The organism is Actinoplanes sp. NPDC049681, assembly GCF_044465265.1.
Taxonomy (GTDB): Bacteria; Actinomycetota; Actinomycetes; order Mycobacteriales; family Micromonosporaceae; genus Actinoplanes.
The window spans coordinates 396,856-503,570 of record NZ_JBITLP010000009.1 but is presented as its reverse complement, the minus strand read 5'-3'; the positions used below and the strand labels follow the sequence as shown (position 1 = coordinate 503,570).

92 protein-coding genes and 3 pseudogenes (1 of these 95 running past the window's edge) are annotated in these 106,715 nt (G+C 70.2%); 50 read left to right on the top strand and 45 right to left on the bottom strand.

Features of this window, described 5'->3' with window-relative positions:
• Positions 1–193 precede the first annotated feature (193 nt).
• From ACIBO8_RS32240 to ACIBO8_RS32210, 7 genes are all read left to right on the top strand, one after another.
• Complete coding sequence (locus ACIBO8_RS32240) at positions 194–565, top strand: hypothetical protein (protein WP_396119176.1); 372 nt, start codon at positions 194–196, stop codon at positions 563–565.
• 129 nt (positions 566–694) lie between these two features.
• Entirely contained in the window at positions 695–1,006 is a 312-nt protein-coding gene (locus ACIBO8_RS32235) for an EthD family reductase (RefSeq protein ID WP_396119175.1), read from the top strand.
• A 424-nt stretch (positions 1,007–1,430) separates the two neighbouring features.
• Positions 1,431–2,045, top strand: coding sequence for a hypothetical protein (locus ACIBO8_RS32230; RefSeq protein WP_396119174.1), 615 nt, complete (start codon positions 1,431–1,433; stop codon positions 2,043–2,045).
• 756 nt (positions 2,046–2,801) lie between these two features.
• A complete protein-coding gene (locus ACIBO8_RS32225; RefSeq protein ID WP_396119173.1) occupies positions 2,802–3,158 on the top strand; it encodes a hypothetical protein in 357 nt (118 codons plus the stop codon).
• 246 nt (positions 3,159–3,404) lie between these two features.
• The gene (locus tag ACIBO8_RS32220; protein ID WP_396119172.1) at positions 3,405–4,412 is read left to right on the top strand and encodes a hypothetical protein; all 1,008 of its coding nucleotides are present in this window, start codon (positions 3,405–3,407) and stop codon (positions 4,410–4,412) included.
• Between the two features lie 283 nt (positions 4,413–4,695).
• Entirely contained in the window at positions 4,696–5,151 is a 456-nt protein-coding gene (locus ACIBO8_RS32215) for a GNAT family N-acetyltransferase (protein ID WP_396119171.1), read from the top strand.
• 239 nt (positions 5,152–5,390) lie between these two features.
• Positions 5,391–5,903: an SMI1/KNR4 family protein gene (locus ACIBO8_RS32210; protein WP_396119170.1), complete on the top strand. Its 513-nt coding sequence runs from the start codon at positions 5,391–5,393 to the stop codon at positions 5,901–5,903.
• A gap of 71 nt (positions 5,904–5,974) precedes the next feature.
• Here the strand turns inward: ACIBO8_RS32210 and ACIBO8_RS32205 are convergent, their stop codons facing one another.
• Positions 5,975–6,265, bottom strand: a complete 291-nt coding sequence (locus tag ACIBO8_RS32205; protein WP_396119169.1) for a hypothetical protein — start codon at positions 6,263–6,265, stop codon at positions 5,975–5,977.
• A 314-nt stretch (positions 6,266–6,579) separates the two neighbouring features.
• On the opposite strand from ACIBO8_RS32205, the gene ACIBO8_RS32200 reads away from it, so the two are divergent.
• From ACIBO8_RS32200 to ACIBO8_RS32190, 3 genes are all read left to right on the top strand, one after another.
• A complete protein-coding gene (locus ACIBO8_RS32200; RefSeq protein ID WP_396119168.1) occupies positions 6,580–6,816 on the top strand; it encodes a hypothetical protein in 237 nt (78 codons plus the stop codon).
• An 87-nt stretch (positions 6,817–6,903) separates the two neighbouring features.
• Positions 6,904–7,602 carry a hypothetical protein gene (locus tag ACIBO8_RS32195; protein WP_396119167.1) on the top strand — a complete coding sequence of 233 codons (699 nt, stop codon included), beginning with the start codon at positions 6,904–6,906 and terminating at the stop codon, positions 7,600–7,602.
• Between the two features lie 81 nt (positions 7,603–7,683).
• Positions 7,684–8,454: a hypothetical protein gene (locus tag ACIBO8_RS32190; protein ID WP_396119166.1), complete on the top strand. Its 771-nt coding sequence runs from the start codon at positions 7,684–7,686 to the stop codon at positions 8,452–8,454.
• A 541-nt stretch (positions 8,455–8,995) separates the two neighbouring features.
• Here the strand turns inward: ACIBO8_RS32190 and ACIBO8_RS32185 are convergent.
• On the bottom strand, positions 8,996–9,295 hold the full coding sequence (locus tag ACIBO8_RS32185) for a hypothetical protein (RefSeq protein WP_396119165.1): 300 nt from the start codon (positions 9,293–9,295) through the stop codon (positions 8,996–8,998).
• Between the two features lie 618 nt (positions 9,296–9,913).
• Here ACIBO8_RS32185 and ACIBO8_RS32180 point away from each other — a divergent pair.
• The 5 genes from ACIBO8_RS32180 to ACIBO8_RS32160 all read left to right on the top strand — a co-directional run bounded on the left by ACIBO8_RS32180 (position 9,914) and on the right by ACIBO8_RS32160 (position 16,222).
• On the top strand, positions 9,914–10,579 hold the full coding sequence (locus ACIBO8_RS32180) for a DUF4360 domain-containing protein (RefSeq protein WP_396119164.1): 666 nt from the start codon (positions 9,914–9,916) through the stop codon (positions 10,577–10,579).
• A 143-nt stretch (positions 10,580–10,722) separates the two neighbouring features.
• Entirely contained in the window at positions 10,723–11,736 is a 1,014-nt protein-coding gene (locus tag ACIBO8_RS32175) for a YncE family protein (RefSeq protein WP_396119163.1), read from the top strand.
• Positions 11,737–12,448: 712 nt separating this feature from the next.
• Positions 12,449–12,829, top strand: a complete 381-nt coding sequence (locus ACIBO8_RS32170) for a hypothetical protein (protein WP_396119162.1) — start codon at positions 12,449–12,451, stop codon at positions 12,827–12,829.
• 754 nt (positions 12,830–13,583) lie between these two features.
• Positions 13,584–14,942 carry an L-fucose:H+ symporter permease gene (fucP, locus tag ACIBO8_RS32165; protein ID WP_396119161.1) on the top strand — a complete coding sequence of 453 codons (1,359 nt, stop codon included), beginning with the start codon at positions 13,584–13,586 and terminating at the stop codon, positions 14,940–14,942.
• Positions 14,939–16,222: an ABC transporter substrate-binding protein gene (locus tag ACIBO8_RS32160; protein WP_396119160.1), complete on the top strand. Its 1,284-nt coding sequence runs from the start codon at positions 14,939–14,941 to the stop codon at positions 16,220–16,222. Before fucP ends, ACIBO8_RS32160 begins: the two co-directional genes overlap by 4 nt.
• A gap of 396 nt (positions 16,223–16,618) precedes the next feature.
• Here ACIBO8_RS32160 and ACIBO8_RS32155 read toward each other — a convergent pair whose 3' ends face one another.
• On the bottom strand, positions 16,619–16,921 hold the full coding sequence (locus tag ACIBO8_RS32155; protein WP_396119159.1) for a putative quinol monooxygenase: 303 nt from the start codon (positions 16,919–16,921) through the stop codon (positions 16,619–16,621).
• Positions 16,922–17,032: 111 nt separating this feature from the next.
• Complete coding sequence (locus ACIBO8_RS32150) at positions 17,033–17,539, bottom strand: hypothetical protein (protein WP_396119158.1); 507 nt, start codon at positions 17,537–17,539, stop codon at positions 17,033–17,035.
• Positions 17,540–17,937: 398 nt separating this feature from the next.
• Here ACIBO8_RS32150 and ACIBO8_RS32145 point away from each other — a divergent pair, with 398 nt between their 5' ends.
• Entirely contained in the window at positions 17,938–18,378 is a 441-nt protein-coding gene (locus tag ACIBO8_RS32145) for a hypothetical protein (RefSeq protein ID WP_396119157.1), read from the top strand.
• 151 nt (positions 18,379–18,529) lie between these two features.
• Entirely contained in the window at positions 18,530–19,096 is a 567-nt protein-coding gene (locus tag ACIBO8_RS32140; protein ID WP_396119156.1) for a hypothetical protein, read from the top strand.
• Between the two features lie 252 nt (positions 19,097–19,348).
• On the opposite strand, the gene ACIBO8_RS32135 is transcribed toward ACIBO8_RS32140, so the two are convergent.
• Positions 19,349–19,771, bottom strand: a complete 423-nt coding sequence (locus ACIBO8_RS32135; RefSeq protein ID WP_396119192.1) for a hypothetical protein — start codon at positions 19,769–19,771, stop codon at positions 19,349–19,351.
• 78 nt (positions 19,772–19,849) lie between these two features.
• A pseudogene (locus ACIBO8_RS32130) lies at positions 19,850–20,266 on the bottom strand (hypothetical protein); the annotation flags it as partial.
• A gap of 24 nt (positions 20,267–20,290) precedes the next feature.
• Here ACIBO8_RS32130 and ACIBO8_RS32125 point away from each other — a divergent pair.
• The 3 genes from ACIBO8_RS32125 (at position 20,291) to ACIBO8_RS32115 (ending at position 24,394) form a co-directional block, all read left to right on the top strand.
• Positions 20,291–22,690, top strand: a complete 2,400-nt coding sequence (locus tag ACIBO8_RS32125) for a hypothetical protein (protein ID WP_396119155.1) — start codon at positions 20,291–20,293, stop codon at positions 22,688–22,690.
• A gap of 517 nt (positions 22,691–23,207) precedes the next feature.
• On the top strand, positions 23,208–24,044 hold the full coding sequence (locus ACIBO8_RS32120; protein WP_396119154.1) for an AraC family transcriptional regulator: 837 nt from the start codon (positions 23,208–23,210) through the stop codon (positions 24,042–24,044).
• Complete coding sequence (locus ACIBO8_RS32115; RefSeq protein WP_396119153.1) at positions 24,041–24,394, top strand: hypothetical protein; 354 nt, start codon at positions 24,041–24,043, stop codon at positions 24,392–24,394. Before ACIBO8_RS32120 ends, ACIBO8_RS32115 begins: the two co-directional genes overlap by 4 nt.
• Positions 24,395–24,499: 105 nt before the next feature.
• On the opposite strand, the gene ACIBO8_RS32110 is transcribed toward ACIBO8_RS32115, so the two are convergent.
• Complete coding sequence (locus ACIBO8_RS32110) at positions 24,500–24,718, bottom strand: hypothetical protein (protein WP_396119152.1); 219 nt, start codon at positions 24,716–24,718, stop codon at positions 24,500–24,502.
• A gap of 17 nt (positions 24,719–24,735) precedes the next feature.
• Between ACIBO8_RS32110 and ACIBO8_RS32105 the strand changes: the two are divergent.
• Positions 24,736–24,831, top strand: a pseudogene (locus ACIBO8_RS32105) (peptide deformylase); the annotation flags it as partial.
• A gap of 85 nt (positions 24,832–24,916) precedes the next feature.
• Here the strand turns inward: ACIBO8_RS32105 and ACIBO8_RS32100 are convergent.
• From ACIBO8_RS32100 to ACIBO8_RS32055, 10 genes are all read right to left on the bottom strand, one after another.
• Positions 24,917–26,446, bottom strand: coding sequence for a hypothetical protein (locus ACIBO8_RS32100; protein ID WP_396119151.1), 1,530 nt, complete (start codon positions 26,444–26,446; stop codon positions 24,917–24,919).
• A gap of 10 nt (positions 26,447–26,456) precedes the next feature.
• A complete protein-coding gene (locus ACIBO8_RS32095; protein ID WP_396119149.1) occupies positions 26,457–28,463 on the bottom strand; it encodes a hypothetical protein in 2,007 nt (668 codons plus the stop codon).
• Positions 28,464–28,474: 11 nt separating this feature from the next.
• Positions 28,475–30,874, bottom strand: a complete 2,400-nt coding sequence (locus ACIBO8_RS32090; protein WP_396119147.1) for a hypothetical protein — start codon at positions 30,872–30,874, stop codon at positions 28,475–28,477.
• 1 nt (position 30,875) lies between these two features.
• Positions 30,876–31,967 (bottom strand): hypothetical protein, encoded by a 1,092-nt coding sequence (locus ACIBO8_RS32085; RefSeq protein ID WP_396119146.1) that lies wholly within the window; start codon positions 31,965–31,967, stop codon positions 30,876–30,878.
• 9 nt (positions 31,968–31,976) lie between these two features.
• Positions 31,977–34,016: a hypothetical protein gene (locus ACIBO8_RS32080; RefSeq protein ID WP_396119145.1), complete on the bottom strand. Its 2,040-nt coding sequence runs from the start codon at positions 34,014–34,016 to the stop codon at positions 31,977–31,979.
• Entirely contained in the window at positions 34,013–37,003 is a 2,991-nt protein-coding gene (locus tag ACIBO8_RS32075) for a DUF6603 domain-containing protein (protein ID WP_396119144.1), read from the bottom strand. Before ACIBO8_RS32075 ends, ACIBO8_RS32080 begins: the two co-directional genes overlap by 4 nt.
• On the bottom strand, positions 37,000–38,469 hold the full coding sequence (locus ACIBO8_RS32070; RefSeq protein ID WP_396119143.1) for a hypothetical protein: 1,470 nt from the start codon (positions 38,467–38,469) through the stop codon (positions 37,000–37,002). The genes ACIBO8_RS32075 and ACIBO8_RS32070 overlap by 4 nt, the downstream gene beginning before the upstream one ends.
• A gap of 235 nt (positions 38,470–38,704) precedes the next feature.
• Entirely contained in the window at positions 38,705–41,098 is a 2,394-nt protein-coding gene (locus ACIBO8_RS32065) for a M48 family metalloprotease (protein ID WP_396119142.1), read from the bottom strand.
• Positions 41,095–41,580, bottom strand: coding sequence for a hypothetical protein (locus ACIBO8_RS32060; RefSeq protein WP_396119141.1), 486 nt, complete (start codon positions 41,578–41,580; stop codon positions 41,095–41,097). Before ACIBO8_RS32060 ends, ACIBO8_RS32065 begins: the two co-directional genes overlap by 4 nt.
• Positions 41,581–41,668: 88 nt before the next feature.
• Positions 41,669–42,436, bottom strand: coding sequence for a peptidoglycan-binding protein (locus ACIBO8_RS32055; RefSeq protein WP_396119139.1), 768 nt, complete (start codon positions 42,434–42,436; stop codon positions 41,669–41,671).
• 646 nt (positions 42,437–43,082) lie between these two features.
• Between ACIBO8_RS32055 and ACIBO8_RS32050 the strand changes: the two genes are divergently transcribed.
• Positions 43,083–43,856, top strand: coding sequence for a phosphotransferase (locus ACIBO8_RS32050; protein WP_396119138.1), 774 nt, complete (start codon positions 43,083–43,085; stop codon positions 43,854–43,856).
• A 278-nt stretch (positions 43,857–44,134) separates the two neighbouring features.
• On the opposite strand, the gene ACIBO8_RS32045 is transcribed toward ACIBO8_RS32050, so the two are convergent.
• Complete coding sequence (locus tag ACIBO8_RS32045) at positions 44,135–46,453, bottom strand: ATP-binding protein (RefSeq protein WP_396119137.1); 2,319 nt, start codon at positions 46,451–46,453, stop codon at positions 44,135–44,137.
• 129 nt (positions 46,454–46,582) lie between these two features.
• Here ACIBO8_RS32045 and ACIBO8_RS32040 point away from each other — a divergent pair, with 129 nt between their 5' ends.
• On the top strand, positions 46,583–48,472 hold the full coding sequence (locus ACIBO8_RS32040; RefSeq protein WP_396119136.1) for a hypothetical protein: 1,890 nt from the start codon (positions 46,583–46,585) through the stop codon (positions 48,470–48,472).
• A 9-nt stretch (positions 48,473–48,481) separates the two neighbouring features.
• Positions 48,482–49,132, top strand: coding sequence for a zinc ribbon domain-containing protein (locus ACIBO8_RS32035; RefSeq protein ID WP_396119135.1), 651 nt, complete (start codon positions 48,482–48,484; stop codon positions 49,130–49,132).
• A 256-nt stretch (positions 49,133–49,388) separates the two neighbouring features.
• On the opposite strand, the gene ACIBO8_RS32030 is transcribed toward ACIBO8_RS32035, so the two are convergent.
• Complete coding sequence (locus tag ACIBO8_RS32030; RefSeq protein WP_396119190.1) at positions 49,389–50,906, bottom strand: alpha-L-arabinofuranosidase B; 1,518 nt, start codon at positions 50,904–50,906, stop codon at positions 49,389–49,391.
• A 46-nt stretch (positions 50,907–50,952) separates the two neighbouring features.
• On the opposite strand from ACIBO8_RS32030, the gene ACIBO8_RS32025 reads away from it, so the two are divergent.
• Positions 50,953–52,125: an aldose epimerase family protein gene (locus ACIBO8_RS32025; protein WP_396119134.1), complete on the top strand. Its 1,173-nt coding sequence runs from the start codon at positions 50,953–50,955 to the stop codon at positions 52,123–52,125.
• Positions 52,126–52,640: 515 nt separating this feature from the next.
• Here the strand turns inward: ACIBO8_RS32025 and ACIBO8_RS32020 are convergent.
• Positions 52,641–53,300: a winged helix-turn-helix transcriptional regulator gene (locus tag ACIBO8_RS32020; protein ID WP_396119132.1), complete on the bottom strand. Its 660-nt coding sequence runs from the start codon at positions 53,298–53,300 to the stop codon at positions 52,641–52,643.
• Between the two features lie 64 nt (positions 53,301–53,364).
• On the opposite strand from ACIBO8_RS32020, the gene ACIBO8_RS32015 reads away from it, so the two are divergent.
• The gene (locus tag ACIBO8_RS32015) at positions 53,365–53,805 is read left to right on the top strand and encodes a PaaI family thioesterase (RefSeq protein WP_396119131.1); all 441 of its coding nucleotides are present in this window, start codon (positions 53,365–53,367) and stop codon (positions 53,803–53,805) included.
• A gap of 332 nt (positions 53,806–54,137) precedes the next feature.
• Positions 54,138–54,689, top strand: coding sequence for an RICIN domain-containing protein (locus ACIBO8_RS32010; protein ID WP_396119129.1), 552 nt, complete (start codon positions 54,138–54,140; stop codon positions 54,687–54,689).
• Between the two features lie 682 nt (positions 54,690–55,371).
• On the opposite strand, the gene ACIBO8_RS32005 is transcribed toward ACIBO8_RS32010, so the two are convergent.
• A complete protein-coding gene (locus ACIBO8_RS32005) occupies positions 55,372–55,839 on the bottom strand; it encodes a hypothetical protein (protein WP_396119128.1) in 468 nt (155 codons plus the stop codon).
• On the opposite strand from ACIBO8_RS32005, the gene ACIBO8_RS32000 reads away from it, so the two are divergent.
• The 3 genes from ACIBO8_RS32000 (at position 55,826) to ACIBO8_RS31990 (ending at position 58,306) form a co-directional block, all read left to right on the top strand.
• Positions 55,826–56,539 carry a hypothetical protein gene (locus tag ACIBO8_RS32000; protein WP_396119127.1) on the top strand — a complete coding sequence of 238 codons (714 nt, stop codon included), beginning with the start codon at positions 55,826–55,828 and terminating at the stop codon, positions 56,537–56,539. The genes ACIBO8_RS32005 and ACIBO8_RS32000 overlap by 14 nt on opposite strands.
• Positions 56,540–57,012: 473 nt before the next feature.
• Positions 57,013–57,321: a hypothetical protein gene (locus ACIBO8_RS31995; protein WP_396119126.1), complete on the top strand. Its 309-nt coding sequence runs from the start codon at positions 57,013–57,015 to the stop codon at positions 57,319–57,321.
• Between the two features lie 412 nt (positions 57,322–57,733).
• Positions 57,734–58,306, top strand: coding sequence for a hypothetical protein (locus tag ACIBO8_RS31990; RefSeq protein WP_396119125.1), 573 nt, complete (start codon positions 57,734–57,736; stop codon positions 58,304–58,306).
• 746 nt (positions 58,307–59,052) lie between these two features.
• On the opposite strand, the gene ACIBO8_RS31985 is transcribed toward ACIBO8_RS31990, so the two are convergent.
• Positions 59,053–59,892 carry an ATP-binding protein gene (locus ACIBO8_RS31985; protein WP_396119124.1) on the bottom strand — a complete coding sequence of 280 codons (840 nt, stop codon included), beginning with the start codon at positions 59,890–59,892 and terminating at the stop codon, positions 59,053–59,055.
• A 477-nt stretch (positions 59,893–60,369) separates the two neighbouring features.
• Here ACIBO8_RS31985 and ACIBO8_RS31980 point away from each other — a divergent pair, with 477 nt between their 5' ends.
• From ACIBO8_RS31980 to ACIBO8_RS31965, 4 genes are all read left to right on the top strand, one after another.
• On the top strand, positions 60,370–60,723 hold the full coding sequence (locus ACIBO8_RS31980; RefSeq protein WP_396119123.1) for an STAS domain-containing protein: 354 nt from the start codon (positions 60,370–60,372) through the stop codon (positions 60,721–60,723).
• 278 nt (positions 60,724–61,001) lie between these two features.
• Positions 61,002–61,916, top strand: coding sequence for an ATP-binding protein (locus tag ACIBO8_RS31975; RefSeq protein WP_396119122.1), 915 nt, complete (start codon positions 61,002–61,004; stop codon positions 61,914–61,916).
• 1,269 nt (positions 61,917–63,185) lie between these two features.
• Positions 63,186–64,088, top strand: coding sequence for an SRPBCC family protein (locus tag ACIBO8_RS31970; RefSeq protein ID WP_396119121.1), 903 nt, complete (start codon positions 63,186–63,188; stop codon positions 64,086–64,088).
• The gene (locus ACIBO8_RS31965) at positions 64,085–65,260 is read left to right on the top strand and encodes a zinc-dependent alcohol dehydrogenase (protein WP_396119120.1); all 1,176 of its coding nucleotides are present in this window, start codon (positions 64,085–64,087) and stop codon (positions 65,258–65,260) included. Before ACIBO8_RS31970 ends, ACIBO8_RS31965 begins: the two co-directional genes overlap by 4 nt.
• Positions 65,261–65,438: 178 nt before the next feature.
• Here ACIBO8_RS31965 and ACIBO8_RS31960 read toward each other — a convergent pair whose 3' ends face one another.
• From ACIBO8_RS31960 to ACIBO8_RS31910, 11 genes and pseudogenes are all read right to left on the bottom strand, one after another.
• Positions 65,439–66,596, bottom strand: a complete 1,158-nt coding sequence (locus tag ACIBO8_RS31960) for a hypothetical protein (RefSeq protein WP_396119119.1) — start codon at positions 66,594–66,596, stop codon at positions 65,439–65,441.
• A gap of 99 nt (positions 66,597–66,695) precedes the next feature.
• Positions 66,696–67,649, bottom strand: coding sequence for an AraC family transcriptional regulator (locus ACIBO8_RS31955; protein ID WP_396119118.1), 954 nt, complete (start codon positions 67,647–67,649; stop codon positions 66,696–66,698).
• A gap of 204 nt (positions 67,650–67,853) precedes the next feature.
• A complete protein-coding gene (locus tag ACIBO8_RS31950; RefSeq protein ID WP_396119117.1) occupies positions 67,854–69,548 on the bottom strand; it encodes a class I adenylate-forming enzyme family protein in 1,695 nt (564 codons plus the stop codon).
• Positions 69,545–70,888, bottom strand: coding sequence for a flavin monoamine oxidase family protein (locus ACIBO8_RS31945; protein ID WP_396119116.1), 1,344 nt, complete (start codon positions 70,886–70,888; stop codon positions 69,545–69,547). Before ACIBO8_RS31945 ends, ACIBO8_RS31950 begins: the two co-directional genes overlap by 4 nt.
• Positions 70,885–71,106, bottom strand: a complete 222-nt coding sequence (locus tag ACIBO8_RS31940; protein WP_396119115.1) for an acyl carrier protein — start codon at positions 71,104–71,106, stop codon at positions 70,885–70,887. The genes ACIBO8_RS31945 and ACIBO8_RS31940 overlap by 4 nt, the downstream gene beginning before the upstream one ends.
• The gene (locus tag ACIBO8_RS31935) at positions 71,103–72,449 is read right to left on the bottom strand and encodes an amino acid adenylation domain-containing protein (protein ID WP_396119114.1); all 1,347 of its coding nucleotides are present in this window, start codon (positions 72,447–72,449) and stop codon (positions 71,103–71,105) included. Before ACIBO8_RS31935 ends, ACIBO8_RS31940 begins: the two co-directional genes overlap by 4 nt.
• Positions 72,446–73,009, bottom strand: a complete 564-nt coding sequence (locus ACIBO8_RS31930; protein ID WP_396119189.1) for a TIGR03086 family metal-binding protein — start codon at positions 73,007–73,009, stop codon at positions 72,446–72,448. Before ACIBO8_RS31930 ends, ACIBO8_RS31935 begins: the two co-directional genes overlap by 4 nt.
• Before the next feature lie 30 nt (positions 73,010–73,039).
• Positions 73,040–73,879 (bottom strand): annotated as a pseudogene (locus ACIBO8_RS31925) (SDR family NAD(P)-dependent oxidoreductase); the annotation flags it as partial.
• The gene (locus ACIBO8_RS31920; RefSeq protein WP_396119113.1) at positions 73,876–75,156 is read right to left on the bottom strand and encodes an MFS transporter; all 1,281 of its coding nucleotides are present in this window, start codon (positions 75,154–75,156) and stop codon (positions 73,876–73,878) included. The pseudogene ACIBO8_RS31925 and the gene ACIBO8_RS31920, both read right to left, overlap by 4 nt.
• Positions 75,153–76,376: an AMP-binding protein gene (locus tag ACIBO8_RS31915; RefSeq protein ID WP_396119112.1), complete on the bottom strand. Its 1,224-nt coding sequence runs from the start codon at positions 76,374–76,376 to the stop codon at positions 75,153–75,155. Before ACIBO8_RS31915 ends, ACIBO8_RS31920 begins: the two co-directional genes overlap by 4 nt.
• On the bottom strand, positions 76,373–77,350 hold the full coding sequence (locus ACIBO8_RS31910) for a RimK family alpha-L-glutamate ligase (RefSeq protein WP_396119111.1): 978 nt from the start codon (positions 77,348–77,350) through the stop codon (positions 76,373–76,375). The genes ACIBO8_RS31915 and ACIBO8_RS31910 overlap by 4 nt, the downstream gene beginning before the upstream one ends.
• A 118-nt stretch (positions 77,351–77,468) precedes the next feature.
• On the opposite strand from ACIBO8_RS31910, the gene ACIBO8_RS31905 reads away from it, so the two are divergent.
• Both ACIBO8_RS31905 and ACIBO8_RS31900 read left to right on the top strand, forming a co-directional pair.
• A complete protein-coding gene (locus ACIBO8_RS31905) occupies positions 77,469–78,725 on the top strand; it encodes an ATP-grasp domain-containing protein (RefSeq protein ID WP_396119110.1) in 1,257 nt (418 codons plus the stop codon).
• Entirely contained in the window at positions 78,725–79,948 is a 1,224-nt protein-coding gene (locus ACIBO8_RS31900; RefSeq protein ID WP_396119109.1) for an acetyl-CoA carboxylase biotin carboxylase subunit family protein, read from the top strand. The genes ACIBO8_RS31905 and ACIBO8_RS31900 overlap by 1 nt, the downstream gene beginning before the upstream one ends.
• Here ACIBO8_RS31900 and ACIBO8_RS31895 read toward each other — a convergent pair.
• The 4 genes from ACIBO8_RS31895 to ACIBO8_RS31880 form a co-directional block, all read right to left on the bottom strand.
• Positions 79,929–82,457, bottom strand: a complete 2,529-nt coding sequence (locus ACIBO8_RS31895) for a BTAD domain-containing putative transcriptional regulator (protein WP_396119108.1) — start codon at positions 82,455–82,457, stop codon at positions 79,929–79,931. The two genes, ACIBO8_RS31900 and ACIBO8_RS31895, sit on opposite strands and share 20 nt — an antisense overlap.
• Positions 82,454–82,876 carry a hydroxyphenylacetyl-CoA thioesterase PaaI gene (gene paaI, locus ACIBO8_RS31890; protein WP_396119107.1) on the bottom strand — a complete coding sequence of 141 codons (423 nt, stop codon included), beginning with the start codon at positions 82,874–82,876 and terminating at the stop codon, positions 82,454–82,456. Before paaI ends, ACIBO8_RS31895 begins: the two co-directional genes overlap by 4 nt.
• A gap of 836 nt (positions 82,877–83,712) precedes the next feature.
• Complete coding sequence (locus ACIBO8_RS31885) at positions 83,713–84,849, bottom strand: hypothetical protein (protein WP_396119188.1); 1,137 nt, start codon at positions 84,847–84,849, stop codon at positions 83,713–83,715.
• An 843-nt stretch (positions 84,850–85,692) separates the two neighbouring features.
• Positions 85,693–86,139 carry a hypothetical protein gene (locus ACIBO8_RS31880; protein ID WP_396119105.1) on the bottom strand — a complete coding sequence of 149 codons (447 nt, stop codon included), beginning with the start codon at positions 86,137–86,139 and terminating at the stop codon, positions 85,693–85,695.
• Positions 86,140–86,384: 245 nt separating this feature from the next.
• Here ACIBO8_RS31880 and ACIBO8_RS31875 point away from each other — a divergent pair, with 245 nt between their 5' ends.
• Positions 86,385–86,657 carry a hypothetical protein gene (locus ACIBO8_RS31875; protein ID WP_396119104.1) on the top strand — a complete coding sequence of 91 codons (273 nt, stop codon included), beginning with the start codon at positions 86,385–86,387 and terminating at the stop codon, positions 86,655–86,657.
• 75 nt (positions 86,658–86,732) lie between these two features.
• Here the strand turns inward: ACIBO8_RS31875 and ACIBO8_RS31870 are convergent, their stop codons facing one another.
• Positions 86,733–88,139, bottom strand: a complete 1,407-nt coding sequence (locus tag ACIBO8_RS31870; protein WP_396119103.1) for a sialidase family protein — start codon at positions 88,137–88,139, stop codon at positions 86,733–86,735.
• Positions 88,140–88,860: 721 nt separating this feature from the next.
• Between ACIBO8_RS31870 and ACIBO8_RS31865 the strand changes: the two genes are divergently transcribed.
• Both ACIBO8_RS31865 and ACIBO8_RS31860 read left to right on the top strand, forming a co-directional pair.
• The gene (locus ACIBO8_RS31865) at positions 88,861–89,298 is read left to right on the top strand and encodes a hypothetical protein (protein WP_396119102.1); all 438 of its coding nucleotides are present in this window, start codon (positions 88,861–88,863) and stop codon (positions 89,296–89,298) included.
• A gap of 5 nt (positions 89,299–89,303) precedes the next feature.
• The gene (locus ACIBO8_RS31860; protein WP_396119101.1) at positions 89,304–89,744 is read left to right on the top strand and encodes a hypothetical protein; all 441 of its coding nucleotides are present in this window, start codon (positions 89,304–89,306) and stop codon (positions 89,742–89,744) included.
• A 98-nt stretch (positions 89,745–89,842) separates the two neighbouring features.
• Here the strand turns inward: ACIBO8_RS31860 and ACIBO8_RS31855 are convergent, their stop codons facing one another.
• The 3 genes from ACIBO8_RS31855 to ACIBO8_RS31845 all read right to left on the bottom strand — a co-directional run bounded on the left by ACIBO8_RS31855 (position 89,843) and on the right by ACIBO8_RS31845 (position 94,881).
• Positions 89,843–91,102, bottom strand: coding sequence for an MFS transporter (locus tag ACIBO8_RS31855; RefSeq protein ID WP_396119100.1), 1,260 nt, complete (start codon positions 91,100–91,102; stop codon positions 89,843–89,845).
• A gap of 1,611 nt (positions 91,103–92,713) precedes the next feature.
• Positions 92,714–92,998, bottom strand: coding sequence for a hypothetical protein (locus ACIBO8_RS31850; protein ID WP_396119099.1), 285 nt, complete (start codon positions 92,996–92,998; stop codon positions 92,714–92,716).
• 14 nt (positions 92,999–93,012) lie between these two features.
• Positions 93,013–94,881 carry a WD40 repeat domain-containing protein gene (locus ACIBO8_RS31845; protein WP_396119098.1) on the bottom strand — a complete coding sequence of 623 codons (1,869 nt, stop codon included), beginning with the start codon at positions 94,879–94,881 and terminating at the stop codon, positions 93,013–93,015.
• 251 nt (positions 94,882–95,132) lie between these two features.
• Here ACIBO8_RS31845 and ACIBO8_RS31840 point away from each other — a divergent pair, with 251 nt between their 5' ends.
• The gene (locus ACIBO8_RS31840) at positions 95,133–95,486 is read left to right on the top strand and encodes a DUF4247 domain-containing protein (RefSeq protein WP_396119097.1); all 354 of its coding nucleotides are present in this window, start codon (positions 95,133–95,135) and stop codon (positions 95,484–95,486) included.
• Positions 95,461–96,195, top strand: coding sequence for a hypothetical protein (locus ACIBO8_RS31835; protein ID WP_396119096.1), 735 nt, complete (start codon positions 95,461–95,463; stop codon positions 96,193–96,195). The genes ACIBO8_RS31840 and ACIBO8_RS31835 overlap by 26 nt, the downstream gene beginning before the upstream one ends.
• Before the next feature lie 39 nt (positions 96,196–96,234).
• Here the strand turns inward: ACIBO8_RS31835 and ACIBO8_RS31830 are convergent, their stop codons facing one another.
• Together ACIBO8_RS31830 and ACIBO8_RS31825 are read right to left on the bottom strand one after the other, a co-directional pair.
• A complete protein-coding gene (locus ACIBO8_RS31830; protein ID WP_396119095.1) occupies positions 96,235–97,092 on the bottom strand; it encodes a methyltransferase domain-containing protein in 858 nt (285 codons plus the stop codon).
• 60 nt (positions 97,093–97,152) lie between these two features.
• Positions 97,153–97,284 (bottom strand): hypothetical protein, encoded by a 132-nt coding sequence (locus ACIBO8_RS31825; RefSeq protein WP_396119094.1) that lies wholly within the window; start codon positions 97,282–97,284, stop codon positions 97,153–97,155.
• Positions 97,285–97,498: 214 nt separating this feature from the next.
• Here ACIBO8_RS31825 and ACIBO8_RS31820 point away from each other — a divergent pair, with 214 nt between their 5' ends.
• The 6 genes from ACIBO8_RS31820 (at position 97,499) to ACIBO8_RS31795 (ending at position 102,717) form a co-directional block, all read left to right on the top strand.
• Positions 97,499–98,347 carry an alkaline phosphatase family protein gene (locus tag ACIBO8_RS31820; protein WP_396119093.1) on the top strand — a complete coding sequence of 283 codons (849 nt, stop codon included), beginning with the start codon at positions 97,499–97,501 and terminating at the stop codon, positions 98,345–98,347.
• Between the two features lie 7 nt (positions 98,348–98,354).
• Positions 98,355–99,587 carry an MFS transporter gene (locus ACIBO8_RS31815; RefSeq protein ID WP_396119092.1) on the top strand — a complete coding sequence of 411 codons (1,233 nt, stop codon included), beginning with the start codon at positions 98,355–98,357 and terminating at the stop codon, positions 99,585–99,587.
• Positions 99,584–100,570, top strand: coding sequence for a hypothetical protein (locus tag ACIBO8_RS31810; RefSeq protein WP_396119091.1), 987 nt, complete (start codon positions 99,584–99,586; stop codon positions 100,568–100,570). Before ACIBO8_RS31815 ends, ACIBO8_RS31810 begins: the two co-directional genes overlap by 4 nt.
• A 472-nt stretch (positions 100,571–101,042) precedes the next feature.
• On the top strand, positions 101,043–101,369 hold the full coding sequence (locus ACIBO8_RS31805; protein ID WP_396119090.1) for a hypothetical protein: 327 nt from the start codon (positions 101,043–101,045) through the stop codon (positions 101,367–101,369).
• Positions 101,369–102,511 carry a putative T7SS-secreted protein gene (locus tag ACIBO8_RS31800; RefSeq protein WP_396119089.1) on the top strand — a complete coding sequence of 381 codons (1,143 nt, stop codon included), beginning with the start codon at positions 101,369–101,371 and terminating at the stop codon, positions 102,509–102,511. The genes ACIBO8_RS31805 and ACIBO8_RS31800 overlap by 1 nt, the downstream gene beginning before the upstream one ends.
• A 2-nt stretch (positions 102,512–102,513) precedes the next feature.
• Positions 102,514–102,717 (top strand): hypothetical protein, encoded by a 204-nt coding sequence (locus tag ACIBO8_RS31795; RefSeq protein ID WP_396119088.1) that lies wholly within the window; start codon positions 102,514–102,516, stop codon positions 102,715–102,717.
• A gap of 150 nt (positions 102,718–102,867) precedes the next feature.
• Here ACIBO8_RS31795 and ACIBO8_RS31790 read toward each other — a convergent pair whose 3' ends face one another.
• A complete protein-coding gene (locus ACIBO8_RS31790) occupies positions 102,868–103,347 on the bottom strand; it encodes a hypothetical protein (RefSeq protein WP_396119087.1) in 480 nt (159 codons plus the stop codon).
• Between the two features lie 134 nt (positions 103,348–103,481).
• Entirely contained in the window at positions 103,482–103,673 is a 192-nt protein-coding gene (locus tag ACIBO8_RS31785) for a hypothetical protein (RefSeq protein WP_396119191.1), read from the bottom strand.
• A 627-nt stretch (positions 103,674–104,300) separates the two neighbouring features.
• Here ACIBO8_RS31785 and ACIBO8_RS31780 point away from each other — a divergent pair.
• The 3 genes in view from ACIBO8_RS31780 to ACIBO8_RS31770 are tightly spaced (each overlapping or abutting the next) and all read left to right on the top strand, a layout consistent with a single transcriptional unit that may run on beyond the window.
• Positions 104,301–105,512, top strand: a complete 1,212-nt coding sequence (locus tag ACIBO8_RS31780; RefSeq protein WP_396119086.1) for a hypothetical protein — start codon at positions 104,301–104,303, stop codon at positions 105,510–105,512.
• A complete protein-coding gene (locus ACIBO8_RS31775; protein WP_396119085.1) occupies positions 105,496–106,320 on the top strand; it encodes a hypothetical protein in 825 nt (274 codons plus the stop codon). Before ACIBO8_RS31780 ends, ACIBO8_RS31775 begins: the two co-directional genes overlap by 17 nt.
• Positions 106,317–106,715, top strand: partial view of a GNAT family N-acetyltransferase gene (locus ACIBO8_RS31770; protein ID WP_396119084.1) — the 5' portion only. Its footprint extends 123 nt past the window's final position; 399 of the gene's 522 nt are visible here — the first part of the coding sequence; its start codon is at positions 106,317–106,319; its stop codon lies beyond the right edge, outside the window. Before ACIBO8_RS31775 ends, ACIBO8_RS31770 begins: the two co-directional genes overlap by 4 nt.

Here is a 106,715-nt window from a genome sequence, read left to right as displayed (position 1 = left end):
TTTTCTGCGAGGCCGGGCGGCACGGCGGTGGTCGTCCGGTCGGCCCGGCGTCACGACATAGCCGGCGCCTCGCCGCGCCTCCGACGGCCGGGTGCAGGGGACCGTATGCCGAGCCGCTGCTCGGCGTCCCAGGCGTGGAACCGTTCCGGGAGGAGCCGGGAGCGACCAGCCCGGCTTGTAGTAGGCGCCCGTAGTGCTGGCAGGGATCATGGCGGGAGCCGCCGCCTATCACAAGGGAGGGCTGCGCGAGCCGGCGTCGGTGTCCTCCGCGACAGCGGCCTACGCGCGGGACCAGGACACGGTAGGTCGCTTCGTCGACGAGCAGTGCCGGGTTCAGGCCGGGGCAGCGCACATCCGCACCGCGGTGAGTGTGCTACGGGAGTCCTACGAGCAGTGGTGCGAGCAGCTGGGGGAGCGGCCGGTGTCGGCCAAGCGGCTGACGCAGGAGCTGCAGGGCCGCTTCGCGGTAGCGGACGCACGGGGCAGCAAGGGACGGCGCTTCTACACCGGCATTGCGCTTCTGAACAGCGAGGACGCTCAGGCTGCCCTGCCGGTGGAGTCGTGATTGCTCACGTTCGGCCGCCGGGTCGGGGTGTCTCGTCCAACTCAACGTTGCGGATGGTCAATGGTGCCCTACGGCGAAGGCCCGAGATCTCCGGGTATTGTGGTCGCTCGCCGCTGGACGGAGGTTGTCATGCACAAGCTGGTGGTCCTGTATCCCAAGCCCGCCGACCCCGACCACTTCCGCGACTACTACGTAGCCAACCACCTCCCGCTGGTCACGCGCATGCCCGGCCTGCTCGCGTGGCGCTACAGCTTCGACGTGGCAGCGACGCAGGGACAGACACCGTACTTCGCGGTCTTCGAAGCAGAGTTCGCTGATGCCGCTGCGATGACCGCGGCGAGGGCGTCGCCGCAGGGCCAGCAGGTGGCCGCCGATGTTGCCAACTACGCCACCGGTGGTGCGGTCGTCATCCACTATCCGGTGCAGGACGGCACCGGCTGAGCCTGGACCCCGGACGTAGCGTCCCGTATCCATAGAGCACTACGTTCGCCACGCTATCGCGGGATCGGCGACACTATCTCGCGGCATTCCGGTGACGACTACCTCTGCTTCCATAGGTTCGGTACAGATGGCTGCCACCGCGCCGATCAGCATTGGCCGCGTTACCATCGACATTTCCTGCCCGTACCGGAAGACGCCCTGCGCAAGTCGACGTCCGGAGCGCTCTCGTCGGTAGTCAAGGCCGTCGGCAAAACAGCACGCGGTTCACTGGCTGTGACGACGCGCGGTCGGCCGGCGCGCATGGACGGCGGCGGATGTGTGCGCGCTTGAGTCGCGCAGACCGGGTGGTCGTACTTCCCAGTAGTACGGCCGGGCACTGCAAAATGGCGTGCCTGAAAGCGGCCGGCCGGACAGGATGAGCGACGTGAGTTCAGGGAGCAGCCTGGTTGACGATCGTGCCGACTTCGAGGCGAAGTTGACGGACCTTCGCGGACGCTGCCTCACGGCGGTCGACTACTGGGACGTCCACAATTTCGGCCCGGAATCGGCGGACTGGGATTACGGCGACTGGCACCACGCAGTCATGGGTGTTCAACTCAGTACCGACCAGGGACCCGTCACGCTGACCTGGACAGCCGCCTTTTATCCGTACGGCGTTGAGGTTTTCCACGACCCGATCACGGATCACTTGGTTCTGGGTGAGGACGGCCCGCAGCGCGTCGGCCCGAACGACGATCATCTGGGCGTGTGGACACCCTACCTTGGATCACCGATTCGCGGCGGCGCCTTCCATTGGGAGAGGCTGGAAATCGGGCCGAGCCGGCGAGCCGACGGCACTATCGTCGGGGCCGCGTACGCGGTCGACGTGCCGACCGCGCTGCGGGTGGACTTCCAGGCCGGTGCGGTGTGGTTCGTCGCCGCCATTCCGCAGTTCCCGCAGATACAGCGTGTCTTCATACCGGGCGACGAGATTATGGTTGTCTTCGCCGCGGACAAGATGCGGGACATCGGATTCAACGATCCAACATTCCTCCACTGACCGGAAGCCCACGGCCTCGCGACAGTGCAGGTACACGCTTCTCGGCACGAGCATGCGCCCGGGTTCCGAACTGGCCGTACGAAGTGGGACGGTCGTCCCCGCCGCCGCGGACGACCGGCGGCATGAGAGTGCTGGGTTCTCTGCACGCCGGTGCCGGTGGCTGTCCTTGCCGTCACGTTGTTCGGGCCACGAGAGGCCCCGGATCTGCACAGGCGGTAAATGGGCGCCGTCCCCGTGGCCGGCGGAGCCAGGATCTCTGGCGTCGTCGAAGAACGGGACTCCGCGGCTAGCAGCGCCACCGCGCGTTCACGCTTCTGGGTGAGTGCTGGAAGGCGCCACGCACTCATCCCGGCAGTTCAGGATGCCAGGCGGCGTCGGGACCAATCACCGAGCGTGACAGAGCATGAGGTCACGGCAAGGGCAACGATGAGCAGCTTACCGGCGAGTCCCTGCCCCGAACGCCACAGAGCACCGGCGAAGCGAGCTCCAGATGTCGTCTGCATCGTCCCTCACTGTGCGATCTGCTTCGCCCGGCACACAGCGGGCGCGGTCTTCATCGGCGCGTACGACCGGCGACGTGAGCGTTCAGCGGATGTCATGACCCGCTACTGAGACCCAATTGAGGACCGCTTGAGCTACCGTGCCGCGGATCGGGTCTGCCACGCGGTCAGCGGCAGATCCGGACGCCTGGAACGTTGAGTGTCTGCTCCATGTGGTCCGAGCCATTTTCGAAAGGCCGCCGGTACTCTTGATCTTGTGGACCCTCTTGTGAAGAACATTTTGTGGGATGGCGTCGAGGACTTCACAGGCCTCTGGGATGTCGTATTCGAGGTGCAACGGACCGAGGGATTCACCCAGTCCTCGCCAGAGGAATGTCGGGAGAAGGCTCGGGAAGTTCTGGAGCTTTTGCTGGCTGACGGCCTGATCGACCTGTACACGTGTGGGTGGCCGCTGGACAACGAGGCAGCCGAAGTCGTGCTTCCGGAAGATCGATCCGCAATCCTCCGAACCGACCTGTCCTGGACGGTAGAGGCGGAGACCTTGGTTTGGTTCGCGACCACAGATAAGGGTCTTGATTTCTACGGCGAGGAAACGCTCCCTGGTGGGGAATAGCAGACGAGCTGGGTTTGTAGACGCACTGTTCTCGGGACGAGCGTACGTCGGGCCGCCCCTGATCTGTCACCCTGGGGTGACGGCTAAGCGTCGACTCCGCCCGCGGTCGGCGGAGTAGCATTCGTGCAGCGCGCTGCTGTCGAACGGCCCGATCGCTTCGTTGTTTCAGGATGGAACCGGCGGCGGGCCGTCTACGTCTCATCACCTGAATCGTCAAGTCGGACTCGGGGAGCGACGATGCCTGGTGTGGCCAAACCGGTCGCCATCGTGATGGCAATGGCCTTGGTGGCGGCGTGTGCACCCCCCGCGGGATCGTCTCCGACGGCGTCACCGTCAGTGCGTCCTGCGTCGCTGACAGAACCGGTCGGCAACCAGCCGGCGCTGCCGGCCGGTTGGCGTTGGGAGTCGTTCGGCGGCGTCCAGGTCGGCGTCCCCGGCGACTGGGGGTGGGACAACCAGGCGCTGCGGTTGGACGCCTGGTGCATAAAGGCTGGGAACCATGTACCCGCGGTCACCCGGCCCGGCGCTCCGGTCCCGGCCATCAGTTGCGGCGCCGACGTGAAAGGGCCGCAGCCCGGGTTCCTCATCGCGAACACCGGTTGGACGGTCGGATTCGACCGCACGGACAAAGGCGACGGCACAACCCAGGAGGGTGACCGTACGACGGTGCGTCGCGACAGCGTCGAGGTGGTCATCCAGGCGCCGAAGCAGTTGCGAGACCGGATCGCCGCCACCATTCATCGGGTAAGAGTCGACGACGCCGGCTGTCCGACCAGCCATCGGATCAGTACCGGACCGGACTTGCGTCCCACCCCGCCGACAGACATCACGACGCTGCATGACGTGACCTCAGTTTCGGTCTGCAAGTACCCGCTGCCGGAGAGCAGCTCCGTCCATCCGTCCTGGCCGCGCCTGCTGTCCAGCCTCTACCTGGACGGCGCGGCGGCTGCGGACGAGATTCGGCGAATCGCCGCCGCGCCGGCCGGAGCCGGCGGCCTGGATACGCCGGCGGACTGCGCGCCGGAGGTGGCGCATGGCGACCAAATCATCGTGCTTCTCGTACGATCCGCCACTGGCACCGCAGAAATCACGATGCGTTACGCCGGCTGCGTCCAAAACGGCTTCGACGACGGTACGACCGTCCGGAGGTTGACCAAGGCCAGCGTCGGGGCGCTCGTCACCGGCCCCAACAGCGTGTATGGCGGCTTCTCCGGCCAGCCCGAGAAGGACGACATGCTGATGCCCCACGATTGAGGCAGACCCGAAGTCCGAGCCCTGCACACCGTCAGCGCAACCCGACCTCGCCAGCGCCTTCGCCGAACCCACTGTCACCGGCAAGCCCGACGATCCTCGGCGCGCCGGGAAAATTACCACCGGTAATGACGACTCAACACGCGGCCGCGCACCCCTCGCGGCAGAAGAGCGCGCCGACCGTGTTGGCTCCGAAATCGGTCGATAGGGGGTATGGCCCTGTCCTGCGCCGTTGTGGACGAGTCGTCGCTCGGGCAGTGGAGTGTGCTGTCTTTACGCTGAGCGCATGAAGATCGTCGTAGATGACCTGTCCGGACCTGAGATCAGCGCCTTCCTGCAGGAACATGTAAAGGAGATGCAAGCGATCACCCCGCCGGAGAGCAAGCATGCGCTCGACCTTGACGGCCTACGCAAACCGGAAATCACGTTCTGGTCGGTCTACGACAGCGGCCGGCTGGTCGGATGCGGCGCCCTGAAAGAGCTGGACACCTCGAGCGCCGAGCTCAAGTCCATGCGGACAGCTCAACACGCCAAGCGGCGCGGGGTGGCCTCGGCGCTTGTCGACCATATCCTTGCGGAGGCGCGGCGGCGTCGCTATGCCCGGCTCTATCTGGAGACCGGAGCGGCAGAATTCTTCGCCCCAGCCCGCGCTCTCTACGCGAAATTCGGATTCATGCCGTGCCAGCCGTTCGCCGGATACAGGGAGGATCCCAACAATGTGTATATGGCCAAGGTGCTGTGAGTCCCCACTTCCACGTGCCAATCCAGAAAGGCTCGCGGCAGCCCCTGCCCACATGCCCCGAGCCATGCACAACCCTCATCGGCATGAGTGCACCCGGGCCCGCCGAACAACGCTGACGAGATTTGACGGTCACCCACCCGTGCCAGCCTCGGTGCGCAGGCTCTGCGCTATCCGATCGGCTACCGACCGGCTGGATTCTGGTTCGTTGATGACTACATCGCCGAATTTCGGCAACTTCCATGATTAATGACTGGCGTACGGAAATCGTCAAAGCCGTTGTCGTAAGGCGGCATCTGGAAAGTCGGGACGAAATCTACTCCTACCCGCTTCCCGAGGTTGCTGCGAGCGAAGGAGACATCCAAGCCGCCGAAGCGGTCGTCGGGCCATTGGATGCGCGGCACCGCACCTTCCTCAAGCATGCGGATGGTTGGAAGGGCTTCCTGCAGAAAATCGATCTGTTCGGTACCGCCCAACTCATGGGTGCTCCGCCGATGCGCCAGGTGCGAGAGGCGATAGCCGCCGTGGGCGAGGAGGCATTCTCTGCATTCGCTGGATTCGATATCAGAGACGTCGTTCCGATTGGCGGGAGTGACTCGCAGACCGACCTGTGGCTGCTTGCGAAACCCGATGCCGCGAACGCCGGTCAAGTCCTTTGGTTCTGGGGAAGCGACTACGAGTTGTACTCAAATTTCGACGAGTTCTACCTTGCTATGGTCGATTACAACCGTCTGGCGCTACAGGAGCTGCAGTAGAACGGCTGAAGTTGGCGGTCGGGGCATCGAGCGAAGGAGTGGTTACCTGATCGCGTCGAATCTTTTTCGATCTAACCGGGAGCGGGGCGCATCGTGGAGGAGCCCTCCATGATGGCCATGGACGCACAGGCGGTGCTGTGCACGTAGTTGAGGCCCAGCGCATGCCCGAGCTCGTGCACCATCACCTCCTTCTTGTAGCCGGCCGGCTGCCCGTTCATGTAGTACTGGTTGAACTGGGTGGTCGAGGGCGGCGTGTAGACGCCGTAACTGCACGGCCGGTTGGTGTGGCCCACCCAGCCCGTGCTGCCGTAGTTGCCCTCGTTCATGACGACCTTGGGCGAGCTGCCCGTCTCGAACCACACCTTCGCCGCGGAGTAGTTCCAGCCGGAGAACCTGCTGACTGCCGTTCTGCGTCGGGTTCCCCAAGAGCACTGGGCCGCGCACCCGGACGAACTGGCCCGGCTGCGGGCCCTGGTCGCCGGCATCGACCTTGACGAGGTCGATGACGACGAGCTCCGCGCCGACATCACCGCTTTTCGCTAGAACCTTCCCTCAATTGCTGTGACTCCGCAGCTCAGCCAGGTCGGCCAGATCTCAGATCGCCAGTGCCCTGGCCGTGATGACCGTGTGCGGATCCGTTGTGTTGAGCCTCGGACACCACCTACCTCCACGATCGATGCTGTTCGATCGAATCTCCGCGAGCACCGTGCTGGTGCCCGGACGGTATGTCATCTCCAAGCCAAGCCGAACGGTCATCGCCCCGGTTCCGGCGGGCCGCGCCCGGGCGCTGACCATGCCAGGGGTACGCCTACGCCGGTTCGCCGCCCCGACACCCACCGTGGAAACCGCCCTCGCCAACCGGACCGACTCCACCAACCCCGCGGTGCACCGCCTTGCCGCCCTGTTGCCGTAGGACAGGACCGCAGCGATAAGCGGCCCTTATGGCCGGATGGGCAACCGTACTTGGACGCCGTCCACCGCCATCGTCTTCGCTGAGACCATGGACGATGAAGCAGGCGCTCCCGCTCCCGTGGTCGGGTGGTACCTGATCGGCATGCTGGTGGTTCTCACCCTTTGCGCGGGCTTCGGCATGAAGTCCTGCGACGACCGTGACCTACCCGACCGGCACCGCGCCGACCGCGAACGCGTGGCCTCAGCCCTGATCCGAGGATGCACAGTGAGCGGTTCGCGGCCGGTGCCGGCCATCGCGTCTGCCGAGCCGGTCACGCCGCCGACCGGCGCGGCCGGCGTGCCTCCCGCCGAGTCGCGCTCCGGCCTCGTGACCGTAGCCGTCGTGGTCGATCTCGCCGCCGCTCCGACGCCCGTCCCTCACATCGACGCGACCCGGCACATCGTGGCCGCCAACTCGGCGTACCTGCTCGGTCGGGACCGCGTCAACCGGTCGAAGCCGATCGGCGTGCCTGACGCCGGCGGCCGGGTGGAGCCGGTCGTCGCCCTGCAGGTACGGGGCGGCCTCGAGGAGAGTGTCAACGTCGAGGTCACTGCGACGGCGGTGGTCCGCTCTCCCGGGACCTCGTCGGACACGGTGGTGACAACCACCGCCCGGGCGTCCTGCGGCACCGTGACTCTGCACATGCGCGACGGGCAGATCATCGCGGCATCGGCGACGCAACCGCCGACCGGCCGGCCCTGGAGCGTCACCATCGTCTCGCGACCCCCTCGGCCGGCCTTCGGATGACCGGCCGGATCGTCCGGCGTCGCCTGCTCCGGCTCGACGACGCGCTCGGCACCTGGAGATGGCCCTGGAACGGAGGCGCTGATGTGGATCTATGCGGAGACCGTAACGTCCAGCTTCGACGAGCACCTGCAAGACTTGCTGGAGGAGCTACGCTCCCGCGGCGTACGCAGGCATCCGCTGACGTTGCGGCGCAGCGAGCGCTGGGGGGACGTCGACTACACCTTCGGTGGCACGATCAGCGTCAAGGCGGCCGGGGCCTCAGCCGACGGTTACCGGCCGGTGGTTGTCCGTCCGCAGGTGTGGTTCGAGGTGCACCAGCTCGTCATCGGGCGGCCCGCTGAACCGGTGCGGATCGAGGACTTCCACGGAACGGACATCGTCACGTGGCTGCTGTGTCACCAGGTCGGCGGTCGCGACCTCGACGTGGACGGGGACGGCCCTCGGTTCGTCGTGGATCTCGCCTCCAGCAGGGAAGCCCAGTGGGCGGCGCGGCCAAGCGCCGCGGACCTGAGCCGATGCCGACAAGAGCGCTGCGAGTGCGCCCAGCGCGCGGACGACGGACCGTGCGAAGGGCCGCGTGACCTGCTCCGGGTGATCGACGGCGACAAGACAATGTACGGCTGCTACCGCCATGCGAGCGCGGTAGTCGGGCACAGCCAAGTTGCCAGAGCTGAACCCGGATCGACGCGGGGATATACCGAAGCGGCATTGGCGGCGGCCGCGAGGGACATCTCCAGCAAAGTGCCGCCGCCGCCCGTAGCACCGCAAGCTTCTCCAGGCACCGGAGCGCCACCACCGCACCCAGCCGCCCGCCCGCCATGGTGGCGGCAGCTCCTGATGCCGCGACGTTGACGCTGACCTGATGCCCAACGCCGCCCCGCGCGTACCTTTCCGGCACAGCCGAAGGCAAATTCGCTAGAGCGGAACGACGACAATCACAGGCCCGTGACCAGGCAAAAACGTGGTATCGCGAGGAGACGCGAAAGAACGCGACCGGAAGCTTCCGCCGCCGGCCGGTTGCCGGCCGCGACGATCGTCACCAGGCGTTCTCGTGCCACACCGACTCGACGGGCTCGCGGCTAGCCGGCCGGAACGTGCTGCCCGTGTAGTACGCGGTCGGCGAGAAGGCCGACTACGGCGCAGGGTGGTACCGCTCCGTACGCCTCGAACAGCAAATCCTGCGTGCGCCGCCAACGGTCCCGGTGGTCGTAGCCTCAAACCTTCGATCAGCAACCGCTGGTCATCGAGCAACCGCCAGGTTCCCGGTCCGCGGGAGTAGAGCGGGCCAGCCGTCATGCGCGTCAGCTCGGTGGTGCGCAGGTCAATTTTCTTGATGCGATCACTGTGTGGCTGTCCCTCGCGTCGGGCTCGGACACGTTAACCCCCACCACAGTCATTCACGTTTGGGATGGCTCCGGTGGGGGTTTCTCATTGGTCCGCGCGGTAGCGGGATGGTCAGCTGGATGGTGCCCTGGGACAAGGGCTCAACCGGGGCTGGCTCTTTGAGCTCGGGCGTGACGTCCGCGGAGACGGTACCAATGTCGAGGGTGATGCTGACGGCGGTGCAGACGATGGTGATTCCACGCTGACGGAGCTGCTCGGCGATGGTTTCCGATCTCATCGTGGTGATGTCGCAGCCGAGAACATGTACGTACTGGCTCTTGGCTTGCTCGAGGGCGAGATCTTCACCCACGTAGAGGACCTTGGTCCGGTCCGGGTCAGCGGCACTGGTGCTGGTGCGGCCGTGCCGGCAGCGGTAGCGGGCCCGGCTGTGCGCCCAGTGCCCTTCCATGCGCCGGCTGCAGAGCCCGCAGATCACCAACTCGGGGAGCTGGTAGCGGCCGGTGTTGCGATCATCGGGCTGCGCGAGCGCGCTGACTCGTTGGGCGGCTAGGAAAGTAGGCCTCGCTGACCAGCGGCGGATGTGCGAGGTGGCGGGAGAGCTCCCACAACTCTCGCGGGTTCCGATGTGTGGGCTTGCGACCGTCGGTCCGGCTTGCCTTGTTGCGACGCCGTGACGGTTCCCAACCTGCCGGCCGGTGTAACGGGGGTGGCCAGGATCTCCGTGACGGTGCGCAGGCACCAGGCTTTGCCCGCGGTGGGGGTTGCGGGCCCGGTCGTGTGCGGAGGGCGAGCCGACGCCCATTGCGTTCGATCGAGGCCCCCGCACTTCGATTCCCAAGGACACTACACACACTGCCTTTGATTCGAAGGCCGTCGAGCGCTTTATCTTTGTCATATAAAGCCATGGGCTAGAGTCACTCCACCGTGGATCACGAGTCCACGGAGCGACCATCCCGCAGGAGGAACCTTGCGCACTACGAAGATCGCTCTGTCCGTCGTCGTCGCCCTTGCCGGCCTTGCCGTCACCGCGGCTCCGGCCGTCGCCGCTCCGGCCGGCTCGAAGCTCACCATCAGTGACCTCACCGTCCTCGGGGGCGGCACCCTGGACGCCAAGGGGAGGACCGTCGGACGCGATGTGTGCGGAACGTCGGGCACCGTTCTGCCGAGGACGGAGCTCGGGGACGGCTCGAGCGCCTACTACGCCCAGGGCGACGCCCTCGGCCGCGGCCTGGATCCGGACCGGCCGGCCACGACCGACCTGTGGTGCACCTTCTCGCTGCGCGTGACCGCGCCGAAGGGACAGGCCTACAACCTGACGAACCTGTGGATGGCCGGCCAGAGCAGGCTGGACGCCGGCACCAAGGGCACCGCGACGACGGCTGTGCGTTCACCGAGTGGCCGCACCCAGCTGAGCACCACGATCACCGGCCCGACCCAACTGGACGAGAACTGGCAGCTGTACGGTCTACCAAGCGATCGCGCGCTGATCGGCGGCTGCGGCACCACCGAGTCGCTCGTCGTCACCCAGAAACTGCACCTCTCCGAGAAGGCCGACGGCTACCTGAGCAACGTTGCCGATCCCGGCTGGAACTCCCCGCGGCTGATGCTGTCGAGCGTGCCCTGCAACGACTGAGCACAAGAAGCCTTCGCGGCTCCGGCACGAGAGTCACCGAGCTGCCGGAGCCGCCGAGGCGGTACGACCCACCCGGGCCGGCATGGGCAGGCGCCTGAGGTCAGGCCCGCTGGGGTGGCCGGACCCTGTCATCATTGTCGATCATGACTTCCTCCGCCGTCGTCGAGACGCCGCTACCGGCCGAGACCGACTCCCTCATCGACCTCGCGCCCATCGCCGACGGAGAGCGTTCGACCTGGCTCGCGCTGACCGCCGACGGGCGCCTGCTTTGCCTCGACGCGGACTCCGGGGCGGTCAGCGTCGTCGTCAGGCACACCGTGCCCGCCGAACCAGCCGCCAGCGGGGCTACCAGCGAACGGGCTGCCCAGCCCCGGCTGCACGCCTCCGCCGACGGCACGGTCGCCGCGGTCGTCAACGACCACGGCCACCACGGGCAGGTCCTCGACCTTCGCTCCGGCGCGGTGACCCTCACTCTCCACGGCGGCGACCACCACCCCGAGACGGTCCCCTTCTCGCTGGCCTTCGCCGAGCACGCCGGCCGGTGCGTGGTCGTGCACCGCACGGCCTGGAACCGCCTGAACGCCACGGACGCTCGCACCGGCGAACTGATTACCGAGCGGGACATTGAGGGCCGCCCCGACCTCGACCCGGACTACTTCCACGGCACGCTGAAACTGTCGCCGTCCGGACGGTGGCTGGCCGACGACGGCTGGGTCTGGCACCCAGTCGGCATCCCCCGGGTCTACGATCTCCGGCGCTGGCTCGACAACGACCCCGGCGAGGCCGCGGGCGACGTCCCCCCGATCGACCTGTGCCACCGTGACTACTACTGGAACCACCCGATGTGTTGGCTCGACGACGATCTCCTGGCGGTCTCGGGGCTCGGCGACGACGAGGACGAAATGACGCCGGGCGTTCGCATCTTCGATGTGGGCACCGGCAAGGAGCAAGACCCGGTTCCGGGCCCGCGGGGGCAGCTGTTCGCCGCAGGCGGCCGGTTGTACGCGGCAGCGCCGGAGGGCCTGGAAGTGTGGGATCCGGCCCGCGGCACCAGGACGGGTGCCGTTCCCGGCTTCGTCCCGACCCACCACCACCCGACCGCAGGAGAACTGGTCGCTGTGCGCAACGGGACCATGCTTCGCTGGCAAATGGACTGAGCGGCGCTGAGTGTCGGCGGTCAGCCGGGCCAGGCGCCCGGCGCTGCCCCTCTTCCCGCCATCGGCCGCGCGGCCGGGTCCGCGTCCTCGATCGGTTCCGCCGCAATCTGGTGTATATGCTCCGCGGCGGGTCCGGGTGACGAGTCTGGGGGAGTTCGACGAACATTCCGGCGGTCCGCAAGGTCATCTCCCTGTATTCCGGGCCACAAGGTGGCCCCTTAGCCTTCGGGCAGCCCAGGCTTGCTCGTCGCACGCACCGAGCTCGCCCTCATGCACCCGCTCGGCGGCGACGACCGCTGGCAGAGCATGCGTCGGCTCCCGGAGCATCTGAAGGCGACCGCCTCGAACGCCGAGTTCCTGCGTCGGGCTCTTCACCGACGCGACGGCGACCAGATCAGGATCCGGGTACGGGGTTCCACTGCCGCCGATGATTGCCCGAAGCGGTGCACGGCGCCCTTGGCAACCTCCGCCATACCGGCCTTTGGGAGAACGAGCCGATACCGGTACGGCGGAGGCTCCACGAGCACCGGCCGTTCGGTGTCCGACACGCGAGTCAACCGGTCCAGGCGGTCACCCAGCACCGGACCGGTCGCGTAGACCTCCAGTGCGTGCCCGAGCACGCCGCGGCCTGGCCGTCGGCGGGCTTGTCGGCGATGCGAAACTGGCCGACGCCGGCAGACCGGCGCAGCCCTCGCCACCCCTAGGACAACGCATGGACGACGAAGACGAGATCCTGGCCCGGTACGGCCTCCACCCGCAGGGTACAGACCTCGACGAGATCCGCGGGGCGCTCGTCGCGCAGACCGCCCGGCAGGGCTGGGAGGACGGCCCCGACCCGTCGGTCATGCTGGTCCACTGCGTGCAGCTGTACAACGCCGGATCGCTCGGTGACGTGCGGACCGTCTGGCGGGCCAAGATCCGGACCATGGACACCAACGGCACGATCGACGTGCACCTGCTGTGCGGCGCTGGGCTGGCCGAGACCAAGGCGTACCTCGCTGACCAGGGCGACGAGGAGGCACGCCAGATCCTGGACTACCTGCTCGAGTGCGAGGCTGCCGGGGACTTCAGCGCCTTCGACGTGGAGAAGTAAAGCGCCTACTACCGCAGCTACCTCCTCGGGGACGAGTGACGGACCGGCGTTCACCTCACGTCCAGGGCGTCTCCGGCTGACGCTGCGCGGCCCGGCTGGCGTCGTCGAAGAGGCGACTCCGCGGCTCACAGCGCCACCGAGCGTTCGCGCCCTCGGAGAGAAGTGTGGGAAGGTGCCACGCACGCAGATGAGGATGTCGGTCAGGTCGCCGGATCGAGCACTCAGCGTAACGGCTTTCGCTTGGCCCGGCACGTACGGTCCGCGGCTGATCCGGATGCCCGCTCCAGCCATGGTCTCTCCGTGCTCGTCGGATGGATCAGGTGTAGGCAACGGACCGTGCGGCATTCGACTCGGGCCCCCGCAGGAAGGCGCGCGGCCGTAGCGGCGACCGGGTCGAGCACCGCGAGCCGCCCGGTGATCAGCGACGGCTTCACCGCGCCGATGGCCGGGCACCGCGTGATCAAAATTCGTCGCTTCACCGCTAAACCAGGTGCGGCCCAACGGTTTCATGGCAAACATGCACCATCTGTCTACTGACGATTACCGCCCGGTGCCGCGGGTGGTTCCGTGCCGTTGCGCGGCGATGTAGCCTGCAAGAAGGCTGGACTGCAGCAGATAATCAATTTATCGCCGACAATGGGCTAAAGCCGATAATCCGGTTCCCGCCGTCCTCGCATCGTGGACTTGTTCAGGTCATTCGACGTGGCGGGTGCGACAGGGAAACACTCTCGTGGACCTCTCGGAGGGAGCCCTGATGGCCAGCGTCGCCACGACGTCGCCAGCGGCGGAGAACGAGCAAACGCGACACGAACCTTTGATTGGCCGCGGGATGGTCGTCCTGTTCATCGCGCTGATCGGCTGCTTCACCGCCTGGGGCGTGGCGGCGGACCTGACAACCCCGATGGTGGCCGGCTTCAAGCGCATCTTCGACATGAGTACCTTCCAGGCGTCGCTGGTCCAGCTGGCCTACTTCGGTGCCTACTTCCTGCTGGCGCTGCCCGCCGCCTTCATCAACCATCGCTTCAGCTACAAGGTCGGCATTCTCACCGGGCTCATCCTCGCGGCGCTCGGCGCCTTCGCGTTCTATCCCGCCAGCAAAATCATGACGTACGGGGCGTTTCTGGTGGCGTTGTTCGCGATCGCCGCCGGCTGCTCGATCCTGGAGACGTCCGCGAATCCGTACGTCCTGTCGCTCGGGCCGGAGTCGACTGCCACCCGGCGGCTGAATTTGGCTCAGGCGTTCAACCCCGTCGGTACGAACATCGGTGTACTACTCGCCTCAACCCTCATCCTTCCGCGGCTGGCCGACCCGGTGGACATCGGATCGCTGTCGCCGGAACAGCTGCATACGATCCGCGCCGGCGAGCTCGGCGCGGTGATGGGCCCTTACCTCGGACTGGGCTTCGTGCTGCTCGTCATCGCCTTCGCGATCGCCAGCCAGAAGGCGCCGCCGATCGTCGAGGAGTTCCCGGATGCCGGTCCTGGCGAAGGGGGCACCGACAGCCTGTTCGGGGTGCTGTGGCGCAGCAAGCGTTACCGCTACGGCGTCGTGGCGCAGTTCTTCAACGTCGCCGCCCAGGTCTGCACGTGGACGTATCTGATCGTGTACGTGCAACAGGCGCTCGGCGGCAGCCTGCAGAAGGGCGGCTTTTACCTGCAGCTCAGCCTGCTGGTCTTCCTGGTCTCGCGGTTCCTGATGACGTGGCTCATCGGCCGCGTGCGGGCGACGAAGATCCTCACGATCCTCGCGTTCCTGGCAGTCGTGCTGTGCGTCTTCGCCATGGTCAGCCCCAACTTGGCTGGGGTGCTGGCCCTGGTGGCGGTGTCATTCTGCCTGTCGCTGATGTTCCCGACGATCTACGGCGTCGCCCTCAAGGGTCTCGGTCCCGCCACCAAGTTCGGCGCTGCGGGGCTCGTGATGGCCATCGTGGGCGGCGCGGTCATGCCGGTGGTGCAGGGCGCGCTCGTCGACGCAACGAATGCCGCGATCTCGTTCATCGTGCCCGCCGCCTGCTTCGCCGTCGTCGGCCTCTACGCCGTCTTCGACCTCGTCGCCCGCCCGAGCGGGCACCGCACCGCCCGTGCGAGCACGGTCACGGGGAGCGCGGCATGAGCGCCCGGTCCCGCGCGGCCGTGGCCGTCGCGCTGAGCATGACATTGGCGGTGGGGGCCTGCGGCGACAAACCGACCAGTGCCACCAAGAACACCAGCAAGCTCGAGGTCATGTCCTGGTGGACGTCCGGCTCGGAGGCGGCGGCCCTGAACACCTTGCTGACCGCGTTCCAACAGGCCAATCCCAGCATCGAGACGGTCAACGCGGCGGTCGCGGGCGGCGCCGGCTCGCAGGCGATCGTGGAACTGGCGAAACGACTGCAGGCGGGCAACCCGCCTGACGTCTGGCAGACCTTCACCGGCAAATCGGTCCAAGGCTACGCTGCTCGCGGTACGGTCCGCGACGTCTCATCGGTGCTGACCAGCGACGTCAGCGCCGCGATGCAGCCGACGATCCGGCAATCGCTCAACCACGGCGGCAAGCCGTACGGCATCCCGACGGGGGCCCACCGCAGCAACGTGCTGTGGTTCAACATGGGCCTGCTGAAGAAGGCGGGCGTCGCGGCGCCGACGGCCGACTACACCGTCGCCGCGTTCCTGGGCGATCTGCAGAAGGTCGAGGCTTCGGGAGCGACCGCCCTGTGCCTGGGCGCCAAGGATCCGTTCACCACCGCCGAGCTGTTCGAGAACACCTTGCTCAGCACCATCGGAACGTCCGGCTGGAAGGACATGACCAACGACCGGCTCGACTGGCGCAGCGCAAAGGTGCGGTCGGCGCTGCGGTCCTTCGGCGGCATGCTGTCCTACGCCGATCCCGACGCGAACGCGCTGACCTGGGACGCGGCGACGAAGAAGCTCGCGTCGGGCGGCTGCGCCTTCGAATCGGTCAACGACTCGGCGTACGGGGAATTGATCGCCGCGGGTGCGCGGGAAGGCACGGAATTCGGTTCGGCGGCCTTCCCCGGTACCGGCGGAAGTTTCCTCGCCGTCGTCGACGTGTTCGTCGCCGCTACCAAGGCCAAGAATGCCAAGAACGCGCTCGCCTTCCTCGGCGGGATCAGCACACCGTCGACCCAGGTGGCGTTCAACAAGGCCAAGGGATCGGTGCCGGTGCTGCGCAACGTCGACATCTCCTCGTTGCCCGCCTACCAACAGCAGGCCTCGAAGACCCTCTGGTCATCACCGGTGCTGTTGTCCGTGGCGCACGGTGAGGCGATGAGCCCCGCCTTCCAGGAGGGCTTCTACGACGCCGTCTCGACGTATGTACGCACCAGAAGCCCGGATGCCTTCGCTGACGACCTGCGAAACGCCGTGGCGAACGACCGGATCCCGCAGCGCTGACCGCCAAGGCATGGGGGTGCCTCGCGTCGAAGCTCGACGTTCGTCGGGCTGCGGGCTCACCGCCCGGTGGAGAGTCGGGCTGGGAGAGCACCGGTTTGATCGGAGCAGCCCAGTTCGATCTCTACCGAGGGACTTCCTTCGATCCACGCCTGACGTGACGTCTTGCTCACCTCGGCGGGGTTGGCCTCGGTGTAGGCCTGGAAATACGGCGCGAACAGTCAGGTTGCTCACCCGAGCATCATGAAGCAACACCGGCCCATCACGAGACGATCGGTGCGGCGAGCGCGGCCTCGACGTCACGGACGGCGAAAATCTGGTTTGATCCGCCCGTCGCGGCGAACCGTGAACCGGGGCATCGGCGACACCTTATGACCATGTTGAGGAGCCGGACAGGACCTACATCTCATCGAGCAGGCGGAGATCGGACGGCTCTCGTAACAGATCTGCCAGAATGGCATTGCCGTCAACGATGTACGGCTGCTGCATGTGCTCATCCCATGCTGAGCGGGAACGGAACATCTCCAGCATGATCCAGGTGTCCGGGTCGTCCTGTGGCTGCGTGAGGTTCATGAAGACGCATCCGGGCTCGGTAAGACTGTTTTGCCGCATGGACTGCAACTGCGCTGCGGCCTCTTCTCGTCGGTCCAGTCGCGGTTTGATCGTAACCACCAGGAACAGAGCGCGTTCGGGGCCATTCATGGAGCACTTCTACCCGTCCTACGTGGCCGACAACCGCCTCCGGCCGGTCTGGGCCGACGAAAACATGCCAATGTGCTGCTGGACCAGCGCAGATCGTGATCACGGGCTTTCTCAGCTGGGTCGTGATGATGGCGCCGGGGGCAAGCGGGGTGGTGGTGGCGTGCCGGTAACGGCGCCGGGTGTGCAGCTGAGCAGCTCGGTCTGTCCCGGGTAGCTGATCTGCAGCCAGTACCGGCCGGCGGGCAGGTCGAAGGACTGGTAGTGGTCCTCGGCGACGACAACCTTCCAGCCGACCGGGGTGACGTTCTGCTGGGGATCGGGGCGGGGTGGAGTGTCCGCGGTACCGATGTAGGCGGTGATCTGTGATCCCTTGGGTACCGGCACGAAGCCGCCGCGCCCAAGGTCATGCACGGTGATGGAGAGGGCGCCGCCGGTGGTGGTGAAGGATGCTGCAACGGTCTCCCCGGTGTGGGGGACGCCCAGTGCGGTACGGCTAGCGGGAGTGCCGCCGCACGGCGGGTCGGGCGACCCGCCGCCGGGACCGGTGGAGCAGCCGGTGATCGCCGTAAGGGCGAACCCGGCTGCCACCATCGCCGGCCGCCTCAGGAGGCGAAGCATGCGTCGTCGACCTCCACGCGGTGAGGACTGGAGCACCTTCGGGTTCACAAGCGTCGAGTTCGAACGCGTCTGGGCTCAGACGAGGCGTGATGACTTCGTTCCCGAGTAGGCACGGATGGCGGCAGAAGAGGGCGTCACACGACGGTACCCTTCCGCTGTGCCGAATCGCTTCTATCGCCGCCGCTGGCACGAGACCCGAGGCGATGAATTCGACGGCTGGGGCCATTTAGCCTGGTCCTTCGAGGTCGGAGGGTGTGCCGGGCGTGCAGCGCCGGGTCGACAACGACGCGCAGCATGGTTGTATGCAAACGCCACTTTGGGTCCCGCTAGTCGTAGCTGGTTTTGGGATCGCCGGTGTCCTTTGGACGCAGTGGCGTGCTGACGTGAGGTCGGACAGGGTGTGGGAACGCGAGCAGCGCCACGAGGCTCTTCGTTGGGAGCGGGAAGATCAAGCCCGAACATTTGAGCAGCGCAGAGACGCTTACATCAACTTCTACGCCGCGTTGAAGAGAATGGTCGAGACCGCATCCGAACGTGCTCACGGGGTTAACCCACGCGAACTCCCGCCCGGCTTTGGCTTCGCGGTCGGAGAACAGCTGGAGTTGATTGACCTTTACGGCACCGGAGCGGTGCCCGCCGCAGCGCTGGTGGCCTTCCAGCGCGCGTCGGCTCTGGGCCACAACGGCCCGCGTCCCGGATTCGACGAAGAGGTAATGGAGTTTGAGTACGACGAGGCCGAACTCGAACTACTCAACGCTATCCGGGCGGACCTTGGGGTGCCCGGACTGTTCGTGGCCATCACCCCTGAGCAGCCAGATCGACGTGTGCTGAAATCCTAGAGGTTGGCCGCGAGGTCGCCCGTACGCCAGGCCCGGTCAAAGGCAGATCCGGACGCGTACAGCTATATAGCGGCTGGGCCGATGCAAAGATGATTTCATGACAACTCCGCCGGCCACCAGCCCCCCGGGCGGCCGCTCGAGGCGGCCTGCGGTGCTCACCATGGTGGGCTGGGCGGTGCTGGCCGGCTCCTACTATCTGGTGTTGCCGGTCTTTGGAGTTCCTTCGACTGTGACGTGGGCCTTGGCCTGGGTGGGCTGGCTTGGTGCCATCCTCGGGCCGGTTCACGGGGCGGTCCGGTCTGGTCGGTTTCGCCGCATAGCCCCGATAGCGATGTGGAGTGCGGGTGGGCTGCTGGCTGCAATCCTACTGGCTGTTCTGCGTCCGCCGGCGCGCACGGTGGACAGCGTGTATCAGTGGCATCGCGCTGACCTCGATCAGCTAGCGGCCGAGTACCGTGCTGGAAGCATCGATCGAGACCGCCCTCTACCTTGGCGGTTGCGATTTCTGTCGATAGACGGGCATGCGCATGTTCGTTGCGCCGAAGAAAACTACGGCTGCGGTTTGTTTCTACTGCTGTATCAGAACTTGCGGGGAGAGGCCGGTGCCGGGATCGCCTACTTCCCCATGCGGCCGGCAGGCGTGACCATCGCTACAGCGCCGGGTGCCAGCGGCGAACCACAACGCGAACTCGGGCATGGCTGGTGGCTAGTGGATTAGAGACCACAGCCAACACACTGATCTCGGCATGACGATGCGTCGGGATGTCGCGCTGTTGCCGTCCCTGGCGATCTGCGTGGGAGCGGCGCTGTCAGTTTGACTCCGGGCGGTGCTCGCGGATCCAGTGGTCGACGTCGTCGCGTGGCGGCTACCTCGTACGTGGGTGCCCGGTGGCGCTGCCGCCGGGGCCAGGTGCGTAACCAAGGGCAGCACGACGGGCAGGTGTGTTCGGGCTATCGGAAGGCGTGGCCGTCAGCGTGGTCGGCGCCGACCGCCGCGCCATCCCGAGTCGACGGTGCGGTGCCCTTCGGTGCGGCTGAGGCTGACCTGCACCGCGGCGTCGATGAGCTCCCGGCGTGCCCCGGCGTCGTCCAGGTCGCCGCGTGCGGCGAGTTGACCGAGGCGGAACGCGGCCAGATGCACGGCGTTGTTGCGTCCCCCGGCGGGGATGCGCTGGCCGCTGTGGAACACCGGCTGGGGTGCTTGTGCGATGCGTTGGAGTTCGCCGTCGAGCGCGGCGTGGGTGTAGCGGTCGCGGTGCAGGATGCCCGCCGCTGCGCGATCTGCTGGCGGCGCGCCCGGCTGGACGAGGGCGCGCAGCTGTGGCGGGCACGCCGGGTGGGGCGCACCGGTCCACGCTTGCTGGAACCGGTAGTGGCGTCCGCTGGCATGCACCGATGGTGGCGCCACCGTTCCGGTGGCCAGGCCGATGGTGGCGGCGGGCCAGCGCCGCCACCAGCCGCGGATCAGAGCTGGCCGGGTGGAGGCGTCGTGCAGGCCATGGCGCAGGCGGGGATGCCCGCCGCGGCGTAGGACAGGGCCGCATCGAGTACTTGCGTCGTCGTTGACGGCGCGGTGGTGGATGCCGCGGAGGTGCGGCGCTCGCTGCTTGTGTTCGTGTGTATGGACATGGAAAGGCGACCTCCTGTGAGAGATGGCTGTGTAGAGCGGTAGATGGCGTGTGCGTCGGCGCGGCTGGTGACCTGTGCCTGGTTGGTGTGGTGCGCAATGGCGCGTCCGGCTTAGCGGGACCGGCGTGCCGTACGCCTCAACCTCACCTCGAGGAGGCGCCGGAGTCGTGGGCGCGCCGACGTTGAGAACGAGCGGAGCGGGCCGTGAGGTCGGCTTGAGGTTCGACGCCGAATAGGAACTCGGCCGCGTACCGGCCAACGAAGACCCTATCGAGAGGCGTACATGACGAACCCCGTCGGATCCATCCCGCCCCGCCGCGAGCGCCGTCGCTCGTTGGCCGCGAAGCGGCTCGCCGCGCTCGCGGTGCTGCCGGTCGTGGCGGTTCCCTTCGCGGCCAGCCAGCCGGCCCAGGCCGCCACGTCGAGCCCGCCGGTCTACTCGCTGGCCGCGACTGTCTCGCCGCCGGCCCTGATCGAGGCTGACTGCACCGGTTCCTGCGTCGTAGCGCCCGCGCCGTCGGGCGCGGACGATCACCGCACCCTCCAGGACCTCGTCAACAGCACGGCGAACCTGGCCACGCCGGCGGTCCTGGACGCCTCCGGCGCCGTGGTCACCCCCGCGGTTCCGGCTACGGTGCTGCTGAAGCAGGGCACCTACCGGCTGAGCCAGCCCTTGGTGCTGCCGTTGAACGTGAACCTGCGTGGCGCGGGCATCGCGCTGACCACGGTGCGGATGATCAGCGCCAATGCGGCGAACTTCAATTACGGCTTCCTGATCACCTGGAAGTACGACAAGATCGAGCACCCGGGCACCAGCAACCTGGTCTCCGACCTGACGGTGAACGGCAACTGCCGCGAGGGCGCCGGCGACCCGGTTCCTGCGGACTTGCCCGGCCGGCCGGGCGCTCTCTGCGACTTCCGCGCGAGTGACACCGCCGGCGCGCTGAACAACGCGGGCGGCGGCATCGCGGTCGGCAACCACTGGACCGTACGCCAGGTGCGCTTCACCAACCTCGAGTACTTCAAGGTCTGGGTGGGCGACGGCGTGAAGGACGTGCACATCACGGACAACCGGTTCGACAACTGGGGCGGCGCCGAGTCGGGCGGCGAGGACAACGTGGGCGGCGGCAGCCGCAACGACAGCGTCGTGGTCGAGTACAACCAGTTCGACAAGACGATTCACGGCAACAGCTTTGATTTCACCAATGCCATCCGGACGACCATCCGCAACAACTCGGTCCGCTCTGACGGCACCGTCACCGATGCGCGACCCGACAAGGCTCCCAGCGGCAACATGTACCTGGAGGGCCTGGTCCAGGCCACGGTCGCCGACAACACACTGTGGGGCGCGCAGATCAGCGTCAAGACCAACGCCGGGTACGACCACAGCGGCGAGAACAAGGACATCACCAACCCGCGGGACACGGTGATCTCTGGCAACCACATCAGTTACCCGACCGGCGTCGGCATCAGCCTCGTCTACGACGACTACAAGGACAGCGACGGCACCCTCGGCACTGCCGACGACAACTGGGACCACAGCAGCACCAGCAGCTCCGACCACATCGTGCGCACCGGTGGCAACAACGTCATCCGCGACAACGTCGTCGAGTACGCCAACCGGTCCGGAATCCTGGTCAACGGCAGCTACGAGGCCGCCAAGAGCCTCCCGGACACGATCACCGGCAACACGGTGACGAACTCGGGCTGGGGTGGCTCCACCGTGTACGACAGCGGCGCGGGCCTCTTCGACACCGCCGGCATCGGCCTCTCGATCGGCACCGGCGACCGGATCTCCGGCAACGCCATCTGCGACGACCCGGCCAAGAAGACCACCTGGTACGGCATCGATCTGGGCGCACGCCGCGCTCCGACCTCGCCGAAGAGCACGATCGTCGACGCCAACAGCACGGCCAACCTGATCGGCAAGGCCGTCCACGACCAGAAGCTGACCCCGGAGCCGCCGGCCAGCCTGGTAGCGAACAAGAAGACCCTGACCTGGGACGAGGCCTACGCCCTGGACGGCCGCCCGATCACCGGCTACAAGATCTACCGGGACGGCAATGTCGTCGGGGATCTGTCAATCGGCAGCGTCTCGATCCCCGGCAACCTGGTTCCCGTGGACGACTCCAACTTCGAGAACGCCGCCGCCGGCACCTCGGGCTGGACGGCGGGCTACCGCACCACGCTGAGCCGTCAGGTCGGTAACGGTTCCCGCGGCGCGGCGTCCATGTTGGTGAGCTCCAGCGGTACTGGTGAGGTCAGCTTCACCGGTCGCGCGGTCCCCGCCACCCCGGGCCAGATCTACACCTCGGTCCTCTCGGCGAAGGCCATGGTCGGTTCGGGCCACTGGGTCCGCGCCGGCCTGAAGATCACCACCGCGAGCGGTCAGGTTCTCAACCTCGCCATGAACAACCGGGCCACCGTGGACTACAAGAACGGCTGGATGACGAGCAACTACTCGTACCAGGCGCCGGCCGACGCGGTGTCGGTGCAGCCGTGGTACATCATCGAGGGCACGGTCGCCGGGGACGCCATTCTCGTCGACCGGCTCGGGCTGGTCGCCGGTACGCGTACCGAGCAGTTCACCGAGACGGCGCCGCCGAGCGGCCCCGCCGTCTACCACGTGGTGGCGTACACCGCGCAGGACAACTCGACGCCGGCCACCGTGGCCACGTCGTAACACGCCGTCGCGGCATTAGGCGCGCCCCCGGTGGCCGATCGGCCACCGGGGGCGCGTTGCTGTGCGCCGGCGCACGGCCGTCAAAGGCGGCGAGGTCGTCCTCGGGGCCACACCGCGCTCGACAGGTTGCGAATCGGCAGCGCTCAGGTCGTGACGTGCCGGTCCGAACCGAGGGACATGCCTCACCAGATTTTCTTGATGGGCTGATTCTGTCCGCGTAAGCGGGGACCATGTGCCCGCGGTGTTCACAGCCCATCGGGTCTGGACACCGTGATCAATGTCGGTGAGTTGAGAGCCACCTGCCAGCGGAGCCGGGCATCTCGATCGCCTTGGTCGGTGGGTATGGAGGCGTCGGCGGGTGAGCGCGATCATGTCGGTCAGCCACCCAGGCCCGCTGGTGATCTTGCGGGCGAGCTGGAGCGCGTCGACCGCGCGACGACGGTTGAGCTAGTGCTGGCGAGGAAGTCCTCGCAGGTTTCCCAGCAGTAGAGGGAGCAGGCCGTCGTCCGGGTCGCCGGTGTTCGCGGGGTCCGCTGCGGTCGCCGGAGGGCGGGCGGTGGTCTCGCGGGCGGAGGAGGAGGTCATCGTCGACCGCTGGGCGAGCGACTGCCGCCAGGTCGTTGTCAAGATCGAACGGGACTTCCTCGAGCGCCACCTGCAGAACCACCTCGAAACGGCGGTGCGCGGCCCGCTCCAGCTGGCCGGCGAACTCGACATCGCCGCGGGTCCGGGGCGCAGCTGGGCGTCCGTAGCGCGCATGGCGGCGGGCGAGCTCGGCAACGCAACGGGCCTGCTCGACCAGCCCCTGATCGGCGGGCCGCTGGTCGAGATGCTGACCGTCGGGCTACTGCTGGCCGACCATCCCCACCGCGAGGCGCTCACCCGGCCGGGGCGCACGTACCGCACGCCACCGGTGCGGCGGGCGGTCGAGGCCATCCAGGACCGTCCGGAGCACCCGTTTACCGCCGCCGAGCTGGCCCGGGTCGCGGGAGTAGGCGTACGCACCCTGCAAGCGGGATTCCGGCGCTATCTCGGCTGCACGCCGATGGAGTATTTGCGGGACGTCCGGCTGGCCCCGGCGCACGACGAACTGCGGGCCGCGGACCCGCGGCACACCACGGTGACCGCGGTCGCCCAGCGCTGGGGCTTCTTCCACGCCGGCCGGTTCGCGGGCGCCTACCAGGCCCGCTACCACACCAGACCGTCGCGGACCCTGCACACCTACTGGACCTCCTCCTGCCGTTCCCACACAGCGCGGCCGGCACGTAGCAATACCCGAACCTGCGGATGGTGCAGCCGGCCCGGCCGACTCAGACCGGCGGAGGAGAATGTCCGGTCAGGAGGCCCGCCATGACCACAGAGCAGAGCCCAGCACCCCCACCCGGGTCAGCCGGGGAGTCCAGTCAGCTGATCGAGTTCGAGCGGGCGGACGTCATCTCACCGATGATCTACCCGGCCCGTCCCAGGCTCGTGGTGAGCGGACGAAAGCCGTGGGCGAACATGACGGTCAGCCTGGTTCCCTGCGTCTACGTCAGTCCGCCGGACTACTGGGCGATCCAGGTGGTCGGCACGATGCCGCAGATCGGTCAGCCCGCGATCGTCCCGTACGTCGTGGAGCTCGACCTTGATGACACCATCGGCAACATCGGTATCGAGGTGGTGGGTGCCGACAAGACCGAGCGGATAGAGGTGCAGACCCGGTGATCCTGCGATAGCCGCCGAGCCGGCTGTGCCGGCTGAGAATCATCCGATGCGGACGAGGCGTACGCCACGGACCGCCGGTGCTGAACCCGTCGGCCCGGTCCTCGCCTAGGTTCTGTCCCGCGGATCTTGCGCGGCGATCATGGATGACGGTCGTTGAATCGGTGTGGCGCGTGGTGCCCGGCTCGACGAGCCGGTCCGCTGCCGGTCCGCGGCGCTGTCGGACTTGACCACGGCGCCGTCGATGGCGAACCCGAGCTGCCCTCGCGTGGCGCCAAGCTTCTCAACGGCCGCGAGGACCTCCTCGACGGTGGCGCAGCGCGCCACCCCGGCCGGGGAGGCGGCGGGCGCTGCAACACGAGACCGACCACCTCGACGGGCGCCTCTACATCGACACCCTGACCGGCGACACCCGTCGCCAGGCGCTGCGGGAGCTGCGCCGCACCTACAGCGGTGGCGGTAGCGACCACGTCACCAGCCGCCAACGACGCGGATGCCCGCGAGCGCCTCTCCGACCGGCCCCGGTCAGTCAGCACGCAGGATGTCGAAGCGCAAGCCCGACGAGCCCTCACCCAAGCCTGGCTCCTTAGTGCGAGCACGCCACAGCAGGGGACGACCCTCGGCGGCGACCAGGCGGAAGCGGCGGGTCAGGCGGGCGCCTTCGCCGGGCACCTCCTCGTCGGCGATGACGGTGCCGTCGCGGTGGGGGACGGCCAGACCCCGTACGCCATGGTCGTCGACGGCGGACGCATCCGGCGGCAGGTCGGCCAGCGCGAGCAACGCTCGGCCGTCGGGGCCGGCGGCGGCGACCAGCGGATACCAGTAGTCGGGCACCGGCGTGCCCAGCAGGTAGCGGTCCCCGACCGCGGCGGGAGCGGGATCGGGCGGCCGCAGCCGCAGGTAGCGTGCCTGCCGGTCGACCAGAGTGCCGTCGGGGTCGGCCGTGGTGCGCTCGACTACCCAGGCCAGGTTCGCGAGCTCGTCGCGGATCAGCAGGACATCCTCGGTCGGGCCGCCGTCGCGGGGGCGCGGCGCCCCGGCCAGGACGAGCCGGGCTCCGGCGAGCCGGTCGGTCGGCGCCTCGGAGCTGAGCTCCCACATGCGCCATGGGCCGGTGACCGGCGGCGCGGAAACGTCGATGCCGAACGAGTCGGTCACCACGCACGTGTCGACCACGACCAGGCCGGGTGTCACCGACAGCGGAAGGAGGAACCAGTCGTTGGCGTAGCGGTGCACGAAGTCGGCCAGCACGCGGTAGGCCGGGCTGTCGTCGGTGTGGAGGGCGTCAAGGTTGACCGCGCCGTCCTCGAGCTCCCAGAAGCGTGGCCGGGGCATGCCGGGATAGGACACCGGCACCGGTACCACCTCGGCGACCGGACCGGGAACGCCATCCGCCCCCGCCGGGTCCAGCGGGCCGCGGTCGAAGGTGAACCAGCTGATGCCCAGGCCGTGGTATTCGGGGGCGCTCAATTCGACGCTCCCGGCGGGCAGCGTCGCGGTGAGACCGAAGGTGTATTCGAGGCGCTGCGGGTCCCAGGCCGGCGGGTCGTCGCCCTCGGCGCCCGCAGGACGTAACCGACCTTCCAGCGAAGCCAGCCAGTCACGGCAGGCCCGCTCGACCCCAGGCCGCGACACGTCGACCAGGTCCGATCGCAGTGCCTGGTACAGCGCGCCCGCGTCCGGCACGCGTCCGATGAACGGCCGGATCCCGGGGCCGGCGTCGGCCGGGGCGAAGGGAAACGCGTCGGCGAGCTCTGCCACGGCCTCCGGCACTCCCTGCTCGCGCAGCCGGCGCACCAGGGCCATGGCGAGCTCGACGGTCGTCGCGCGGTCGAGCCGGTCGGCGGCGGGCGGCGGCTCGGCCTCGACGAACTGCTGCAGGGTGGGCGGACCGGTTGCGACGCGGGTGTGTCCGAGGACGACCTTGACCGGCGTGCCGGCGTCGTCGCCGCGGAAGCCGTTCACCTGCCAGGTACGGCCGACCATCCACAGGGGATCGGCGACGGGCGCGGTGAGGGCGTCGGTGGCGCCGGTCGATCGCGGTGTCAGCTGCATCTCGGGCCCTTCACGCCGGATCCGGGAGGGAGACGCCGGCCCGGTCGCGCCGTTCGGCGGCGACGACGCGGTGACGGGCCAGCGCCAGCGCCGCGGTGACGATGCCGAGCAGGGTGTCGAGGTCCCAGGTGGGCGTCGAGCCGGCCGGGTCGGGGTGCACGGCGACGAGCAGCGCCGAAGGCGGCTGGCCCTCGGGCCGGTCGTGGTGGACGGCGACACCGGCCTGTCGGCTCGGCGCGGCGACCTCCTGGTTCCAGGCCTCCACGACCATGCCGGCGGCAGCGTCCGGCAGGGCCGCGCCGTAGGAGCTCTGCACGACCAGCGAGACCGCGCCGGCCCGTGGGACGTCGGTGGCGCCGGCCCAGACGTCCGGGGTGGTGATCGGGAGCTGGGTGACGCGCGGATCGAGCCGCTCCCGGGCGCCGAGCACCTCGGCCAGATCCAGGCAGGCCCGCAACGCGGCCGTCGCGGGGGCGACGCGCGCCTGGTCGGCGATCCAGTCCCGGACGGCGGCGGGCGTCGCCCCGGACAGCCGGGTCGCCCCCGGCTCAAGGTCGTCGCGGGCGGCCGGGTCGAGCGGGACCGGGAATGTGGTCAGCAGGGGCAGCCGTACTCCGCACAGCCGTTCCACGCGGGCCCGGCAGGCGTCGGCGGTCGCGTCGGACGCCAGCGGGTCGGCGAGGCGGGCGCGCAGCCGGGCGATCGCAGCGTCGGCAAGGGAGCGGAGCACGGCCGGGTCGGCGGTCGAGGGGACCGCCTCGGGCACGCCGAGCGCGGCCGCCTTCAGCAGCAGCGCGACGCTGGGCTCCCCGTTCTCCAGCGCGGACGTCAGGGAGGTGACCGCGTCCTGCAGGGCTTTCACCCGGGAGCGAAGGTCGGTCGGATCGGCCGGTGCGGGCGTTGCGTGCGGGTGGGCGAGGTCGTCCGGCCCGGCCGCGCGTACCCGGCCCAGCAGGCGACCGGCGGCCGCCGCGGCCGCGAGCAGGTCGCCGAGCCCGGCCAGGTCGACCTCGACCTGGCCGGTGGCGCCGACCGCCGCGGCGATCCGGGCCGCCAGCTCGGCCGGTGCGGTGGCCATTCGCAGCCAATCGAGGGGGTCGAGGCCGAGCTCGTCGGCCGGGACGTCGATCCCGTCGACGACCGCGACGGCACCGGCGGGATCGGGCAGCAGCCCGCTGACCCAGGCCGCCGCCAGTGGATCGGCCCGGGCGGCGAGGCTGTCCACGCGGACCGGCCAGGCCGGCTGCAGCGCCGGGTCGACGAGGATCAGCAGGCGGTGCAGCACGTCGTGGCCGGGGCGGGGCGCGGCGATGACGTCGAGCTCGTCCGGGACCAGGCCGGATGCCGCGATCTCCAGCGCGCCGCCGGCCCGGGCCGGGTTGCCCTGCACCATCTGGTGCACGCTTTCGGCCGTCATCAGGTCGGCGATCGAGTCGACGCGGTCGTCGAGCCGGTCGAGCACGCTTAGCAGCCGCTGGTACTCGCTGCCGGCCGACGGGTCCACGATCGGCAGGCGCAGGTCGGGGTCCACCACACCGGTCGGCGTCGCCAGGAACGGGATCGTGGTGTGGTCCCAGGTCGGCGGCGTGGTCGCGAGGGCGCGGCGGTAGCGCTCGCGCAGCGCCGATCCGTCGACCGCGGCGGTGAGCGAGACCGAGGTGCTGGCCTCACGCAGCAGCAGCGCCAGGGCGTCGGCGATGTCCCGGGTGGCCTGGTCGAGGCGCGCCTGGGCATCGAGCAGGTCGCCGCTCTCGAATCGCGCGGCGGCCGTGTCGGCCTCGTCCGCGATGGACTGTGCGGTCAGTTCCGCGGAGGCGAGCTTGGTCAGCTCGGTCTGGGCCACCGCCCGTGCCTGCATCGCGGCCTGGGCGGCCGGGCTCTGCAACTGGGCGGTCAGCGCGTCGGCCCGGGCCCGGGCGTCGGCGAGCTGGCGGGCCTTGCGTGCCCGTTCGATGGCCCACCGGGCCAGGTCGGCGGCGGGCTCGGGGTCGACGGTGTAGGAGTCCTGCGACTTCATCCGGCGCCTCCTCAGGGAACCTGCAGGGTGAAGGCCTGACGCCGCGACTGCGGGCGGCCCGCGTCGATGGCGGCGAGCTCCGCGACCAGGGTGGGGATTTCGGTCCCGACAACGGTCGTGAGCGCGGCCGACATCTGGTCGTAGGGCGCGGCGACGGCGTCGGCCTGATCGAGGCGGCCCTGCCCGGCGGCGCGGGCGGCCGCGGCGGCGCCGACGGCGGCCCGGGCCGCCTCGGCCGCGGCCCGCAGCTCGACCAGCCGTGCTTGCGCGGCCTGGAGCGCAACCTGGCGTGCCCGCCGCACGTCCTCAAGGGCTTCGAGGGCGGTGCCGGTGTGGAAGCGGGTCAGCTTGCGGAAGGCGGCCAGATATGGCTGGAGGCCGGCGTCGGCGAGGTCGCGCTCGAACTGGTAGCCCAGCACGGCGGCGAGCGGCTGGCCGGCCCGCACCGCCTCGAGCAGCCACAGTGCCTGACGCACACGCCGCGACGACAGGTCGAGGTCGAACGAGCTCGACCCGGTCTGTCCCAGGTAGGCCGAGCGCAGGACCGCGGCGGTGGCCGCGTGCCCGAGCGAGGGGGCGAGGACGTGCTCGGAGCTGACCGGCTGAGTGCGCGGCGCGACGTCGGTCAGCCAGCCGACCGCGCCCAGCGCGACCAGGCCGGGATGGGCGACGCGCGACGCGGTGAGCCGCTCGGTGACCGCCGCCGTGACCCAGGGGTCGAAGCGGTGCGACGCGGCGTCGAGGTGCCCGGCGAGCAACCGCGCGCGGTCGTGCGGGGCGAGGTCGGCGAGCACCGTCACCGCCGCCTCCGGGACCGGCGTCGCGGCCCGGCGGGCTGCCGCCGTCAGCAGCGCGAACAGGTCGTCGCCCGAATGTGCCGTACCGTCCGGCGCGGTCCACTCCACGCTCTGCGGCGACTCCAGGAGCAGCTCCGGCAGGTCGGCGGCGTCGGCGCGGGTGACCCGCCGGGGCACACCCCCGCCGATCGGGGGCACCGGGACATTGGGGTCGGTGGCGGCGGCCGGGGCATACGCGACGGCCCACCGGTGCATCAGCGCGCTCAGCCCCGCGCCGAGCTCGCCCGGCGCGGCCACCCAGGCGCCCGGGTCGGTGACGGGCAGCAGGGCGTACGGCTGGCGGCCCGTGCGCAGCACCGGAGCGGGGCCGCCCGGTCGCACGAGCGGCCGCAGCGGGTCGGCGGCCGTGCCGAGCTGCGCGGTCATGACGCCCTCGGCCGCGAGCCCGACCAGGAGCCCGGCCGCGGCGTCCAGCGGCGAGCGAACCGTGGCAGCGCCTTCGATGTCGGCGAACGTGTCGCGCGGCAGACCCAGGACATCGGCCAGTTCTGCACCGGCGGTGCCGTCGGCCGGTGTGGAGCCGCCGGACACCAGCAGGCGGGCGACGGCGGCCTGCCGCTCCGGGGAGAACGCGGAGTTGACCGCCACCGCGTTGTTGGTCGGTGTGCCGTCGGCGAGCAGTTCTAGGCCGTCGGTGTAGGCGTGCGCGGTGATCAGGTCGGCCAACGATCGGGCGTCGGCGCCGGTGTGCAGGCCGATCGCCACCACCAGGTCGATCGGGGGCGCGCCGGCCGGCACCGGCAGCCGGACCGCCATGCCCGCGGCGACGGCCGCCGGCAGGTCGGTCGTCCATTCGGCGGGGGTCGGGCCGCCCGGTACGGTGAGTTCCAGCGGCCCGGCGACGTCGGCGCCCCAGGCGACGGCGACCGGTTCCCCGGCGCAGTAGGCGACGACGGCGAACCGGTCCGGCAGCAGGTCCGCGCCGGCCGGCCGGGGCCAGCCGTCGTCGCGTGCCTGCGGGCCCGGGCGGGCCGGGTCGCAGGCCCTGATGATCCAGGCCGCGCGCTGGGGGCCGTACCGGCGCGAGAGTTGCAGCCAGGCGATGTCACCGCCGCCCACCGCCCAATAGTGCGTGCCCCAGGTGATCTCGTCGGCGGTCAGCCGCTCATCGTGGGTCCGGATCAGCAGATCATCCGGGTAGACGCGGACGTAGAGGCCGTCGTCGAGCCACCGACTCTCCAACCGCAGCGGCAGCAGCGTGATCGCCGCGCCGGTTACGGGTCCGTCGAGCAGTCGGGCGGTCGCGGTCTGCCGGGCCTGTCGAACGTCGGCGAGGAACCCGTCGATGCGGGTCACCTCGGTCACCACGGCCGCGAGCTCGGCGTCGGCCGAGGCCAGCTGGCTCGCCTGGGCCATGCTCGCGATCAGCGCGGCCTGCGTGGCGGCGAGCCACGCGGCCGGCGCCACGGCGAGCTGCTGCCGGGTGACCAGCTCCTGCCCGGCGGCGGTACAGGCGGCGGCCAGCTCGTCGCGACGCCGCTCCCACTCGGCCAGTCGCTCGCGGTACTTCTGCGCGCCGCCGGGCTCGGAGTCGTCGTAGTCGCGTGGTCGCATGTCAGGCCCCCGCCGCCTGGTGCTCCCGCAGCTGCGCCGTCAGCGCGTCGAGCCGGGCTCGGGCGGCATCGCGCTGGGCGTCCGCCTTGGCGACCGTGTCGGCGAGGATCTGGACGACCGCGGTGAGGTGGGCCGTGACGGCGGCGAGGTCGTCGTCGCGGCTGTCCGGCGGTGTCGCACGCTGCGCGCGGGAACGGGCGATGATGTCCGCCAGCAGCCCGGCGGCCGCGGCCAGTCCGGGCACGTTGCCCAGTTCCGGCCAGGATCTGATGTCGTCGTGCACTACGGCCAACTCCTCGGCGGTCGCGTCGCTCGCGGTCAGTACCGCGGCGCGAGCGGTCCGTGCCGCCAGGCGCCGGTCGAGCTGCACCCGCCGGCCGCGGCGCAGCCCGAGGTACGCCGTCAGCTCGTCGTCCGCGGCGCTCTGCAGGTCGGTCCGATCGAGGGGCTCGGCCAGCAGCCGCGCCTCCCGCGCGTCGAGGGCGGCGAGCCCGGCGTCGGCGCGTGCGACGTTCTGCCGGAGGGTGTCGAGGGCCCGGTCGAGCCCCTCGACGACCTGCTCGGCCCGGGCGACGTCGGCCCGCGCGGCCTCCAGCCGGCGCTGTGCCTCGGCGACCGCTCCCGCGGCGGCGGCGGCTTCCTGCGACCGTACGGTGAGGACCTGGTTCGCCTGGTCGAGGGCGGCCTGCGCGGTCTGCAGCCGCTGCCCGGCCGCGGCGAGTCGGTTGCGCAGCTGGCGCAGCTCGCGCAGCCACGCCATGTGCTCCGGGCTGGGCTTGCCGTTCGGGCCGAGCACTTCCGGCTCGTTGTTCTCATGCTGTCGGAGCGCGGCGGCGGATGCATCCCACGCGGCCTGGCTGGCGTCCCGTTCGGCGGTGCGGGCGGCGACCGTGGCGCGGGCCTCGGCCACGGCCGCGTCCGGCCCGGCGGTCGCGGCGACGGTCGCGGCAAGCTGGGCTTCCAGCGGGGGTACCACTGCGGCGAGCTCGTCGGCGTGCGCCTGCTCGAGGTCGCGCAGCGCGCCGGTCCGATCGAGCTCGTCCTGGGCGGCGCCGCGTCCGGCCAGCGCATCGTTGCGGAGGTTGTCGAACATGTCCGCTCCTCATCCGGCCGGGGGCAGCCACAGCGCGATCGGGACTCGCAGCCGGAACGCCGGCTGCTGGGTGATGACGGCCAGGTTCGCCGAGTCCGCGCCCCAGACCGCGGCCGTGGCGCCGGCCGGGCGGCGGATCCCGGCGAGCGGGCCGGCCACCGGCACGTACGATCGGCCGGCGACCTGTGGATGCGACCAGTCGAGGTCCGGCCAGGTCGGCGGCGGGGCCGTCAGCGCGGTGCCGCCGGGGTCGTCCAGGCCGAAGCGGGCGGGTGCGGGCGGCTCCTCCAAGACGGCGAACCAGCCGTCGCGGGCCTGGGCGGGGGTGAGCGGGAAGCCGAAGAAGGCGACGTCGGTGCCGATGGTCCCGGCAAGGATGACGTCGCGGCGCTCGCCGGCTCGTTCCAGGTAGAGCGCCGCGCCCGGATAACGGCGCATAAGTTCGCCGCGCAGCAGCAGGACGAGGTTGTCGGCGGCTGGGCCGTGCGAGCCGAGCCGGTCGGTCGAGCTCCACCCGGCGACCGGGTCGACGGTGCCGGCGTCCCAGAAGCGGTCGACCATCAGCGTGGTGGTGTCGAGCGGGTAGCGCCGCCACATCAACTCGCGGGCGAGGGCGTGGTTGATCCCGAGCAGCACGCTCTCGGCGAAGGCGCCGTTGGTGCTCACCAGCGAGACGGAGTCAGGCGGCAGGTCACCAACGCCGGGCAGCAGCCATTCCTGTGCCACGGCGCGCAGCAGCGTGTACCCGGCCCGGTCGAATTTCGGTGCGAAGCGGTCCGCGGTCGCGGGTGCGGTCGTGGCGTCGCCGGTCGAACGCCGCCGCACCGCGCCGGTCACGGCCTCGGCCAGGGCCGGATCGCCGGCTGGCGGTTGGGCGGCACGGGCCGCGGCCAGCTGCTGCCAGGCGTCCTCGACGAGCTCGTCCTGGTGGACCGCGACGGCCCAGCTGCCCAGACCGGCCGCCACTCGTCGGCGCGGGTCGGAGTTGATCTCGGCAAGCCAGCCGGGACCGACCGGCACGACGGTCGCCCCACCCTGGTAGTCCTGCCCGTAGAGCGGCGGGCGCAGCTGCACGCCGGGGCCGCTGGTGCTGACCGCCGCGCGCAACGACTGCTCGATCGTGGGATCGTCCAGCTCCGGTTCGGCCGAGCCGAGCGGGCGCAGCGCCCCCTGCATCAGGACCGAGGATCCCGGCGTTCCGGTGGCGCTCCAACCGGGAGCGTCGAGAGCGATCCGGCGACCAGAGGCGTCGGCGGGGGCGGAGAACGGGCGCAGGCGGCGGACCAGCGCCTCGAACGAGCCGGCCGTTCCGGTGGCGAATGACCATTGGAAGAACACCGGCAGCCGCACGTCGCCGGCCGCGGGCCATGCGGGAGCGAGCGGGTCGGCCGGCGCCGGGCCAGGGACGAGTGACGAGCGGCCGGCCGCGAAGGTGGGCACCAGGCCGGCGAGATAACGGGTTTCGGGCTGCAGGCGGCGCGGGCAGAGGAGCCGGGCGACCCGGGTAGGCGCGTCCTCGGGCGCTGCCCCGGCGTCGTGGGTGAGCTGCACGTGTGCCCAGGCCCATAGCTCGGCCGGGTCGGGCAGCTCCGCGGCGTCGCAGGCGAGCACCGGCAGCCTGCCGGGTGCGGCCGGGTCGACGGTGGCCCGCTCGGCAGGCACCACGACGAGCGCGAGCCAGGGCTGGAGCCGGTTCTGCTCGGATCCCGGGCCGCCCTCGGGATCGGGCAGCGCCTTGGTGGCCGGACCGAACGGGGTGAAACGCCAGGGCAGGTCGGGGGAGGCCAGCTCCACATACGGGAAGAAGGCCGGTTCGAAGCCCGGGCAGCCGTCGTACGGCTCGGTGCGCAGGATCTCGGCCGGGTCGAGCCCGGCCACGTCGCCTGGGCCGGCGAATTCGAAGGGCAGTCGTACCGGATCCAGGGGGCTCTCCCGTAGCCGCACGGAAATGGGCAGTGCCGCCCGTGACCTTCCGGCCGGCGGCCGGTCGCCGAGCGTGACGGCGAGGCCCTCGCGCCACCAGGGTAGGAACGTGCGCACCAGGCTCATGTCGGCACCGCCGGCGCGTCGAGGGAGGTCAGCTCCAGCGTCTCGTAGGTGAGATCGGTGCGTACGGCCAGCGCGAGCGGAACGCCGGCGCCGGCCGCGGCCAGAGTGACGCCGCCCGGACGCGGCGAGACGGCCGGCGCGCGCAGCTTGGTCTCGGCGTCCAGGTCGTCGGTGAACTGCGCGAGCGGGTACTGCTCGGTGGCGGTGCGTACGTCCACTCCGGCAGGCGCGGTGACGACAAGACCGTAGGTGCGGGTGCCCTCGGTGGGCAGCAACGCGCCGACCCGGCTGATCGGCGTCTCCAGCGGCGCGATCCGCTGCCGGGCCGTGATGGTCGCCAGCGGGTGCACCAGCGTGGCCGAAGCGTCCGGCGGCGCGAGCGTGACGCCGGGTGCGCGACCGCCCAGCGTGGCCGACCAGTTGCCGGCCTCGGTCAGCTCTTTGCGGATGAGCGCCGCCACGTCGACCTTGTCGAGAACGGGCGGCGGCTGCGGGTCGCCGATCGTCAGGTCGACGCTCGCCTCGAAGGTCCAGAAGAGGATCTGCACCGCCGCGCGGCCGGCGAAGTGCCACGGTTGGGGGCCGGTGACCTGCAGCGCCAGCCGCACCGCGAACAGGTCGCCGAGCGGGGTGAACACCCGCACCCAGGCTTGCATGGCGACGTCGAGACCGAACGGGTTCCACTGCACGAGGGCGTCGAACGCGCCACCGCCGTCGATCCCGAAGCCGCCGAAGACGACCCGGACCTGCAGTCGCGCGCCCAGCTGGATGGTGTTGGTGGTGAGCGCGAGGTACAGCTCGAGCCGGACCAACGGGTTGTCGCCGGTGGCCAGGCTGACGGCGAGTCGTTCCAGCCTGCGCAGGCCCTTCGGCGGGACGAACCGGGGGTGGAAGCCGCCGATGCTGAACACGAAGAGCGGGTCGCTTCCCCAGTTCAGGCGTACCGCCATGTCGCCGGAGAGGGTGAGCCGCCACAGTCGTGAGTGGTGCAGCGACGCGTCCAGCGCGAGTTCGCCCCGGGAGAGGTCGAGCACGCCGATGGCGTCCACGTGCACCTCGACGACCGGGGCATCCGGGTCGGGCAGCACCAGCGAGAGTGCGGCGAGCAGTACCACGCGCAGTGGTTGCGGCACCTCCAGTAGCAGTGCCAGCCGGATCTTGACGATCGCCGGGGTGCCCCAGCTGATCTCGGCGAGCGGCCCGATCAGCAATCGGTCGGCGGCGAGCGGGAAGATCCGGTCGAGGGTGGCGAGCAGCTGGGTCGCGTTTGCCACCGGGTCCTTGGCGAACAGGACAGAGTCGAGCACTCCGGAGCTGAGCCCGTCGCGGACGGCGTCGGCGTCGATCGTGCGGTTGAGCGCGAGCAGGCCGCCCACGCCGGTCAGCGCGAAGCCCAGGCCGAGCTGCACGGGGGTGAATCCCTCGGCGGTGATCAGGAGCAGCAGAGCGAAGCCGTCCGCGCCGCCGGGGAGCCTGGTGGTGATGAGCGCGACGACTTTCACGGAGACGGTGCCCAGCAGGGTCAGCTCGAAGACACCGGCATAGCGACCCGCCGGCGGGTCGAAGTACAGATAACCACCACCGCGTACGGCCGGGGAGTCGATCGCGAGGCCGGCGCCGCTCGGTGGCCGGATGCCGAGGTCGAGCTGGGCGAAGCCGAGGTTCCCGGACCGCGGCGGGAAGGAGAGCACGCCGCGGATGCCGAGCCGGTCGACGGACGCCGCGAACGGGCCGAGACGCAGCGACAGCGAGCCGGCCACGTCGATCAGCAGGGCCGAGGGGTCGGGGACCACGGCCAAGGTAAGGGTGCCGAGGCGGACCGGACCGAGCTCTGCGTTCACCGGGATGTCGACGGTCAGGCCGGAGGTGCCGCGCATCCGGAAGCCTTTGCTCAGTGACCAGTCGAACGCGATGTCGAACGGCGCGGCGATCCGGACTCCGGACAGGACGGTGCCGAGGAAGCCGTCGTCGCCGCCGGTGACCGCGAGCAGGCCGCCGGACAGTTCGATGCTCAGCGCCACGTCCCGGCTGTCGCCGCGCAGCTCGAACCTCGCGGAGACGGCCATCCGGGAGATCTCCAGACGGGTGCCGGTGGGCGAGCCGACGAGCAGCGCCGGCCGGCCCTCCTGAGCGCGGCGGGCCAGGGACGCCTCGACGGTCAGGTGCTCGGCGTGCGGCGGCAGGGTCACGCCGTCGCCGCTGAGGACGAACTCGCCGGGGTCGGCGGTCACCGACAGGGTGATGAGCAGGCCGCGGGTTTCGAAGGACTCCGCGATGCCGCCGATCGCAGTCACGCCGACGCCGCGGACACCCTCCTGCCCGGACAGCAGGCGCAGCAGGGCGCCGAGCCGCACGGACGGCTCCGCAACGTTCAGGGTGTAGAGGAACTGCAGGCTGCGGGCCGGGTCGGCGGCGACGTCGCTGCCGGTGGTGACGATCGCGCCCGAGGCGGCGAGCAGGACGCCGATCGGGTCGAACACCCGGGCGGCGACCGCGCGGGCCGAGTCGACCGTGCTCAACGCGTCCGCGCCGAGGAAGTGGTCGCGGAGCAGCCGGGCGGGGTCGGTCAGCAGGTCGATGAGCCGGTCGAGTCGGATCCTGCCGTCTTCGACCAGGGTGAGCAGCCGCGCCACCTGCAACGCCACCGGATGCCGTCGGGCCAGATGTTCGACGACGACCACGTCGAGGAGCTCGGCGCCCACGTCGCCGAGCCGGTCGATGGCGGCGGCCACCTCGCCGACCTGGGCGAGCAGCTCGGCGAGCGCGCCCAGGTCGCGGCCACCGGCCTCGGCGAGCTCGGTCAGCGCGTCCGCGGCCGTGGGTACGGCGGCGAGCGCACCGGGGTCGAGCGCGGACAGGTCCGCCGGGTCTCGGCCCAGACGGATGAGCAGTGCGCGGCGGGCGTCCTCGTTCTGCGCGGCCACGGCCAGGGGAAGGGTGAGGTCGCGGACCTCGGCGGCGAGGGTGGTCCAGACGTCGCCGCTCATCGCTCGGCCTTGACCACGCCGATGATGAAGTACCGCTCGTCGCCGTAGGAGACCTCTGCGCCCGCCTCGATCCGTCCTCGGCGTGGGACCAACAGCTCGGTGGGGACCAGGTATACCGGGTCGGCGGCCACCGTACCCGGTGGCACACCCGGGTTGGTGCGGGTCGCCGCGTCGGCATCGGCGGAGATGAGGCCGACGGCGAGCATGGCGACCAGGCCGACGCTGGTGGACGACGCGCCGGATCCGGTGGCCGCGCCGCCGCCGATCATCCAGGGGGCCAGCTGGGCGCCGGCCGAGACGGCGGTGCCGGCGCCGGTCGCCACGGTCGTGCTGAGCGCGGTCAGCTCGCTCGCGATGACCGGGGCAGCCGTGCCGATCGCCTCGACGGCGGTGGTCGCGGTGACCGCGGGAGCGGCCGTCGCCGCGACCGTCTCTCCGACGGCGGCGGCGGCGAAGCCGACATCCGGGCCGATCAGCACGGCGACGGAGGCGACCGCCCGTATCGCCAACGTGATGCCGTAGAACCGCTCGATCTCGTCGGTGGGCAGGTACCCGGTGGTCAGCGCGGCCGCGGTGGCCAGCTCGGGGTTGAGGAAAAACGCCCCGGCCCAGGTCGAGAGGACGAACGAGGTCAGCGCGGGCCCGGGGCGGATCCCGTACGTCGACTGGATCTTGCGGTCGATCTCGCGGTCCCAGGCGCCGATCACGAACAGCTGGAAGAACCGCTCCGGCACGATGAACGCGTACGTCGAGCCGGTCGGCGCGCGCGGCAGGGTCCGGGCCAGGACCGCGGTCAGCTGGGGACGCGCGTCGGACATCGGCGAGACCAGGCTGACGATGCTGGTGTCGGCGAGCTCCTCGGCCTGCTCGTCCGGCTTCCGGCGGCACTTGATGATGTCGTAGATGATCACCCCGGGGTTCAGCACGTCCTGCTCGGCCATGAAGAACGTGATCTCGCCGGTGATGCTGGGGATGACCAGGACGTACGGGCTCGGATCCCAGGTGCCTGGTTGCCAGTTGCGCTTCCGATCGGGCTGGAGAATCGACGCAGTCTCCGGCGCGGTCAGACGCAGCTGGTCAAGGTAGCGGGCCAGCTGCGGCGGCCCCTCATCCGCTCTGCGCCGCGGCTTGATCTCGTAGACGTGGTCCAGGTCGGAGTCGAGGATGTCGGTGCGCTGCAGGCCGCGCCGGGACCAGTCCGTCCCGGTCAACGCCAGGACGACGCGGGGGTCGTACCGGCCGAGATCGTAGATGGTCATCGGTAGCCAGTCGGCCGATCGCCAGATACCGAAATCCACCATCACGTACGACTTGATGCCGGGCGGCACGAGCATCCGGGACAGGACGTACTGGCAACCCAGCCACTTGCCGTACGCGGTGCCGATCGGACCGCTCGATGCCAGCGAGAACTGTTCGGTTCCGGCCGGGCAGATAGCCTTGATCAGCGCTTTGGGTTTCACCCCCATGGACCCTCACCCCGCTCGATTGTCGGTCGCGCGCCGGGCCGGGTACAGCCGCGTCGCCCGATCGGGTGGGTTACTCCCCGCCGGTCGCCGGCGCCTGCTGCCCGCCCATGGCCAGAAGGTCTGCCAGTAGCCGGCGGTCAGCACGACCCACGACCGGCGGCGCTGGGACAGCCCCTCGTCGGACACACCCGAATCGTCGCGGGCGTCGCTTTCTCCGCCGACGGGAGCGCGCGGGTCACGGCGAGCCAGGACGGACCGCTCCAATGGTGGGATGTTCGCAACCGCGATCACGGGCACCCGAGGGCAACCTTTGACCGGGCACACGGGAATCCTGGACGCGGTGGCCTTCGCATCGGACCGGCAAACCATCGTCAGCACCAGCAATGACGGCACGGCTGTGCTGCGGGATGTCGCCGCGACCGGCCAGCCGCGCCCCGATGATGGTTCTCCCACCTTCCGCCCCACTCGCGACCACTTCCACGGCGATCGGCACGAGCACATCCCGCTCCGTGATCACTGCTGTGGCGGCTAGAACGGCCAGTGCCGCCACCACGGCAGTCGCTGCCAGCCCGGTTCTGCGGGCGACGCCGTCTCGTCCGGGCAGGAACGCCACCACGCTGAGCGCAAGGGTCTGGCCGAGCAGCGCGAGGCCGAGCGGCTGCCTGCCGACGTCGACGACGAAGCCCCACGTCAGAGCGCCACCCAGAGCGGTGTTGAGCGCGACGACGCCGACCATTGCCGTGACTGCGGCGACCGGCGTGGTCACCAGTGCCGCTCCGGCCCCTCGGCCCGGCCAGCACGCCTCGACCGCGATCGCCGCGACGATGGCGACAGTGCCCGCGAGGAGCACGTAGGTGTACAGACGCTGGGACGCGTCAGCGTTGTCTTGGGCCGCGCCCGCCAGCGCCCGGAACGCCCCGATGACTGCCGCACCGCAGGCGCCGGCCACGATTCCCGCGATGACGGCGAAGCGGGCGCCTCGACGGTCAGCGGCGGCCCACCGGTTCCGCGGGCCGTACTCGAGCAGCCATGCGGGTGTCAGCGTGTCCCGCCGTGCCGCCCACAGCGGCCACGCGGCGGACAGGGCCAGCAGCATCGTCGCCGCGACCATGGCCGGGCGGGCGAAGTAGCCGGTCAGCGTGGCGCTCGCCAGCCCCCACCCGCCCCACTCCAGGCTTTTCTGCACCTTGATCCCTGCCCAGAGCACCGCGGTGAACAGCAGCCCTGGCACGATGACCGCGGACAGCCAGAAGCTGCGGGCCCGACGCAGCCGGCCGGCGGCGTCCGACCACAGCTCTCCCAAGCCGACGGTGACCACCGTCGCCCCCACGGCGCACAGTGCCGGCACCCACAGAAAAGGCGGTCGGTGGCCGTACTGTGCGAGTGATGCCGCTCCGCCCAGCAGGAAGCCGACGAAGACGCCGGCCGCCGCGGGTGCCGGCCGGACGTCACCGCCGGCGACCCGCCGTACCAGGCAGGCGCGCCAGAACGCGAGCCCGATCGTCGCCCCGACCAGCGGTCCCGTGACCGCCGCTGCGGCCAGATCGGTGACCCCGATGTGCGATGTGCCGGTCAGCAGCGGGATGACGGCGAGGTCGATGAGGGAGGGCAGGAGGCCGGCGAGGAAGGCGGCCGCCGCGCCGTCCACAAAGCTTGCCCGGGCGATGCCAGCCGGGTTGTCGAGCACGGCGATCCTGCTGTGGGAGCACGGGTGGTTGGCGAGCAACCGGCGCAGCCGCCGGTGCCCGGCGTTCGGCATTCCGGCCAGTACGGCCGACAGTGCCGCGACGTTGCTTCCCCTACGGGCGGCGCGAAGGTCGGCGTCGTGTTCCCGGGACCGGAGGATCGCCGCACGGGTGAGCGCGACCACCGCACCCAGCAGCACGGCGCGCCAGACGTAGTCGGACAGCAGCGACAGCTCGCCCATCAGTACGGCGAGGAGCACCGGTACCAGCAGCAGCGGCGCCACGGCGTACCCGATCGACTTGGCCGCCCATGCCACGGTGACGTCCCGGCCCGCCACATGCGCAAGCTCGTGTGCCGCCAGCGCGGCGAACTCCGGGCGTTGAGGCCGGAGGAGCACTGCCGTCGGCATGACAACCCGCTGGTTTCCCGGAAGTCCGTAACTGAAGGCGTCCCGTTGCGTCGCGGGGCCGGTCATGAGCGTCGGTGGGCGGGGCAGCCCGGCGGCGTGGGACAGCTCGGCGAAGCGTTGCCTCGCCGTGGCGAACCGCTCGTCGGCCGGGCGCAACCGGCGGCGGCGTTCCAGGTGGCGGGGCGAGCATCGGAAGATCACGAACGCGGCGGCCGCGGCGGTGGCCAGTCCCGCCAGCGCGAACATCGCGCGTCGCTGCTCGGCGCCGGCCGTGCAGTCGGCCAGGTCGGCCTGCCAGGCGACGATGCCGGGCGAGGGGTCGAGCAGGCCGGGGGCGCACGCTGCGACCTCGCGTTGCCACCGGCCGCCCGCCACCATGTTGTGCACGAACACCCCGACGAACAGGCCGGCCGCCACCGTCGCCACCACGAGCAGGAGGAACCGCGCCGTGGTGGAAGGGGGACAGGCGAGCACGTCCGGACGTGGTCTGCCGGGGCCGTCGCCGGTCGAGGCCGGTTCGCCGAGGTCGCTCACTCGGACACCAGGATCGCGCCGGCGACCGAGTCGGCCAGGAGCACGCACTGGGCCTCCGGAAGGCCGAGGTACCGGGCGCGGTCGTACGCGATCTCGCGTACCCGTCTCGCCTGTCGGGGATTCAGGGGCGTCGCACCGGTTCCGCCGGCGTCGTCGGCGGGGCGGCGTAGCAGCCGGCGCACCGCCTGGGCCACGAACGGTCTCGCGGCGTTCTGCGCCTCGCTGGCGACCGTCTCGAAGAGGAACTGCACCACGGGTGTCGCGATGGCGAGGGTGTACGGAGCGAGCAGCGCGAGGTCGACGCCGAAGCCGACAGCTTCATCGCGCCGGCGGGGGTGGAGGACAGCATCGGGGTCGGCGAAGTACTCCTCGGCGGTCTCGTCGAGGATCGGCAGCTCTTCCGGCGCGCTCGCGGCCAGTGCGGCTGCGGTCAGGGCCTGCACCAGGTCCCGATCCAGGACGGATGGCTGCTGGTTCGACATGCTGTCCTCTTTCGTGCTGCGTGAGTTCGGCCGTCGTGGCGCGGCGACCGTCACAATACTTCCCAATGTGGGATGTATCGGGCGCGCCTCAGGTGAGAGCGGCGGCCGGTTCCCGGTGCTGGGCGGGCGCGGCCGACAACGCGCTGCGCGTGATCGGTCCCACGACGCCGTCGACCTCCAGGTGGTGCTTCTTCTGGAAATCCCGTACGGCCGTGTCGGTGCGCCGCCCGTAGACACCGTCAGCAGGTCCGGGATCGAATCCGTGCATCTGCAACCGGCGCTGCACCCAGCGGACCTCCTCGCCGAGACAGCCGAGCTCCAGCAATTCGTGATGCTTGTCCGCGTGCAATCCGGGAACCAGCCCGCCGTGCGTCCACCCCCGGTGCTCGACCGGGAACTTGTTCACGCCGTACTTTCTGCCGCGCGCTTCAATGGTCTTACCGTTTCCCAGAGAAATGGCGACGTGGTCGTTCGACGGGCCCTCGTCGATGCGGAAGAGCAATGCTCCTCTGGTCTTGCAGGCGCGTTCCACCGAGATGAGTTTGTGGGCTTTCCGGCAGGCGTCACGCTGGTTCTGGGCGCCGTCGACGAACGTGACGTCGCAGCGCGCGGCGGCCCACTCCACCAGCTCGGAGCAGTCGAAGCTGTCGGGGTTCGGGTCGTCGAACTCGGCCTCCGAGCCGAACACGTAGGGATCACCCTGCTGTGTCAGAGCTATCTTGACGAACTGGCTGTAGGTGGCCATCCCATTAGTCCTCTCCGGTGAGCGGGCGGTGATGGCTACCAGTGAAATGCTTGGCGGGGGCCGGCATGCGGAAATCGCCCGGTCGCCCTTCGTTTGTCGGATGAGTGACAACTTGAGCTCCGTCGTGGAAAGAGAGGACGGAAGATTCCTTCGGAAACCGCCTCGGTAATGGCTATAGGCTCCGCCGTGCCTTGTCGGCGAAATGCGAGGGATCTCGGGGGCGTGCGATGAGCAGCAAGGACCTATTCCGCTGGAGCGGCGCCACGCCGGCGCGGGCGTTCACGCACGGACGTGGGGCTTCGACACGGGGCACTACCTCCCCGCCGGAGGTACCACGAATGTCGTGGACCTCAACGAGACCCTGCAGCCGTGGCCCGGTGTGACCCCGGCGTCGGTCCTCGAACACGGCAGCGTCTGCACGTACGCCTGACCCGACCGGCTTACACCATGCGGTATCCGCACGGTCACTCGCCCGGCGGGGCGCTCCGCCTTCCCGCCCCCCGTTCAAGATGACCCGACAGGTGCCCTGAAGATCGGCCGTCTCATGCGGATGCGGCCATGAACGCGCTGATGTGCGACGGATCTCCGACAACTGATGCGCGACACGCGTGCCATGGCACGAGGCAGCAGATCGCCCGCGCCAACCCGCGGACCTGCGAAAAGCGACTGCGAGCCGCTGATCTGCGCGATGCAACGGACGGCGCATGCCTCACCGAATTCGGTGTCGATGTCGTTCGGAGACCGATACACACGACGGATGCGCGAAGTAACCCTGCCCGGCGGCAACACCACCGGCGCCGTACTGATCGGTGACGTCGTCCACAAACGGGCCTCGCCGTGGACGCCGGCGGTGCACGCGGTGCTGCGGCACCTGGAGGACGCCGGCTTCGACGGTGCCCCGAGGGCGCTCGGTATCGACGACCAGGGCCGCGAGATGCTCACCTATCTGCGGGGAGAGACCATCGGTGACCGAGAGCCCTGGCCCGAATGGGCCTCGGCCGATTCAATGCTGGCCCACGTCGGCCGTTGGCTACGACGTCTCCATGACCTGACCGCCGACTTCACCCCGCCCGCGCACGAGCGCTGGTTCATTGGCGGCACGATGCGACCCGGCCTGGTCATCGGCCACCAGGACGCCGGTCCCTACAATGCGGTCGTGGACGGCGACCGCCTGGTCGGCTTCTACGACTGGGACACCGCCGGTCCGTCGCCACGGGAGTGGGATCTAGCGTTCTCCTCGATACCGTGGGTGCCGCTCGCGTCAACGAGAGACGGCACGCCGTTACGCAGCCACGATCTCGACGAACGGCGCCGCCGCCTTCATCTGTTTCTCGATGCCTATGGCTACGACGACGACCGATCTGCGTTCGCAGTTCTGGTCCCGCAGCGGGCCCGGCGACAGGCCGACGTCATCCGCCGAACAGCCGACGCCGGGGACCCGGCTTCCATCGCGCTCATACCCATCGCCGACCTTCTCGAACGGTCGGCCTCGGATGTCGAGGCACTCCCAGACGGGTTCTGGCGGCGTTGATCGACGTCCTCACCGCCCTCGGCAGGTCACCGCCGCAGACGTCCGAATGATTGCGCTCAGATCCAGGGCTTTCCCGTTGTGCTCGGAGAGCGGAGGAGCGGTGGGCCTTCACCGGGCTGGGCTGGCTGATGCCGGGGCGACGGGCTCGTCGGCAGCCTGCTCAATGCCGGACCGGCTTGCCTGAATGGCGGCGCACGCGTGCGGCGCCACAGCGGCGAATCCACCATTCGCGAGTATTCGGGTCAACCCGCTCGGGGCTTCCGTTTCGCCGTGGTCGCTCAGCGCTCAGGCGGCGGCGAGGCGAGGTCGTGCTGGCGTCGTAGCGTCTCCGCCCGCTCGGCGAACCGGGCGGCCCCTTGCGGGTCGGCGGGCTTCACGGCGGTGGCGAGGCGGTCTAGCGTACGGGCTTGCTCGGGCGGGCCGACCGTGTCGTCCAGGGCGGCGAGCAGCAGCGTCGCTGCGCGCGGGTGGTCACCGCGAGCCAGCGCTACGTCGCCAAGCCGTGCGGTGGCCAGCCCGATCGCGGCGCGATAGTCGACCGTACGGGCCTGGTCCAGCGCCTCGGTGGCGACCGTCTCGGCGGCGTCCAGGTCGCCGGTGCCGAGCAGCGCCTCGGCGAGCATGGCCTGGGCGAACGCGCGCGGTGCGGATGCACCGGCGTCCCGGAACCAGGCGGCCGCCGCGGTGAGGTGCTCCACTGCGGCGGTGTACCGGCCGAGGTCGTTCTCCACCCCGCCCAAGTTGAGCAGCGTTACCGCGGTCCCGCGCGCGTCGCCGATCTCATGCTTGATCGCCAGGCTCGCCGTGTAGTGCCCGATCGCCGCTTCGTAGGCCCCGCGGTCGTGGGCCAGGGTGCCGAGGTTGTTCAGCGCGATCGTCTCCCGGCGCCGGTCGCCGGCGGCGCGGGCCCATTCGAGGCTCGCGGTGTGGCTGCGTTCGGCGTCGGCGTACCGGCCGAGCGCCTTCTGCGCGTTGCCGACCACGGTGAGGGCGGTGCCCTGCTCGCTCGGGTTGCCGAGTTCGGCGAAGAGTTCGGCGCAGCGCTGTGCGGTGGTCAGCGCGGCGTCGTGGGCACCGGACTCGTTCGCGGCGACCGCAGCACCGTGCAGGGCCCACGCCTGCGCCTCGGCCCCCGGTGCGGCGGCGGCCAATGCGCCGAGCACCCGGTACGCCTGCGCAAACCTCCCTCGCTCGAGGTGATACGCGGTCAGCCCGCGCGCCAGTTCCGCGGTGAGCGCCTCCGGTTCGTGCTCGGTCACCCAGCTCAGCGCGACCCGTAGGTTGTCGTGGTCGCGGTCCGGCACCTCCGGCAGCAACTGGAGGAAATAGCGCGCGTGCGCCCGGCGGACCGCCGGCTCTGTCCCGGACGCGGTGAGCTGATCGGCCGCCACCTCGCGGATGGTGTCCAGCATCGTGACGCGGGCCTCGCCGGCGGCGTCCACCACCCCGACCAGGCTGGAGGCGGCGAGCACCGCGATCGAGGCGTCCTCGGCCCCTCCGCCGGTCACCGCCCGGACCGCGCTCGGCGCGGCGCCCCCGGCGAACACGGCGAGCACGCCGAGCACGTGCCGGTCGGCCGCGGTGAGGCGTTCGGTGCTCCACTCCACCGCGCGGCGCAGCGTGCGCTGCCGGTCCGGCAGATCCACCGGACCTGCGAGGTCGAGCCGGTCCAGCAGCAGCCCTGGCTCCCGGGTCCGGAGCTGGGCTGCGGCCAATTCGATGGCGAGCGGCAATCCGTCCAGGCGGCGACAGAGCGCGACCACATCGGCGGCGTTACGGTCGGTCAGCACGAAGCCGGGCCGGACCGCCGCGGTCCGCTCCACCAGCAGCCGGACGGCCGGGTTTGCCCCGGGGGCCGCGTCCCCCGGCTCGGGCACCGGCAGCGGAGCGAGCGGCCAGAGGTGCTCACCCCGCAGCGACAGCGGGGTACGGCTGGTGACGAGCGCGGTCAGACGTGGGCACCGGACCAACAGCGCGGCCAGGTCGGCAGCCGCACCCAGCACATGCTCGAAGCTGTCCAGTATCAGCAGCCACCGGGTGTCACCGAGCGTCGCGGCGACCGCGTCCACCGGGCTCCACCCGGCGTTACGGCTGCCGAGCGCCGCGGCGAGCGCGGGCAGCACGTCATCGGCCGCCGACAGCGGACTGAGGTCGACCGCGGCGACCCCGTCCACACCGGTTGCGAGCCGCCACCCGACGTCCTGCACCAGCCGGCTCTTGCCCACCCCGCCCGGTCCGGTCACGGTCACCAGCCGTACGCGCCGGTCGCGGGTCAGCCTGGCCACGGCGGTCGCATCGGCGTCCCGGCCCACCAGTGAGCTGACCGGGGCGGCCAACCCGGTGACAGTACGCCTGGGCGCCCGCCGGGTTACCGCGGGCGGCGAACTGCGGGCCAGCCGGAACAGTTCGGCCCGATCGGCGCCGGTCAGTTCCAAAGCGTCGGCGAGGGCGCGCGCGGTCTCGCGCTGCGGGCGGCGGGTCGTCCCGCGTTCCAGGTCACCGATCGTGCGTACGCCCACCATGCTGCGCTCGGCGAGCTGCTCCTGGGACAACCCACGGGCGGTACGGAGTTCCACGAGCCGTTCGGCGAGATCCACGAGGCTGCACGGTAGGGCCCACTCGCAACTTCCGCCAGGTTTTCTGCCAGTTCTGCCTGGCAACGCCGCCGCCGATATCCGTAGCGTCTTCCCCCGAATCGCCGGAGGTCGGCGGGAGGTGAGGCTTCCTTGAACCGCATGCGGGCCGCGATAGCCCTGTTCGTCCTCGCAATGCTGGCCGGGTGCTCGGGGGACGGCGGCACGACCGCACGCGTACCGTCGCGGGTCGGGCCGGCGGCGCGGACGGCGTGGGATGTCGTGACCGGCACGCCTGGCCCCGACGGGCGGCTACCGTTGCCGGCCGCGCTCAGCGCCTTCGTGATGGCAGTGGGGCCGGTGCCCGGCGCTCCGGCCGTGGCCGGACCATCCGGGCCGATAGACTCCGCGAGCCTCGCGGTTTCGTCGGTGCTGTCCCGCTGGAACGAGCTGTCCGCAGCGCAGCGCGCCGCCGTGCGCACCGCCTTGGGCGCACCGAAAGACCGCAACGCGCCGGCCGCCTACCGTCAGGCGCCGACCGCCGCCACGAACCCGAACCTGCCGTGTCTGACCGCCGACTCCACCGGGGCCGCCCCCTATCGGGCGCAGATCGCCGGCATTCTCGGTGACCTGACCGCGCGGCTCAGCCGTCCACTGCGGAACGCCGGCCGGCTCTTCCTCTCGATCAACACCAAGAACCTCGAAGGCCCGTCGCGGATGTACACGGTCCCGTGCCAGGACGGGAACGGCGACCGCGTCGACGGCTGCACGATCCACCTCAACCCGCGGGCGATCGGGGGCGCCTACACCGCGGCCGAGCTGCACAGCTTCCTGGTGCACGAGATCGTGCACTGCTACCTGTTCGATCGTTTCGGCCTGAGCTACAGCGCGATGCCCGCCTGGTACGTCGAGGGCGCGCCGACCTGGGCGATGTCCGATCTCGGACCGTCCAGCGGCCGCCTCGGCGGGATCTGGCAGCAGTACCTGGACACCCCCGCCAAGCCGCTGTCCGCCCGTACGTACGACGGGCTCGGGTTCTTCGTCCATCTCGCCGAGTCGGGCGCCCGGGTCTGGACCCTGATCGACCCGATCGGCGCGGCGCTGGTCGGGCACGCCACCCCGGCGGGCTGGGCAGCGGCCGCGCCCACGGCGGGGTTCGTCGACTCGTGGGGGAGCGGCTTCGCCCAGGGCCGCTACCCGGGCCGGGCCTGGACATCCACTGGGCCGAGCCTGCCGCCGTACCAGCCGGCTCTCCCGGACGGTCGGCTCGGCGACGGCCAGAGCCTGACGGTGACCGCCCCCGCGTACGCGGCTGCGGCCCGCCGGATCGACGTCGACGCCGAGATCGTCACGATCACGCCGAGTGCCGGGACGACCGGGCGGATCTCCATCGGCGGCGGCAAGGACGCGCCGTTGACCGGCGGCCCGTTCTGCACCCGCGGCAGTTGCGCCTGCCCGGGTGCGGCCCGGACGTTCCCACCGATGGCGTCCGGGCTCACGTTTCTCGGCGCATCCGCCGGCAACCGGGCCGCGAGCGTCGCGCTCCACGGCTCGACGCTGGCCGAGGCCTGTGCAAAGCCCCGGACGGCCTGTCTGGTCGGCAACTGGACGGCGACCGGGTACGACATCTCTGCGGGCGGCCTGACTGAGAGCGGCGGCGCGGGCGTGAAGCTGACGATCGCAGCGTCCGGCGCGGCCCGGGTCGTCTACGACGGGATGGCGCCGGTGCGGTTTCACGGGCGGGTGTCCGGCACCCTGATCTTCCGGGGTTCGACGACCGGGGCGCTTCGGCTCCCCCCGGCCGGCGCGACGACCGGCCGGTGGGAAGTCAGCAAGGTGGGCGGCATCGATGGGATCACCGCCGATGTCACGGTGACCGCCCCCGTCAAGACCACCATGCACAATCTCGCCGTCGGCCGGCTCGCCCGCAGTTTCGCCGGCATGTCCGCGCCGCAACTCACCGTCGGTAGCTGGCGCTGCACCGGCGACACTCTGATCAGTACGGCACCGGCCGGCAGCTGGTCTTTCACCCGCGAGCACTAGAGGAACCGTATGCAGGACTTCACCGACAACTACCAGGACCGGTCCACCCGGGACGGCTACCAGTTCGAGTTCTTCTGCGAGCGGTGCGGCAACGGGCACCAATCGTCGTTCAAGCACTCGGTCACCGGACTCGGCGGCAAGCTGCTGCGCCTCGGCGGTGACCTGGTCGGCGGAGAATGGGGAAACAAGGCCTCGCAGCTCGGCTGGGACTCGATGTGGATGAGCGACGGGGTTCGTGGCAGCGCCCGGGACAAGGCACTCGCCGCTGCCGTCGAGGAGATGCGGCCCAGCTTCAGCCAGTGCCACCGCTGCGGCGAGTGGGTCTGCGCCAGCATCTGCTGGAACTCCGACCGCGGCCTCTGCACGAAGTGCGCACCGAAGCTTGACCAGGAGGTGGCCGGGCTGCAGGCCGAGGCGCAGGTCCGGCAACTGCGCGAGAAGGTGTACGAGACGGACTGGACCGCGAACGTCGCCCATGACCACGAGGTGACCGCCCGCTGCCAGACCTGCGGAAACGACGCGGGCGGCGGCCGGTACTGCCGACACTGCGGAACGCCGCTGGCCGCGGCGGCCGAGGCGCAGCGGTTCTGCGTGCAATGCGGGTTCAAACTGCCGTCCGACGCGGCCTTCTGCGGCGGGTGCGGCGCGACTACCGGATAGCGTCGCCCGCTGCGGCCACCCCAAAGGGTCGACCGTACGGTGCACAGCGACGGCGGTGGTGGGGCGAGGCGCCGGGCCGATGTGCTGGCGAGGTGAGTGAGCGAGACGTCACCCGCGAGTCAGTCCGCCGCGCTGGCCGCCGTCGAGCAGGCTTTCCCGTGTCGTGGCCGGCATGCCACGGGAGCCGCTCGCCCGCGGGGATCCCGACCGGCACGTTGTCCGAGAGGAATGGATGTTGCCGCTCATACGAGTCGGGTCATGCCGTCCAGGGTGGTGAGACGGTCCAGCTGACGTCGGCCGCCCAGGACGCCGCATTGTCGAAGGGATTGGGCCCGCCGTTGCTGGCGATGAAGAGCGTGTTGTCGTAGTGGCGCAGGTATCGGGTCGGGTAGTTGTAGGACGCCAACGAGGTGCCTGTGCCGCTCCGGCCGGGTCGCGGGCAGAAGGTGGCGTCGGCGCGGAAGATCGCCGTGCCGTCCATCGGCTGCCGGTAGACCCGGAAGTTGTAGTGCCGCAGAAAATCACCGGGATAGTTACGGGACTCGAACGACACGCACGACGGGTCCGCGAGGCCGCGGCGGACGATCCAGCTTCCGTCGGCCTTGTCCAGTGCCGGGCTGGACGAGGTGATGATCGACGTCACTGCGTTGCCGGCCTGATGGCGGATGAAGCGGTCGGTGTAGCCGGGAGTCGTCGCGCGCAGCGAGAGGGTGGAGCCTGCGGTCAGCGTACCCGCGGGGACCGGGCTGGGTCCGCCGTATCCGGCGGCGACGACGGAGGCCTGCACCGCGGCCTCGGCGGCGTCGGTGGGCAGGCCGGAGGTCATGGCTCCTTCGAAGAAGGAGCCGATGGCGCCGTTGCTGTTGTCGCCGCCGATCCCGAGGATGATCGCTCCCTCCTTCTGCATCGGTGAGTAGCCCGGACGGGAGGTCGGCAGCGGCCCGGCGTACCGGGTGGCGAGCGCGCCGGACTGGGCGTTCCCGGCCTTCACGGCGAAGTAGTTCGTCCCGTTGTTCTTCAGTACGGCGGTCACGTACGGCGACCGGTCGCCGGTGTACGAGCCGTTGGTGCTGCCCCCGGCGTTCGACTGGAACAGGCCGTTCTCGAGGTCGGCCATGACCCAGGGGCCGCTGCCGTTGCACGGGGAGAACCAGCACAGCGTGCCGAAGTAGATGGCGTCCATGTGCCCGTTGCCGGTGTCGAGATTGTTGGTCTCGGCGTTGCCGTAGTCGAAACAACAGCGGTCGTTGTAGTGGGTGCCGGAGGTGACCATGTACATGCCCTCCGGCCGGGCACCGGTCGCGACGCCGTCGGTGGCGTTGTCCCGGTAGCCCATGACGCCGGAGAAAGAGATGCCGTACACCGGATGGCCGCCGACTGTGACCGGTAACGCGTCGGCCGGGGCGGGATTGTCCGCGCCGCCCGCCCCGCCGGCGGGGGCCACGGTCAGATCGTTGTGCCGGCTGGACTGGTCGTAGACGACGGTGATGACGCAGGTCGTGCCGCTGCAGAACGAGTCCTGCGCAGCGGCGTTCGCGTACCCGCCGGGAGCCAGCACCCCGATGGCTGACGTCGCGCCGTCTGAAACGCGCTGTACCTGGTAAAGCGGGCCGTTGTAGGAGCCGAAGAGGGCGCGGGCGGTGCTGTGTGCGGCGACGCACGGCGTGCCCGCCGTCGCGTAGATGTCGCACGGTCGGGTGCCCGCTGCCCGGGTGGCTTCGGGCGGCGTGGTCAGGGCTGAGGCGGCGAGCAGGGCCAGGGTGCCGAGAACCATCGTCTTCACTTGCGTAGTGTTAACGATCACATCTAGCGTAGTCAATATGAGTTCATCCATCAGAGCGCTTGTCCGCGCCGGAGTCGTCCTGCTCCTCGGCGCCGGTCTCGGCCTCGCCGGGGCCTCGTCGTCACAGGCCGGTGGCCGGCCGACCATCACCCGGGAGGCGTACGGCAGTGTCGGCGGCCGCGCCGTCGACCGCTACACCCTTACCAACGGCAGGATCAGGGTGCGGATCCTCACCTACGGCGGAATCCTGCAGACCGTCGAGGTGCCCGGGCGGCACGGCCGCGTCGACAACGTCACGCTGGGCTTCGCCGGCCTCGACGGGTACGTGACATCGGGAAATCCGGCCTACTTCGGCGCCCTGATCGGGCGCTACGGCAACCGCGTTGCGAACGGCCGATTCACGCTGGACGGCCGGACGTACCAGCTACCGATCAACGACCCGCCGAACTCGCTGCACGGCGGCGACGTCGGCTTCGACAAGCGGGTGTGGAGTGCAACCCCGGTCACCGGCCGGGACAGCGTCGGACTGCGGCTCAGCTACGTCAGCCCGGACGGTGAGGAGAACTATCCGGGCACGCTGCACGCCACGGTGACGTACACGGTCGCCCGCGATCGCGGCATCCGCATCGACTACCGGGCGACCACCGACCAGGCGACCATCGTCAATCTCACCAACCACGCCTACTGGAACCTCGGCGGTGAGGGCACGGGCACGATCGACGACCACGAGCTGCAGCTCAGGGCCTCCCGTTACACGCCGGTCGACGCCACGCTGATCCCCACCGGCGCCATCGACCCGGTGGCCGGCACGCCGATGGACTTCACCAGGCCGACGGCGATCGGCGCCCGCAACAGGAGCGACTTCCCGCAGATCGTGTACGGCCACGGCTACGACCACAACTGGGTGCTGGACCGGCGTGACACCACGTACACGAGCCTCGAACTCGCCGCCCGCCTGTCCGACAAGGCCAGCGGCCGCACGCTGAGCATCTACACCACTGAGCCTGGCATCCAGTTCTACGGCGGCAACTTCCTCGACGGCACCCTGTACGGCACGAGCGGCCGCTCCTACCGCCAGGGCGACGGCCTTGCCCTCGAGACACAGCATTTCCCGGACTCGCCGAACCACGCGAACTTCCCGTCGACCGTGCTCCGTCCCGGGCAGGTCTTCCGCTCGACCACCGTCTACCGGTTCGGCACCACCCGCTGACGATCGCACCGGCCACGCCCTCCGGGAGCGTGGCCGGGCCAGTTCCCCTCGCGCAAGATCCCGACGTCGACCATGTGACCGGACCTGAGATCGTGCAGTCGAGCGGCCTCAGGGACGGGCACTGGATGTGCTGGCGTCCCGGAGACGGTCCCTTCGAGCACCTCGTCTGGCGTGCTCTCCTGCCGCCGACCGTGCGCGCCGGCTGCCCGGGAGCGCGTCACACACCGCCGCTCGGCTCTACGCCGTCGACCGCGGGCCCGCGAGACCCGGCCCAGATCACCGTCGCCCGGGCGGCACCACACGAGATGCCATGGCTTCAGCTGCATACCGGCACCCGCGGCCTGTTCCCGCCCCAGGCGGCCACGCCCGGAGCGGTGGTGTTGTCGGAGCCGACGCCTGTCGGCGGCGGACCGGGTGACGGCGGCGCAGGCGCGACCGGGCATCGTGCTGCTGGGTTGAACGTACGCCGCTCCGCCCATTCGTCGGGTGCCTCATGGGTCGGCGACGACGGGTGGTCACGGGCGCAGGGCGTACCCGGAGAACCAGGTGGGGAACACCCGGCGCAGGGGCGCCGGGCCGGTCAGCCGGACGGACTCGGCACGCAGGAGCTGACCCCACTGCCGCTCCCCGAGCCAGAAGCGGGTCAGCGCCTCCAGGTCCGCCTCCACCTGCAGGGCCACCGGATGGCCGCCGCTGTCCGTGCACAGCGTGACGTCCGGTCGCCGGGCGTGCAGGTAATACGGCTTGTCGGCGCGGCCCCGGAACGTCAGCTGCACCACCGTGAGCGAGGCGGGCAGCCGTTCCGGGTGCAGCCGGCGCCGCATGTCCCAGACCAGCGTCTCGGGATCCAGGTGGTCCGGGCCCAGGCCGCGCCGGTCCCACGCGTACGCCCAACCGCCCAGCTCCCGCAGTACCGGCGCCAAGGCCTCGCCGGCCGGGGTGAGCGCGTACGTCGGACCGGCGGCGCCCGCCGCACGCAGCACGAGCCCGGCGCGTTCCAGCTCGCGCAGCCGCTGGGTGAGCACCGTACGGGAGATGCGTGGCAAACCACGCTGGAGTTCGGAGAACCGCCCGGCGCCGAGCAGCAACTCGCGTACCACGAGCAGCGTCCACCGCTCGCCGAGAACCTCCAGTGCGCGGGCGACCGCACAGAACTGCCCGTATCCGGCTGCCACGCCACCGATGCTAGTACGAAATCCGTACCACTCCGGTCGCGCAGAGCGGGCTAGCGTCCGCGGCATGACGACGACATCGACCGCCCGCACGGGCGAGGAGTTCCTGCGGGCCATCATCGCCGGCGAGGTGCCGCCACCACCGGTCACCGCCACCTTGCGCTTCGAGCTCGTCGAGGTGGGACCCGGAACGGCGGTCTTCGAGGGCGACGCCGGAGAGTTCGTGCACAACCCGATGGGCACCGTGCACGGCGGCTACCTGACGACGCTGCTCGACTCGGCGATGGGCAGCGCGGTCCTCAGCCGGCTGCCCGCCGGGCGCGGCTACACGACCGTGCACCTCACCGTCCACCTGGTCCGGGGGCTCACGGCCGGTCGGCTTCGGGCGCAGGCGCACGCCGTGCACGTGGGACGGACGACCGCGACGGCGGAGGCGCGTCTGACCGGCGTCGCGGACGGCAAGTTGTACGCGCACGCCACCACGACCTGCGCGATCCTGCCGGCCTGACCGGTACGCGGGGCAGACGGGCGCCCCGGGATTCGTCGGAGCACCCGCCTTCCCGTCGGTCCGTGCGGTCAACCGTCAGTCATAACGCGCCGAGACCCTCATGCGGTGGCGGTATGCCGATTCCCGACGGCAACGCGGACCACGTTGATCAGGAGTGCGAGTGGCGAAGACCGGTTTTGCGCGCAGGAGAGCCCCGGAACACCTGATGGTCGCCGCGATCGAGGCGATGCGCGCCGCGGAGCGAGAGCGTTATCGGGAGTTAACTCCCACGTTTTGCCTCACTGGCAGATTGGAGCTCTATTGAGATTCATCAATGCTTGCTAGGGGGAAGTATGGATGCACGGAGGTTGACAAGACGGCGGATCTCTGCCCTGATCGGTGCGGTACTAGCGGTGCTCACCTGGCCCTCGGCCGCCCAAGCCGCCAGCAGGCCGGGGGACAGGACCGACCGCCGGGTTCTGCCGTACTACTTCCTGGTGGCTTCGGCGAACAGCGGGAAATGCTTGGCGGTGGCGAATGCAAGCACCGACGACGGCGCCCCCGTGGTCCAGCAGACGTGCAGCGAGACGGCGTACGACCAGCAGTGGTCGTTCTACCTGGTCGACGACGTCCACTACGTCATGGTGGTGCGGCACAGCGGAAAATGCCTGGCAATCGCCGATGCCAGCAGCGAGAACGCAGCTCAGGCGGTGCAGCAGCGTTGCGATGGCACCGCCAGCCAGCAGTGGTCCTTTCCCTACGTCGGCGGCAACAATTACCTGGCCGTGGCACGGCACAGCGGGAAGTGCCTGACCGTGGCCGGAGGTAGCACGGCGGACGGCGCGAGCGTCATCCAGTGGACGTGCCGGAACCGCACCTACCAACAGTGGCGGCTCGGCTCGTAGCGTTCACCGTGCAGTCCCGGTGCAGGTCAGCTGTGGGGCCTGAGGCAGAGCAGCTGCGCCTTGCGGCCCGCACGTGCGGCTTGGCGGGGTAGGTGCACCACCTGCGGCGAGGTCGATGTGCTGTCCGTTGTCGCTGGCCCCGGGACGCTGTGCGGGTCGATTCCGCGCCCCGCCCAGCTCGCCCCAGTAGCCGAACACCCGCGCGGCAGGCGATGTGACGGTTGGCGACGTGCCGGTAGCGAGGCGATCGGCATCGTCTGGCCCATCAGCCTCACCCCGCATTTGTAGTCCTTCAGATAGGCGGTGACCCGATAGGGAGCCCCCGAGGACCGCCCGCGACTGGCGTCGCCGGATAGACCGTGGCGGTCCCGCCTGCGCCGATCCGAGACAGCAGCCGGTAGCCGCCGACGATCGGCTCGTCACTGCGCCGAGACCACGGTTCGTGACGCTGTGGCAACGGCACCGGTGGAGAGTCGCGGGCGTGGCGTCGGTGGGCGCTGATGGGCATGAAGGAGCCCCGGTGTTTCCGACCGGCGCCTGGCGCTGACGGGCGAGGCCGCGACGGCTGTGGAATAGCGGATGTAGGTTGCACCGGTGGCGTGGAGGGGCACGCTCATGACTTTCCATCACTGTGGTCCCTGGTCTCGCGCCTGACGGGTCTGACGAACCGCGAATCAGGACATCAGGTCTGGAAGGCACTCGGGCCCGGCTCCGCGGCCGGTGGTGGCTCGGGCTTTGGTTGGCCGCCGAGAACCGAGGCGAGTGTCCGGCCCGCCTGGTCAACCCGTACGCGTAGCAGCGTCCAGTCCTGGCCGGTACTGAGCGCCTCGCTCTCGATGTCGACGGCGGTGATCAGCTCCTGCAGCAGAGCGGTCACCCGCAGCGACCAGTTTCGTCGGGCATCCCCTGAGGCCCGCTCGGCCAGCGCGCTCCACCGGTTCTGTATGTCGATGAGGTCGGCTCGCACCGGCGGCCAGAGCAGGGCCCGTTGGCCCGTGGTGGTCGTGCGTAATGCCGGAGGCAGTCGGGTGGCGGTGATCTCGCGGGTCTCCGACTGCAGTGCGCGGGCCTCGGTGTCCCACCCCGATCTGCGCTGCGAACGGGCGACCAGCACCCAGGCGACCATCAGCGCTGCGATGAGGACGAACAACAAGAAACAGCCGAACAGACCCGGCCACCCGGCGGTGCCGGTGGCGGCAACAGCGGACGCGGAAGCGGTGGGTGTCGGCGTCTGCTCGACCGGTGTGGTGGTACCGGTCGATGCGGTGGCTTTTGTGGTACGGGCCGGCACGGTGGTCTGCGTGGTGCGGGCCGGCGCGGGTTCCGTGACGGTCGGTGGAGCGGTCGTGGTTCGCGCCGAGGCGGTGGATTCGGTGGTGCGCGTCTGCTTCGGTGTCGTGACGGTGCTCGCTCGGGTGGTCTCCGCCGCCTCGGTGGTCCGTTCGGTCGTAGCAGTGCGCGGTTCGCCAGAGGCGGAACGTTCCGCATCCCGCTGCGTGGTGTGCGTCGACGGCCGGCCTGACGGTGCCTCGCTGCCCCCGGCGCCGCAAGCGGTCAGCCCGACGATGATGCCGAATAGCAGCCAGACCAGGACAATGACGCGCGGTCGACGACGCTCGCGCCAAGATCGCATGGATGACTCCTTCCGCGGCGGTGGTCGTGACGCCAGTGCCGGCGTCGACGCACCGGATCATTCGAAATTGATGGGGTCGGTGGTCGCGCGGCGGTCGGGCCAGGCACCGATCACCCGGGCTATTTCGCCGGGGCGGCTGACGTTCATGGCGTGCGCCGCGCCCTCGGGCTCCAGGCAGGGAAACGCACGAGCTCGCCGAACAGATGCAGCGCGTTGACGATTTTGAAGCACACTGGTCCGCGCATCGAAATGCTGACCAGGACCACCCGCTCGACAACGAGCGCAGCCGGCAGGTCGAGAAGCGCCCGGGCCAGCGACGGGATACTCAGCGCATGCCCCCGGGAAGGGCTTCATCCGTACCCGGCGGAGGGCGGGGACCGATGTCGTCGCGCGATGCGCCAACCATGCACGTGCACGATCGGGTTCGCGCCGGGCACCTCCGGAGCTTTTGCGAAAGAAGCTCGGCCGTCCACGGACCTCGACCCGCAGATCCTGCAAGCACGGTTCGACCATGGCGTCAGCGTCACAGGCTGCTGACGAGGAAGCCCCATCCACGGGGGATGAGCGCGTGACGCCGCCCGGCTCGATGCCACCCGTGCGGGATGAGAACCGCACCGACCGCCGGATTGTTCACTGGACATCGCGGATGTGACCGCCGTAGCGCCGGGCCCGGAACGGAAGGTGATCCTCGTGTTGTGCTCCTTCTTCCTGCTGGCGTGCCTGACCGCGGTAGTTGTCCTCGCGGTGCGGCCGAAGCTTCGTCGGGCGGTCCTCGACGTGGCTGGTGGGTCGGCAGTCCAGGGTGCGCCGCGTGATGCCGTACCGGAGGAGGACCCGCAGACCCTGGAGGGCGTCGTGAGCCGTCAGCTCGTGAAGGGGGAGATCACCGGAGCGCAATACCGGCATGCCATGGCCAGCATCGCCAGCCGCGACGCCACGCGTCACCCCCTCGAGGTGCCCGATGTGCCCCCACGGACCGATCCGCCGGGAACCGCCTGAGTGGCGCCGGCGCGCCGTGGAGCCGACCGCGGGTCGCTCCGCCGTTGGAAGGCAGCGGGTTCGCCATCTGTCGATGGCGCGTGGTTGCCGGCCAGCACGTTAAGGCCGATGCAGGAGTGGGCCTCGTGCGGGTTCATTGCATACCGATCATCGTCCAGCGGTGATCTCTCAAGTTGTTCCGCAGGTAGCGCGAGTAGTCGCTCTGCGCGGTGCGTTCTTGGCGTTCGGATCGCTGTCACGGTGACGCTGTTCGACGCCTCCGAAGCCGAGAGTGGCGGTGCTCGAGAACCTGAACGGCGAGCATGTCACCCAGCCCGGTGGCGGCCGGCCGCACGCCAGGTGCGCCCAGGCAGGCGGTTCGGCGGGCAGAATCGGGCGTATGGGCAGAGTTCGGGTTCCGCCGTGGTGGTCAGTGCGCGTCGACCTGCTCAGTGGTGGCGCGGCTGGGCAGCTGTGGCCGCGGCCGGGCCGGCTGTTCGCGGTGTCCCCGCGACACACCTTCCATACCTTCGCCGAAGCGATCGATGACGCGTTCGCCCGCTGGGACCGCAGCCACCTGCACGAGTTTCACCTGCCCGACGGCCGCACCGTCACCGAATGGCGCTACCTCGACGACGTCGAACCGGGCGGCGAACTGGACGCCGACACCGAGACCCTGGAACGGCTCCTCCAGCCGGGTGACGAGCTCGGATACGTCTTCGACCTGGGCGAAGACTGGCGCCACCAGTGCGTAATCGGTCCAGATCTGATCGATGCGGCCGACGAGATCGGCACCGTGCCGCCCCGTCCGCTGCCCATCTGGGGTTGGGGCGCCATCCCGGACCCGTACGGACGGCTGTTCGACCACGACGACGGTCACACGCCGATTCCAACCCCACCGCGCCAGCCCTGGCCGTGCGTGGGCGCACCCCCGCCGAGCGTGGTCACTGAATCCGTGCCCAGGCAGTACACCCGCACCCGTAACGTCGCCCAAGAAAGCCGATGAACGCGCGCAGCTGGCCTACGAACGGGCGACCGATCTCCGCGAACGCGATTTGTGCCGTGAACAAGGCCCGCAGGCGGCCGAGGTCGATGAAGTCCGCCTGAGATAGGTCGTGCTCCACGGTGCGCCGGTCGCCTCGGCCAGCACTGCGAGCAGCTGAGGGCAGAACCCGTGCTCTCCGCCGGCAAGGCAGCGGCTGATACGCGCCAGAGTGCCCGCGGGGTGCGGGACATGCTCCTGTTCCGTGGCCTTCACGTCATCTCCCGTGGTGCGTCATCGACGCGGAGGCATGCGTCGAGTACCGTGCCAGGGTCGTGGTGAAGCTACGTCCCCGCTTGCTGCACCGGTAGGGCGGATCGGCCCGATAGGCACGATCTGCCTGCAATTGCCGGCGGGTCTCACGCACGCCACGGCGCAACCGTGCCACGGATCAATTCGTCAGAAGCTGACCGCTTGGGGATGCTGCGGTAGGTGCATCGATTTCTTCGTAGTCACCCTTCACCTCGTTCCGCTTCCTTAGAAGTGGAACGGTCTCGGCGGATCACCTCGACGGGCCCGTCTGACGGTACGGGGTCCGCGACCGGGCCGGTTGCTTCCTGGGTCACGCCGACGGGTGGCGTTCGAGTCGGTAGCTGAGCAGGAGCCGACTGCCGGTGGTGTCGGTGGTGATTCCCAGGCTCGTGCAGGTCTGTTCGATGAGCCACAGGCCATGACGGTCTGGGCGCCGGCTTCGCGGGTCGGGGCGGCAGTCAGGCGTGACGGTGTGGCCGATGCCCGGGACCGTGGTCGCTGATCTCGCACCAGAGGCGGCCGTCGCGGCGCCACATCAGCAGCTGACCATGGCCGCCGCCGTGCCATACGGCGTTGATCAAATCCTCGTGGACCGCCAGCGTCCATCGGTGCGTGCCATGGGCGGACAGGCCGTGGTGGGTGCTGAGGGCGGCGACTTGTCGCCGCACCATCGCCAGCGTGGCCCGGTCGAACCATCGGGCCGGGGGCAGCCCGGTCGTGTCGGAGACCAGGGCGGCCGGTCCGCTGACCGATTTACCGGCGGCGACGTCGAGGACGGTGTCGCCCTGGCGCCCGGCGGCGAATGCTTCGGTGAAGTCCAGGTGGAGGCGTTCCAGGGTGAGTAGTTCGGTGACCGCGGCCGCAAACGCCAGCGCCGAGTTCTCCGCCACCGATCCGTCCAACCTGCCCGGGGCCTGGTGGTGCAGGTCGACGGCGCCGTCGTGGCGGACCGCGCCGGCGTGTAGCGGCAAGCCGCACACCGCCTTGATCCCGGCGCGCAGCGCAGCCGGTGTGAATCGGGGCCATCGCCGCGTCCATAAAGCTCCGGTCAGGTCGGCGGCCAGCACCGGAGCCCGGGTCGCGGCGGCGTCGCGGCACGCTCCTTCATCAAGGGTGTACTGCGCCGCCTCCAGCATGGAGCCGGTCAGGTCACTGCTGAACCGCGTGTGCGGCGTGGTCCCAACCGGCGGGCCACCGGCGAAACGGCCGGCGGACAGGCCGAGCCCGGCGATGTCCGGCAGCAACGCCGTACCGGCCCGGCACAGGACGGCCGGGTCCGGGCCATAGATACGGACCATGCTCCACACCCGGTCCTGGCCTGACGCCCCTCGCCCGCCGCTTTCATCGGGTTCAGACGACTGCGCAGAAAACTGTTCATCGGTCATGGCAGAGGAACCTCTGTTCCCGCCTCGTACCGCCGTGACGAATTCAGATCCGGAAACACATCCGCCGGCATCTCACCGAGGCAGGGGGTACCACGAGCTGCCGCCCTACGGTGAAAGGCCCTTAGCGCCGAGTCCGCAGTGGTATCGCGAGGCGGAATGTGCTCAGGTGGAGCCCGATCCGACGTCCGAAATGGACCAGCGCAAGGCGGGATCGTTCCTCTCGCATACGGTGGGGCATTTCACTCGACCAGCGCCGAGGCGGGTTGTGCCTCGCCGAGGGATAGTGACCAGGGGAGAAGTGGGGCATAATGTCCACGACAGCTATACAGCAGTGACTCGCCGGATGGTCGAGGGAACCGACCCGTCACCTGAGTGGGCGGGAGCACGACCATGGCTAGCACGGATATCGGACGCTATACACCATGGCCGCTCTCGGTGACCTGTACCGACCGGGGCGACGGGACGCTGTTGATCCGGGTAATCGGTGAACTGGACGCCTGCGTCGTGAGTCAGTTCCGCGCCGAAGTGGCGGGGCTGGTGAAAGCCCCCGTCCGGGTGGTCGAACTGGATCTCGACGGGGTGAGGTTCTGCGACGCCGCGGGCGTCCGGGAGTTGCTGACGTTACGGCATCGGGCTGCTCAGCAGCAGATCATGGTGGCGCTGGTGGCGGCTCACCCAGCGGTGCAGTACGTGTTGGGCCTCGTCGGTCAGCGGGCCTGGCTCCCCGGTCCCGGCCAGCGGTAGTCGGCAAGGGCAATGCCGGCGCGGGTTGATGCTTCGTACCAGCCCTCCGTCGCGCTAGACGCCGCCCCGAGCCCGCTTGCGCGACCGCGAACCATCCCCAAGCCCCTGCTCGACAGGACCAGCACAGCACTCCATAGGACCGTTGACGCATCCAACCGAGTGTCCACAGGAGGGTTTACGACGGTGCCGCTGTGGTATTCCGTCACGAATGGTCAGTCCGCCAGGGCGTAGCACTCCGTGGTGCTTGCCCCGCGGCTCGGCCGTGGGGGGAAGAACCGATGGATTCTGGCCTGTCACCGATACTGCTGCAGCGACACCTCAGCGATGACGATCGAACGGTGACGGTCATTGCCGACGTGGACACCGCGATTGTCGAGGTGACGGTCAGCGGCCGGTGGGATCGCCGGCTGCGCGAGGCCAGCTCTCGCGTTCTGCGCGGCTGCCTCGCCGCGCATCCTGCGGCGATCATCATGGATCTGCACGACCTCAATGATCCCAGCGGTGCCAGTGTCGCGGGGTGGCGTTCTGCCCGGCGGTGGGGCGAGGGGATGCATGACTCGGTGCCGGTGGTGGCGTGCCTACCCACCCAGGCACCGTTGGCCGGTGCCCTCCGCTCGGGTGGCCGGCGCAGGGACCTTCCGATCTACACGAGCGTGCCGCAAGCCCGCACCGCCCTCATCACCGACGGCGCGACGACCGGCCGGTCGCAGCTTAGACTGCGCCTGGCGCCAGAACTGGCAGAAGCCGTCCGGGCGCGCCGGCTGGTCAACGACGCCTGCACCCGCTGGCAGCCGGCCGAGCTCGAGGTACCCGCCCGCCTCGTGATCTCCGAGCTGGTCCTCAACGCGATCCAGCACGCCGCCACGACCCTCGACGTGACCGTGACCCGGTTGCCGAGCGGCGTGCACCTAGCCGTCTACGACGGTGATCCTCGTCTGCCGCGGCTGCGCCGGTCCGGCAGGAAACCGGGTGACATCACCGAATCCGGCCTCGGGTTGCGCGTCCTGCACCACGCCGCCACGGCTTGGGGAGCGCTACCAACCAACGCTGGCAAGATGGTGTGGGCCACCATCATCGGCCACCAACTGCGCCATGAAGGACGGACTACAGGCTTGCGCCCAACAGATCGCGAAACAAGTGGGCGGGACGATCCGCGAGCACCTCCGTCCGCGGATGAGACCGCTCATGATTGAACCCGCCAGCGAAATGAGACCGAGCGGCTGGCAGTCCCGCGACTCATGTCGGCGCGCAACTATGCGAGCGTTGAAGTGAATCGAAGCTTGAGAGTCGACGAAGGTCGGACGCCGCTTGGTCGGTGTATTGACTTGAGTGCGTCGGAACGTGCGGATGTGCCCGGCCCCTCAGCCATGTCTTCGCCCACTAGCGCGGCGGCTAATTTCGGCCGGCCCGTGCCGCGATGGAGTAGCCGCAGTGCGGTGCGAAATATCCGCGCCCTCACCGGCGAGGTGCTGGGGGAGGGCGCCGCCCTGGACGAGGTGCCCGATCGGGTCGTAGCCCCAGTAGTTGGTCAGTCCTCGCTCGCGCAGGACGCCGCTGGTCAGGATGTGGTGCACCGGCAGGAGCTCCACCGCGGTGAGCCCAGGCGGCGCAGGTGGGGTGGTTGGTCGTCCGGAGTGGCGAGCGGGACGGCGAGGCCCTCGCGGAATCCAGTCGGCCACCAGTGCTCAGTCCAGCACGGCAGCTCGGCCGTGTGCGGCGGCGCTTCCCGCAGGCGCATGGGCAGCGTCCCTGCAGCAGGCCGAGCCTCTTCCTCAGCTCGGTCAGCTCCTGCGATTCCATGTACGCGCGGTTGTACCGATCGTGGCCGGCGGAGCAGACCGCGGTGTAACCGCGATGATCTCGCGTCGAGCGTGCCGAGCCATCCCGCTGCGAACGGAACGAGCCGTTTCAGCGGATCCCATATGAAAGCCAGGTCCTCAGCCAGGTCGTCATTGGCCGGCGTCACCCGGTTGAGGTCTGCCGCCAGCAACTCGGTCACAGCCAGCACCCCCCTCACGACCGGACAAGTCAAGTCGAACCCGCGTACCCCCCCGGAACGGGGGCAAACCCTCGATCCCGATTGGTAGATCTGCCAATCGACACCCGTCGGAGTGGCTGGTGCGATGGAGGGCAGCGGATGCCCGCTCCGCTCCGAGCCGTCACTGCCGACTGATGGTGATCCCGAACGCGGAGGGCACCGCCCGCTGCCGAGCAGGAGTGCGTCCAAGCGGGTCCGGCGCGGCGGACCGGTCGATTCGCGGGTTAGGTGGCGTCCCGGTGGGTATGCCGACTCAAATCCGCCACGCCTCAGTTCGGCGTGAATGGGGACTTTCAACTGGATCCGATCGATCTGGTACGGAGGATGCCCGGTGACTCTGGCAACCCGACAGTCATCGCAGGACGAAGAGAACGAGGTGCAGCGGCGGGGGCGCCGGCTCGGCTGGATGAGTCTCGGTCTTGGCGTGACACAGCTGGCGGCGCCGGACACGGTGCGCAGGATCAGCGGGGTGGACGACTCCCCGACGTCGCGGGCGGTGGTGCCACTCGTCGGAGCGCGGGAGCTGGTACACGCGGCCGGGCTCCTGATCAGCCGGCGCAAGAACGTCTGGGCGTGGACCCGGGTTGCGGGCGACGCGTTGGACCTGACCGCGCTTGGGATGGCCATCGCCCACCGTGGCGGACGCCGCCGGCGGCGGCTCGTCGGTGTCACCTGCGCCGTCGCCGGGATCACGATGCTGGACCTGCTGACCGCCGTGCAGGCCACCCGAGCGAAAGACATCCGTCCCCTGCCGGCAGTGCGGGGCGCACGCAAAGGAGGATCTATGGAACTGACGGCCACGACAACCATCCGCAAGCCTGCGCTGGAGGTCTACGCGTTCTGGCGCGATCTGGAGAACCTGCCGACGTTCATGGCGCATCTCGAGCAAGTCCGCACCACCGGTGACCGGACCAGCCACTGGTCCGCCGGCGCCCCGTTCGGCGGCAATGTCGAATGGGACGCGGAGATCATCGACGAGGCGCCCGGCGAGAAGATCGCGTGGCGTTCCACCGGGCACGCCGACGTGCCGAACGCCGGCAGGGTCCGGTTCGTGCCGGCCCCGGACGGTGTAAGCACCGAGGTGCACGTGGTCCTGGTGTACGAGATCCCGGGCGGCGCGGTCGGCAAGGCGGTCGCCAAGTACTTCGGTGAGGAACCGCACCAGCAGCTCGACGACGACCTGCGCCGGCTCAAGCAGGTGCTGGAGACCGGCGAGGTGGTCCGCTCCGACGGCGCCCCGTGGGGAAAGCGGGCCCGCAAGGAGTTCCCGCAGCGTCCGGCTCAGCCGCTGTCGGACGCCGAGATCGAGAAGGGAGCCGACCAGTGAGGGCCAACACCTGGGCGGGCCGCAACAAGGTCGAGGTCCGTGACGTGCCGGACCCGAAGATCCTGAACAACCGCGATGCCATCGTACGGATCACCTCCACCGCGATTTGCGGCTCGGACCTGCACCTGGTCGACGGCTATGTGCCCACGATGCAGGACGGCGACGTCATGGGGCACGAGTTCATGGGCGAGGTGATCGAGGTCGGATCCGGAGTGTCCGCGGACAAGCTGCGGGTCGGCGACCGGGTGGTCGTGCCGTTCCCGATCGCCTGTGGCGCCTGCGCGGCGTGTGCGGCCGAGCTGTACTCCTGCTGCGAGAACTCCAACCCCAATGCCGGGATCGCGGAGAAGATGTTCGGTCACCCGGTCGCCGGGATCTTCGGCTATTCGCACCTGACCGGCGGCTTCGCGGGCGGTCAGGCGCAGTACGCACGGGTGCCGTTCGCCGACGTCGGCCCGCTGAAGATCGAGTCCGACCTGACCGATGAGCAGGTGCTGTTCCTGTCCGACATCCTGCCCACGGGCTATATGGGTGCCGAGATGTGCGACATCCAGCCCAGCGACGTGGTAGCGGTGTGGGGCGCCGGCCCGGTCGGCCAGTTCGCCATGGACAGCGCCCGGGTCCTCGGCGCCGCGAAGGTCATCGCCATCGACAAGGAGCCGTACCGGCTGCAGATGGCCGAACAGGCCGGCCACACCCCGGTGAACTTCGACGAGGTCGACGTGCGGTCCGCCCTGCTGGAACTGACCGGTGGGCGCGGCCCGGACAAGTGCATCGACGCCGTCGGCATGGAGGCCACCCACGGCAGCGCGCACATCGCCGCGTACGACCGCATCAAGCAGGCCGTACGGTCGGAGACCGAACGCCCCCACGCGCTGCGCCAGGCAATCCTGTCCTGCCGCAGCGGCGGCGTGGTCTCGGTCATCGGCGTGTACGGCGGGCTGATGGACAAGTTCCCCGCCGGCGCCTGGATGAACCGGGCGCTGACCCTGCGGACCGGGCAGTGCCACGTCCAGCGGTACATGCGCCCGCTGCTCGAACGCATCGAACGCGGCGAGATCGACCCGACCCGCATCATTACGCATCGGCTGCCGCTCGACGAGGCCCCGCAGGGCTTCGACATCTTCAAGAACAAGCAGGACAACTGCGAGAAGATCATCCTCAAGCCATGACCCACGACGGCGGTCGTCCGGTCACGCCGGCGTCCGCCGGGCGGCATCTGTCGATCCGCCGCGTGTCTCTGTCCCTGGCCGCCGGCATCGCGGCCGGGACAGTGACCGCGGCGCTCGGCGCGCCGGAACTGCGTCACGGCCGGGTTGATCCTCCCCGAGACCGACGCCGGTGGTTCCGTCACGACTCGGGCGCGCCTGCTTGCCGGCTCCGCTCCCCGCGCTGCGACTGGGTGTCCTCCTCGTCTCGCCAGCCGGCGGGTTCGGGGTGGTAGCCGTAAGCCGCGGCCCGTACCGTGTCCTCGTCCTCCAGCCCGGAGCCGATGGCGCCGCCGACGGTGGCCAGCGAGCTGATGAGCCAGGCGAGGGTCAGGTAGTCGGTGAAGTCGACCGGCCCCTGCACGTTCTGTTCCAGCACGGATGTGTCGATCAGCAGTGCCGCGGCGAGCACCGTTCCGGCCAGCAGCACCAGGTAGGACACGGCGGTGGCCAGGGTGAGGGTAAGGATCGTGCCGACGTTGAACAGCCGGGCCAGCTCGACCGGTGTCTGCTCGTCCGGCTTTTCCCAGAGGTCGTGCGCGACGATCAGCCAGGCCACCAATGCGGTCAGTCCAAGCAGCATGATCACGCTGAGCCGGAGTGCGTCGAGCCCCTCACTCAGCTGCCAGATACTGGAGTTGGCGAGTCCGATCGCGGCCGTGCCGAACGCGCCTACCAGCAGCTTGGACAGGCCCAGCAGGGCGCGCCCCGGGCGGTTGGCCCGCACCATCCCGGTCAACAGCCGTGCCCGGCCGATCCACGGCGAGGCAACGTAGCCCAGCTCCCCGGCGTCAGCCTCACCGACCATCCGGCGGATGACGGTAACCCGGCGTGCCAGCTCGGCCGGTTTCCAGCCGACCGGTGGCACCCGCTCGTCGGAAACGTCGGTGAGCAGCCGGCCCACGAGATCCGGAACGGCTGTTCGGACGGCTTGCAGCTGGCGCAGTCCCAGCGCGGGCAGACATACCACCGCGACCTGGCGCTGCGCGGAGGACTGCGCGATCAGCGGCACCCGCTCGGCGTGCAGCGGCAGGTCGGTCAGGCAGATCGCGATGTCCCACCGGTCGTCGACGCGCCGGCGGGCGAGATCGTCGAGCAGCGCACCGACGCCGCCGTCGCGGCGCGGCGCCACGTCACCCCAGCCTTCGCGGACCGTCCACTGCACGTCGGCGTTCACCCGCTCGGCCAGCCGGCCGGCCAGCTCGGCGGTGAGCCGCGCAGCCACGCGGGCCGGGTGGTCCGGCGGGGTTGCCACCAGCCCCACGACGATCTCTGGCCGGCGCTGCTGACGGTGGTTCATCGGCACTCCTCGCCGGTAGCAGGGGAAAGCGTCGTGCCGGCTTACCCGGATTCGGGCGACACATGCCTGGCGCACCGACTGCCGGCTGCGAGCGAGCGTCTACCTCCGCAAGGTCTCGCGGGGAGAAACCCCGTACCGGGTGCGATATTCCGCGGCGAAGCGGCCCATGTGTGTGAAGCCGTAGCGGTAGGCGGTCTCGGTGACGGTATGGAGCGCCGGATCGGATTGACGCAGGTGCTCATGGACCCGGGCGAGGCGTACGTGCCGCAGGTAGGTCATCGGTGACATCCCGACGTACCGCCGGAAACTCTGCTGCAGTCCTCGAATGCTGACGCGGGCGATGGCGGCGAGGTCGGCGACGGTGAACGGCTTGGCAGGGTCCGCCTGCATGGCTTCGATGACCCGCCGGATCGCGCGCGGAGCCGCCGTTGCCGGGTTCATGCGCTCCAGCCGGTCCCGGTACGGGTGATCCGCGGCGCCCAGCAGCCCCGCGACCAAGGCTTCCCGCAGGCGGGCCCCGACCACCGGGTGGTGGATGAGCCCTTGAGGGTGGCCGGCGTCGGCGGTCGTCAGCCGAACAAGGCGCAGCCAACTGGCGCCCGGTCCCCGGGTGATGTCGATCGTCGGCGCGAGCGTCACCGGCGAGCGGACCGCAGAGTCGAGCATCCGGCCGAGTTCGTGCTCCAGCGCTGAGCGGTCGATCTTCACGGCCAGCAACCGGCAGTCGCCATCCCACTTCTCGAGGTGGGCGTCACCGACGGGCTGAAAGACCGCCGCGGTCCTCGGCGTGGCCTTGAGTGGCGCACTGCCACCTTGCCGCCAGGTCAGCGAGCCCATCATCGGCAGACTGACGTGGTATGCGCCGAGCTCCCCGAACCGGACCTTCACATCCGTGCCGAATTGCAGGTCGCCGAGGGTGAGAGCGTCCGACGGGGAAACCTCGAAACGACTCTGCCAGCTGCGCTTCCACGAGAGCACATCCACGGAACTCGAATAGTAAAATCTGCCCAGGAAGGCGCGGGCCTGGTCCACGTCACCAGAGGCATGGGTCACGATGGGCACCGTCTCAGCATGACATCGGACTACCTCATCGGCCACCGAGGACGGACCGAGTCACTCAAGGCTGCCGGTTCCCCCCACGACTCTCGTGTCGCGTGGAGAAACGGCGCGCACAAGCTGGGGCGATTGACCGCGGTCTGAGCGCATCGGCCCGGTGACCGGGGCACGGCGGGGCGGCTCGGGCCGCCCCGCCGGCGATCATCCGAACATGCCCGCGTGCCGGGTCCGCAGCTCCCGCTTGAGCACCTTGCCGGTGGGCCCGAGCGGGAAGTCGGCCGGGCCTTCGGCGATCACCACTGCGGCGAGCGTGGCGAGTCCTGCTGTGGTCAGCTCCTTGTTCGCCTTCTCCAGAACCAGCTCGGCGGTGGCCGCGGCGGCGCCGGCCTGCAGGCGGACCACCGCGATCGGCAGCTGCCCCCGGCCGTCGGGGGCCGGCACGCCGACGACCGAGCAGTCCTGCACCAGGTCGGCGCAATCGGCGATCAGCACCTCCTCGACCGGCAGGCTGTAGACCGGTCCGGCCAGGGTGTCGATGACGTCGACCGTCCGGTCCAGGTGGTAGTAGTTGCCGTCGGCGTCGCGGCGGGCCACGTCGCCGGTGAGCCAGAAACCGTTGAGCTCGAAGCTCTCGGTGAGCCGTGGGTTCTTCCAATACCCGGGGGTGCGCGACGGGGTGATCACGCCCAGCAGGCCGACGGTGCCGTCGGGCAGTTCGGCGCCGGCCTCATCGAGTACCGCGGCCTTGATGACGGCTTCCTGCGGTTTGCCGACGCACCGGTCGTTGCGCGGCGTCTCCGGGGTGGTCAGGCCGCCGAACAGGGCCATGCCCATCTCGGAGGAGCCGAGCCCGTCGATGAACTGCGAACCCGGCAGCGCCGCGGCCTCGGGCCGGTCCTCGGGCAGCAGCCACGCCTTGAGCAGCCCGGCCGGCCGTTCGCCCAGGGTCACCAGCCGCCGGATGTGGCCGTAGTGCGCCGAGTCGCCGGTGTTGAACCAGGAGTGCACTCGCGCCGCGCCGCGGACCGGCAGGTCACCGGTGGCGAGCTCCACGAAGGTGCGCGGGAAGGACGCCAGCATGGTGGGCTGGAATTCCTCCATCACCGGCTCGACGACGGCCCGGCGCCAGTCGCTCATCACCACCGTGGGGAGGCCGAGCAGCACGGCGGTGAGGAAGTAGCTGAGCCCGCCGGCGTGCGTGTGCGGCATCAACGACATCAGCCGGTCGTACGGCTGGGCGGGGAACCGCGTCATGCGCGGCTGTTTGCCGTCCCAGAAGCTGCGATGCCCGAGAATCGTCGCCTTCGGACTGCCGGTGGTACCCGAGGAGTGGATGAGCGCGCAGACGTCGTCGGGGTCGTGCCGGTACGGATAGGGCTCGGGCAGCGTCGCCGCCGCATCGTCGAAGGCTTGGATCTCGGCGGCGAGGGCGAGGAAGCGCGGCCGCCGCGCCGGGTCCGCCCGGTACGCCGACGCCAGCCGGGTGGTGTCGTCGGCCACCACGCCCACCACGCCCACGTGGTCGAGATAGCGCAGGAGGACGTCGAGCCGCAAGGCATCGTTGATCATCGCCGGGATGGCGCCGAGTGCGGTCAGGGCCAGGTAGTGGATCAGCGGCTCCAGCCCCTCGGCGACGACGATGCCCACCGGGTCACCCGTACGGACTCCGTTGGCCCGGTACCACTTGGCGTACCGGTCGCGCAGCCGCACCAGATCGAGCAGGCTGTGTCCGCGCAGCGTGACCCGGCCGTGGTGGTCGAGCCCGTGGGTGTAGATCACCGGGACGGAGCGGTGAGGGTTGTCCCGGACGGCGTGGTCGAGGAAGTTGCCGGCGCCCAGGCCGGGCTCGGTGGCGAACTGTTCCCGGACGCTCAACGGAGCGATGGGGCTGGTCATGGCGTTCCCCCTGCGGTTTCGTAGCCGGACAGAATCTCGGTGGCGACCCGGTGTCCCGAGCGGACGGCGCCTTCCATGAGGCCGAAGAACTCGGTGCTCGTCTCCGTACCGGCCCAGTGCACGCGGCCGTACGGGGTGCTCAGGTGCGGCCCGAGCCGCAGCCAGTCGCCGGGGCCGAACAGGGCGGCGTAGCAGCCCTTGCTGTAGGGCTCGTTCACCCAGTCGTTGACGTGCACGGCTGTGGGCCGCGGCAGCCGGGGGAACAACTCGCTGACCTGATGCAGCACCTCGGCCTCGCGTGTCGCGGGGTCCAGCGCAGCGAACCGGTACGCCTCCGCGCCGGTGACGAAACCGGTCAGCACGCCGGCTCGGCCGCCGGGCGGTGAGTCGTCCACGGTCGACAGCAGCGGCCCGGTGGCGCTCACCGACCAGCCGGACAGACCCTGCTCGCGCCAGTAGGGCGTGCGATAGACCAGCTGGACCTTCACCGCGCAACCGCGCCCGGTCGCCGCGGTGGCGCGCGGCGCCGGCAGCCCCGGGTGGTAGTCGATCGATTGGGCCAGCAGCGGCGGGACCGCCACGACCACCACGTCCACCTGGTAGGTCCTGCCGGAGTCGGTGTGCACGCTCACCCGGCCGCCGTCCTGATGGATGGCGCGCACAGGCCGGTTCAGCCGGATGCGGGCGCCGAGCTGCTCGGCCAGCCGCTCGGCGATGCGGTGTGCGCCGCCGAGGACCCGGTCCTGCTGCGCGCCGCCCTCGAACGCGTTGAGATAGCGGAGTCCGCCGCCTGAGCGCAGATAGGTCGCCATGTGCAGCACGGAGACGCGGGCCGGGTCGGCCGCCATCATCTCGCCCAGGAACAGGGGGAAGAAGAGCCGCGCGTCCGGGTGCCGCAGGTTGACCTCGGCCCACTGCTCGGCGGTGACCGCGTCCAGGGCGGCCGCGTCGGGAGTCCGCCAGGGGGCGTCCGACCGGACCTTCGCGGTCAGGTCGTGGAGCAGGTCGAACAGCTCGCCGAGGGCGACGGCGTTGAGCGGGGGGAACCGGCCGGCGCGGGTGTCCTCGCCGTCGCGGAGGGCGAACCGGCTGCGCCCGCCCATCGTGGTCGGCGTCGCTGTCAGTCCGAGCCCGGCCATCAGCTTGTGCAGCTGGGTGTGCCGGTCGCCCAGGTACGCCGCTCCGGCGTCGGCCCACGCCCCGGGCGCCACCTCGATGCCGTGGGTGCGGCCGCCGACCCGGTCGCGCGCCTCCAGCACGGTGGTCTGCACTCCGGCCGTGGTCAGGTCCGCGGCAGCGGTCAGCCCGGCCAGCCCGGCGCCGATCACCACCGCCCTCATCGCGGCGCGCCCGTTACCGTGGTGGCCAGCGCCGCAGGCGTGGACGCCATCAGGAAGTCCTCGAACGTGAGCTCGACGCCGTGCTCGCGGGCCACGGCGCTGAGCACCCGGGTCGCCAGCAGCGAGTCGCCGCCCGCATCGAAGAAGTCGGACTCACCGGTGACCTCCGGGTTCTCGAGCACCCGCCGGAACAGGACGGTCGCCTGGTGGACGTTCATCGCAGCATCTCCTTGCTCGCGCGTCGATCGACCTTGCCGCTGGCCGTGTAGGCGAGCTGGGCCACGACGTGGATGTGACTGGGGACGAGGTGGGCCGGGACCCGGCCGCGCAGGTGCTCGGCGATCCGGGCCGCCAGCTCGGTGCCGGGCGTTCCGGCGCGGGGTACGACGTATGCCGCGAGGGCGGTCCGGCCGGCGAGCGTGACCCCGGTGACCAGGGCCGCGTGCACCGCCGGATGGCCGGTGAGATGGGCCTCGACCTCGGCGGGGTCGACGCGGATCCCGCGGATCTTCACCTCGTGGTCCACTCGGCCACGGGGGGTGAGGACCCCGTCGGCGCCGCGGGTCACCCGGTCCCCGGTGCGGAAGAACCGCTGCCCCCCGACGGTGACGAACCGCTCGCCGGTCGCCTCCGGCCGGCCCGGGTAGCCGTCGGCCAGGGCCGGGCCGCCGATCAGCAGCTCGCCGTCGTGGCCCAGGTGTTCCACCACGTGCGGCAGGGCCCGGCCGATCGGCACGGGCGCCCGCGGGTCCAGCGCCGCGGTCAGCTCCAGCGCGTGGGTGATCAAGGTGGTCTCGGTGCATCCGTACGTGTTGAGCAGGCGCGCGTGCCGCGTCGGCAACGCCTGCCACTGCGCGACCTTCCCCGGCGCGGCGGCCTCCCCGCCGATCACCACGAGCCGTACGGACGCCGGTAGCGCCTCGCGGGACTCGTGCAGGTGCCCGACGAGCTCGTGCCAGAACGCGGTCGGCAGGTCGAGCACGCTGATCCCCTCGCGCTCGATCATCCGCAGGAACCGGGGGAATGACCCGCGGTGTGCGTCGGTGTCGAACACCAGGCAGGCGCCGCCGGTGAGCGCCGGCAGGATCTCCTCGAGGCACGTGTCCCAGTTGAGCGACGCGAACTGCAGCACCCGGTCGCCCGGGGTGATGCCGAACAGCTCGCGCAGGGCCCGTACCGTCGTGGCGATCGCCCGGTGCGGGGTGGCCACCGGCTTCGGGTCGCCGGTGGAGCCGGAGGTGAACAACACGTACGCCGGACCGGCGTGACCGCGCACGGCCCGCGCCATGGCCGCCCGGCGCTCCTCGGGAAAGCCTGGGTCGATGGGGCAGTAGGTGCCACCCGCGGCCCACGCACCGAACAGCGCGATCACGGTGTCCGCATCGTGGCGTGCTGGGACGAGAACGATGCCGGGGCGCTCGCCGAGGGCGCCGGCGGACGCGGTGACCCGCGCCGCGAGTTCGGCGTAGGTCAGCTCCGCCCCGTTGGCCCGTATGGCCGGACGGTTCGCGTGCAGGCGCGCGGCGGCCAGGAAGTCGGCGAGTGTTGCGGGGGCGCTCATCGAGGGCTCCACTCGGGATCGCGTCCCAGGAACGCGAGCAGCCGGTGCAGCGGGGACGCGTTGTCCGGTACCGGCCGCGCGGGAGCGAACGTCGCCTGTGACCGGTGCCGGCGGGGCCCGTCCGGCACGTCGCGTTCGGCGATGTCCTGGACCGTCGCCACCTCGTCCTTCCCGGCGTCCACCGGCCGCCCGATCGCGGTCGCGACGTCCCAGCTGTGCACCAGGTAGTCGAGCAGGTGGAATCCGAGCGCCTGCCGGGCCGGCAGGTGGATGCCGTCGCGGATCAGCGGCAGCCAGACGGTACGGCTCAGCGCGCCGTCCGCTGCGAAGGCGGCGATGGCGGCGCGGGCGGAGGCGGCGTACTCAGCGCGGCGGTCCGCCCCGACGGGCGTCTGCCAATCCGCAGGTCCGGTCCGTTCGCCGCGGGCGGCGGCGGCGAACCCGCGGTTCTCGCGGATCATGTGATCGATCAGCTGGGCCACGGTCCAACCGGCACACGGCGTCGGTTCCTCCCACTGATCGTCGCGGATCGCCGCGACGATCCGGATGCTGCGCTGCATGGTGTCCAGGTGCAGGCGCAGGAGGTGGGGAGCCAGCCAGGAACGGGTCATCGCCCCGACGGCGCCGCCGTCCGGGTCGGCCAGCTTGGTGCGGACGTACCGGTCGCCCCAGGCGCTGGTCATGATCCGGAACGGCGGTGCGTCGTCGGTCAGCGCGCTTAGCAGCACCTCTGCCACCTCGCGGCCGCTCTGGGCGCCCGGATGGCCGCTGCGTACGACCCAGTCGAGGTAGTCGGTCAGCGCGTCGGCGTACGGGCCGGCCTCGGCGAGCAGCGACTCGCGGGTGACGCCGGAGTTGGCGCCGAAGGCGGTACCCAGTACCGGCCCGGGTTCGATCATGACGACCCGGACGCCCTGGGTGGCCGCGACCGGTGCGAGGCTCTCCATGAAGCCTTCGACGGCGAACTTGGCCGCCGAGTACGCCTCGTTGAACGGCTGACCGATCAGCCCGCGGGTGCTGCCCACGGTGACCACCCGGCCGCCCGTGGCCCGCAGGTGCGGCAGCGCGGCCCGGGTCACGGCGACCACGCCGAACAGGTTCACCTCCAGACCGGCGCGGAACGGGGCCATCCCGGCGGTCTCGACGCAGGCGAACGTGTTCGCCAGCCCCGCGTTGTTGACCAGCGCGTCCAGCCGGCCGTGGGTGTCGACGACCCCGGCCAGGCATGTGTCGATCGAGGCCTCGTCGGTGACGTCGAGGCGGCGTACATCGAGCTTCACCCCGGCCTTGTCGGCGGCCAGCCGCAGCGGACCCGCGCGGTCCGGGTCGCGCAGCGTGGCGACCGTCGTGAAACCGGCCCGGGCGGCCAGGATCGCGGTCTCCAGGCCGATCCCGGACGAGCAGCCGGTGATGAGCAGGACCCGGCTCATGCCGCACCCGCCGTCTCGCGTTCCCGTTCGAGCCGGGCCTGCGTGGGCGCCAGCGGGATCCAGGCGAACAGCACCCCGATCAGGGTGCCGCCGACCATCGTGATCCGCGCGGCGTCGAGCAACCCCACGTGCGGGGTGAGCAGCTCGACCAGCACCCCGCCGAGCAGCGCCGCGAACGGGATGACACCCCAGGTGATCGTACGGAACGCCGCGTGCGACACGGCCTGGTCGGCCGGGCGCACCCGCGCCTGGCGGACGGCGGCGGTGCTGACGTTGTACCAGACCATGAAGAGCCCGTAGAAGCTGAGCGTGACCGCGAGCACGAGCGCGCCGGGCAACGCGGGTGCGGCCAGGATGCCCAGGCCGACCAGGCAGTGCAGGAACACCGACCAGGGCATCAGCCGGGCCGCGCCGATCCGGTTGCTGACGCGCTGGGCCAGCAACGACCCGGCGACGGCGGCGACCGCCGCCACGGACATGACCGTGCCGAGGGTGGGCACGGACAGGTGCAGCCCCCGGTACGCGAGGATCGGCAGCACGGTCACGAAGATCGGACCGCCCATGTTGAGCAGCGTGGTGCCCAGGATGGTGCCGCGCAGCACCGGATCGTGCCAGTTGAGCCGTACCCCGGCGACGAGGCGTGCCCACATCGGCTGGGGGCGTGCGGGCCGCACGGTGTACGGCCGCATGGTCCTCACCATGGCCGCCGAGAACAGGAAGCTGGCGGCGTCCACCAGCAGGGACGCCACCCCGAGCAGCCGGTACAGCCCGCTGGCCACCGCCGGGCCCACCACCTCGGCGACGCTGCGGCTGCCCTCCAGGTGTGCGTACGCCCGCACCCGCTCGCCGTCGGGCACGATGGCTGAGATCGTGGCGGTGTAGCCGATGTTGAAGAACACCGAGGCCGCGTTGGCCAGCGCGACGACCGCGAGGACCAGCGGCACCGACAGCACGTCGAGCCCGTACGCCACGGGGATCGCCGCGATCGCGGCGACGCGGATCCCGTCGCACCAGATCAGCGTGCGGCGCAGGTCCCAGCGGTCCACCAGCACGCCCGCGACGAGGCTGAGCAGCGGGATCGCCAGGTACTGCGCCATGCCGACCAGGCCCACCTGGAACGCCGAGGCGTGCAGGAGCAGGATCATCACGGTCGGCACCACGAACACGTTGATCCGGTCGCCGACGTTGCTGATGCTCTGCCCGAGCCAGAGCAGGTTGAACTCGCGTCCCAGCGTGCGGACCGGCTCGTGGGTGACCAGGGGAACCGGTGCGCTCATGTCGCCTGCCGCTGCACCAGCGGGGACACCTTGCCGGTGCGCTTGTTGTGGATCAGCGCATCGGTGACGCGTACCTCGAGGGCCTCGGGGTCGCGGTGAAACGCGGTGCTCGGCCCGCCGAACGAAGAGGTCAGGATGTGTTCGCGAACCCGGCCGGCCAGCCCGTCGGGCGCGTCGCGGGCCGCGATCACCAGCACTTCACAGGTACTGCCCCGGGCTGGATGCTCGGTGAGCAGCAGCTGGCTCTGCGACACCCCGGGCACGCCCGAGACTTCGCGCAGCAGGGCGTCGGCGTTGAGCAGCAGCCCGCGGAACTTCACCTCGCCGTCGCGGCGGCCCAGCACCCGCAGCGCCCGCCCGGGCACGCCGCAGGTGCAGCTGACCCATTCGCCGGCGTCGCCGGTCTGATAGCGCAGCACCGGGTTGAGGCCGTGCGGCTTGAGCGACGTGAAGTCGATGAGCTGGTCGGCGCCGATGTGCACCAGCTGTGACGGCAGCGGGTGCCAGGTGTCGTCGGTGCAGTGCGGCGTGTTGGTCCCGACGACCCAGGTCTCGGTGCTGCCGAACAGCCCCCAGCGGCGCGCTCGGGGCGCCACCACCGGCAGATCCTCGTCCAGGCCCGGGTTCCAGCCCTCGCCGAGCCAGAGGACGGTGCGCAGCTCCGGCAGCTTGATCCCGATCTCCCGGGCCCGTCCGATGATGGGGCGCAGGACGCTGGGCGTACCGCCGATCGAGGTGACGCCGCGAGCGGCGAAGAACTCGAGCCAGGAGTCGTACTCGCTGCGGTTGATGGCCCCCAGTCCGATGCCGGTGCAACCGGTCAGGTCGGCGTAGGCGGCCATCAGGTAGTGCGCGCCCCACAGCTTGCCGGCGCCCCAGCCGTTGACGAACAGGTCGTCCGGGCCGAGCGGCTTCCACTGCTCGTACACCTCGGCCATGTACAGGCCGGTGGGGGCGTAGCCGAGCTTGGGTGAACCAGTGCTGCCGCCGCTCTGGAACGTCCAGGTGGCTCCGTGCTGCGCCTTGGGTTTGAGGTGCTCGAGCGCCAGGTTCAGGTCGTCCTTGCGCATCACCGGCACGTGCACCAGGTCCTCGAGACTGTCCAGGGCGACGATGTCGGCGTACCGGGCGGCCAGCGCCGGCACGGAACGCAGCTTGGCGAGGGTGTCGCGGGCGGTGTCCACGGCGAGGGGGACGGCGGAGAAGAAGTCGGTGGTCACAGGTCCTCTCCCTGCAGTCGCGCGTGCCCGTCGCGGTACGCCAGGAACCGGTCCCGGACGATGGCCCGGTTCTGCCGGACCACCTCCGCATCGCCCGGGTCGGGGCACATGATGGCGCCGTCCGGCTCGACCTCGGACAACCAGAACCGTTCACCGTCGTGGAGGAAGTCCACGCAGAAGTAGGGCATCGGCAGCTTCTTGGCGAAGTAGTCCGCCGCCGCGGCCAACTCGTCCGGCAGAGGGGCGTAGTGCAGCCGCGCACCGGTGCTGTACTGCGGGTACCGGGCGCCGTCGCCGGGGATGCGTACCAGCGTGGTGTGCGGCCGGCCGTCGACCATGTGGATCCGGTAGTCGGTGGTGGCGCGGCCCAGGTACGGCTGGAACACCAGCGTGGTGTCTCCGCCCTGCGCGAGGCTGAGCAGCCCGCGCACGTCGTGGTCGTCATGGGCCATGTTGATGCCGCGGGAGGCGGCCCAACCGGCCGGTTTGGCGATCGCCGGGTACGGCAGGTTCCGCACCGCGGGCAGGAACTCGTCGTAGAGCAGGTCGCGGCCCGAGCCGATGCGCACGGTCGGCACCGGCGGGACGGGGGAGTCCTTGAGGAAGAGCAGGGTGGCGAGCTTGTCGTTGCCCAGCGCCGCGAGCCACGTGGGGTGCGGCAGGTAGAAGCCGGCCTGTTCCAGGACGGCGTAGAGGGTGAACTGGTTGAAGGCGTCCGCGGCCTGGTACGGCAGCGTGTACGGCGAGGTGACGAACAGGGTGTCCTGCGGCGTGACCGGGACGCCGTCCACGTACACCCGCGGGCGCTGGGGATCCAGGGCGTCCACGGTGACCGCCTCGGGCGCGGTCCGCTCCCAGCTCATCCCCAGCTCCTCGGCCACCTCCTGGTAGGTGCGCCAGAACGCGCGGTTCCACTGCGCCGCGGTCCGGCTCGACTCTCGGTCCGGGAAGATCCAGCACATGCGCTGCAACATGGGACGCAGCCTGACGGCCGCCGCTACGGATCCACTATGGATCCGCCATGCGATCCCGCAGCGGGGCCGTGCAGCAGATCTGTAGCGGATCTGCAGCCACGGCGGCGACGGTGGGGCGATGAGTGCTTCCCGAACGGTCGTGATGGTCGATGCGTACGCCCCGACCCGACGCCTCGCGCCGGTGTTCCACCAGGCCGGCTACCAGGTGGTCCGGGTACAGAGCACACCGCAACCCCCGCTGGTGTACCAGGGTGCGTTCGACCTGTCCCCGTACGCCGCGAACATCGTGCATACCGGGGACCTGGCAGCCACGCTCGCGGCGATCCGCCGGCATGCCCCCGTCGCGGTGGTCGCCGGCGGGGAGATCGGCGTGGAGTTCGCCGACCTGCTCGGCGCGGAGCTCGGACTGCCCGGCAACGGCACCGCGCTGAGCGTCGCCCGCCGCGACAAGTACGTGCAGATCGAGACGCTTCGGGCCGCCGGCCTGCGGGCCACCCGTCAGCTGCTCGTCGAGGACGCGGAACAGCTGGCCGCCTGGCACGACGCCCACGGGGGCAGGGTGGTGGTGAAGCCGATCCGCAGCGCGGCGGGCGACGGCGTGCACTTCTGCGCGACGCCTCGTGAGTCGGTCGCCGCGTACCGCAAGATCCTCGGCAGCGAGAACATCTTCTCCCGGCGCAACGAAGCGGTCGTCGCGCAGGAATACCTCGCCGGCGGTGAGTTCGTGGTGGACACGGTCAGCTGCGACGGCCGGCACCACGTCACCGACATCTGGAAGTACGAGAAGCTCACCGCCAACGGCGTGCTCGACCTCACCTGCGGGGTGCGGCTGCTGCCCCGGCACGGCCCGGTCCAGCAGGCCCTGGTGCCGTACGCGTTGCAGGTGCTCGACGCGCTCGGCATCCGCTTCGGCGCCGCCCACCTGGAGATCAAGGCGACCCCGCAGGGGCCCTGCTTGGTGGAGGTGGGTGCCCGCATGGCCGGCCTGGACCTGCCGGGCTTCTGCCAGCCCGCGCTCGGCGAAGGACAGCTGGAGTGGATCGTCGACGCGTACGTGCGCCCCGAGCGGTTCGCCCGGCGCGCCGGCACGGACTACCGGATCAAAAAACACGTGGTCAGCGCGTGGACGGTGTCCACCCGCGAGGCCCGGCTCAGGTCGTACCCGATGATGGGGATCATCGAGGGGCTGGAGAGCCTCTACGACATCCGGCCCGTCGTGTCGCCCGGCGGCCGGCTGCGGCGCACCGTCGACGACCTGAGCACCCCGCTCATCGTCAACCTCATGCATCCGGTCGAGGAGATCGTCGACCGCGACTTCGGCACGTTGCGCTACCTCGACGGCCCGGCGTTCTACGACCTCGCCGAGGACCTCTGATGGCCGCCCGGCCGCACGTCGTGGTCGTCCACCGCTGGCGGGCCCGATACGCCGAGTACGCCGGATACATCGACCACCGCACGCACGCCGTCACCTACGTCAGCACCGAGGTGGGCGCTGCCGCGGTACCGCAGGACGCCGCCGCGGTGCTGCTGGTCGACGCCACCGATGACCTCCCGGCCGTGCGTGACCGGGTCAAGCAGCTGGCACACGAGTTCGGGCCGCCGACCGCGATCATCGCGCTCAAGGAGGACGACCTGCTGGTTGCGGCGCAGCTGCGACAGGAGTGGGGATGTGCGGGGTGGACGCCCGCGCAGGTGCGCCCGTACCGGGACAAGGCGACGATGCTCGGTCAGGTGGCCGGCGCGGGCCTGGCCGTGCCGGCGTACACCACCGTGCGGGAACCGGCGGCCGTGCGCGCCTTCGGCGACCGGTACGGCTGGCCGGTGATCGTCAAACCGCGTACGGGCAGTTCGAGCGCCGGCGTGGTGCGGCTGGACGGGCCGCGAGAGCTGGGCCGGCTGGACCTGACCGGCCGGCCCCGGTTGCTGGCCCAGGCGTTCGACCCCCGCCCGATCCACCACGTCGACGGCTACTTCGACGGCGCCGCGCTGGGGCCGTACCGAGTCTCCCGATACCTCAACACCTGCCTCGACTTCCGCGCCGGTGTCCCGCTCGGCTCGGTGGAGGACGACGATCCCGGCCTGATCCGGGCCGTCGGCCGGTACGCGACCCGCGCGCTGGCCGCCCTGTCCGACCGGCCCACCGTGTTCCACCTGGAGCTGTTCGTCGACCGCGCGACCGGCGACTGCGCCTTCCTCGAGGCGGGCGCCCGGGTGGGCGGCGCGGAGATCCCGTTCCTGTGGCGCGAGGTGCACGGATACGACCTGATGGAGGCGGCTTTCAGGCTCGGCCTGGGGCAGCCGCCCCCGCCCTGGCCGGGCTCGCTCGCGGAGCCGGGCGGCGAGGTCACCGGCTGGCTGCTCGCCCCGGCTCCGGCCCGGCGCCCGTGCCGGATCGCCGAGGCGGGCTCGATGCTGCAGCGCCGCCCCGGCCCGTACGCCGAGGCGGTGCTCGCGCCCGGCGAGGTCCTGCCGGCCGCCGACGCCTACTACGAGCACGTCGGCGGCCGCTTCCGGTTCCGCGGGCGGACGTCGGCCGAGGTGGCGGCCGCGGTCACCGCCACCGCCCGGGACTTCCGGGTCAGCGCCGTACCCCTGTGAACAGTCTCCGCGCCAGCCTCCGGTCCCGCGTGCTCACCCGCGGTGCCTCCAGCGAGTCGCCCAGGTAGGCGAGGAACCGCGCACCCACCTGCGGGTTCAACACCAGCCGGCCCCGGCTGAACCGGGTTCCGGTCGCCGCCTCGCACATGATCAGCGCCTGGGCGAACCGTTCCTGGCCGCGGTCGGGCGAGCCGGCCCGCACCAGCAGGTCGGCGTGGGCGAACAGGGCGACCGTGGACGCCAGCGGTTCCCGGCCCGGGTCGAGCAGGTCCAAGGTCCGCTCCAGCAGTGAACCCGCCTCGGCGGGCCGGCCCTGGCGGGCCATCAGCGTGCCGAGCCCGAACGTGGCGATCCGCAGGTGGTCACGCTGGTCGGCGCCGAGCAGCCGCACCGCCCGGCTCAGGTGCTCGGCCGCCTCGTCGGCCCGCGCCGGATCGCTGAGCAGAACGGAGCCCAGCTGGGTGTGGGCCGCACCGATCGTCCGGTCGTCACCCAGGCTGAGTGCCGCCGCGAGGGCCGCCTCGCACGCCTCGACCCCGACCGCGGGGCTCACCGCGTACGCCTTACCGACGAATTCCGTGGTCAGCCGGGGATCGCCGCGCTGCGTCACCCAGCGGGCCAGGGCGGGCAGGTCACCGGCCTGCGCAGCGACGAATCCGGGATCCGGTGTGGGCTGCGCCGTGAGCCGCTCGAACGTGCTCAGGTACCACCGCACGGCCCGTTCCTCGGCCACCTCGCGATCGGTCAGCGCTGCCCCGCAACGGCGGGCGTAGCGGCGGACCACCTCGTACCAGCCGTACCGGTCGGGGCCGGTCTCCACCATCAGGTTCACCGAGATGATCTCGTCCAGCAGCCGCCGCGTCCGGGACACGGAGATCCCGGCGACCGCCGCCGCCAGATCCAGGCTCACCGAGCCCACCGGCAGTGCGCCGAGCTGGTCGAAGAGCCGCCCGGCGGCCCGGTCGAGGCCGGTCCGTGCCTGGGTCAGCGCGGCCCGGACGGTTCTCGGGTCATCGGCGACCGAAAGGGTGTCGGCTCGATCGCGCAGTTCCTCCGCGAACGAGGACAGCGACTGGGTGGATCGGGCCACCAGCGTGGCTCCCGCCTGGCGCAGCGTCAGCGGCCACCCGCCGCAGAGATCGACCAGGTCGGCCCCGCCCGCTTCGGACAACCGCTGCCTGCCGACGATCTCGCCCAGCAGGTCGCGGGCCGCGGCCCCGAGCAGCGGTCGCAGGCCTACCGTGCGCACCTCGTGGTGGGCGGCCAGCGCCGTGAGCCGGCTGCGGCTGGTCACCACCAGCAGGCTTCCGGAGGTGGGCGGGACGAGCGGCAGCACCTGAGCGACGCTGCCGGCGTCGTCGGCGACGAGCAGTACCCGCCGGTGGTACAGCCGGGTCCGGAAGAGCGCAGCGCGTTCCTCGACGCCCGCGGGCAGCCCGGCCACGGGCACGCCGAGCGCGAGGAGCGCCGCGCCCACGGCGGCGTCCGGGGACAGCGCCATCTTCGGCACCGAGCCGTGCAGATCCACGAAGATCTGGCCGTCCGGGAATCTGTGCGCCACGCTGTGGGCCCAGCGCACCGTCAGCGCCGTCTTACCGAGCCCACCGGCGCCGGAAACCAGCACGACGCGCGGGTCGGCGTCCGGGTCCGGCAGCGCCGCGGTGAGCGCGGCCAGATCGGACTCCCGCCCGGCGAAGTACCCGACGCCGGCCGGCACCTGAGCCGGGCGCCGCTGCGCGGCCGGCTCGTGCCGTACCGTGCCGGCCCGCTCGCCGCGAAGGATCGCCGCGTGCAGCTCGCGAACTTCCGCGCACGGGTCACTGCCGAGTTCCTCGGCCAGCCGTTCCCGCAGCGTCTGGTACGCCACCAGCGCCTCCGCGCGCCGGTTCGACCGGTACAGCGCCGTCATCAACTGCCCGGTGAGCCGTTCCCGCATCGGCTCGGCCGCCACCGCCGCTACCAGCTCCCGGACCAGCTCGGTGTGCCGTCCCAAAGCCAGCTCCGCCGCGAAGCAGTCCTCCAGGAGCGACACCCGCAGCTCGGCGAGCCGGGCCCGGTCCGCCTGCACGCCCGGGGCTGCCACCCCGCCCAGCGGCTCGCCGTGCCACAGGGCGAGCGCCTCCCGCAGCTTCTCGGCCGCTTCGGCGGGCTCCGCCGAGGCCGCCCGCCGGGCCAGCATCTCGCACCGGGCGACGTCGCAGGCACCGGGCGGCAACGCCAGCAGGTATCCCGGATCCCGAGTGATCAGCACGCTGCCGATCTTGCGCCGCAGCGACGAGACGAGACCCTGGACGCGGGCCCGTGGAGCCGCCGGCGGCCCGCCGGCCCACAGACCGTCGATGAGTCGTTCAGTGGACAGCACCCGGCCCTCGGCGAGTGCCAGCAGGGCGAGAACGCCGCGCTCCAACGGGGCCAGCGGAACCCGGCTCGCGTCCGCGCGGGCCTCGACCGGGCCGAGCAACGTCAATTCCACCACCATGGCGGTTCTCAGCTCACTGGCCGCGGTCACCGGGCCGGCGCCACGACGGGGCGCCCGCTCAGCATGGTGCTCTGCCCTCGGAACTCGGCGACGACCTCGCCGGCCGTGTCCCGCACGGTCACGTCGTACACCCCGGTGCGCCCGGCGCGTCCCCGCTCGAGCGCCTCAGCGACCAGGTCCTCGCCCGCCGCGGCGGGGCGCAGGAAAGTCACCTGTGCACTCTGCGCCACCGCCACCGGGCCGTGGCTGTTGCTGGCGTATGCGAATGCCGCATCGGCCAGCAGGAACAGGTAGCCGCCGTGGACGGTGCCGTACCCGTTGGTCATCGAAGGTGTGACCCGCATCCGCATCCGCGCCCGGCCTGGACCGAGGTCTTCGAGGCGGATGCCCAGGGTCTGGCAGGTGAGGTCGCGTTCGTACATGGCTGTTGCCGACTGGATCGTGTCCATCGTGGAAGTACCCCCGCTCGTACCGGTGAGATCGAAAGCGAATTTAACCGTGGCAGTACAGCGTTTTGACACTCCGTGAGGAGTGCAAGAGGGTAGCGGGCGCCCGATTCGATACCTTTGTCGACTCGCTTTAGCGGACATCGACCTGGCTATCAATCATTAGTCATATTCAATGGCCACTGACTGTTCGCACCTAACCTCACCATCCGGTAGCGATCCGGCGTGTCGAAGGCCGGAGCGGGTCCTCCCGGCGACCTACCGCGCCCGACGGTGCCGCCTGGCGTGCGGGCAAGCAGTCCTCGACCGGCTTCTTCACCGACGCGCGCCGAGAAGCGCGACCCGGGCTGCCGGTACCGACCCGCTCGGGCCGCCACCGGACTCAACTAGCCCCTGCGAGGCTTCGTTCGGTAAGGCTGAGCATCCGGGACGGCCCGCTGACCGGTGACCTGGTGAAAGGGTTGGAGTGGCCGCACCGGGCGCAGCCGCCGGCACGGTCAGGTTCACGGAGAAGGCCCGCTGGCGTCCGCATACGCCGGCCCCACTCGATGGCGCCTGACGGCCTCGGTGAGCAGGAAGATCTGTAGATCGCAGCGAGGTTGCCCCGGTCGCGCGGTGTCGGCGCGGGTGGTCGGAGTGCTGATCCCCAGGGAGCGAGCCGGCAGCCGTCCGCCGCGTCGTTTGCGGCCGAGCCGCAGCCACCGAGCGTTGCTGAGCCGATCAGCGCGAGGATCGGCAGAAGCCGAGGACAAGATACGGGCCAGCGCCCATTGTTAACCGCGGACGACGCTGCCAGCACCGTGATCCGAGCGACCGGCACCGGTAGCTGTCCATAGCCATCAGCGGCTCAGCCGGGCGCCGAGGAAGAAGATGCCCGGCTGTCCCGCGGTCTCGAAGCCCGCGCTGCTGTTGCCCCGCAGCGTGGACTCGCGGATCGAGAGGGTGCCGGTGCGGTCGTTGCTGACGAAGAAGATCGCGCCCCCGCCCTCGTTCGCGTGGTTGTCGCGGATCACCGTGCCCCGGATCGAGACGGCGAATGCATTGCCGTCGGTGTAGAGCGCGCCGCCGGAACCGCCGCCGGGTGTGCCGGGCCTGGCCGGGTTCGCACCGTGACCGATCGCGCGGTTGCCGGTGAACACGCTGTTCAGCACGGTCCACGAGACGCCGATGCTGCTCAGCGCGCCGCCGTTGGCGCATCGGCCGCCGGTGAACGTGCTGTGCACGACGTACACCGGCCGGTTGCCCGACTGCGACAGCGCCCGGATCGCCGCGCCGCCGAGGTCGGGGCCCGTGCCGTCGCAGCGGTTGGCCGTGAAGCGGGAGTTGATCACCTTCAGCCGGCCGCCGCGGACGAAGATCGCCCCTCCGCCGCCGCCCTCGGTGGTCTCGCCGGTTGCGTTGCCGTCGGCGAAGGTCAAGTTCTGCACGGTCAGCCGCGGCGTGGCCTGGTCCTGGCAGTGCGAGGTGGTGAAGCGCTGCGCTTCGTCGCAGGTGTTCTGGTAGAGGATGCGCCGCCTGCCCCCGCCGCTGAGCGTCACCCGCCCGCCGCCGTCGAGCACGACGTCGGAGCCGTGGTCGTTGCGGACCTTGGCGGTGGCCCGCATGATGATGGTGACCGGCTCGGGCCCGCAGTCGAACGTGATCACACCACCGGCGGCGACCGCCGCGACGACGGCCGCCGACGTGCAACTCGCCGGGGTGCCCTTGCCCACGATCCGGTCCGGAGAGCCCGTGTCCACCGCCCGCGCCTCGGCCGGAACCGGGGCGTCACCGTCCGGATTACCGGGGCTAGGCAGAGTTCGCGGCCGCTTCGCAGCGGTCTGAGCCGGGGTCGGCAAAACGGCAGGGGAGGCCGTGGCGGCGGAAGGCGCGGCCGTGGAGGCTGACGGGAGCGACGCACCGGCCGAGGCGGGCGCCGTTGACGGCGGGGGCGGGGTGTCGTCGCCACAACCGGACAGCGCCAGGGAGCAGATCATGACCAGGGTCGACGCAGGCAAGAAGCGCACCGCACGAGACTAGGCGGCAGCCGGTCCGCGGAACAGTTCCCGCCGTACCAGGAACTGCTCTCGGGCGCTGATCATCCCATTTGCAAGCGAAGCATGGTCCCGTTGCGTACAGCGACCAGTTCTCTTGCGGTCGGGTGGTGGTGGGTCGGGACGAAGCCGGGAACGGCATCCGTCCTGGTGCCGCCGGCCGGCTCGCACAGCTCCAGGCCCTCCGGCGCTGCCGCGTACAACCGGCCAGCTGCCCCCGCGGGCCCGGGATCGGGACGGGCTTTTTGCCGGTGCCCACATTGAAGATGCGTATCCCCGGCGTGATTTCGTCCTCGTCGTCGCCGAGCCCCGAGACCGCCAGGAGATCGTCGTCGAGCCAGCACATCGGGTGGTTCCAGTAGTACTTACGGTGGCACAGGTCGATCGGGGGGACGCCGCCCGCGGCCTCGCCGGGGTCGTTGTCGAGCCGGCGCCGGACGTCGTAGACCCGGGGGATGCCGACTGGGTGTCTGCATCCCGGGCGACCCTCCAAGGCGGATCGCCGGGATCGTGCCGGCAGTGGGGCGGCCCAGATCCAGCCTGCGGCGCCCATCCCTGTCTTGCCCGGGCCGGGCAGCCCGGGATGGTGTGCCGCGGACTCCATTACCGCCGTGCCCCCCGCTAGGCTCCGCCAGGGCGAGGATCTCCCTGAGATGCGGTGGCGTGGCCGCGCCGGATACGGCGATCCGGGAGCGGCCGCGGCCGCCCGCCCGACTACGGCGGTGACCCCTGGCAGGGTCGCGAGGCTGCCGCCGCGGACCGGCGGCGATGCGCGGCAGGTGCAATTCAGCGGCGCACGCGCTCCATCTTCACGACCTTGCCGTGCCAGGGGCAGAACCGCTCGGAGCCCCACCAGTCCTCGCTCAGGAAGGAGGGCCGGCCGTCGCACAACTCGATGCTGATAGCGGCGAAGGCGACGTCGTCCGGATCGAGGTGCCAGGTGTAGCCGGGGTTGTACGGCGAGGGCGTACGCACGATCTTGCCGTTGATGTGCGCGTTGCTACGGCCTCGCAAAACGTCGAACGCCGCTTCGATGTCCTGGCGCTCGACGAGCTGTACGCGGAACACCTCGCCGTTGGGGACTCCGGTGTTGTCGGTCGTCATCTGGATGGTGGCCACGTATCCGCCCGGTGAGGCGGGTGCGGCCGTGGCGGCCGTCGCCGGCGTGACGGACGCGGCCAGCCCGGCGGTGACCGCCAACGCGGACAGCGCGGTCTTCAACGTGAGGCGCATGGTGCTCTCCCGGAGGTGTGGGTTGAGACGTGATTCGGGCTCGTGACCCGGAGATCAGCCAAGCACGGGCGTCTCGTGTGGATTGCCGCACCCCCGAGGTATTCGATCATCTTGGAAGCTGTAGAACGGCGGTGGGCGCCCTCCCCGAGGGGTCGCCGTTTCGCAGGGGGAGACCCGCGGGCGGGCAGCGCATCATCGACTGGCCGGCACCTCGCCGTTCAAGCGGAAGGGCGACGCGCACCACAGTGATTTGCGGGCTGGGGCGCGATCCGGCGAGCGACGTCGCCGCCTCAGGCACCGTCGACTCGGTGGGCCCGGGCGGCGGCGTGCCCAACCTGATCGGCGCCGGAGCGGTCCTGATCAACGGTGCTGTAACCGGCCGGACCCGCTTCGGCGATTACTCGTCGGTGACCATCGGCCCGAGTGTCACCGCCGGCAGCTGCGCGGTGACCGCCCAGCAGTACTTCACCGCGGGCGGAACCGGGCGTACCCGGCTTGCCCGGCTGGGAACCTGCTGACCCACCGGACGGCCCTGCGGGAGGCCGTTGCCGGCCTCCCGCAGGTTCGCCCTGGCCCGCCCGGGTCGGGGAGCGTTACCGCGCGGTGGCGCGAACAGTTCGGTGTTGCCCGGCGGAAGAGGCGATCGCATGACCGGTGGCAGTGTTGGTCCCGCCCGTGACGGTCAGACCTCCCGTCGGTACGGACATACCGAGGTGCAGGGTGCTGCCGGTCGGTGCGGTGGCGACCGGCAGAACGGGGTATGCGTTGCCGCCGGCGAGTACGGAGGTGGAGATGTAGTCGCCGAACATGCGGCCCTGGGAGGTGGCCGGAATCCACGACAGATTCATCGGACCGGCCACGGATACGGCGCTGCTCCACGAGGTGCCGCCGTTGGTGGACGAGACGAACCCGACGTCGAGCTGGCAGGTCGATGCGGTGCACGAAGCGGTGGGGTAGTAGTAATAGCTCACGCCGATCCGCGCGGACGAACCCGAGCGGGACGGGTCGACTCCGACGCCGGGCACAAAGTGGTCCACGGTGCTGGTGACAGCGTCGATCGGCACACGGATCGGCGCGGCCCAGGTCGTCTCGCTGGTCGACTTGGCGATCACGATGTCGTTGCTGCTGCAGCCGGCTCGGAAGCGGCAGTCGGCCCAGCTGACGTAGACCGTGCCCGCCGCGTCGGCCTCCGCGCTGGGCAGGGCTTCTTCGCGTAGTCCGCCGGCCACGTCGTGGTGATTGATCGTGGCGACCTGCACGGTGGAGCTCCAGGAGGCGCCGCCGTTGGTGCTGCGGAACGAACGGATGGTGTCGGATGTCGACAGGTACGGGACGATGACGTGCCCGTTGGGCAGCACGACGGGTTGGCCACCCAGGCCGGCGTGTCTGCCCCCGGGAGCCAGTGCGGCCCCCCAGGTGGCGCCGCCGTTGGTGGAGGTCTTCATCCGGATCGAGTCACCAGCGCTGGTGATGTCGTACTGGGTGTAGCAGTTGCCGTAGTAGGGGCTGGTGGCGGTGTTGTCGCACACGATCCAGTTCTTGTCCAGCGAGCCGGTGGCGGTGGTCACCGGGTTGGACCAGGTCAGTCCGCCGTCGGTGGAGCGGCTGGTGAGGACGTTCACCGCGGAGCCGCTGATGCCGAGGCTGGAGATGAGCCAGACGTCGTGCCGGGCGTCGTAGGCGACCGAGGCGTCGCTGGCCTGTCCGTAGCTGCCGCCGCCGTTGGTGGTGATGCCGGGCAGGTAGCCGTGGGCCCAGGTCGCGCCGCCGTCGCCGGAGCGGGCCCAGCCGATGTTGGACGCGCCGCCGCCGGAAACCCGTCCGACCTGGAACGCCGTGACGATGGTGGTCCCGAACGCGTAGGTGTCCGGCTCCACCTCACTTTGGTGCTGCGCCTGAGTGTCGGTGTAGGGATCGGTGCTGACCTGAGTGAGCGGTACGTTGGCCAGCGCCGGCGTCGTGCCGGTCACCAGCAGGGCGAGGACGGCGGGAACGGTCACGACCGTCAGGAGTAAGGGCCGGGCGCGGTGACGGAGTGGATGCATGGGTGACATCGCCTCTTCCGGGTGTGAACGGGCGGCCCAAGGGTGGTAGCCGCCGTTGCCCGTGTTACCAGCCCGTCACCGGACCGTAAATGGAAGCACATGAATGTTGCGGAGGGCGTCAACAGCTACTCGAGCGTCAACCTCGACATACCGGGCGAAAGCTAGGGAGCAGCTCCCTTCGTGGACCGGCGCTCGCGTGACGACCGTCAGATACCCGGTCGGGCCACGGACGGATGGCTGCGGTCGCCCTGCAGGTGTCCACACCAGCTGATCACGCGTTTGGCGATCACAGGGCGTCTACCTGGGGCGTGTCGGTCCTCGGACACCACGCATGTCCATGATCGATATTCTTCGATCGCACCTCCGCGAGCGTCGTGCTAGTGCCCGGACGGTACGTCATCTCCAAGCCAGTTGGCTGGCGCAATGACGTCAGGTGTCCTGACGTGTCCGGACGCCCTGCTTAAGGCTCCCGGCTGGTGAGGTGATGCGGCTGCCCCCGGCGTCGCGAGGCACAGTGCTCGTCGAGGTAGTGGGATAGATCTCGGGAGTGCCTGGCGCCACCCGGGCGGGCTTGCGCTTCGCGACGATGCTTGGAACAGTCCGTCTGGTGCTCGATCAGTGCTTCCGGGCGCCGGCTGACGACACTTGAGCGGGGACGAAATTGTCGGATCATCGCGTGGATGCTTCGGCGCGGCTGTACGAGGAGGGTGACGCTCTCCTGCGCAAGGCGCGCGCCGCGGACGCGTACAGACAGACCCTGCCGTTGCAGAAGGCGGCGCTCGACAAAGTGAAGGCGACCCTCACCGATGGGATTTCGTCGGCGCTCAACGATGTGGCCAAGGGCATCATCACCTCCTGGATCGCCCTTGGCTCGCCGCTCGCAGCGCTGGTAGGCGGCATCATCGGTGCGTCGGGTTCTACCGCGACGGTGATCGGCATGCCGGCCGGGCCCTTCATCGCCGCTGGGGCTGCCCTGGTCGCATCCGCAGCGATCATCGGCGGCGCAGAACTGCTCAAGACGGTGTGTGCGGGCGCGAACACCACACTGCGGAAGAAGCTCGCGGAGAACGGCGGTTTCCATGAGGGTCACTGGCCGCCGGCGGCGACGGCCTGATACCCATGACGACCCCATCGGCTCGACCGCGCAGCAGCATCGGCCTGGCGGCACTGACCGGCCTTCTGTTTCTGGTCGAGGGCGCCCTTGCCGCGATTGGCTTGCTGGTCACAAGCGGGTATCGGCGAGGGAATCTGACCGGCTCGGACGCGGCGACGTTGCTCCTGGTTGGCGCATGCGCTGCGGTCGGGATGGTGGTGTGGCTGCTCGTCCTGGTCGCTTTGGCGCGCGGTAGCCGGGGACACACCATAGCCAAGGCGGCGTCCGTGCTGGGGTGGCTACGGTTCGCAGGGGTGATCGTCACTCTAGTAGTGATCGCGGTTGCGCTCGGGATCTCCGCGGTCGCTGGGCTGACGGAGACCTTCGGGGCGGTCGTTGCCGTGCTGGACGCGCTGATCGGTATGTTCCTGGCAAGTGTGTCGGAGCGCCGTACGCGTCATGGGTGACCCGATCGCCGTCACGGTAGGCGCGTTCTGCGTCCTGTTCTTCGCGCTCGTTGTGGCCGCCGTGGTGTTCGGCAGCCGTCGTGGCAGACGCGCTTGCGTCAAGCCGCAGAACTCTGGGCGGCGACGCGGAGCGGTCGCGCGGGCGCGTGCTGATCCGTCGGCTGCCGGGGCCACCGGGCCGCGACCGCGACGACGGACAGCGTGGCCAGTAGACCGGCGCCACCGACCACGGTGGTGGGTGCCAGTCGCTCGGCTGCCGCCCCGGCTCCGATCATCGCCAGGCCTTGAACCGCGCACACCCCGGACATCGCGACGCCGAAGGCGCGGGCGCGGTAGGCGGCCGGCACGGCGCGGCCGAAGATTGCGTTGAGCGGGATGCTGAACGCGCCGGCGAGCCCGCTGGCGATCAGCAGTGCGAGCAGCACCGGCAGCGGCGGATGCGCCGCCACCGGCACCAGGGCGGCGCAGGACACCACTGCCAGTGGCACCGTCAGACGTTGCCGCAGCGCCGGCGGGCACCCGCGAGTGAGGAACACCCCGCCCACCGCCACGCCGAGTGGCATCGCCGCGAGGATGAGTCCGCCGGTGAATGCGCCGCCGCCGTACTGCTTCGACAGGGGCGCCGCGACGCCCTCTGCGCCGTACACCAGGCAGGAGAACCAGAACAGCAGGAGGTACGACCGCAGCCTGCGGTCGGAGAACACGACGCGGGCCCCGGCTGCCATATCCGCCAGCCGCGAGGTGGACGGTGCCTCGGCGGGGGGAGCCGAGGCCACCGTGCCGCGCAGACCGGTAGCGATCAACAGTGCGGAGGCGACGAACGTGGCCGAGTCGACGAGCAATACTCCGCGCGCGGAGGCCGCGGCGACCAGGATGCCACCCACGGCGAATCCGAGGACCTGGGTGGTCTCGCCCACGATGTTGTCCAGCCCATTGGCCACGGGGTACCGGTCTCCGTCCAGGAGATCCGGCATGAGGGAGGCGCGCGCGGCCTGGAAGGGCGGTCGGAACATGTTGGTCAGCAAGGCGACCCCGAGCAGTGCGGGGATCGGAATGCCGGGGACGGCCAGCGACAACACCAGCCCGGCACGCGCAAGGTCGCAGGTCAGCATGACCGTCCGGCGGGGGAACCGGTCGGCCAGGACCGACAGCGCCGGACCGCCGATGATCCAGGTGGCGTAGGTGACGGCGAAGGTGATCGCGGCGAGCGTGGAGGAGTGGGAACGTTCGAAGACCGTGAACGCCAGGGCGATAGCGGTCAGTTGGTCGCCGATGAGCGACAGCACGTTGGCACCGAAGAGGTGGCGGTACTCCCGTACCGCGAAAACGTCCCGGTACCGCGCTGGGCTCTCTCCCACGGCGCTTCCTTCCGTCGGCTCGCAGAGATAGGTGGTGTTGGGTTGCTAACGATCGTCGGCGTTGAGCAACCCGTACCACACGTCAACATTCGATTGATCAGACCCAGCTACGAGAGCGCATCGTCGTCTCCTTCCGTCCTGCCGGGGGCACCCGGTCACGGTTTCAACAGTGGATTGATCAGGTCCAGCTACGACCGCGCATCGTCGTCTCCTTTCGTGCTCGTCATGCGGCGACGCCGCAGGGTCCGACTCGGGCTTGCGGGAATGGCTGGGGTGCGAGAACCGCGGCGAATGCCGCGCGTAGCTTGCAGGAATGTGCCGCCGGTCCGGTTCCTCGCTGAGGGTGGGAACACGGTCCCCACCCTGGCAACGAAGTGCCGTCAGCCTGTGTGTTGCCGGCTAGCAGAGAAGCCTGGCTTCGTCTTCGTCTGTAGATGCAACGAACTCCCCGCAATCCAGGATCAGAAGCGCGAGTCACCCGCTTCCGGTAATAAATCTAGCGGATCGTCACGTAACGTCAACCAGCCGAAAAGGTGCGTGGCGGTGGCCCCTCGGCGAACGCCGACAAGCCGTGTGAATGGCGGCCACCCCACGGGTATCAGTGGTCGTTTATAGTCACATGGAAAATCGGTCAGACTCGCGGGGAACCGCCCTTCGAGAACGGATCGCCGGAGTGTGCCGATTCGGCGCGACAAGGGAGCCTGAAACAGGAACTTCCGACGAAGAATGGGAAGGCCTTTTCTCCCATCCCGCCCGTGTGTAACCAACGGTAATCGAAAGATTACCCTCAGGGGTCCTGGGTTCCGCCTTCCAAGCCTGGGTGTTTCTGCGCGGGTGGAGCATCGCGCAGCCCCTAAGATCACCAAAGCGTCCGTGGATGCGTCACACCCTGCCGTCCAACGCGGTCCGCGCCGGCCGTGAGCGCTGGGGTCGTGGCCGTGCTGTTCACGGCGGCGGTCGGGCGAGGCAGCCAGGCGAGGCGAAGGCGTCGATCGATCGCTTACGCGGCGCAGAAATGCATACCGCGCCCCGTACGGTCGGGGGCGCCGAGCACGTCATCGACTTCCAGGAGCGGCTTCGGTCGGCTGATCGTCTGCCGAGCAGCGATCGGGTCGACAACGCCGACACCCTGTACCCCTGACGTTCGTCCGCGGCATCTGGGGACCAATTCATCGTCGCAACTGCTCGCCGCCGCGGCGGGGCCGTCACGGGGGACCGGGTCCCCGCCTGTGGGGACGGTCGTGCGAGCCGACGTCCCCTATGCCGCCGACAGGCCGGTCGCCGCCGGCATCGATCGGCCGGTTGCCGCGCCGCCGGTTGCCCCCATGCCGTCGCTTTGAGTTCCCGGGCGAGAGAAGTTCTCACGCTGCTGGCGCAGGCCGGACCGACCGGGAGGGGGCGGCTGTGTTGTTCCTTTCTCCCAAGACGGTGGAGAAGCATGTCGGGGCGGCGCTGCGCAAACACAGACGACCAGTCGTAGGGGCGCCGTCGTGCGGGCACTGGAATACGGCTGGATCGAGCGGACAGCGCGCTGATGGTCGGGCTGAGTGAGGCCTTATCGACGTGCGCCAGCACGTTTTCGATCTGCAGAAGTACTGATGATCGGAGCTGTCACACCTCGTCCGAGCGCCAGACCCGTTCGAACTCGACGCTTGTGATCTCGAAGGTGCTCCAGTCCTCGCCGGAGTCGTAGAGGCTGGCTCGGCCCAGCGATCCGTATCGGTCCTCGTCGTGTCCGGGTCCGTATCGGAGGACTCGGCCGGTGTCGTACACCTCGACCTGGCGAACGGGCCGTCCTTCGTCGTCGGTCTCGAAGTACCAGAGCGAGTGGCCCCAGCCGTCGAACTCATCGCCTCGAGTCTCGTCCCACCGGCGGTGGTAGAAGCGGTTAGACATGGCAGGAGGTACCTTCACCGCACGCCCCAGAAATGGAACTCGCCGTTCGGTGATCCGTCGACGATGCGCTGCCCCCCGGCGCGGACGATCGCCGATCCGCCGTCGTCGAGCGCCATCAGCAGGGCGAGCCGCCGCTCGGATTCCGTGTCCCACAGATGCACGACCCCGTTGTCACACCCTGCGGCGAGCAGTCGGCCGTCCGGGGAGTAGGCCAGCGACCGGACCAGGCCGGTGTGACCGTCGAGGAACCCGTTCCAGTCACCCGAGCCGGGGTCCTTGAGGATGTGCACGGTGTTCTCGTCGCTGCCGACGGCGAGGGCCCCTCCCGGGGAGTACGCGAGGGAGCTGACAGTGTCCGTGTACGGCGTGGCCGGTTCGGTGCCGGCGGCTCGATAGACGGAGAGTCTGTCGCTGCTGTCGGTGGCGATCGCGAAGCCGCGACCGTCCGGTGCGATGGCGACGGCATCCACCCGGTCCTCGATGTCCGCGAGGTGCAGCACAAGCTTCCCGGTGCCGGTGTCCCACAGGCAGACGGTGTCGTCGTCGGCGACCACCAGGTGCCGGCCGTCGAGGTGGAAGGCCGCGTACCAGGCCGGTCTGCCCAGTCCGTCCAGCACACCGACGTGTTCGCGGCCGGCGTCCCACAGGTGGACGGTGCCGTCCTCGCACGCGGTCGCGAGCATTCCGCCGCTGGGCGCGAACGCCAGTGCCAGTACGGGAGAACCGGTCGGCTCCAGGGCGCCGGCGGGCGATGCGGTCGTGGAGTCCCAGAACCGTACGGTCTCGTCGTCGGCGACGGCGAGCAGGCTTCCGTCCGGGCTGTACGCCACGGTGTGGACGGCCCCGCCGGGCGCCGGCAGCCGGTGTGCCGGTCGTTCGCCGCCGATGTCCCAGATGCGCACCTCGTCGTCGGTGACCGTGGTGAGCCGCTGCCCGTCGGTGCTGAACGCGAGCGCATGCACCTCTCGGGTCACTCCGCTCAGGTCGTACGCGGGCCGGCCGGAGTAGCTGTCCCACATCCGGATGATCGAGTCGTCGTCGTGGCCGGTGGCGACGTGTGACCCGTCGGGGCTGAAGGCCATCGCGTACGCCGAGCCGGTGTCCTCGAGCGTGACGAGCGGCTCCCAGGTGTCGGTGGAGTAGATGACGACGTCCGCTTCCTCGTCGGTGACGGCCAGCCGGGTGCCGTCCGCCGACAGCGCGATCTCGTCGCCGTCGAGCTCGGTGACCACCGCCTCGGTGGCGAAGTCCCACACCCGGGTGGTGCCGTCGCCGGCGATGACGCACCGTGCGCCCGGCAGGAACACCACCGTCGAGCTCCGGCCGCCGAAGGGGATCACGCCGCGCCGGGTGCCGTCCTCCGCGTTCCAGATGGGGATCGGGTCATTCTTGAGCTTGTAGCTGGGCGTCGCCAAGAGACGTCCGTCCCGCGACGCCACGCTCCGGCCGACCTCGTCGGTCGCTCCCGACAGCACGCACCGGACGACGCCGGTGCCGGCATCGACGATCGCCTTGTCGCCGTCGGAGGTGGTGACCAGAAACTCGAGTCGTCCCTCCACGCCGGACACGGGCCAGCCGTCCTCGTACGGCCATTCCCGCGTCCGGGTGTGGCCGGTCCGGAGGTCGGTGGAGTGCAGGAGAGTGCCCCCGAGGGGCAGGTACTCGAGGTCGATGACGGTGGCCGGCTCGAGGCCGAAGACCGGCTCGTGGGTGTCGGTCCACTCGAACAGGGGAGTCCGCGACGCAAGGTCCCATACCCGCTCCCGATCGCCGGAGTGCCCACTGATCAGGTAGCGCCCGTCGGGGCTGAACTGGACCGAGTGGGTTCTGCCCTCGGCGGTGGGGCGGACCTCCGGCCAGATGCCGTCATGGTTGATGGGCATCGTTTTCTCCGCTTCGCCGATGCGTGCCTGCCGTTCCGGGCCGTCCGGCACGGTACCGGATCGCCGCACCGACCCCGATATCCGGCATTGATGGAGGTGGCTACGATCGGCGCGGCACGGCGGGGCGAGAGGTGAGGGATTTGGTACGCAAACGGTGGCGTACACAGGGTCGGCGCGAGGCGGCCACCGGGGCCGGCGAGGACTCCGGTCCGGCCGGCGAAGTCGTCAGCGTCCGTCAAGCCGTCGGAGCCTTGGCATTCTCCGCCGTCCTGGCTGTGGGCTTCCTGGTGTCGGACGGAGTGCCCGATGCCTTCAGCGTCCGGCGGCACGTGGACGCTGCGTACTCGCGGTCGCCCGCCGACGACATCGGACGCGACGCTGTCGCGTACACGTCTTCTCAGGCACCGACCCGGGTCGCCGCAGCCATCACCGACCGGTGGCGCCCCGGCCGCGGCGTCGCCGACGCCGACGGCGTCTATCTGCGATACGCCGACGACAGCATCGTCATCCTCCGCCGGCAGAACGGTTCCCTGATCCTGGTCGAGAAGACCACCACCGCCTACCCGAGGTATCTGGCACATGTCGCAGGTCAGTGGGACCGGTAAACCCCAGCAGCGGCCGGGCGGGCGGAAGCTCGGCATCCTTCTCGCGGTCGGTCTCGGCGGCATGATGCTCGCCTTCTGCATCGGCGGCATGGTGTCCGCAGGCTCGCCGGACCGGATCGGCCCGCCGGAGCAGGCGGCGGCCGACGCCACCGCGGCCGCGCTGGCCCGGGCGACGCAGGCCCAGCACGTCTGCTACGGCTGGCAGCTGGACCACTTCGAGAGAGGGCAGCCGGTCACGCTGAGCCTCGGTTCGAACGCCGGCGGGGGCGTGTCGGTCCGCAAGGCCACCGGCTGTGACCGCTGGTTGGTGGTCGTCGCGACGGTGCGCGGGTCGTCGAAGCGCCACCCGAAGGTGCTGCTACAGGTGATCGATTCCCGTGACGAGTCGTCGTCGGTGGTGGTGAAACCGGGCTCCGTCGGCATGACCGAGAAGATGTTCCTCGCGGATACCGGCGCGGGTGTCCTGCGGGCCGCCGGAGCGCTTCCCCTCATCGCCGCCGAGAACGGCATGGCACAGCCGGTGGCGGCGCAGCCGGTCCAGGCGAAGGAGCGAGCGCTGCCGTCGGTCGGGTACGACATCCTGCGCGGGCGCGGCGGGTCGCTGCTAGTCGCCATTCCCATGATGTTCCTGGCCCTCGCGTCGTCCGCGATGCTGATCGATGTGCTGCGGCGGCGCAGAGCCGCGGCCGCGGACGTGCCGGTGGAGTGAACCGAGATGTCTGCGAGCGCCCGGCGGAACCCGGATGCGTCAAGGTCGTCGAACGAGGGGAGCCGAGCCCGGGCGGCGTCCCCATGCTGAGATCAGCGGTGCCAGGGTGAGGTCGAGCTCCCCGGCGGCGACGGCGGCCAGGTGTGCGTCGATCTCGGCGTCGTCGGCCAGCCCGGCGCCGACCAGCTCGGCGCGGACGTGGCGTACCGTCGCGCTCTCCAGGCGGTTGCACACCGTTCCGCCTATCGGAAAGTTGCCGGCCGCGGCGACGTCGACCAGGCCGGCCTCGCGCAACGTCCTCGGCAGCGTACGGCCGTAGCGCAGGTCAGCGCCCCGCTCCGCCATCAACTGTCTGAAGGCGCGCCGCAGCCGGTTGGCACGCTGCTGCGCCGGGCCACTTTCGTCGAGGCACACCAGCGGCTGCAGCTCGGTGTCGGCGTCTTCCAGCAGCAGCCAACCGCCGGGCCGCAGCGCCGCCACCAGCGTTGCCAGCGCTCGGGCCCGGTCGGGCACGTGGACGAGGACGAGCCGCGCATGTACCAGGTCGAATGTGCCCGGCTCCGGCGGCGGATCCGCGGCGAGGTCGTGCCGGCATACCTCGTAGGGTCCCTGCGTGTCCAGCCACGTCGTATTGATGTCGCTCGCCAGCACGTACCCGGTGGGTCCGACTGTGGCGGCGAGCGCCTCGGGGATGCTGCGGCCCCCGGCCCCGACCTCCCAGCAGCGCCAGCCCGGTCCTATCCCCAGGCGGTCGAAGTGCCCGCGCGTCACGCCGTCGAACAACTCGGCCAGCGCGACGAATCGCTCGCCCGCCTCGGCCCGGGCATTGTCGAGGAGATAGCGGTGGTCGGCGGCAGTGGCCGGGTCGGTGCCGGGATCGGGCGGCGACGAATTCACGGCTCCATTCTCCCCTTCGGCCGTGCCACACCACCGCGACACGCGTGCTGTCCCGAGCTGTCAAGCGGCGCGGAACTGCTGCCGGAGGTCGGTGTCGAAGAGGCGGGACCCGAACAGGCGCCGGCTCCGCACGAGGATCTTGGTGGCGGGCGTGATGACGTAGCGCGCCCGGGGGTCCGCGGCGGCGTTCAACCCGGCGTACGGACCCGCCGGGGCCGCTGACCCGGCGAGCGCGTGCGCTGCGACGTCGCCGAAGCCGGTGCGGATGAGTCGCGGCTCGATCAGCGCGACCTTGATGGCCTCGGTGTGGTTATGACGCTGTTGGCCGTCCGGAATATCGACGTATCCCGAATATTAACTCGTGTCAATATTGCATGGTTGCCGGCCGCCGGATCACGATGCTGGCATGTTCATTCGGCGTCTCACGGTCGCTACCGCGATCCTCGCTCTGGCCGGTGCCGGGCTCACCGCCGCAGCTCACACGGCTGAGGCCGCCACGAGCGTTCCCCGCTTCGACCACATCGTCCTGGTGATGTTCGAGAACAAGTCGAACTCGCAGATCACCTCCTCCAGCGCCCCCTACTTCAAGTCCCTGGCCACCCAGGGCGCGAGCTTCTCGCAGTCCTACGCGATCACCCACCCCAGCCAGCCCAACTACATCGCTCTGTTCTCCGGCTCTACGCAGGGCGTCACCAGCGACGCCTGCCCCAAGACGTTCAGCGGCGACAATCTCGGTGCCCAGCTGATCGGCGCGGGGCTGACGTTCAAGGGCTATTCGGAGTCCATGCCGTCCGACGGCTACACCGGCTGCTCCAGCGGCAGGTATCAACGCAAGCACAACAGCTGGGTGGATTTCAGCAGCGTGCCGGCCGCCAGCAACCTCACGTACGCCAGCTTCCCGGACAGCAGCAACTACGCGTCGCTGCCCACGGTGGCGTTCGTGACCCCGAACATGTGCAATGACATGCACGACTGCTCGATCAGCACCGGCAACACCTGGTTGCGCACCAACCTCGACGCGTACGCGCAGTGGGCGAAAGCGAACAACAGCCTGCTCATCGTGAACTTCGACGAGGACAACTCACTCTCGCTCAACCACATCTACACGACGTTCGTGGGCGCCCACGTCAAGCCGGGCACGTACTCGTCCAAGATCACGCACTACACGGTGCTGCGAACCATCGAGTCCGCGTACGGCCTGAGCCCACTCGGTGGCGCTGCCGGCGTCTCGCCCATCACCGACGTGTGGAACTGATCAGACCGTGTATCTCGCCTCGGTGGACCACCCGGCCGCGGGCACTCGGACGAAGGCCAGGAAGGTCGCCGCCACCGTCCTCGCGCTGGGCACGGTCAGCCTGATCACCGACGTGTCCAGCGAGATGGTGAGCGCTGTTCTGCCGCTGTACCTCGTGGCGGGGCTGGGACTGGGCCCGGCGGTGTACGGGCTGGTCGACGGTCTGTACACCGGGGCTACCGCGCTGCTGCGCCTGGTCGGCGGCTACGTCGCCGACCGGGTGCGGCGGCGCAAACTCGTCGCCGGCCTCGGCTACGGCGTCTCCGCCCTGGCGAAGGCCGGCCTGCTGGTGGCCGGCGGCTCACTGGCCGGGATTGGCACCGCGATCGTGGCCGACCGGGCCGGCAAGGGACTGCGCACCGCGCCGCGGGACGCCCTGATCACACTGGCCACGCCGCCGGAGGCGCTGGGCCGGGCGTTCGGCGTGCACCGGGCGATGGACAGCGCGGGTGCATTCGCCGGCCCGGTCGTCGCCCTCGCCGTGCTGGCCGCCTCCGGCCAGGCGTTCGACGCCGTCTTCGTGGTCAGCGGCTGCGTCGCTGCCGTCGGCGTCCTCGTTCTCGTGCTGTTCGTCCGCGACCACCGCGATACCGGCGCTCCGTCGGCCACGGTCAGCCTGCGCCAAGCCGCCGCGCTGCTCGAGCACCGCCCGGTGCGGCTGCTGCTGGGCGGTGCGGTACTCCTCGGGCTCAGCACGATCGGCGACGGCTTCGTCTACCTGCTGCTGCAGCGCCGGGAGAACCTGGCCACCGGGTGGTTCCCCCTGCTCGCGGTCGGCACCAGCCTCGCGTACCTGTCGCTCGCGGTGCCCCTCGGCGCCTTGGCCGACCGCCTCGGCCGCACCCGGGTCTTCCTCGGCGGCTATGCCGCCCTGCTCGTCGTCTACCTGCTTCTCACGACCTCCTGGGGCGGCCCGGCGGCGCTGGTCACGGTTCTTGTTCTGTACGGCCTGTTCTACGCGGCCACCGACGGCGTGCTGATCGCCGTGGCCGGGCCGGTGCTCCCCGCCGCGCTGCGCACCACCGGGATCGCGCTGATCCAGACCGGCCAGTCGCTGGCCTACCTGGTGTCGTCGGTGCTGTTCGGGATCGCATGGCAGTGGTGGGACGCCGCCGGAGCGGTCGTTGCCGCCGCGATCACCGCCGCCCTCACCCTGGGCGGTTCGGCAGTGCTGCTGCTGCGGGGCGGGCGAGCGGCATGACGGCGCGGGCACGACTGCTGCTCGCCGTGGCGCTGTCCTTCGCGTTGCTCGCGGTGGCGGCGGCGTACGTCATCATGGCCGGTCGCCGGGATCCCGTGCCCGCGGTGGCGGCGAACAGCGTCGACGCGAGCCCCGGTAACCGGCTGCTGTTTCGCAGCACGGCCGCCGGAAGCTACGGCAGGGCCGCGACCGTGGCCCGCGGGAACGCCGCCGGTCCGCGGACCGTGTCGGGGCTCGACTGTGACCGGCTCTACGCCGCCGCGGCCGCCGCGGTCTGCCTGCGCCGCGACGGATCGCTGGCCACGTACCAGCTCGCGGTGCTCGACGCCCGCCTGACGGTGAAGGACACGTACCCGCTGGTCGGCGTGCCGAATCGGGCCCGGGTCTCGCCCAGCGGGCAGGTGTTGACCTGGACCGTCTTCGTTACCGGTGACAGCTACAACGGCGGCAGGTTCTCCACCCGGGTGGGCATGCTCAACACCGCCACCGGCGAGACGGTGGACACCCTCGAAACGTACGCGGTGACGCGCGACGGCAAGCCGTACCGGGCGGCCGACCTGAACTTCTGGGGCGTGACGTTCGTCGACGACCAGCACTTCTACGCCACCATGTCGACCGCGGGGCGCCGCTACCTGGTGTTCGGGGACGTGGCTGCCCGGACCGTGCGCACCGTGGCGGCGAACGTGGAGTGCCCGTCGCTGTCGCCGAACCGGCGGCTGATCGCCTACAAGGAGGCGATCGGCGGAAACCCGGCCCGCGGGTGGCGGTTGTCCGTCCTGGATCTGGCGACCATGACCCGGACCGCCCTGGCCGAGACCCGCAGCGTCGACGACCAGGCGGCCTGGTACGACGACACCACCGTCATGTACGCGCTGCGCCGCGGCCCGAAGTCAGCCGACGTGTGGTCGGTCCCCGCCGACGGCACCGGCCATGCGGCGGTGCTCATCCCCGACGCGGAGTCTCCCGCAGCCCTGTGGAACTAGGCGGCGTCTCGAAGTGGGGATAACCACGACAGCCGACACCACCGGGTGTCCGACCACCGCTCACGTGGGAGAGCCGAGGCTTTGCGATTCGGCGGTTGGCGGCGGCGAGGCGAGCGGCTCGGCCGGCTGGTACGGCCGCCCTCGGCGTCTGTCGGCACGGTGTTGTACGGCTAGCCATGGCCGACCCTTGAGACAAGGCGTACCAGCGATTGTCTGGTCGGCGGCCTTCATCGCAACGGGGAGACAGTGCGATGGCCTCCATCGAGACCCGCAGAACCAAGGGCAAGATGACCCGTTACCGCGTCAAGTGGCGCACGGAAGAGGCGTGGGTTCTTCGACGGGCTCGACTTGGTAGGGCCGGGGTATCGTGCGGTCAGCGACCCGATGTGGCCCGCCTCGGACGGGGGCTGATCGTCTTGCCTGGCAGCCCGCCAGCGAAGCGACTGAGGGTCCCGGGCGAAACGGAGGCGCGATGTCGGACGGTTTCCGGGTTGATCTTCCTGCGTTGGAGAAGGCCTCCGCGGGTATCAACATGACGCTCGAAGACCTCTCGCTCACCAAGATCAACACTCTCCAGGGAGAGTCTTCCGCATACGGACATGACGGTCTCGCCTCCGCCGTCCGGGACTTCTGTGAGCGCTGGGAGATCGGCGTCGAGCATCTCGCCGTCGACGGCCAGGAGGTCGCCGAGCGACTTTCGCAGAGCGTCCAGGACTATCGGAGAGCCGATACGGCCGCAGCCGACCGGCTCAACGGCATCCTGCAGCGCACCACGGGTCCCGATCCGGCGGCGCACTGATGGCCGAGCTAGGACAAACGGACGATCCCAGGCAACTGGTGCCGGGCGACGCGGGCGCTCTCCTCGACATCGCGGCCTCGCTGCGCTCGCGCGGCGACGAACTGACGCTGGCGGGCAAGGGCCTGCAACGCATCGACACGAGCGACGGCTGGAGCGGCGCGGCCGCGGACGCGTTCCGGCAGAAGTTCCAGGGGCAGCCGGGCAAGTGGATCGAGGCGGGCGACTGCTTCCACAGCGCGGCGTCGGCGATCGAGGCGTACGCCAAGACCTTGACCTGGGCTCAGTCGCAGGCATACGAGGCGATCCGGCAGTGGAACGCCGGTCAGGCCACGACCAGCGAAGCCCAGACCCGATATCAGCAATACCGGGCAGCGGGCGGCACTGATCCGTTCCAGGATCCCGGTGAGGCCACCCGCACGTCGGCTCAGCAGGTGCTGAACCAGGCCCGTCAGCGACTCGAGGCAGATGGCGACTCCGCGGCGGCGACGGTGGGGCATGCCCGAGACAAGGCACCTCAGAAGCCCGGCTTCTGGAGCAAGGTGGGTGACTTCTTCTCCGATGTCGGCGCGGGCCTCGAGAACGCCGGCGCCCACGCCCTCAACGGCGTGGCGTCTTTCGGTAACGCGGTGGCGCACCACCCTGGGGATGTCGCGCTGGCGGCGGCCGGCGCCGGGTTGATGTTGGTCAGCGGCACCGCGGATGCCGGCGGGGCGGTGCTCGACGCGACCGGTGTGGGCGCCATCGTTGGCGTGCCGATCAACGTGGTGTCGACGGCGGGGGTCGTGGCCGGTGGCGGGATGCTGGCCGCCGGCGTCGGCGACCTCATGATGAACGCGCAGGGTGACGATCACGTCTCTCCGGCCCGCACCGACCACACCGGCTCCGGCGGCACGAATTTCCGTGACGTTCACGGCGGCGACCGCACCGCCATGCGAGGCGTGGACGTCGACCACGTCTGGGACAACGGCGAGATGTACATCCAGGACGACGGCCAGATCGTCAAGATCATGGACAACGGCAATGGCACGTACGATGTCGTCGTGCGCGACATGAGCAACCCGACAGGGAAGCCGACCACCGTGATCAAGGACGCCACCGACAAGTACGTGCGGGACAAGATCGATAGCGAGAAGTGGGGCTGAGTGTGGAGAGCGCCGACTGGACCGGACCGGTCACTGAACGCCTGCGCTGCTGTATCTGCGGCGACGAGACGGACGGGGCCGAGGACTACGTCGTGCTTCAGGTGACCGCAGCGCCGAGTAGCGCAGTGCAGTACCTCGGCGCACATGCCGCCCACCTCAACAACGTCCTGGCACCAAGCTTCAGCGTCGAGGTCCACCTGATGTGAAGCGGCCCGAACTCACAGGTCGGTCCATTCGCCGAGAGGCTCGTTCACGGTCATCCCGCGGAGACGCGCAGCGGACCGGCGAGGAACCCCGGACGTCCGCCGGACCCGCTCATGTCCCACCCGCTGTACTCGGGGGCGTGCCGCTTCGCCCTACTCCGGCATCCGGCGCAGCACGAGCTCGGCAAGCCTGAGACAGCCGTCAGGGTTCCAGTTGACCGCCTTCAAGCGGCATTCGACGCTGAAGCTGCGGCCGTGCCAGCTGGACTCGATGGTCCGTACCGCACCGTCGAGGCTGAGGCCCTGAAAGCCGCCTTCACCGAGCTTGGGCAGCTCCTCGCGGCCGTTGATGGTGCTCTCCACCTCGAGCAGCTTCGTCGAGTCCTGGGTACGTAGCCGTACCGCGTAGTCGGGCTCGTTCGCCGGGTTCCACTCGCAGACCGAGATCGTGGGGTCGATGACCTTTCCGTCGTACCTGGTCATCTTCATGTTCGTCTGGTCGATCAGTTCCTCGTCGGTGAGGGCGTCGCAGGGTTTGGTGATGGCGAACCGCTTCTGCCCGCCGCAGGCGGTCAGGGTAGCGGCCAACAAGAGGGAGATGGCGAGGGCGCCGGCTGTCTTCACGATCCGCATGAGTCGCCATGCTGGCACATCCCGGCCGGCGGCGGGGTGGTGTGGGCCGCGGGGCCACAGCGCACCGGCGGTCCGATGACCCTGTTCCTGGCCGGCCTGGACCGGTTCAAGCAGGTCAACGACACCTTCGGGCATCAGGCCGGTGACCAGCTGGGGTGGCTCGCCGGGGTCGGTTGCGCCACGCGTGGGGCGGAGGCGGCGGTCACCAGCGGCCCGCCGCCCAGCGGCCCGCCGCCCGACGGCCCGACGGCCTGCGGCACCAGTTCGACGACGCGCCGCCTGAACACCGCGAAGGCCGGGTCGAGGTACGTCACCTGGTCGACCACGTTGGCTCAGTTCGCGGGACGCCTCTCATCAGCCATCGAGGCCGTCCGGCGTCCAGAGCGGAGGATGCATCGCAGGCAATTCGGCGTGGAGCCGCACGTGCTTGCCAACTGGCGTGCGCACACGCTGAGCGAGTCCGTGTTGGACAGCCGTACGGTCGTCGCGCCGGTCATGGCGGCCATCTGCACGGCGCAGCTGCCGGGCGCAGTCCAGCCTCGCCGCCCTCCTCCTCGCCGCCCTCGTCCTCGCCGCACGGATGTGGCGGTGGGCATTGTGCGTCCGAGCTGCGAGGTCCGGTCTTACTGACGGATCGAGGATACCGCGAGGGACGATCGCGGCGGCATTCGGTCCATCTGTTTCGATCCTGACCGATTCACCGACGTGAGTGGCTGCTTTCCACCCAGGACGCGGAACGGTCGGTCTGGTTGCCGTCAGTGTTGAAGTTCACAAGGAGTTGTTCCGCACGGCGGCGAATGACAAAGTTCCCGGGCGGCGCCCCACCTCGCGAGAGGAATTTCTTTAGGCGTCCCTCTAAACAGGATTTCCTTCGGCACACCTTGCACCACGGTAAACGCTATGTAGACACGGGGATCACTATGAATCGGCCCGGCCCGGGCTCCGACGATGTTGTGCGCGCGCTCCGGACGTGGCGCGACGGCCATGCGGATCGGCGAAGCGCGCAGTTTCCGTACGAGGTCGTCACCCGCCACGTGCAGCGCAGCGGGAAGCACCACCTCTCCGCGCAGGTCATAGAGCAGCTCGTCGACGCCCGGCGCGACCTCGCGGCGCAGGACGACCTGCTGACGCGCTTCCTCGACTGCCTGCTGGACAAGCACGACGGCACGTACCGCTACGACACGTACCTGTCGCTTCCGGTCCTGCGTGACCTGGTCACCGGGCCGGCAGCGGTGCTGTCCCCGATGGAGCTGGCCGGGCTGCTCGTCGCCGACGTGCTGCGGTTCGAGGTCGAGGCGCTGCACGGGCGCCACGATCTGCTGCCGGACGGCCGTCCTTCGGTGCGAACGGTGCGCAAGCGCATCCGGCACGGCCTGGGTCACCTCTACCGGCACGGCACCCCGTCGCCCACCCGCCGCGACTGGAACCCCGAGCAGCCGGAGCAAGCCGACGAGATTCTTGCGGCCTTGCCGAGCAGCGGCGTCCCGCTCGTTCGAGCCCGGCTGGCGATGACGGTCCATCCGGTCCACGTGCTCCACGACGAGTACATGTTCATCCGCATCCTGCAGAGCTACGAGACGGTCTTCACCGGGCTCGTCGGCTCGGCGGCCGAGGCTCTGCACCGGCTGCGGGCAGCCGACGTCGCCGGGGCGGCGGGCTGCCTGGCGGACGCGGCCACGGCACTGGAGCGGGCCGGTCTGCTGTTCACGCTGCTGGCGACCATGGACCCGTCGGCGTTCCGGCACTTCCGGGACTTCACCGAGGGAGCGAGCGCCATCCAATCCGAGTACTACAAACGCTTCGAGCTCACATGCGGCACGCCGCCCGGCGAACGGCTGTCCTCTCCCGCCTTCGGCAGTGTGCCGGTGGTTCTCGAGGAAGCGCGTCACGGGCGCGACACGATCACCCGGGCCTACCTGGACATCCGCCGGTCGAATCCGGAAATGCTGCCGGCCCTGGACACCGCGCTCGCCCGGCTGGAACGCGCCCACCAGCGGTGGAAGTCGACGCACCACAGTCTCGCCACACGCATGCTCGGCGATGCCTCCGGTTCGGGCTATACCGCCGGTGTGCCGTACCTCAAGGATTGCCTGGACAACCGCCTGTTCTGGGGCATCGGGACCGATCTGACGACTGCGGAGGTGCGCCATGCCGACCTCACGTGACGGTCGTCCCGGTGAGGCCCGCCGGGTGCTCAACCCCGCCCAGCCGGACCCGCTGCTGCGCTACGAGTACGACCGCGGCAGCAACTACGAAGAGGACACCCGGCTCACCACCGCGCTGGCCGCACTGGTGCCGGAGGGGGAGCTGCACCACCCCGATCACCGCTTCTTCCAGGTGATGCACCTGATCACCGAGTTCAGCTGGGTCGGCATCCACCACGCCCTGTGCGACGTGGCCGGCGCCCTCGACGACGACCGGCCGGTCCAGGTCAGCCGCCTGCTCGACCGCGCCACCGCGCTGGCCGCGGTGCCGGTCCAGGCGATACGCCAGCTCAGTGAGTCGCTGCCGCAGCTGAGCCTGCTGGCCATGCGGGCCGCCTTCCCCCCGAACACCACCGGGCTGGACTCGCCGGGCGCCCGCAACCTGCGACGGGCGTGCCGGGCGGTGTGGACGGCGTTCGAGGCCGCCATGGCCCGTGCCGGTCTCACGCTCGACGACCTGTCCGCGGCCGCCGAGCCGCGTTGTACCGGCGCGGTGGCTCCACTGCTGCTGGCCGACGTGATGGTCGGGCTGCACCGCTTCGACGCGAGAGTGCTCGAGTGGAAGCAGGTTCACCTCAACATGGTGTGGACGCTGCTCGGGGGCCAGCCGCACGCCGACGACGGTCCCGGCGACGACGGCAAACCCAACAGCCTGCGCGGCCGGTCCATCGGCGACCTCGAACGCATGGCGGCCAGCCCGATGTTCCCGCTGCTGTGGCAGCACAGCACCACCGTCTTCCATCGAATGACCAGGGAGGAAACGCCGTGACGGACACCATCGAGGCGACCCGCGTCCAGCTGCGCGAGCTGTCGGCCACCGAGGCCGCGCAGGTGGTCGAGAAGCAGACGCCGGACGGGCAGCGCTGGGCGGCCGGTTACCCGCTCGAGGGCACCCTCATCGCGGGTGGCGCCCTGGTGCGGGCGTTCGCCGCCGGCCGGTACCGCCCTGGATTCGGCATGTACCAGATCATCGACCGGGAGACCGGTCAGGTGATCGGTGACATCGGATTCCACGCTGCCCCGGACGAGGCGGGCGCCGCGGAGATCGGCTACGGCATCGTGGAGGAGTTCCGCGGCCGCGGACTGGTCTCCGAGGCGCTGCGGGCCCTGGCGGAGTGGGCCTTCAGCCGGCCGGGGCTGACGGAGCTGCAGGCCGGTACGGAG

Coding starts and splice junctions, on each gene's coding strand:
- ACIBO8_RS32215 (WP_396119171.1), top strand. CDS start 4,696: ATGAAGATCGTCGTAGATGACCTGTCCGGACCTGAGATCAGCGCCTTC.
- ACIBO8_RS31810 (WP_396119091.1), top strand. CDS start 99,584: ATGACGGCGCGGGCACGACTGCTGCTCGCCGTGGCGCTGTCCTTCGCG.
- ACIBO8_RS31900 (WP_396119109.1), top strand. CDS start 78,725: ATGGCCGCCCGGCCGCACGTCGTGGTCGTCCACCGCTGGCGGGCCCGA.
- ACIBO8_RS31905 (WP_396119110.1), top strand. CDS start 77,469: ATGAGTGCTTCCCGAACGGTCGTGATGGTCGATGCGTACGCCCCGACC.
- ACIBO8_RS32015 (WP_396119131.1), top strand. CDS start 53,365: ATGACGACGACATCGACCGCCCGCACGGGCGAGGAGTTCCTGCGGGCC.
- ACIBO8_RS32050 (WP_396119138.1), top strand. CDS start 43,083: ATGCGCGAAGTAACCCTGCCCGGCGGCAACACCACCGGCGCCGTACTG.
- ACIBO8_RS32100 (WP_396119151.1), bottom strand. CDS start 26,446: ATGCAGCTGACACCGCGATCGACCGGCGCCACCGACGCCCTCACCGCG.
- ACIBO8_RS31880 (WP_396119105.1), bottom strand. CDS start 86,139: ATGCGCCTCACGTTGAAGACCGCGCTGTCCGCGTTGGCGGTCACCGCC.
- ACIBO8_RS31860 (WP_396119101.1), top strand. CDS start 89,304: ATGACGACCCCATCGGCTCGACCGCGCAGCAGCATCGGCCTGGCGGCA.
- ACIBO8_RS32200 (WP_396119168.1), top strand. CDS start 6,580: ATGCTGTTCGATCGAATCTCCGCGAGCACCGTGCTGGTGCCCGGACGG.
- ACIBO8_RS32210 (WP_396119170.1), top strand. CDS start 5,391: ATGATTAATGACTGGCGTACGGAAATCGTCAAAGCCGTTGTCGTAAGG.
- ACIBO8_RS31835 (WP_396119096.1), top strand. CDS start 95,461: ATGTCGCAGGTCAGTGGGACCGGTAAACCCCAGCAGCGGCCGGGCGGG.
- ACIBO8_RS32125 (WP_396119155.1), top strand. CDS start 20,291: ATGACGAACCCCGTCGGATCCATCCCGCCCCGCCGCGAGCGCCGTCGC.
- ACIBO8_RS32075 (WP_396119144.1), bottom strand. CDS start 37,003: ATGAGCGGCGACGTCTGGACCACCCTCGCCGCCGAGGTCCGCGACCTC.
- ACIBO8_RS32025 (WP_396119134.1), top strand. CDS start 50,953: ATGAGTTCATCCATCAGAGCGCTTGTCCGCGCCGGAGTCGTCCTGCTC.
- ACIBO8_RS31790 (WP_396119087.1), bottom strand. CDS start 103,347: ATGCGGATCGTGAAGACAGCCGGCGCCCTCGCCATCTCCCTCTTGTTG.
- ACIBO8_RS31820 (WP_396119093.1), top strand. CDS start 97,499: ATGTTCATTCGGCGTCTCACGGTCGCTACCGCGATCCTCGCTCTGGCC.
- ACIBO8_RS32000 (WP_396119127.1), top strand. CDS start 55,826: ATGAGGACGAACAACAAGAAACAGCCGAACAGACCCGGCCACCCGGCG.
- ACIBO8_RS31930 (WP_396119189.1), bottom strand. CDS start 73,009: ATGCAGCGCAGCATCCGGATCGTCGCGGCGATCCGCGACGATCAGTGG.
- ACIBO8_RS31940 (WP_396119115.1), bottom strand. CDS start 71,106: ATGAACGTCCACCAGGCGACCGTCCTGTTCCGGCGGGTGCTCGAGAAC.
- ACIBO8_RS31975 (WP_396119122.1), top strand. CDS start 61,002: ATGGATTCTGGCCTGTCACCGATACTGCTGCAGCGACACCTCAGCGAT.
- ACIBO8_RS31845 (WP_396119098.1), bottom strand. CDS start 94,881: ATGCCCATCAACCATGACGGCATCTGGCCGGAGGTCCGCCCCACCGCC.
- ACIBO8_RS31800 (WP_396119089.1), top strand. CDS start 101,369: ATGGCCGAGCTAGGACAAACGGACGATCCCAGGCAACTGGTGCCGGGC.
- ACIBO8_RS31850 (WP_396119099.1), bottom strand. CDS start 92,998: ATGTCTAACCGCTTCTACCACCGCCGGTGGGACGAGACTCGAGGCGAT.
- ACIBO8_RS32095 (WP_396119149.1), bottom strand. CDS start 28,463: ATGAAGTCGCAGGACTCCTACACCGTCGACCCCGAGCCCGCCGCCGAC.
- ACIBO8_RS31910 (WP_396119111.1), bottom strand. CDS start 77,350: ATGTTGCAGCGCATGTGCTGGATCTTCCCGGACCGAGAGTCGAGCCGG.
- ACIBO8_RS32090 (WP_396119147.1), bottom strand. CDS start 30,874: ATGCGACCACGCGACTACGACGACTCCGAGCCCGGCGGCGCGCAGAAG.
- ACIBO8_RS32115 (WP_396119153.1), top strand. CDS start 24,041: ATGACCACAGAGCAGAGCCCAGCACCCCCACCCGGGTCAGCCGGGGAG.
- ACIBO8_RS32155 (WP_396119159.1), bottom strand. CDS start 16,921: ATGAATGGCCCCGAACGCGCTCTGTTCCTGGTGGTTACGATCAAACCG.
- ACIBO8_RS31985 (WP_396119124.1), bottom strand. CDS start 59,892: ATGGTCCGTATCTATGGCCCGGACCCGGCCGTCCTGTGCCGGGCCGGT.
- ACIBO8_RS32150 (WP_396119158.1), bottom strand. CDS start 17,539: ATGCTTCGCCTCCTGAGGCGGCCGGCGATGGTGGCAGCCGGGTTCGCC.
- ACIBO8_RS32070 (WP_396119143.1), bottom strand. CDS start 38,469: ATGGGGGTGAAACCCAAAGCGCTGATCAAGGCTATCTGCCCGGCCGGA.
- ACIBO8_RS32170 (WP_396119162.1), top strand. CDS start 12,449: ATGGACGACGAAGACGAGATCCTGGCCCGGTACGGCCTCCACCCGCAG.
- ACIBO8_RS31885 (WP_396119188.1), bottom strand. CDS start 84,849: ATGATCTGCTCCCTGGCGCTGTCCGGTTGTGGCGACGACACCCCGCCC.
- ACIBO8_RS31945 (WP_396119116.1), bottom strand. CDS start 70,888: ATGAGGGCGGTGGTGATCGGCGCCGGGCTGGCCGGGCTGACCGCTGCC.
- ACIBO8_RS32030 (WP_396119190.1), bottom strand. CDS start 50,906: ATGGTTCTCGGCACCCTGGCCCTGCTCGCCGCCTCAGCCCTGACCACG.
- paaI (WP_396119107.1), bottom strand. CDS start 82,876: ATGGACACGATCCAGTCGGCAACAGCCATGTACGAACGCGACCTCACC.
- ACIBO8_RS32190 (WP_396119166.1), top strand. CDS start 7,684: ATGTGGATCTATGCGGAGACCGTAACGTCCAGCTTCGACGAGCACCTG.
- ACIBO8_RS32035 (WP_396119135.1), top strand. CDS start 48,482: ATGCAGGACTTCACCGACAACTACCAGGACCGGTCCACCCGGGACGGC.
- ACIBO8_RS32060 (WP_396119141.1), bottom strand. CDS start 41,580: ATGTCGAACCAGCAGCCATCCGTCCTGGATCGGGACCTGGTGCAGGCC.
- ACIBO8_RS31980 (WP_396119123.1), top strand. CDS start 60,370: ATGGCTAGCACGGATATCGGACGCTATACACCATGGCCGCTCTCGGTG.
- ACIBO8_RS32175 (WP_396119163.1), top strand. CDS start 10,723: ATGACTTCCTCCGCCGTCGTCGAGACGCCGCTACCGGCCGAGACCGAC.
- ACIBO8_RS31920 (WP_396119113.1), bottom strand. CDS start 75,156: ATGAGCGCACCGGTTCCCCTGGTCACCCACGAGCCGGTCCGCACGCTG.
- ACIBO8_RS32160 (WP_396119160.1), top strand. CDS start 14,939: ATGAGCGCCCGGTCCCGCGCGGCCGTGGCCGTCGCGCTGAGCATGACA.
- ACIBO8_RS32235 (WP_396119175.1), top strand. CDS start 695: ATGCACAAGCTGGTGGTCCTGTATCCCAAGCCCGCCGACCCCGACCAC.
- fucP (WP_396119161.1), top strand. CDS start 13,584: ATGGCCAGCGTCGCCACGACGTCGCCAGCGGCGGAGAACGAGCAAACG.
- ACIBO8_RS31960 (WP_396119119.1), bottom strand. CDS start 66,596: ATGAACCACCGTCAGCAGCGCCGGCCAGAGATCGTCGTGGGGCTGGTG.
- ACIBO8_RS32080 (WP_396119145.1), bottom strand. CDS start 34,016: ATGAGCCTGGTGCGCACGTTCCTACCCTGGTGGCGCGAGGGCCTCGCC.
- ACIBO8_RS31805 (WP_396119090.1), top strand. CDS start 101,043: ATGTCGGACGGTTTCCGGGTTGATCTTCCTGCGTTGGAGAAGGCCTCC.
- ACIBO8_RS32195 (WP_396119167.1), top strand. CDS start 6,904: ATGGACGATGAAGCAGGCGCTCCCGCTCCCGTGGTCGGGTGGTACCTG.
- ACIBO8_RS31775 (WP_396119085.1), top strand. CDS start 105,496: ATGCCGACCTCACGTGACGGTCGTCCCGGTGAGGCCCGCCGGGTGCTC.
- ACIBO8_RS32085 (WP_396119146.1), bottom strand. CDS start 31,967: ATGTTCGACAACCTCCGCAACGATGCGCTGGCCGGACGCGGCGCCGCC.
- ACIBO8_RS31950 (WP_396119117.1), bottom strand. CDS start 69,548: ATGACCAGCCCCATCGCTCCGTTGAGCGTCCGGGAACAGTTCGCCACC.
- ACIBO8_RS32010 (WP_396119129.1), top strand. CDS start 54,138: ATGGATGCACGGAGGTTGACAAGACGGCGGATCTCTGCCCTGATCGGT.
- ACIBO8_RS31935 (WP_396119114.1), bottom strand. CDS start 72,449: ATGAGCGCCCCCGCAACACTCGCCGACTTCCTGGCCGCCGCGCGCCTG.